A 115343-nucleotide genomic window follows, 5' to 3' on the forward strand; every position below is an offset into this window, starting at 1 on the left:
TCACCCTCTCAGGCATGGCCTCGGACGCGTCCCGTTCGAGGCCGTGCCAACGCTGGCATCGCGCCGCGAGTGCTGGCAGAATCCCGCTCCAACAGTCCGGGCAAGGTCCGGGCCTTCGTCGTCGTTTTCTATTCCTCAGCCACACGCACAGGAAGCAATCATGACTCAGTCCAATTCGGCTTCGGGCAATGGCGCAGCGGCTTCTCGCGGTCTCTGGTCATCCCGGTTGGCCTTCATCCTGGCCGCGACCGGTTCTGCCGTCGGTCTCGGTAATATCTGGAAGTTCCCCTATGTAACCGGCGAGAACGGTGGTGGTGCGTTCGTGCTGGTGTACCTGCTGTGCATTGCCGTGATCGGTATCCCGATCATGATGGCGGAAGTCTTCATCGGCCGGAACGGTCGACATAACCCCATCACCAGTATGCGGCTGGTGGCAGAGCGCAACCTGAAGTCGCCAATGTGGCGGGCATCGGCCATTGTCGGGATGATCGCCGCCTTCGTCATTCTGTCGTTCTACTCGGTCATCGGCGGCTGGTCGGCGTCCTACATCGAACATGCGGCGATGGGCGACTTCACCGGCGGTACCGCGGAGTCCATCGGCGACCTGTTCGGCGGTTTGCTGGCGAGTCCCGGACAGCTGCTGATCTGGCACACCATCTTCATGACACTGGTGGTTCTGGTGGTCTCCCGGGGCCTCAAGGGTGGCCTGGAGCGGGCCGCCACCATCCTGATGCCGGCGCTGTTCATTCTGTTGCTGGTCGCGGTTGGCTATGCCACCACCACCGGCCATTTCGGCGAAGCGGTGAGCTTCCTGTTCACCCCGGATTTCGGCGCCCTGTCGATCAGTGGCGTGTTGATCGCCCTGGGCCATGCCTTCTTCACCTTGAGTCTGGGTATGGCGATCATGATGGCCTACGGCTCTTACCTTGGCCGGGATGTTTCCATTGCCCGCACGGCGATCAGTGTTGCCCTCATGGACACGATGGTTGCATTGCTGGCGGGTCTGGCCATTTTCCCCGTGGTGTTTGCCAACGGTCTTGAGGCCGGGGCCGGTCCGGGCCTGATTTTCCAGACCCTGCCGCTGGCCTTCGGCAACATGCCCATGGGCGGACTGTTCGGCACGCTGTTCTTCGTTCTGCTGCTGTTTGCGGCCTGGACGTCCGGCATCTCCCTGCTGGAGCCCGTGGTTGAGTGGGTTGAAGAAAGAACCACGCTGGGCCGTTCCGGCAGCGCCATTCTGGTAGGCGTTCTGTGCTGGTCGCTCGGCATTGCCTCGATTCTGTCGCTCAACATCTGGTCGGATTTTGCGCCGTTGGGAATGTTCGAGCGTTTTGAAGGCAAGACCATTTTCGATCTGCTCGACTATGTCACCGCCAACATCATGCTGCCCCTGTCGGGTCTGCTGACTGCGGTCTTTGTCGGCTGGTTCGTGGCGAAGGAATCCCTGAAACTGGATCTGGCCCTGGACGGAGGGGCGTTCAGCCTCTGGTATAACCTGATCCGCTTCGTCACGCCGGTTGCGGTCGTCATCGTGTTTGCCTACAACCTGATGTCCTGACCCGGCGGCGACTCCCGTCAGACCGAAAACCCGGCTCCTGCTGAGCCGGGTTTTTTATGCCAGTCGATTACTGGGACTGAGAGAAGAATCTCAGGATGTCGAGATGGGGCCGGACCGCTTCAATGTCCTCTCGGGGCGCATCCTTGGCGCTCTCCATGGCGTTCATGGCGTTCTCCATCATGGCACGCATCTGGGCTTTCTGGGCTTCGGTCAGATGGGGGCTGTTCTCGATTTCCACCAGGGCCGAGGTGATCTCCTGCTGGGCGTCCGGGTTTTGCTGCTCCAGCTCAATCGCCATCCATGCGTTGTAGATCCGATCCCCGGTGTTGCTCCAGTCCTCGAGGTCGCTGAAACCATGTTCCCGGGCGATGTCCTCCAGGCGTAGGTAAGCAGGCTGGCCTTCCATCCTGGCCAGGGTGTCGGAAAAGATGTGGGCAAAATCCGGCATCCCGGATTCCCCGTCGGCCGCCAGCTCGTCACCAAGGGCTTCGAAATCCGGTTCCAGATCCTCGGCGGCTTTCATGGTGTCAACAAACGCGCGGATGGTCTGTTCCGACAGGTCTCGGGCCTGCGCGGGCAGCGACGCAAGCGTCAGGAAGGCAACCAGGAAAGGGAAGAGCAGTGTCGCCAGCGGGAAACGGGGGGCACGGTAAGCGTGGGTCATGGGGGAACTCTCCTTGTTGGTCGACCCCGGTTCCTTGAGTCCGGGGCCGTGTCCTGAGAGTAATCCCTACATGGGCAATCTGCCACCCGCAGGTATCCGGGGTGGCAGAATCCAGCGATCAGAAGAACAGATCTGGTAACCAGGTGGCGATTTCCGGGAACACCATGATCAGTCCAAGCCCGACGATCTCGACAATGACGAACGGAATGATCGACTTGTAGATGTCGGTCATGGTGATGCCCGGCGGGACGATGCCCTTCAGGTAAAACAGGTTGAATCCGAAGGGCGGGGTCATGTAGCCGATTTCCATGTTGATCACGAACAGGATGCCGAACCAGATCGGATCAAAGCCCAGGCTTTCCACGATGGGCATGAACACCGGCAGGGTGATCAGCATGATGCCGACCGGGTCCAGGACCATGGCCAGCAGGAACACGATCACCATCATCGCGATAATGATGCCCCAGGGTCCACCCGGGATCATGTTCATCATGCTTTCAATCAGTTCCTGCGCGCCCATGCTTTGATACGCGGCGCTGAAGGCGTGCGCGGCGAACAGAATCCACATGATCATGCCCGTGAGCTTGAAGGTGCGGATGGCCGCCTCCTGCAATACGCTCCACTTGAACTGGCGATAGACCGCGGCTGAGATCAGCGCCCCGAGTACGCCCATGGCGGCCGCTTCGGTCGGTGTGGTGATGCCCCCGATGATGGAGCCAAGGACCATGACCACCACGCCAATGGGCAACAGCACCGCCCGCAAGGCGCGCAACTTCTCCGGCCAGCTGGCGCGCTCCTCTTCCGGCAGTGCGGGAGCCAGCTCCGGCTGCAGGTGGCTGCGCACCAGGATGTAGATGGCGGTGAGTACCATCAGCAATATGCCGGGCATGATGCCGGCGGCGAACATCTGGCCGACCGATACGCCGGTGATCAGGGCGTACAGGATCATCAGGATGCTGGGCGGGATCAGGATGCCCCAGCCACCGCCCGTGTTGATCACGCCCAGGGCCATGCTCTTGTCATAACCCCGCTCCAGCATGGACGGCAGGGCGATGGTCCCCATGGCCACGACGGCGGCGCCACTGATCCCCACCATGGCGGCAAAAACCGCGCAGATGATCAGGGTGCCCAGGGCAAGGCCGCCCCGGAGGCCGCCGCACCAGAGGTGCATCATACGATACAGGTCCCGGGCGACCCCCGTGCGTTCCAGCACCATGGCCATGAACACGAACAGCGGGATTGCCACCAGGGTAAAGCTGCCCATGGTGCCCCAGATCTGGGAGGCAACCATGTAGAAGGAGTCGAAGCCCCAGGTGAAATACAGGAACACCACGGAGACGCCGCCGAGTACGAACGCCAGCGGCAGGCCCAGCAGCAGGAAAAACAGCAGGGCGCCGAAGAACAGCAGGGTCAGGACTTCAATACTCACAGCTGTTCTCCTTCGGACTCGCCCTCTTCCGGCGTGTAGTAATCCAGGTTAAAGGCCACGGCAATATCTTCCAGCAGCTTGACCAGACCCTGCAGGACCAGCAGACCGGTGCCCAGGGGAATGGCAAGCTTCACCGGCCAGATCGGCGGGTTCCAGGCCGAGTAGCTGCTTTCCCAACTGGACATGGATTCCTGGGCCATATCGATCCCGAACCACAGCAGGGCCAGGGTGAAGATGAAGAACACCAGCGAGGTGAAAATATCCAGAACCGCCCGCTTGCGCGGCGCCAGATGGGAATGCAGCAGGTCGACATTCACGTGCCCGCGATGGGCCATGATGTAGCCGCCGGACATGACGGCGTAAATTCCGAACAGCATCTGGGTCAGCTCGTTGGTCCAGACCGTGGGTGAGTTGAGCAGGTAGCGGAAGCCGACCTCCAGCAACAGAAACACGAACATGGCGAAAATAAGGAGGGCTATCCATCGCCCGACGAAATCATTGAGACGGGTGACCCCTCTCATGAATGCGCTCAACACACCCATGGCTTTCTCCAGAAGAACGGTGATTGTATTCGGGGGGCAAAAGGCCGGAGACGCGAGGCTCCGGCCCTGATTGTGCCTGGTTCGCGGGGCTTAGAGGTAGCCCAGCTCAGCCAGGTACTCTTTCAGCATCGCCAGCGCCTTTTTGGCGTTGTCGCTGCGCTTGGCTTCCTCGTCCCACATTGTCTGGGCGGTCTGAACCAGTTTGTCCTGGACTTCGTCCGGCAGTACGTTGACCTCGACACCCTGCTCGGCGATCGCCTTGGCCAGAGTGATGCGTTCCTTGTACTGGTACTCGTTGGTGCGGATCCAGAACTGCTCCTGCAGTGTGTCCTTGACGATCTTCTGCATGTCCTCCGGCAGCTTGTCGAGCGCCTTCTGGCTGACAATGATGGCGTCAGTGCCGGCGATGTTCAGGGCGGGTTGCACATGGTACTTGGCCACTTCGTACAGGCCCATGCTGAAGGCGCCCTGGGATGCGCCCCAGTGAGCGCCATCGACAATGCCGGAATCCAGCGCAGAGTAGAGTTCACCGCCGGGGATGTAGGAGGCGGCGGCACCCGCTTCGGTCAGGAAGGTCTGCAGGGCACCGGAGGAGCGGATCTTCAGGCTGGTGAAGTCGTCCCAGCTGGTGATCGGCTTCTTCACGACCATCTCGGTCGGGTAGACCTTGTCGGTAGCCCAGTAGACGCCATGCTCGGCGGCTTCGTCGCGCAGCATCTGTTCGAAGCCCAGGTTCTGGTGGAAGTACGCGGCTTCCCATACGTTGCGGAACGCGAACGGCAGGCCGGAGGCGATGCCGGCGAGGGACACCTTGTCCTGGGCGTAGGCCGGAGAGATGGTGCCCATCTCGAGAATGCCACGGCTGACGGCGTTGAAGGTTTCCTTGGCCTTGAACAGGGCACCGGCTTCGTACAGTTTCAGCTGCAGGCGTCCATCGGTACGCTCATCCAGAACCCGCTGCAGTCGTTCCAGACTGTCGGTGTAGGAGCTGCTGGAGCCGGGCCAGTGTGACTGAACCTTCCAGGTGTAGGTGTCCTGGGCAGCGGCCGGGCCGGCGCTCAGGGCCGCGGAAATCCCCAGGGTCAGGGCTGACGCGTAAACGGTCAGGGTTTTGCGGGCATGTGCAAAAAGAGTCATGACGGGCCTCATTCGTTATTGTAGTGGTGTCTCTTTGTGTTTCACTGTGCAGAACTGTTAACTGCATGGTGAATTTATGTTCTCTGAATCTATCACAAGATTGGTTGTTTGCAATAGGATGTTTGGAGGCGACAACCGAAAACTGTGTCAGAAGGATAGCCCAATGATCGATGTACAGCAGGCCGACGGCGTTCTCCACCTCGTGATCAACCGTCCGGACAAGAAGAACGCGCTGACCCGGACCATGTACGAGGCCCTGGCTCGCGCTGTGAGCGCTGCCAACGAGGATGAACGGGTCAGTGCCATTGTTATTTCCGGGGCCGGGGCGGTGTTCACCGCCGGTAACGATCTGGATGATTTTCGCGCCCGCGCCACGGATGACAACCCCAGGCCGTCGGCGGGACTGGCCTTCATCGAAACCCTGATGAACTGCGATATCCCGGTAATTGCCGCCGTTGAAGGGCTGGCCATCGGTATCGGCACCACCATGCTGCTGCATTGCGATACCGTAATCTCGGCCCGCAGCGCCACCTACAAGACCGCGTTCGTTGATCTGGGACTGGTGCCCGAAGCGGCTTCGACGGTGACCATGACGCTGCATCTGGGGGCTCGTCGGGCGGCGGACCTGTTGCTGTTGGGTGAGGTCCTCAAGGGGGACGAGGCGCGGGAGTGCGGGCTGGCCAGCCGGGTGGTGGAGGATGGCGCCGCCGTAGCTGAAGCGCTGGCGCTGGCCCGACGACTCGCCGGCAAGCCGCGGGAGGCGCTGCGCGCCAGCAAACGCCTGATGCGAGCGCCCTGGCGTGACCAGATCAAGGCGGCGCTGGAACGGGAGCGGGCAGTATTCTCCGAGCGGCTCCGGTCGGAAGACTGCCGGGCAGCACTGGATCGACTGGCCCGCCGGTGAACGTCAGTGCGTGTTCCTGTCCCAGTAAGGGGCGCGCAGCTCCCGTTTGAGCACCTTGCCGATGGTTGATCGTGGCAGATCGTCCCGGAACTCGATGCGGGCCAAGCGCTGGGACTTGCCCAGCCGCTCATTGGCCCAGTCGAGGATCGCGGTCTCGCTGTCGGTATACCAGGGGTGTCGAACCACCAGCCCCAGCGGGGTCTCGCCCCAGTGTTCGCTGGGTATCCCGATCACCGCGACATCGGCCACCGCCGGGTGGGCCAGCAGAGTCTTCTCCAGGTCCACCGCGTAGATATTAAAACCGCCGGAAATGATCATGTCCTTGCGGCGATCGAGAATGTAGACGAAGCCATCCTCGTCAATGCGCCCCATATCGCCGCTCCGGTAGAAAACCTCACCTTCCGGGCTGGTCCACAGCATCTCTTGCGTCTGTTCCGGCCGGTTGACGTAACCGCGCATCATGGAAATGGCACGCCCGACGATTTCACCAACCTCGCCTTGCCCCAGCTCCCGGCCGCTGTCGTCAATCACCCGCACCTCGGCACCCTCGGTAGGTGTGCCGACCGATTCCCACTTGTCCGGGTGGGCGGCGCAGTCCAGGCAGGTTGAAATACCGCCTTCGGTCAGGCCGTAGACCTCCCGGATGTTGCCGGGCCAGCGGGCCATGGCGTCGGCGATGACGTCGGCCCGCAAGGGCGCACTGGTGCAGAGCTTGAGCTTGTAGCTGGACAGGTCGAAGCGGTCGAACTCCGGCTCGGCCAGGATGCGCTGGTACTGGACCGGGACCAGCATGGCGTGGGTGACCCGGTGCTGCTCCGACAGTTCAAGGAACCGATGCGCGTTGAATTTCGCCATCAGGATCAGAGTGCCGCCGAAGAACAGGGTGGGTAGCACCGACACCAGCGTGGTATTGGAATACAGCGGGGTGGAAACCAGGTTGATGGCGTCGCCGTCCAGCCCGAACCGGCTCATGCGCAGGATCTGGCGCTGGCGAAAGCGGTAGTCGTGCAGGATGCCCTTGGGCGTGCCGGTGGTCCCGGAGCTGTAGATGATATTGAAGGGATCGTCTAGCGTGACTGGCGCGGGTACAGGGGTTGCAGAGGCGCCGTCCAGCCAGTCGTTGAGGCCGGGGCCGATGCCCTCACCGTTGCCGTAGAGGGCCAGAATGCGACTGTCGTCCAGGCTCGTCAGCCGGGACCGAAAGGCCGATAACAGCTCGGCATTTGTGGGGGAGACGAACAGGAATCGGGCCCCGCAGTCCTCCAGCATCAGGGTCAGCGAGTCCGCACTGGCCATGCCGGACAGCGGCACCATACAACCGCCCGCCACCAACGTACCCAGGTACACAGCGACATAGTCCGCGCTGTTCTCGGACAGGGCTGCGACCGACTCGCCCGATTCGAGCCCGGCGTCCCTGAGGCGGTTGGCAATCCGGTTTACCCGGTCCATCAGGGCGCGCCAGCTGACGGTCTCCCGCTCGTCAATGAGCGCGGGTTGGTCGCCCCGGTGCAGGGCGTGCGTCTGAATCTGGTGTCCGATGGGGTTCAGGGCTTCCCCGTTTTCCGCAGGTGCATAGACGGGCATCGATTGCATGTTGTTTTTCATTTTCTGCCGCTCCGGTGCTACTGTGTTTTATCTAGTGAAATTACCTTTCGAATATATTGACTCAAAACCGGAAGGCGTGACAAATTAATGAGCAAGCTAAAACCGCCAAGACAAAAACAATGCAGACACATGAGGGGTAAGTGGCATGGCGCGTTTTGATAACCGGACGGCCATCGTGACCGGTGCCGGCAGCGGAATTGGTCGGGCAACCGCCCTGCGTCTGGCCCGGGAAGGGGCCCGCGTGGTGATGGCAGATACCTCCGAATCGGGATTGGTGGAAACCGAAAACAGCCTGCCCGAGGGCTCGGAATGCCTGCGCCGTGTGGTGGATGTCGCCGACGAAGCCCAGGTGGCGGCTCTTGTGGACGAGACCCTGGCCAGCTTCGGCAAGATCGATGTCCTGTGTAACATCGCCGGCATCGCCAGCACCACGGGCGGCCATCCGTCGGTGACCGGCAATACGCGCGAGGAGTGGGACAAGGTCCTGTCGGTGAACCTGGTGGGCACCATGCTGCTGATCAAGCACGTGGCGCCCCACATGCAGACTCGTAAGATCGGTTCGATCGTCAACACCGCGTCGGTGGCAGGCATCCGTTCCGGCGCCGGCGGTAATGCCTACAGCGCCTCCAAGGCTGGCGTGATCAATCTCACCATGACTTCGGCCTGCGATCTGGGCGGCGACAACGTGCGGGTGAACGCGGTGTGCCCCGGCCTGGTCGAGAGTGGCATGACCCGGGCCGTGTTTGACTACGCCCGCGCCAACGAGAAAGCCCACAAATTGGGCGCCCGCTGCGAACTTCGTCGCTACGGCGATCCCGAGGAAATAGCCGCCGCCATCCTGTTCCTTGCCAGTGATGATGCCAGTTACATCACCGGTCAGGCACTGCCGGTGGACGGTGGCAACACGGCATCACTTAATCTACCGGGGATGAAAGTCTGATGAGCGATCACAATTCCGAGTTCATCCATGGTTCCGAGCTGGCGGGCTTCCACAGTCTGCTGGGTTATCACCAGGCGGAATGGGTGGATGGCGAAGCGGTCATTGCGCTGGAACTCCAGCCCCGACACCTCAACCTGGGCGGCGTGATCCATGGCGGCGTCCTGACCTCGCTGCTGGATATTGCCATGGCCCAGGCCGGTACCTATTGCCCCTATCCCGGTCGAATGCGCAAGGCCATCACCCTGTCGCTGACCACCACGTTCACCGGCCAGTGTTCGAGCGGAACCATCCGCGTCACCGGACGCAAGCGCGCCGGGGGTACCCGGATATTCAACAGCACCGGTGAAGTCCACGATGAGCAGGGCAACCTGCTGGCCATCGCCGAAGGCACCTTCCGGATTCGCTCCGGCAGCGACAAGCCGGAAGGCGTCCCGATCTGATTTTCTGACAAGACCAACAAGAGGAAGCGGACATGTTTGAACTGTCTGACAAGGCGAAAGAACTGCAGGCGCAGTTGAACGAGTTCATGGATGCGTACATCTATCCGAACGAGCACAAGCACCATGAGCAGGTCGAACAGGCAGAGAACCGCTGGGCGCCGGTGCCGATCATTGAGGAACTCAAGGGCAAGGCGAAGGCCGCGGGCCTTTGGAACCTTTTCCTGCCGGAGAGTGAGTACGGCGCCGGGCTGACGAACTTCGAGTACGCCCACCTGTGCGAAATCATGGGGCGTTCGGAAATGGCGCCGGAAGTGTTCAACTGCTCCGCGCCGGACACCGGGAACATGGAAACCATCGCCCGCTACGGCAACGCCGAGCAGCAGGAGCAGTGGCTGAAGCCCCTGCTGGCCGGCGAGATCCGCTCCTGCTTCTCCATGACCGAGCCGGATGTCGCGTCGTCCGACGCCACCAATATTGCCTGCGAGATTCGTCGCGAAGGCGATGAGTACGTTATCAACGGTAAGAAATGGTGGTCGTCGGGCGCCATGACCACCACCAGCAAGATCGCCATTGTCATGGGCAAGACCGACCCGACTGCGGAAAAGCACAAGCAGCAGTCGATGATCCTGGTGCCGCTGGATACCCCGGGCGTGAAGATGATCCGCCCGTTGACGGTGTTTGGCTATGACCACGCGCCCCACGGCCACGCCGAGATCCATTACGACAACGTTCGGGTGCCGGCCAGCAACATGTTGCTGGGCGAAGGCCGCGGATTCGAGATTGCCCAGGGCCGACTTGGGCCGGGCCGCATCCACCATTGCATGCGCACCATCGGGGTGGCCGAGCGGGCCCTGGAGTTGATGTGCAAGCGCGCCAATGAGCGCGAGGCTTTCGGCAAGCCGTTGTCGAGCTTCGATTCCATTCGCAAGGATATCGCCCGCAGCCGCATTGAGATCGAGCAGGCCCGGCTGATGACCCTGAAGGCGGCGCACATGATGGACACCGTGGGTAACAAGGTGGCTCGTCAGGAAATTGCCATGATCAAGGTGATTGCGCCCAGCATGGCGCTGAAGGTGATCGACCGGGCCATTCAGGTGCACGGCGGCGCCGGTGTGAGTCAGGACACCTTCCTGGCGTCGGCCTGGGCCAAGGTGCGGACCCTGCGTCTGGCGGACGGGCCGGATGAGGTGCATCTGGATTCCGTGGCCAAGCTTGAGCTTCGCCAGTACCGCTAGTTTTGAGCAAGAGGATCGAATGATGAACAACCCGCTGTTTGATATGACCGGCAAGGTGGCCCTGATTACCGGCTCCACCAAGGGTATTGGCCGTTCCATCGCGGAAGAAATGGCCCGTCTGGGCGCGAAGGTCGTGATTTCCAGCCGCAAGGCCGAGGCCTGCGAGCAGGTGGCGAATGAGTTAAAAGAGCAGGGCTACGAGGCCCTCGCCATTCCCTGCCATGTCGGTAAGAAAGACGACCTGCAGAATCTCGTGGCAAAAACCAACGAAGCCTGGGGCGCCATCGACGTGCTCGTGTGCAACGCCGCCACCAACCCGGTTTACGGCCCAACGTCGGAAATGACCGACGAGGCCTGGGACAAGATCATGGACACCAACGTCAAGGGCACCTTCTGGCTCACCAACATGGTGCTGCCGCAGATGGCCGAGAAAGGTGAAGGTGCGGTGGTTCTGCTATCCAGTATCGCCGGCATCCGGGGTAACACCACTATTGGCACCTACGGCGTGTCCAAGGCGGCGGAAGCGGCCTTGGCCCGGAATCTGGCGGTGGAGTGGGGCCCGAAGGGCATCCGCATCAACAGCATTGCCCCCGGTCTGATCAAGACTGACTTTGCCAAGGCCTTGTGGGAAGACCCGGTGCGGGTCAAGCGGGCGGAAGACAAGACGCCGCTGCGCCGAATCGGCGACCCGGTCGACATTGCCGGGCTGGCGGTTTTTCTGTCCACCAGGGCCAGTGCCTATATCACTGGGCAGGTGATCGTCGCGGACGGTGGGGAAACCATTTGCTGAGGCAGATTCTCGTGCGTGGCGGTGGGCCGGTGGGAGGGGTGCCTTTCTTCCGGGAAAAAGAACTCGCTGCGCTCAGACACCTTTGTTCCCTGCACAAAGGCACCCTACCCGCCGTCCGCGGAACTCGGTGCGGGCTGCGGTACACAAAGATTGAAAAAGGCTGAGACGATGAGTATGGAGCCGGAGTTGGTGGACGTTCTGCCAGCGCACAAATTCGACGAAGCCGGGCTTTTGGTTTGGCTGCAAAAGGAGTTACCGGAGATTGGTAATCGGCTGGCGGTGAAACAGTTTCAGGGCGGCCAATCCAACCCCACGTTTCTGCTGGACACCGACAATGGCCGTTATGTCCTGCGCAAGAAACCACCCGGAAAGACGCTGCCCTCTGCCCACATGGTGGAGCGTGAGTACAAGGTGATGCGTGCATTGTCCGAGCACACCGACGTGCCGGTTCCGAAGGTTCGGGTGTTGTGTGAGGACAGCGACATCATTGGCACGCCGTTCTACGTCATGGACTTCATGGAAGGCCGGATTGTCAGCCATTCGGCCCTGCGGGCGCTGGACCGTCAGGAGCGAATGCCGGCCCATCTCTCTGCCATCGATACCCTGGCGAAACTGCATTCGGTGGATGTGAACGCGGTTGGTCTTGGTGATTTTGGTCGGCCCGAGGGTTACGTGGCCCGGCAGGTGTCGCGCTGGACCAAGCAATATCTGGCATCGAAGACTGACGATATGCCGGCCATGGACAAGCTGATGGCGTGGCTGTCGGAGAACCTCCCTGCCAACGATGAGTGCGCCATCGCCCATGGCGATTACCGGTTCGGCAACCTGATGTTGGCCCCGGATAAGCCCGAGGTGATTGCGATCCTGGACTGGGAACTGTCCACCCTCGGGCACCCGCTGGCGGATCTGGCCTATTACTGTCTTCCTTATTACCTGCCCTCGGACATGGAGGGTATGCGCGGCCTGCAAGGGGAAGACCTTGAGGCGCTGGGTATTCCCAGCGAGCAGGAAACCATCGCCCGCTACTGCGACCAGTCCGGACGCGACGGCATCGATGACTGGCATGTGTACCTGGCGTTCTCTCTGTTCCGTCTGGCCGCCATCCTGCAGGGTGTCTACAAGCGCGCCCTGGATGGCAACGCCGCGAACGCCAACGCGCTGGATGTGGGCAAACGTGCCAGCCTGCTCGCCCAGGTGGGCTGGAAAATTGCCAGCGAAGGAGCACAGCCATGACGGGTCCCATCGTTCAACGCATCCTGATCACCAACGACGACGGCATCAATGCCCCCGGGCTGGCGGTGCTGGAGGCGATTGCCGGCAACCTGGCCGAAGAGGTCTGGGTCGTGGCGCCGGAACACGATCGCAGCGGCGCCGGCCAGAGCATTTCCATTCACGATCCGCTGCGGGTCTATGAAACCGGCCCGAGGCGCTACGCGGTGTCCGGTACGCCGGCAGACTGCGTGCTTTATTCCCTGGCCAAGTGGTTTGAGGAGACGCCGCCGGACCTGGTGCTCTCCGGCGTCAACTGCGGAGCCAACATCAGTGATTCGGTGCAGTACTCCGGCACCGTGGGTGCGGTGCTCAGTGCCGTGCACATGAACATTCCCGCCATTGCCCTCAGCCAGGCGTTCCTGTCCCGGGAGGGTATCCAGTGGGCACCGGTGCAACAGTTCGGCGAGGCGGTTATCCGCAAGCTCTGGCAGCCGGACAGGGTGCGGGCCTGGAACGTCAACTTCCCGGCCTGCGACGCCAGTGACATTAGCCGGGCGACCTGGTGTCGGCAGTCCACCGGCTCGATTCAACGCGCCCGTCTGATGGCGGGGCGGGACGCCCGGAGCCTGCCTTATTGGTGGCTCGGTTTTGAACGCGACTCCCGCCACATCGTGGCGCCGGATGCCGACGTGACCGTGCTGCGGGACCGGGCCATTGCCATTACACCACTACGACACGAAGACCCCCTGCCAGGGGGCGCCAACGAATTCGATCTGTCCGCATTGGCGGCTGACTGATTAACCCTGGGGAGAACAACAACCATGTTCACACGCCATTACAAGGTCTGGCCGCACGAGCTGCCCAAGACCATGACCCTGCCGCAGACCAGCGTGTTCACCAATCTGGACATAACGGCCCGCCGGTACCCGGACCACACCGCGATCATTTTCTACGACGCACCGATCACCTATCGCCGGCTGCTGGATGAAGTCGAGGCCATGGCCGGCTACCTGCAGGCCCAGGGCGTGAAGAAAGGCGACCGGGTGCTGCTGTACATGCAGAACTCGCCGCAGTACGTGATTTCCTACTACGCCATCCTGCGTGCCGACGCAGTGGTGATTCCGGTCAACCCGATGAACCGCGCCGCGGAGCTTGAGCACTACATTGCCGACACCGGGGCCGCGGTGTGCCTTGCCGGCCAGGAACTGGCGGGATTCATTGCACCACTGCTCGAGGAAACCGATCTGGAGCAGGTGGTGGTGGCGTCCTACAGCACCTACATCAAACCCGACACCGATCTGGATCTGCCGGCGGAAGTAGCCGCTCTGCCCTGGTCTAAAGAACTCCCCGGTGTGGTGAGCTGGGAGTCGGCCATGGCGGCCGGGCATGTCCCGGGCGCCCATACGGCTACCCCGGACGACCTGGCGGTGATTCCCTACAGTTCTGGCACCACCGGCGCACCCAAGGGTTGCATGCATACGCACCGCTCGGTGATGGCCACGGCGGTCCACCGGGTGTTCTGGAACCTGAGCACCCCGGACAGTGTGCAGTTGGCCACCCTGCCGTTTTTCCACGTGACCGGGATGACCGGCTCCATGAACGGCCCCATTTTCAGTGGCTCGACCTCGGTGATCATGACCCGATGGGAGCGCACCACGGCAGCGAAACTCATTGAGCGGTACAGCGTCACCGGCTGGACCAACATCGTGACCATGGCGGTGGATTTCCTGTCCAATCCGGACATCGGCCAGTACGACCTCTCCAGCCTCAACATGATCGGGGGTGGTGGCGCCGCCATGCCGGTCGCGGTGGCCGAAAAACTGAAAGCGATGACCGGACTGGACTACATCGAAGGCTATGGCCTGTCCGAGACCATGGCGGCGACCCACATCAATCCGAATGCCCACCCCAAACCCCAGTGCCTGGGTATTCCGGTGTTCGACGTGGACAGCCGCATCATTGATGTGGACACCCTGGAAGAAAAGGCCCCGGGGGAGACTGGCGAGATTGTCTCCTGTGGCCCGCAGGTCACGATCGGGTACTGGAACCGCCCGGCGGAAACCGAGGCGGCCTTTGTCGAGATCGACGGCAAGCGTTTCTTCCGTACCGGAGACCTCGGTTACTACGACGAGAACGGCTATTTCTTCATGGTCGATCGGGTCAAGCGGATGATCAACGCCTCGGGCTTCAAGGTCTGGCCGTCCGAGGTGGAAGGACTGATGTACCGGCACCCGGCCATCCACGAGGTGTGCATCATTTCCTCGCCCGATCCCAAGCGGGGCGAGACCGTGAAGGCCTGCATCGTGCTGACCCCGGAGGCGGACGGCAAGACCTCTGTCGAGGACATCACCGGGTGGTGCAAGGATCAGATGGCGGCCTACAAGGTACCCACGCTCGTGGAGTTTGTGGAGGCGCTGCCGAAGTCGCCCACCGGCAAGCTGATGTGGCGGGCCCTTCAGGAGCAGGAGTGGAATGAAAGCGCCTGAAGATGGCTAAAACAGAGTTAAATAAATCGCAGAGCGAAACTAGATTTTAAATAATTGACAACTGAGACGATCGGTGTAATTGTTTCATTCAAGCCGCAGGGCAGTCATGCCCTGCAGAACTGAGCCCAACGATTTCCGATAAAAACAAACAACGGAGGGGCAGAATTGAACCTTTTCCTGCAGCAAGTCATCAACGGGTTAACCCTGGGGAGTATCTACGGTCTCGTAGCCCTGGGCCTGACCCTGGTCTACGGAATACTCCACATTCCGAACTTTGCACACGGCGCGCTCTACATGGTCGGTGCCTTCATGTCCTACTTCTTCATGGTCGATCTGGGGGTCCATTACTGGCTGGCCATGGCCGGGTCTGCGGCCGTCATCGCGATCCTGGGGATTCTCTGTGAGCGGCTGGTGTTTCACCCCCTGAGGCACTCGCCCCCGATCCACGACAAGATCGCCGCGATTGGCATCCTGCTGTTCCTGGAAGCGCTGGTTCAGATGTTCTGGGGCTCGGATTTCCGGCGCATGAGCTCGCCGTTCACCGGCATCATGAATTTTGACGGACTGATCATTCCGGAGCAGCGCCTGCTCATCATCGTCGGCGCCTTTGTGCTGGTGTTTGCCCTGCAGATGTTCCTGCGCAAGACCATGACCGGCGCCACCATCATTGCCATGGCCCAGAGCCGGGAAGGCGCGTTCCTGGTCGGTATCGACGCCAATCGGGTGGCGATGATGACCTTCGCAATATCCGGTGCCCTCGCCGCGGTGGCCGCCACCCTGTACGCGCCCATCAACCTGGTTTACCCGGCCATGGGGCACCTGGTCATCATGAAGGCCTTCGTGATCATCATCCTTGGCGGCATGGGCAGCATTCCCGGTGCCATTGCCGGCGGCATGATCATCGGGTTTGCCGAAGCCTTTGGCGGCTTCTACATCTCCACCGCCTACAAGGACATCATTGCCTTCGGCCTGCTGGTACTGATTCTCTCCATCCGCCCACAGGGCCTGTTCGCAAAGGGGGCGCACTGATCATGTTGTTCAAGCTTGGATCCCTGTTAATGACACCGGGCGCGAAACTGGCATTGCTGGTCTTTGCGATCGTGTTTCCCTTCCTCGCCAGTAATGAGTACCAGGTCTATGTGATGGCATCGGCCTTTGTCTGGGCCATCGCGGTATACGGCCTGAACATCATTACCGGGTTTTGCGGTCAGCTGAACCTGGCCCACGGTGGTTTCTTTGCCATTGGTGCCTACACCCTGGGCCTGCTCACGGCCGATGCCGGCTGGAGTTTCTGGCCCGCGTTTGTGGCCGCACTGCTGGTAACCGCCGTGCTGGGATTCTTCGTGGGCATCGTATCCCTGCGCCTGAAAGAGCACTACTTCGCTATTTTCACCCTGTGTGTGGGGTTCATCATTTACCTGCTGATCGACAAGTGGGAAGAGCTCACCCACGGGCCCATCGGGGTGCGTGACATTGCCGAACCCTATGGCTTTGGCCTGGTCGACTTCACCGAAACGACGCCTTTCTATTACCTGGTGCTGGCGTTCCTGGTGTTTGCCATCTGGTTCATGGGGCGGCTTTCCCGCTCCCTGCTGGGCCGGACCTTCATTGCCATCCGTAATGGTGACGAGCTGGCCCAGTCCCTGGGCATCAATCTGATGCGCAACAAGGTCCTGGCGTTCGTGCTGTCCACCACCTACGCCGGTCTGGCCGGTGCACTCTACGCGGGGATGGTGCGGTTTATCGGGCCGGAAGAGGCCAACATCGTGCACACCTTCGACATGATCACCTACCTGCTGGTGGGCGGCATCGGCACCATCACCGGGCCGCTGCTGGGGACCGTGGGTATCGTCTGGATCACCCAGTCGCTGCAGTTCCTGGAAGAGTACCGGATGATTATCTTTGGTCCGCTGCTGGTGCTGCTGGTGATCTTCTTCCCGCGCGGCATCACCGGATCCTTCCTGACCTGGATGCACCGGAAAGCGCAGGCCTTTGTACCGGAGAAGAAGCGCAGCGAGAGCAAAGTGACCACGACCCAGACCCGGGAGGCCGAGAACAATGCTTAAGGTAGAGCACCTGACGAAAATGTTTGGCGGCCTGGCCGCGGTAAACGATGTGTCCGTGGAGTTCGAGGCGGGCAAGATCAACGCGATCATCGGCCCTAACGGCGCCGGCAAGAGCACGTTTTTCAACCTGATTTCCGGCCTGCATCAACCTACCTCCGGCCGGATCCTTCTGGATGGCGAAGACGTGACCCGCATGCCCTGCGATCAGGTGGCGCGGCTCGGCGTCGGCCGGACCTTTCAGACCACCAACCTGTTCGAGCAGGCGACCGTTCTCGACAACCTGATTGTCGGTCATCGCCTGCGCACGAAATCCGGACTCTGGGACGTATTGATCAACAGCCGGCGTCTGCAACGCGAGGAGAAGGCGGCGCGGGACAAGGCCATGGAGGCCCTGGATTTTGTCGGACTGACCCGGGTGGCTGGCCAGTTCATCGCGGACATTACCCAGGAAGAGCGCAAGCGGGTGGCGTTCGCCCTGGCGCTGGCGACCGATCCCAAGATCGTGCTGCTGGACGAACCGGCTGCCGGGGTGAACCCCGAGGAAACCGAAGGCTTTGCCGCGCTCATGCGCAAGATGGTGAATAACGGCCTGACCGTGTGCCTGATCGAACACAAGATGGACATGATTATGAGCCTGGCGGACAAGATCATGGTGCTGGACCACGGCGAGAAGATTGCCGAGGGCACACCGGAGCAGGTTCGTAACAATCCGGTGGTGATCGAGGCCTACCTGGGAGGAGATGAAGATGCTGCAGCTTGAGAACGTTGATGTCTGCTACGGCAGCTTCAAGGCCCTGACCGACATCTCCATGACCGTGGACACCGGCGAGTTGGTGGTGCTGCTTGGCGCCAACGGGGCCGGCAAGACCAGCCTGTTCAACGGCATCAGCGGACTGGTTAAGCCCGCCGCCGGCGACATCCGCTTCGAGGACAAGAAACTCAACGGCATGAAGGCCAGCGCTATCGTCTCCAGCGGTGTCGTGCAGTGTGCCGAGGGCCGCAAGCTGTTTCCCCAGATGACGGTCCAGCAGAATCTGATGATGGGCGCCTATGTCCATCGGGGCGACCGGCACGGCAACCGGAAACGGCTGAACGAAGTGCTCGAACTGTTTCCGATCCTCGAGGACAAGGCCCAACAGCCGGCCGGTTCCCTGTCCGGGGGACAGCAGCAGATGGTCGCCATTGGCCGGGCCATGATGAGTCGTCCGCGCCTGCTGATGCTGGACGAACCGTCGCTTGGCCTGGCGCCACTGGTGGTCAAGCAGATGTTCGAGACCATCCGGCAGATCAACAGCCTGGGCACCACGGTGTTGCTGGCTGAGCAGAACGCCTTTGCGGCCCTCAAAATCGCCCACCGGGCTTATGTCATGGAAAACGGTCACCTCGTCATGGAGGGCGACCGGGAGGCCATGCTCGGCAATGAGCAGGTCCGCAAGGCCTATATCGGGGCCTGACGGCCCCGGCGAATGATTGACGAAGAGCGCAACCAACCAGGAGAAAACAATGAAAACAGTAAAAACACTGGGTAAAACTGTCGCAGCGGCAACCCTTGGCATGAGTCTCACCGCCGGTGCAGTAGCGGGTGAGGTCAATATCGGGTTTACCGGCCCACTCAGCGGCGGTGCCGCCCTGTATGGCGAAAACACCCTGTCCGGCCTGCGGATGGCGGCGGATGAAATCAACGCCGCCGGCGGGTTCGACCTGAAGGGCGAGAAAACCACCATCAATCTGGTCTCCCTGGACGACCGTTATTCTCCGGCCCAGGCTGCCACCAACGCCAAGCGCCTGAAGCAGGAGTCGAACGTACCGGCGATCTTTATTCCGCACTCCGGCGGTGTCTTTGCGTTGCAGGATTTCAATGAGAAGGACGATTTTCTGGTCATGGCCTACACCAGCGTGCCAACCGTGACGGAGAAGGGGAATTCCCTGACGGTGCGGATTCCGCCGACCTTCGACGGTTACGTCCGGGCGTTTACGGACTACGGGCTGGAAAATCTCGGCACCACTCTGGGCATGGCCGGTGCCACCCACGAGTACGCCAAGATCTGGGCGTCCATGATTGAAAAGGAGTGGACGGCCAAGGGCGGCAAGGTGGTCGCCAACAACCCGATGGACTACAACAAGTCCGCCGACTTCTTCACCGGTGTGAGCCGCATCATTGCCGAGGACCCGGACGTCATGTTCGTGGGTGGCGCCTCCGAGCCGACCGGCCTGGTGGTTCAGCAGGCCCGTCAGATGGGCTTCCAGGGCGGGTTCATCGTGATGGATCAGGCCAAGATTGACGAAGTGGCCGCTGTGGCCGGTGGGCTGGAGATGGTTGAAGGCGCGGTCGGAGTCGTGCCACTGAGCGTCTATGAGACCGAGGCGGCGCAGGACTTCATCAAACGCTACAAGGCCGAATACGGCAAGACCCCGGGTTCCGAAGCAGCCTACAACTACCTGGCCCTGCATGGCCTGGTGGAGGCGATGGATGCCACTGAGTCAACCGATCCCAAAGTGATCCGCGCGGCCCTTGGCGACGCCATGAAGAACATGGAGACCCGCAAGAACCCGTACGAGGTGACCAACGTCACCGACAAGGGCGGCTTTGTCACGGAAACCACCCTGGCGGTGGTGAAAGATGGCAAAATCGTTCAGGAAGAGATTGAGTAAGGCTTAAGGCCTTCTTCAGGGGCAGGTCATTGTCGATGGCCTGCCCCTTTTTCGTTGGTTTTCGACTCCAGAGGAATCGTTAGCATCATGAACAACCCTCCCAGCATTCTGATCGTTGGCGCCGGTGCCATTGGCAGTTTTTACGGCGCCATTCTCAAGCGCGCCGGCTGTCCGGTCAGCACAGTCCTGCGTTCCGAGTACGACCTAGTGAAAGCCCGGGGCATTCGCATCTCCAGCCCGCTCGGGGATTTGTCGTATCAGCCGGATCACGTTTACCGCGACGGCGATACGCCGGAGACGCCGCCGGATTACCTGATCCTGTGCGTCAAGGTGCTGCCAGGTCTCGATCGGGCGGAGCTGGTCCGGCCCTGGATGGGTCCGAACACCCGTCTGGTGCTGATCGAGAATGGCCTGGACATCGAGCGGGAGCTGGCCGAGGCCTTTCCGGACAACCCCATCATCAGTTGCCTGGCCTTCATCGCGGCCAGTCGCACCGAACCGGGCGTGGTGGAGCACAAGGCCTACGGCAAGCTGGTCATGGGGCGTTATCCCGAGGGTGTTGATGAGCACTGCCAGAACCTGGCCGAGCGTTTCATTGAGGGCGGGATCAAGGTGGACCTGACCGAAGCCGTGGTGGGGGAGCGCTGGCGCAAGTGCCTGTGGAATACACCGTTCAATCCGCTGTCGGTGATTGCCAATGGCGCTGACACCCGAACCATTCTGGACACCGAGGGGGGTGAGGCATTGATCCGGGCCATGATCGCCGAGGTCATGGCTGTGGCGGCGGCCGAAGGCTACCCCATGGACGAGTCGCTGATTGACCAGAACATCGAGGGTACCCGCAAGATGCCGCCCTACAAGAACAGCATGGCACTGGATTACCTCAACGATCGCCCCATCGAGCGGGATGCCGTGCTGGGCAATGTGGTGGCTATTGCCGAGCGTCACGGCATTGCCGTTCCACACCTGAATACCGTGTTGGTCACGCTGAAGATGCGGGCGGCACTGGAAGGCCGGGCCTGACGGCCCGGTCAACCGGTCAGACCACGTACATTACCAGGTTTTCCGCGACGCACGCGGGCTTGTCCTCGCCCTTGATCTCTACCGTGGTGAGGTAGCTGGCCATATAACGGTGCTCATCCACCTGGTTCACGTCGAGCAGCTGGACCTTGGTGCGGATATCCGATCCGGACTTGACCGCAGATGGAAAGCGCAACTTGTTCAGGCCATAGTTGATGGTTGCCGTGGGCCCGATCACCTTGAGGGCCTGGGGGTTCAGCCGTGATATCAGTGACACGGTCAGATAGCCATGGGCAATCGGACTTTTCCAGGGTGATTCCCTTTTTGCCCGTTCGACATCGAGGTGAATCCATTGGTGGTCGCCCGTGGCGTCAGCGAACGCTTTAATCATGTCCTGAGTAACGGTCAACCAGGGGCTGTGACTGACAAGCGTGCCTTTTTGATCAGCCAGTTCTTCCAGTTTGACTTCAATCATCTTTTTTCCCCTTAAACCGCGTAGCCCGGGTTTTTGCTGTCGAGCAGGCGCAACAGTGCGGGCCAGGTGAGTTTGGCGGCGGCGCCCAGATTCTGCGATTGCTCGGCGGTGGTCTGCACCGCCTGTTCCGACGGCATCCAGGTGGGGCCGCAGCTTTGCGCCTTGACCTGGATTTCGCAGGCCTTCATCAGGAAGTACAGGTAGGTGAAGGTTTCCGGTACGGTCTCGCCGGCGGTCAGAACCCCATGGTTGCGCAACAGCATCATCGACTTGTCCCCCAGATCCCGGATCAGCCGTTCGCGCTCGTCCAGATTCAGGGCGACCCCCTCGTAATCATGGTAGCTGAGGTGGTCCAGGCACAGCATGGCGGTCTGGCTCAGGGGCAGCAGGCCGTCCCGGTGCGCTGATACCGCCACGCCATCGGCCGCGTGCAGATGCATGACCGCGCCGGCGTCCTCGCGCCCCATGTGGACGGCGCTGTGAATGGTAAACCCGGCCGGATTGACCCGGCCCAGTCCACCCGCTGCCACCACCTGGCCTTCGCGATCCACCTTCACCAGCGATGACGCGGTGATTTCGTGGAACAGCAGGCCGTAGGGGTTGATCAGGAAATGATGGTCAGGACCGGGCACCCGGGCCGACAGGTGGGTGAAGACCAGGTCGTCCCAGCCGAACAGCGCAACCAGCCGGTAAGCGGCCGCCAGTTCGGTGCGCACCTGCCATTCGGCTTTGTTCAGCGACTCGGTGCTGGTGTGTTGGGTGTCTGTTGTCATTGTGATCACCTCGATTGGTGCAGAACCAAAAAAAGGGGGTGGCCTGAAGGGCACCCCCGAACGGGACCTCTGACTGGAAGGAGAGAGGTCCCAGGCTCACTATCGAACGGGGTTAGCTGGCCTGCAACAGGCTAGCGTACCGTTCCAGGTGGAAATCATCGTCGCCCAACTGATGGTTGATCATGATCAGCCGCTTGGCGTAATGGGCGAAGTTGTATTCCCAGGTCATGCCGATGCCGCCGTGGGACTGGATGCCGTTCTCGGAGATGAACTGGCCGCTGCGGCCAATCACATTTTTCGCCGCGGCCAGAACCCGGCGACGCTCATCGCTTTGCTCCGCGTCGGCCACACTGGCGGCCAGAATGGCCATGGAGCGCGCCTGTTCCAGTTCGGACATCATGTCCACCATGCGGTGCTGCAGAACCTGGAACTTGCCGATGGGCACGCCGAACTGCTTGCGCTGCTTCAGGTAATCGAGGGTCAGTTCGTTGGCCATCTCCATCACGCCCACGGCCTCGGCACACAGGGCCGCAATGGCGCGTCCGCTCTGGTACTCGATGACTTCGCCGGCCTCACCTTCGCCGCCCAGCAGGGCATCGGCACCGATCTCAACGTTGTTCAGGGTGATGTCGCAGCCCCTGGAGCCATCGACCGTCGGGTAGGTCCGGCGCTCGACACCGGCGGTCTCCGGGCTCAGCGCGAACAGGCTGATGCCGCTGGTCTCCCGGCTGTCACCGGCGGTGCGCGCGGACACCAGGATCAGGTCGGCACAGTGCCCGCCGATCACCACGGCCTTGCGACCGTTGAGCAGGTAGCCGTCGCCGGATTTCTCCGCACGGGTTTCCACATCGTTCAGGTTGTAGAAGCTCTGTGGCTCCTGCAGGGCCACCGCGGCCTTCAGTTCACCGCTGGCGATACCGGCCAGCCACTGCTCTTTCTGGCTGTCGTTGCCGGTGTGGGCAATCAGCCCGCCGCCCAGGATCACGGATTGCAGGTACGGCTCGAGGCAAAGGCCACGGCCCAGTTCGGTCATCACCGACTGGATCTCGACACCGCCGCCGCCAAAGCCACCGAGTTCCTCGGAGAAGGGCACGGCGGTCAGGCCCAGCTCGCTCAGCTGGTTCCAGAAATCCTCGCTGAACCCGGCTTCGGTTTCGCTGAATTCCAGGCGCTTCTCAAAACTGTATTCACCGCGCACCAGGCGCGCCACGGTGTCCTGCAGCATCTGCTGCTCTTCATTCAGTCGGAAATCCATGGTCGCCTCCTTAAAGCCCGAGAATCATTTTCGACACGATGTTCTTCTGGATCTCGTTGGACCCGCCGAAAATCGAGAGCTTGCGGTTGTTGAAGTACTGGGCCGAGAGCGGTGCGGCGTTCTCGTCCGACAGGAAGTCGCCGTCGTAATCCAGATCCAGCTCCTCCTCCACGAACGGAATGGCGTAGGGGCCAATGGCCCGGCGCGCCAGGTCATTGATGGACTGGCGGATTTCGGTGCCCTTGACCTTCAGCATGGAGCTTTCGGCGCCGGGAACGCCACCGCCCTCCACCGAGGCAATGATGCGCAGGTTGCTGATGGCGGCGGCGGTGAGATCGATCTCGACCTTGGCGATGCGCTGGCTGAAGGCGGGATCCTCGATCAGCGGGCGGCCATTCTTGATCCGACGGGACGCCAGCTGCTTCAGGTGCGACAGGGCGGCCTTGGACATGCCGATGCCGGCCAGGCCGGTCCGCTCGTAGGTGAGCAGGTATTTGGCGTAGGTCCAGCCCTTGTCTTCCTCGCCCACCAGGTTCTCCACCGGAACCTTCACGTCTTCGAAGAAAACCTCGTTCACTTCGTGCTCACCGTCCAGGGTGATGATCGGGCGCACCGTGATGCCCGGGGTGTTCATATCAATCAGCAGGAAGGAAATGCCTTCCTGGGCCTTGACCTCGGTGTTGGTGCGAACCAGGCAGAAAATCATGTTGGCGTGCTGGCCCAGAGTGGTCCAGGTCTTCTGGCCATTCACGACGTAGTGGTCACCGTCGCGCACGGCCCGGGTTTTCAACGAGGCGAGGTCAGAACCGGCGCCCGGCTCCGAATAGCCCTGGCACCACCAGTGTTCGCCGCTGAGGATGCGGGGCAGGTAGTGCTGCTTCTGTTCTTCGTTGCCGAATTTGATGATGACCGGCGCCACCATGTTGACCCCGAAGGGAATCGAACGGGGCACGCCGTAACGGCAGGACTCTTCATCCCAGATGTGTTTCTGTACCGGGGTCCATTTGACGCCGCCGTACTCCTCCGGCCAGTGGGTGGCATACCAGCCCTGGGCTACGAGAATCTTCTGCCACCGCTGATGGTCCTCTTTGGACAAGCGACGGAAGCCTTTCACTTTGGCGGCAATGTCCGCCGGCAGCTTCTCATCCAGGAACGCGCGCACTTCATTTCGGAAGGCAAGTTCCTCGGCCGTGTAGTTCATGTTCATGAGATAACCTCGTTTTGCATTACAGCGAAAATATATACCGCATAGCAGAATTACTCAATGATCCTTCACTCATCCATTGCCTGTCAACGACATTGAAACCATAAAACGCTAGGTAACCAATAATTCCATAAAAAAATGTTTACTACGGGTTGTCGATATAAAAACGTTTGTCTATAGTCGCTAACACGGAAGCTGGTACCGCTATGCGGAAATAAAAACAGACAAGATACCGCACTGCGAAACCTCATGGTTTAAAGAGCATCCCGCTGTACCGGCGCCGGAGAGTTCAATAACAAAGACACAATCAACTCCGTCAGAGGTTAGTTATGACAACAAGAACACCCTTCAAACCCCGTCCGCTTGTCCGGGCCGTAGCCCTTGCCGGTCTTCCCCTGATCACTCTTGCGTCTTCAGGTGCCTTCGCCCAAAGCGATGCCGAGCTGGATCAGCTTCGTGAGCGTGTGCAGATGCTCGAAAGCAAGCTGGAAGGCGCGGTCTCCACCGCCCCGGAACTGAGTGAGGACAACCCCTACATTCTGCGCGAAGGCGACGGCCTGAAAATCGGGGGCACCACCATCTCCTTCGGCGGCTTTATCAAGGCCGACATGATTTACGGCTCCAACGGAAATGGTCAGCTCAACACCTACTCCATCGGTCTGCCCCGCACCTTTGCGTCCGCTGCGGCGACCGAAAATGACTGGAAGGTCGGGTTCAGTGCCCGGGAGTCACGGTTCAGCTTCGGCACCTCCACCGAAGATGTGGCCGGGCACACCCTGCGTACCTATCTGGAAATGGATTTTCAGCAGGGCATTGGCGCACCGGGCAACGAAGTGGTTTCCAACAGCTACTCACCGCGTCTGCGCCAGGCCTACGGTAACTGGAATGGCTGGGAGTTTGGCCAGACCTACACCACCTTCAGTGATCTGGCCGCCATGCCGGAAATCCTGAATCAGGGCAAGCAGGCCGCCTTCATCTATACGGTTCAGCCGATGATTCGTTACAACATGGCCGTTCCCGGGGGCAAGCTGATGGTAGCGCTTGAGAACCCCGAAGATGGATTTGGTACCAACTCCTATGACGACCAGTCCTACCCCGATCTGACCGCCCGTTACCAGGTTCGAGGCAAGTACGGCTTCTACTCGGTAGCCGGCCTGCTGCGCAACCTTGAAGATGATGCCTCTGGTGAAACCGACGTGGCCGGCGCAGTGTCCTTAAGCGCTCGAATTCCAACCGTCGGCAAGGACGATATCCGTCTTCAATATAATTACGGCGCTCTCGGCCGCTACATGGGGCTGTTTACCTATCCGGACGTGGACCTGGCGGCCCAGGCCGGTGGTGAGGTGAAGGCACTGGATACCTACGGCGCGACCGCGGCCTACCGCCATTTCTGGTCGTCCGCATGGCGTTCCACGGTGTCCGTGTCGCACACCGAGATCGTGGATGATCTGACCGCGCCGCCGGCGGGTACCCTGAGTTACTTTGATTCCGCCACCTCGGCCCACGCGAACCTGCTCTGGTCCGCCCATCCCAACCTGACCCTGGGCCTGGAATACGCCTACTGGGACTTTGGCGAAATCGCGGGCAGTGGCAGCAATCAGTACGAGCAGGTGATGGCGTCTGCGAAGTTGAGCTTTTAATTGCTGCAAGAACACCTGAATTGAGTTAACCGCACTCTCGCTTTGCATTTTCAGCCCCGGCCACGTCCCCCGTGCCGGGGCTTTTTTGTGTCTGAACGGGCATCCCTGGGTGGGCGTTTGGAACAGCCCCTTCCGTGATCAGAAATTGGTCTATAGTGATGAATACCTTTGATATCAGGAAATGACCAAGGATGGCTGTCTGGTCGAGGTGTACACCAGACATCAGGATCAGGAGGTCCCGAATGAACCGCAGATCCCTTTTTCGTTATCTGGGGCCCCTGGCCCTGGGCGTGATGGCTCCGGCATTACAGGCTCAGGATCTTAAGGTCGGCGAAGACGAATACATAGCGCCGGCAACGCCCTACTCCCCCTACGTCGATGACCACTTTCCCCAGAATGCCTACTTTGGTGACACCCATCTGCACACCGCCTGGTCGGCAGACGCCGGCATGGGGGGCGCGACGACGGGCCCGGATGTGGCCTATCGGGCCGCCCGCGGCGAGGTGGTAGACAGTCAGACGGCAGGGCCCTTCAAGCTGCTGCGGCCACTGGATTTTATTGTGGTTGCCGATCACGCCGAGAATATGGGGTTATCGGATTACCTGGAGCGTGGTGATCCGCTTGTGCGCCGCACGGACGGTGGCGAGCGCTGGTACCAGATGTTCAAGGCGGGTGATGGCTACGATGCGTTTATCGAATGGATCGCATCGAACGGGCGTGGTGAGGACATGATCAAGAGTCCGGAAATGGTGGCTGCGGTCTGGCAAAAGGTGATCGACAACGCGGAGCATTATTATGAACCGGGCGTGTTCACCACCTTTATCGGCTACGAATGGACCTCCGGCCCGGCCGGCAACAACCTGCACCGGAATGTGATCTTCCGGGACGGCGCGGACCGGACGCGCCAGATCGTGCCTTTTTCCGCGCTCGACAGCGACGACCCTGAAGATCTCTGGGATTATCTCGAGGCCTATGAAAAAGAAACGGGTGGTCAGGTACTGGCCATTCCCCACAATGGCAATCTGTCCAACGGCATGATGTTCATGCTCGAAACCTTCGACGGCGAGGCGTTTGACGAAGCCTACGCCCGTCGACGAGCCGAGTATGAGCCCGTGGTGGAGGTGACCCAGCCCAAGGGAACCGGGGAAACCCACCCGTTCCTGTCCCCGGACGATGCCTTTGCCGACCATGAGATTATCGACACATCCAACCTCGCGGGGTCCGCGCCCAAGGAAGAGGACATGCTTCGCACCGAGTATGCCCGGTCAGCACTGAAGCTGGGGCTTGCCGAGGCGGAGCGGCTGGGCGTGAATCCCTACAAATTCGGCATGATCGGTTCAACCGATGCCCACAATGCGCTGCCATCTACCCGCGAAGAGAACTGGTTCGGTAAGGCCTACATCGTCGAGCCTTCGCCCCACCGCAAGGACGGCGTGCTGATCGAGAGTACCGTCGACCCGAAACTGTCCATTTACGACATTGATCTGGGTGCCTCCGGTCTGGCCGGGGTCTGGGCCACCGAGAATACCCGGGAAGCCATCTGGGACGCCTTCGCCCGGCGCGAGGTATTCGCCACCTCCGGCAGCCGACTGCGCGTGCGGGTGTTCGGAGGCTGGGATTTCCAGCCGGACGAGGTGCTGCGTCCGGACTTTGCCGATGCCGGTTATTCACGGGGCGTGCCCATGGGGGGCGATCTGCGGCCGGCACCGGAAGGCCAGGAGGCGCCAACCTTTATGGTTCGGGCCCTGAGGGATCCGGACGGTGCAAACCTGGACCGGATCCAGATAGTGAAAGGCTGGGTTGATGGCAATGGGGAAACCCGGGAGAAAATCTGGGATGTCGTCTGTGCCGGTCGTGAAATCATGGAAGGCGCCTGCGACGGCGATGTCGGCAACACGGTGAACGTGGCCAACGCCAGCTACACCAACGAGATCGGCAGAGCCTTGTTGGCCGGACACTGGACCGATCCCGAGTTCGATCCGGACCAGCGAGCCTTCTATTATGTGCGGGTGCTGGAGATTCCGACGCCAAGATGGACGGCTTACGACGCAAAATATTTCCAGATCAAGATGCCGGAAGGTACGCCGATGGAGGTGATCGACCGGGCTTACACCTCACCGATCTGGTACACCCCGGAGGGCTGATGCGGTGTCTGATCTATCGATAAAGCAACTGTTACGTGAACCCTTCTTTCACTTCCTGCTGATCGGGGTGGCGCTGTTCGGACTCTATGGCTGGCTGAACGACGCGCCTGAAGATCCGTTGACCCAGAGTCTGGTGGTCACCGAGCGGGACGTCGCCCAACTCGCCAGCAACTTTCGCCGGGTCTGGCAGCGATCGCCGACGCACCAGGAACTGCAGCATCTGGTGGATAAGCACGTGCAGGAAGAGATTCTGGTACGGGAAGCCCTCGCCATGGGGCTTGACTCCGGCGATGCGGTCATTCGCCAGCGCCTGAGGCAGAAGATGGAGTTCATTCTCGATGGTGCCGTGGCCTCCCTGGTGCCGTCTGAGCAGACCCTGAGGGACTTTTACCGGGCCAATCCGGAGCGGTTTGCGACCCGGCCCAGGGTCGGGTTTCAGCAGGTTTTCCTGGGCCCGGCGGTGGAGAAGGCCGCCGTGGCGGCCGCACTCAAGGAACTGGAGGGCGGCAGGCCGCCGAGCGAGGTTGGCCAGGCCACCCTGCTGGCCCCGGAAATACGTGCCAGTGCGGCGACGACGGTGGATTCGAACTTCGGTGCCGGATTCTTTGGCCAGCTCGTCACCCTGCCACCGGATACCTGGGCTGGACCGGTTGAGTCGGCTTATGGCCAGCATCTGGTGAAAGTGACCGAGACGATCACGGGCACACTCCCCGAGTTCGAGGCCATCCGGGAGCAGGTGGAGGAGGCCTGGCGGCGTGATGCCTCCGAACGGCTTAGCAAAGAACAGTTGCTGGCCATGAAATCGGACTATGACATCTCACTGCCGGAAGTAGATGGGGTTTCACGATGACCAGAGCGGTACCGGTGATCTTTCTGGCGATCTTGATGGCCATGCCTTCATTGCTTCAGGCCCACGCACTTGAGCCCGGCTTCCTGAGCCTGACACCGGCGGGTAAGGACAGCTGGCAGGTGGTCTGGCGGGTGCCCCAGGTGCGCGGGCAACCGATGCAGATTTCCGCAGTTCTGCCCGAAACCTGCGCCCCCCGTGCGGCGCCTGGCCCGGTGCAGTTCGATGGTCGCGCCTTTGTCAGTCGTTGGGTGGCCACCTGCACCGGTGGACTGGAGGGGGGCACGATAGTCGTCCGCGGGCTGGAAACCACACGAACGGACGTGCTGGTGCGTTACAGCGCGGAGATCGGTGCGCCACCGGTGGTAACTCGGCTGACGCCGGATGTCGTTTCTTTCGACATTGCCCTGAAAGGCTCCTTTGATTCGGTGTTGTCCAGCTACTTCGTGCTGGGGGTCGAACACATCCTCGAAGGCTTTGATCACCTGCTGTTCGTCTTCGCCCTGCTGCTCCTGATTCCGAGCTTCAAGATGCTGATTGCCGCCCTGACTTCGTTCACCCTCGCCCACAGTCTGACCATGGCCGGGGTAACCCTCGGCATGTTCACGCTTCCGGCCCCGCCGGTGGAAGCGGTGATCGCGCTGTCGATTGTGTTCCTGGCCACGGAACTGGCCCGGCCGGCGGATGACCAGCGACTGACCGCCCGTTATCCCTGGCTGGTGTCGTTTTCCTTCGGGCTCCTGCACGGCTTCGGCTTTGCCGGGGCACTGCGGGAAATCGGTCTGCCCGAGGGCGATGTCCCCCTGGCGCTGCTGAGCTTCAATCTCGGTGTGGAAGCCGGGCAGATTGGCTTTGTCTGTGCGGTGCTGCTGTCCGGGTACCTTGCCAGGCTTGCGATCCGGCATCGGGACGGAGTCATGCAATGGTTTGAATACACCGGAAAGCGCCTGGCCAGTTATGGCATTGGCGGCATTGCGTCTTTCTGGCTGGTGGAGCGGGTAGCCGGATTCTGGGTGTAAAGCATCGAAAAAAACGGATTATTACGCTCAAAAAAACGATCATACCTGTGAATTCACGTGTGGTAGAACTGTGCGACCTTGGGAGCTAGCGCCCGCCAAAAGGATGTTCATGGCTCAACTGCGAGTGTCGCAAAACCGGAATCGTCTCTGCCTGATACTGTTGATGGCGCTGATGGTGGTCTATGGAGCCACGGGCTCAGGCCTGCCTGCGGCAGACCATCCATTTGATGAACCGGGATCGTTTCAACCGGCACTCCTGGATGCCTCCGGGGATTCCCCGTTCGGTGAACCCGGTCCAACCGATTCAGCGGCCTCGGGCCGTTTTCTGCTTCCGGGATACTCGGGACACTCGCCGAATCTGTTTTTCATTGAGCCGCCGGCTCGCCTCGTGAGTTTTCCCACCCTGCCGCAAGGTCCTCCCTTTTTCGTCTGAGTCTCAGCTGAAACCCGTTGGTTCTCAGCCCTGTTTCGATCAATCCGCTTCATCACAACCAACCAAACCTAAGTCTGGAGGTATCATCCATGGCTATTAGGAAGCTTCTGATTGCCAATCGCGGTGAGATTGCAGTCAGAATAGCCCGGGCCTGTAGCGAGCTGGGCATACGTTCGGTCGCCATTTATTCCAAGGCGGACGAGTATTCCCTGCATGTTAAAAAGGCCGACGAGTCCTATCAGATCAGCCAGGACCCGCTGTCCGGGTATCTGAACCCCCACCACATCGTCAACCTGGCGGTGGAAACCGGCTGCGATGCCCTGCATCCCGGCTACGGCTTTCTCTCGGAAAATGCCGAGCTGCCGGCGATCTGCAAGCAGCGGGGGATCACGTTTGTCGGACCATCCTCGGACGCCATTGCCTCCATGGGTGACAAGACCCAGGCCCGGCAGACCGCCGAGGCCGCGGGTGTGCCGGTAACGCCCGGGTCCAAGGGGAATCTGGAGGATGTGGCAGACGCGGTCCGGCAGGCCTCCGAGATTGGCTACCCGGTCATGCTCAAGGCCACCTCCGGTGGCGGCGGGCGCGGCATCCGCCGGTGCGACAACGAGAAAGAGCTGCGCCAGAACTACGAGCGGGTGATTTCCGAGGCCACCAAGGCGTTCGGCAGCGCCGAGGTGTTTCTGGAGAAATGCATCATCGACCCCCGCCATATCGAGGTTCAGATCCTGGCGGACAGCCATGGCAACGTGGTGCACCTGTACGAGCGTGACTGTTCGATCCAGCGCCGCAACCAGAAGCTGATTGAGCTGGCGCCATCGCCGCAGCTGAAGGAGAGCCAGCGTGAATACATCGGCGACCTGGCGCGGCGGGTGGCCAGACAATGCGGCTATGAGAATGCCGGCACCGTGGAATTCCTGCTCGACCATGACGGCAGTTTCTATTTCATGGAGATGAACACCCGGGTTCAGGTGGAGCACACCATCACCGAGGAAATCACCGGGGTGGACATCATCAAGGCCCAGATCCGGATCGCCGCCGGCGAGACGCTGTGGCTCAAACAGGAGGACATCAGCTATCGGGGCTTTGCCGCCCAGTTCCGGATCAACGCCGAAGATCCCAAGAACGGCTTCTTGCCGAGCTTTGGCCGGATCAGCCGCTACTATTCGGCCGGTGGCCCGGGTGTGCGTACCGACGCCAACATGTACACCGGTTACGAGATACCGCCTTATTACGATTCCATGTGCGCCAAGCTGATTGTCTGGGCCATGGACTGGCCGGAGCTGATTGCCCGCTCCCGCCGGGCGCTGAACGACATGGGCATTTACGGGGTCAAAACCACCATTCCCTACTACCAGCAGATCCTGAGCCACGACGAGTTCCAGGCCGCCGACTTCAACACCGGCTTTGTAGAAGCTAATCCACAGCTGCTGGAGTACAGCTCAAAGACCCGCCCTGAAGCCATCGCCACTGCCATCGCGGCGGCTATCGCCGCCCAGGCGGGCCTGTAAACCGAACATCGGAGAGATCCAGAATGACCAAGCGCAAGATTCATATTACCGACGTTATCCTGCGGGACGCCCACCAGTCCCTGATCGCCACCCGAATGCGGACCGAAGACATGCTGCCGGCCTGTGAATGGCTGGATCAGGCCGGTTACTGGTCCCTGGAGTGCTGGGGCGGCGCCACCTTCGACGCCTGTGTCCGGTTCCTGAAGGAAGACCCCTGGGAACGCCTGCGCACGCTGCGTAAAGCTTTGCCCAACACCCGCCTGCAGATGCTCCTGCGCGGGCAGAACCTGCTGGGCTATCGCCACTACGGCGATGACGTGGTGGAAGCCTTCGTCGCCAAGGCCGCGGAAAACGGCATCGACGTGTTCCGGGTGTTCGACGCCCTGAACGACGTGCGCAACCTGGAAACCAGCATCAAGGCCGTCAAGAAAGCCGGCAAGCACGCTCAGGGCACCCTGTGCTATACGGTCAGCCCGGTGCACGACACCGATGCCTACCTGGGGCAGGCCAAAGCCATGGCCGAGATGGGCGCGGACAGCATCGCCATCAAGGACATGGCCGGTTTGCTGACCCCGGCGGTCACCGCCGAGCTGGTGGGCAAGCTCAAGAGCACCCTGGATCTGCCGGTGTTCCTGCACTCCCACGCCACCTCGGGGATGGCGCCCATGTGCCAGTGGGCGGCCATGGAAGCCGGTGTCGATCACATCGATACCGCGTTGTCGGCCTTTGCCGGCGGCACCAGCCACCCGCCCACGGAATCGCTGGTGGCGGCGTTGCACGACGCCGGCTTCGACACCGGCCTGAATCTGGAGCTGCTGGACAAAGCGACCCGGCATTTCCGGGAAGTGCGGAAGAAGTACCATCAGTTCGAGAGCGCCTACAACGGTGTCGATACCTCGGTGCTGCTGTCGCAGGTACCGGGCGGGATGATGTCCAACCTGGCCAACCAGCTCAAGGAACAGGGGGCGCTGGACCGGATTCAGGAAGTGTTCGAGGAAATTCCCCGCGTTCGCAAGGATCTGGGCTTCCCGCCGCTGGTGACGCCCACGTCCCAGATTGTCGGCACTCAGGCGGTTATCAACGTGCTGGGCGGAAAGCGTTACGACAGCATCACCAACGAGGTGAAAAAGTACCTTCAGGGCTGGTATGGCCAGGCACCTGCCGCCGTGGACGCCGAGTTGCAGCGGCGCGCCGTTGGCAACGAGGACCTGGTCGAGGAGCGGCCGGCAAACCTGATTCCGCGCGAACTTGAGGAACTGCGCAAGCAGGTGGGCGAGCTGGCCGAGAGCGATGAGGATGTGCTGACCTACGCCATGTTCCCGGATCAGGCCAAGGCCTACCTCGAGCAGCGCCGGGAGGGCACGCTCCAGCCGGAACCCTTAGAACCCATTCCGAGTGGCTCCGGCGGCAGTGTCTCGTCCAAGTTCAAGATCACCGTGCATGGGGAGAGCTACGACATCGACGTGACCGGAGCCAACCCGACCGGTGAAAACGAGCGCCGCTTCTACATGACCGTGGACGGAGTGCCGGAGGAAATTCACCTGGAGTCCCAGGGCGACGCCGGTGAGGGCGGCCGCAAGAGCGGCGGCCGGGCCAGCGCCACCAAGGAAGGCCACGTGACCACGAGCATGCCCGGTAACATCGTCGACGTGCTGGTCAAGGAAGGCGATCAGGTGTCGGCCGGTGACCCGGTGTTGATCATCGAAGCCATGAAAATGGAAACCGAGGTCAAGGCCACCATTGGCGGTACCGTCAAGAGTGTGGCGATCGCCAAGGGCGACCGTGTCGTTCCGGGCGAAGTGCTGGTGGATATCGAATAGGTCGTCGGTAACCGTTAGCGCATAAAAAAGCCCCTCGTCCTGAGGGGCTTTTTTGGTCAGGGGTCAGCCAATACGGGGTGGTGTCAGCTGAACGCGGCGATACCGGTCTGGCCACGGCCCAGAATCAGGGCGTGGACGTCATGGGTACCTTCGTAGGTGTTGACCGCTTCGAGGTTCATGACGTGGCGGATCACATGGTATTCGTCGGCAATGCCGTTGCCGCCGTGCATGTCGCGGGCAACCCGGGCGATGTCCAGTGACTTGCCGCAGTTGTTCCGCTTCATCAGGGAAATGGCGTCGGTCGAATAGTCGCCGGCGTCGATCATGCGGCCCAGCTGCAGGGCACCCTGAAGGCCCAGGGTGATTTCGGTCTGCATGTCCACCAGCTTCTTCTGGATCAGCTGGTTGGCGGCCAGCGGCTTGCCGAACTGTTTGCGTTCGAGGGTGTAATTACGCGCTGCGTGCCAACAGAATTCGGCGGCCCCCAACGAGCCCCAGCTGATGCCGAAGCGGGCCTTGTTCAGGCAGCTGAACGGGCCTTTCAGGCCTTCCACGTCCAGCTTGTTCTCCTCCGGAACAAAGACCTCGTCCATAAAGATGGAGCCGGTCTCGGACGCCCGCAGGGAGAACTTGCCTTCAATCTTCGGTGTTTCCAGGCCCGTCGCGCCTTCGCGCTCGATCACAAAGCCGGTGATCTTGCCGTCCAGCTTGGCCCAGACCACGCACACATCGGCAATCGGCGAGTTGGTGATCCAGGTCTTGGAGCCGCTGACCAGATAGCCGCCGTCGACTCTCTTGGCGCGGGTTTCCATGCTGCCCGGGTCCGACCCGTGGTTGGGTTCGGTCAGGCCGAAGCAGCCCACCTTTTCGCCGGACGCCAGTTGCGGCAGGATGCGCTTTTTCAGGGCTTCCTGGCCAAAGGCGTGAATCGGGTGAATAACCAGTGAGGACTGGACACTCAGGGCCGAGCGGTAGGCCGAATCAACCCGTTCCACTTCCCGGGCAATCAGGCCGTAGCAGACGTGGTTCAGGCCCGGGCCGCCGTACTCTTCCGGCAGCGTGGCACCGAGCATGCCCAGTTCGCCCATCTCGTTGAAGATGTTGCGATCGAATTTTTCGTGCCGGTTGGCTTCAATAATGCCCGGCATCAGGCGCTGGTCGCAGAAACTGCGGATACTGTCCCGGACCTGACGCTCGGTCTCGTCCAGTTGCTTGTCAAGTTGCAGCAGGTCATCCCAGGGTGTGGAAGCCATGTTGTTTCTCCTCAGTAAAAATCAGTGATTAACCCGTTCAATGACAGCGGCAATGCCCTGGCCGACGCCAATGCACATGCTGATCAGGGCGTAGCGGCCGCCGCTGCGTTCCAGCTGACGAGTCGCAGTGAGTGCAATCCGGGCCCCGGATGCGCCGAGCGGGTGGCCGACAGCAATCGCGCCCCCGTTCGGATTCAGTCGGGAATCGGTCGGGTCGATACCCAACCGGGTGGTGCAACCGAGAACCTGGGCGGCAAAGGCCTCGTTGATCTCGATCACGTCCATATCCTTGAGGGTCAGGCCGGCCCGGGCCAGGGCTTTCTCGCTGGCGGGAACCGGGCCATAACCCATAACGTGGGGCGCCACGCCCGCGATGGCGGACGCCACAATCCGGGCCCGGGGCTGCATGCCGGCCTTTTCGCCGGCCACCCGGGAGCCGATAATCAGGGCCGCGGCGCCGTCATTGATGCCGGACGCGTTGCCCGCGGTGACGACCCCGCCCTCGAACAGGGGGCGCAGACCGGCCAAGGCATCCAGCGTCGACTGCGGACGAGGATGCTGGTCCTCGCTCACCGTAAGCGGTGGCTTCTTGCGGCCTTGTGGCACCTCGATGGGTAAAATCTCGTCGGTGTAGAAGCCGGCGCGGCGGGCTTCGTCGTAGCGGGCCTGGCTCTGGGCGGCAAACCGGTCGACCAGGTTCCGGTCCAGATTCAGTTCCCGCGCAATGTTGTCGGCGGTTTCGGGCATGGTGTCCGCCCCAAACTCCCGCTCGATGCGGGGATTGGGAAAGCGGGCACCAATGGTGCTGTCGAAAGCGCGGAGGTCCCGGCTGAAGGGCGACTCGCTCTTGGCCATCACGAACGGGGCACGGCTCATGCTCTCGGCGCCGCCGGCGACAAACAGCTCGCCCTCGTCACAGCGAATGGCGCGGGCGGCATCAATAATCGCGGCCAGGCCAGAACCGCAGAGGCGATTAACGGTCAGGCCGCCGGTCTCCACCGGCAGTCCCGCCAACAGGCCGGCATGGCGGGCCAGATTGCGCGCATCTTCGCCGGCCTGGTTGGTGTTGCCGGCAATCACGTCTTCATAGGCTTCCGGGGCGAAGGTATTGCGCGCCACCAGGGCCTTGATCACGCTGGCCAGCAGGTCATCGGGTCGGACCGGGGCGAGGGCGCCGGCGTGACGGCCGAAGGCAGTTCTTAACCCGTCGTAGATGTAGGCGCTCATGGCGGCTTCCTCTATGAAAAGGGACCAGGTGTCATTGTGAGCCGATGGATCTGGTGAAGAAAGCTATCGGGTCCGCCTGGGCATTTATGCTAGTATAGTTTCGTTAAGCGAAACACAGTTTTGTAATCAGTTGCCAAAAGACTAATCCGGGTGTGTGTGAAATGCAAGCAGAGACCATCGTTGATAACGCGGCGTGCGTATGACGGCTGCTGAGCGCTGGCTGTTGCCGATCGCCGTTACGCTGGAGCTGGTGGCCATGTGCATCGCCAGCCCACCGCTGGGCGCACTGGCGGGTGTGCTGTTTCTGGTGAGTTTCCTGTTGGCTGGCGGGCGACTGCAGGGCTACTCCCGAGTCCTCTTGCTGGTTGCGCTGGCTGTTACTGCGTGGCTGTACGCAGGCGGGCATCTGACGGTATCTCAGTTGCTCAAGGCGTCGTCGGATGCGGCGTTCTATGCCGCGTTTCTAGGCAGTCTCGGCATGATGCAGTGCCTGGTGCGGCGCTTTGAGGTGTTGCGGCGGATTCACGATGTCCTGCTGGGCGGGCGCCCGGTCTGGCTGTATCCCAAGTACGCTCTGGTGAGCTGTGGCATTGCCTCGGTCCTGAGCTTCGGGATGATGAATCTGCTGTGTGGCACCTTGTCAGAAACCCTGCGGGAACGTGGCATCACCGGCGCGTCACGACTTCGCTGGTTGCGCAGTGTGCTAATCAGTGCGTTGCGGGGGTTTGCCCTGGTGCCGCTGGTTGCTCCCACCAGCGTGGCGGTGGCGATCCTGACTCGGGAGGTGCCGGTGCTGAGCTGGTCCATGCTGCTGCCCTTTGGTGCGGCGGCAGCGGTGGCCCTGATTCTGCTGGGGTGGTTGCTTGAACAGCGCCGGTTCCGGCAGGTCAGCACCGAGCGTGTGGCGCTGGAGCAGTGGCCGGTAGGCACACTCAGGCTGGTGGTGCTGGTGTTGGTGGTCTTTTCCGTCATGGCGGCACTGGTGGCCGTCACCGAACTGAAGGTGTCGGCGGCGGCCATGCTGGCGGTGCCCGCCGTCACCCTGCTTTACATGCTGTGGCAGGATAGGTCTCCGGTGGCCATTGCCCGGGAGGCCTCGGCCCAGATATCGGCGTTGAGCAACGAGATGACTATCTTTGCCGCCTCGGCGGTTCTCGGTGTGGCCCTGTCCGCCGTGATACCGGCGGACGCCTTGAGTGGTCTGGTCGCCTCAGGTGGCGGGGTGTTCCTGCTTGCGGCCGCCGGGTTGCTCATGCTGCCGCTGCTGTCGGCCATCGGCATCATTCCGATCACTGTGCTCAGTATCCAGGCAGGCCTGTTGCCACAACTGGTTGCCGAGGGCATGGACCCGTTGCCGATCTCGGTTGCGCTGGTCATCGGGTTTTCGCTGGCCATGATGCTGTCCCCGTTTGGCCCTTCGGTGATGCTGTTGTCGCGCTTCGGGCAGATATCCCGCTGGAAAGTGGCGTTCCGCTGGAATGGCGTGTTCGTACTGATTGCGGTGCCCCTGTTGCTGGCATTTCTGGCGCTCATCCTGGCGTTAATAACCCCGTGATCGGTCGACCACGCCACTGATCGGACGGCCGCCGGCGTGGTCCCGGATTTTGCCTGCGATCTGTTCGACGGTGGCTTCTCGCAGGGTGCGTGCAGAGATGTGGGGCGTGACGGCGATGTCCGGGTGTTGCCAGAAGGGATGATCGGCGGGCAAAGGTTCCTTGCGGAACACGTCCAGCACCGCCCGGCTGACCAGCCCTTCGTCCAGAGCCTGCAGCAGGTCTTCCTCGACCAGCGATTCGCCCCGGCCCACATTGATCACCAACGCGCCCGGCCGCAGCTGGCGGAGCAGCTGGTAGTCAATCAGGTCGCGGGTGGTATCGGTCAGGGGCAGGGTGTTGACCAGCACCCGGGTGTTGCTCAGGAATGGCCCCAATTCACCGGGGCCCGCGTAGCTGGTTACACCGTCCAGGCTGTGTTCGCTTCGGGCCCAGCCGTAGACCGGGTAATCCAGGTCCGCCAGGGTGCGGGCGACCCGCTGGCCAATCTGGCCGAGGCCCAGGATGCCCACCGGCCATTCGTCGCGTCGGATGGGGCGATGGATTTTCCAGGTACCCTGTCGTTGCTGATCCCGGTAGGTTTCCATGCCCCGGCTGGCTTCGACCAGCTGGTGCAGGATGTACTCCGCCATCTGGACCGACATGCCCGCATCCTCGAGGCGCACCACGGTGAGCGCCGGCGGCAGGGCCGGAAGCGCCATCAGGCTGTCGACGCCGGCGCCCAGGTTGAAGATCGCTTTCAGGGTCTTCTCCCGTTCGAACAGCGCCGCGGAGGGCTGCCAGACGATGGCGTAGTCCGCGTTAACGGGTGGGCCGTCCGCATCCCAGACAAAGATTTCCGCGTCGGGTAACAGCGTTTTGAGGGGTGTGGTCCAGCGCTCCGGTTTCGGATCACCTGAAACAAAAAGTACCTTCATAGGGGCTCCATGTTCGAAAAGTCAGGGTTATCTGGTTATGCTATTTTGCTGAGTAAAACAAAATGCCGAAAAAAACCGCAGATTCCCGGTGCGAGTCGCCGATTTGCATTAATTTTATGAAACATTAAGGAAGAGTGTTTCACATTCGGCACGGATTTTGAAAAGACCTTGTGGTACTTGATTTCATCAACGATTAAAATACCTCATCTTTTGTATGCATGGGATTTATATCCCGGGCACCGGATCAGGCGAAGCTGTCGGAGGACGCCGCAATTATGTCGAAAGCACAAACCACGTCACCGGAGCTGATGGTTGCTTCAGGTGATGGCGAACCGGTGAAGCCGGAGAAAGACCGCAAGTTCGTCGAGGCGCTCTCCCGCGGGCTTGATGTCCTGCGCGCCTTCAGCCAGGGCTCGGTGATTCTGGGCAACCAGGACATCGCCCGGATTACCGGCCTGCCCAAGCCCACGGTGTCGCGGATGACCTACACCCTCACCAAGCTGGGTTACCTGAGCTACAACGTGCAGCTGGAAAAATACCAGCTCAGTTCCGGTGTTCTGGCGCTGGGTTATGCCTACGTCTCCAACCTCAAGGTACGCCAGCTCGCCAAGCCCTACATGGACGAGTTCGCCCGCCAGACCAACATGTCAGTGGGCCTGACCTGTCGCGACCGTCTGCACATGATTTACGTGGAGAACCGGCTGCCGCCAGAGGCCTCCCTGCTGCGCATGGATATCGGTCTGAAGCTGCCGATGGCGACCACCTCTGCCGGCCGTGCCTACTACTGTTCCATCAGTGACAAGGCGCGGAAAATGATCGATGACGCCATGGAGGCCAAGTATGGTCCGGAAGGCTGGCCTGAAAAGAAAGAGGGCCTCGAACGCGCCAAGGAAGACTACGAAAAGTTCGGGTTCTGCCTGTCTCTGGGTGAATGGGACCGGAACATCAACTCGGCGGGCGTGCCGATCCAGCTGCAGGATGGCACCACTATGGCGCTGACCTGTGCCGCTCCCTCCTATCTGGTGTCGGGTGAAAAACTGCGCGAATCCATTGCCCACCAGTTGGCGATGCTGGCCAGCGATATCGAATCCCTGGGCGTCTGAGCGCCGGTCGGCACCGCCATGGTGCCTTGATTACCAGGTATTATCGAAAAAACCGCAGAGGAAACTCTGCGGTTTTTTTTGTGCCTGGTCTTTAATTGATGGTTGAAACGTCGGAAAAACTCCTATTAAATCGTACCCATGTTTCGCTTGTTAAAACTACATTCCATATTAGGCGAGGAGAGTTTATGTCTGAGGTCGTAACTTACAGCCGCGAAGGCACAATTGGCGTCATTACCGTGAATTACCCGCCGGTGAATGCCCTCAGTCATGCGGTTCGTTCCGGCCTTGTGGCCGCACTGGAACAGGGGCAAAAGGACGCCGGCGCCAAGGTGTTGTTGCTGGTGTGTGACGGCCGCACCTTTATTGCCGGCGCGGATATCCGCGAATTTGGTAAGCCCATGCAGTCACCGGGGTTGCCGGAGGTCATGGACCACTATGAGAACAGTGACAAACCGATGGTGGCGGCTATCCACGGCACGGCTCTGGGTGGCGGTCTTGAGACGGCCATCGCGTGTCATTACCGGATTGCCCTGAGCAGCGCCCGGGTCGGGCTGCCTGAGGTGAAGCTGGGGCTGTTGCCCGGTGCCGGTGGCACCCAGCGCCTGCCGCGCCTGACCGGTGCCAAAAAAGCCCTCGAAATGATCACCACCGGTCAGTTCGTCGATGCCAGCGAAGCCCTGGAATTGGGCATTGTCGATGCGGTGGATGAGGGCAACGACATCAAGGCCGCCGGCCTGGCGTTCGCGAAGAAAATCGCCGATGAAGGCAAGCCGGTCCGTCGGGTGCGTGACCTGACCGAAAAACTGGAGGCAGACAAGGGCAGCGAGGTGTTCGACCAGTTTCGCGCCAGCCTGGAGAAGAAGGCCCGGGGTCTGTTTTCGCCGTTCAAGTGTGTCGATGCGGTGCAGGCGGCGTTTGAGCTGCCCTTTGACGAGGGCATGAAGCGTGAGCGTGAATTGTTCACCGAGTGCATGGAGTCGCCCCAGCGCGCGGGCCTGATCCACGCCTTTTTTGCCGAACGGGAAGTGTCCAAGGTCAAGGGGCTGGCCAAGGATACGCCGGTACGTGACATCAACAGCGTGGGCATTATCGGGGCCGGCACCATGGGCGGCGGCATTGCCATGAATTTCGCCAACGTCGGTATCCCGGTCACCATTGTTGAGGTCAAGCAGGAGGCGCTGGACAAGGGCCTCGGCATTATCCGCAAGAATTACGAGAACTCCGCCAAAAAGGGCCGCATCAGTCAGCAGCAGGTGGAAGAGCGGATGGCGCTGATCTCCGGGAGTCTGACCTATGACGACTTCAAAGAGGTGGATCTGGTCATCGAAGCGGTGTTCGAAAACATGGCGATCAAGAAGGACATCTTTGCCAAGTTGGACGCCGTGTGTAAGCCCGGTGCCATTCTCGCATCCAACACCTCGACGCTGGATATCGACGAAATTGCCTCGGCCACCCGGCGTCCGGAAGACGTGGTCGGCATGCACTTCTTCAGCCCGGCCAACGTCATGAAGCTGCTGGAAAATGTTCGCGGCAGCAAGACCTCCGACGAGGTCAAGGCCACGGTGATGGCGATGGCGAAGAAGATCAAGAAGGTGGGTGTGCTGGTCGGCAACTGCTACGGCTTTGTTGGTAACCGCATGCTGCACAAGCGCGGCGCCGAGGCCATGTCGCTGGTTAACGAGGGCGCCACGCCCCAGCAGGTGGATAAGGTCCTGACCGATCTGGGCTACCCGATGGGCCAGTTTGCCATGTCGGACCTGGCCGGTATCGATGTCGGTTACCGCATTCGCGAGGAACGCCGCAACGCCGGTGAGAATGTGCCCGCGAGCTGGATGGACAAGCTGGTGGAGCAGGATCGCCTGGGTCAGAAGACCATGGCCGGTGTGTACCGGTATGAAGAGGGCAGCCGCAAGCCAATTCCCGATCCGCAGGTGGACGAGCTCATCGCCGACTTCCGCAAGGAGCAGGGCATTACGCCCCGCGACATCAGCGATCAGGAAATCCTGGAACGCTGCATGTATGTGATGATCAACGAAGGCGCCAAGATCCTCGAAGAGGGCATTGCTGACCGGGCCCTGGATATCGATGTGGTGTGGATCTACGGCTACGGTTTCCCGGCCTATCGGGGTGGCCCCATGTTCTGGGCCGACCAGCTTGGCCTCGACACCATTCTCGGGGCGGTGGAAAAGTATTACGACGACCTTGGTGGCGATCAGTGGCAGCCCTCGGAGTTGCTGAAAAAACTGGTTGCCGAGGGCAAGTCCTTCGCGGATCTCTAAATCGATTGGGGTAAGTAGTTATGTCTGATGCAGTGATTGTTTCCACCGCCCGTACCGGTCTGGGTAAGTCCTACCGTGGCGCCCTCAACAACACCCACAGTGTTGACCTGGCCGGGCATGTGATCCGGCACGCCGTCGAGCGCGCCGGGATCGACCCGCATGTGGTGGAGGACGTGATCCTCGGGGCCACGTTCCACGAGGGGGCCCAGGGTAAGAATATGGCTCGGCTGGCCGCGATCCGCGCCGGCCTGCCGGCCACCACGGCGGGTCTGTCGATCAACCGGTTCTGCAGTTCCGGGCTCCAGTCCATTGCCATCGCCGCCCAGCGGGTGGTGTCGGAGAGGGTGCCGGCGATGGTGGCCGGCGGGGTCGAATCCATTTCCCTGGTCCAGAACGACAAGCTCAACAGCTTCCACGCGACCAATGACTGGCTGATGAAGCACAAGCCGGAGCTGTACCTGTCGATGATTGAGACTGCGGACATTGTGGCCCGGCGCTACAAGGTCAGCCGCGAGTCCCAGGATGAGTACGCCCTGTTGTCCCAGCAGCGAACGGCGGCGGCGCAGGAAGCGGGCAAGTTCAATGACGAGATCGTGCCGTTCGATGCCACCATGCTGGTGAAGGACAAGGAAACCGGCGAAGTCAGCCAGAAAGACGTGACCCTGAACCGGGACGAGTGCAATCGCCCCAACACCACGCTTGAGGGGCTTCAGGGTCTGAACCCGGTGCGCGGTGACGATCAGTTTGTCACCGCCGGCAATGCCAGCCAGCTGTCCGACGGTGCCTCGGTGTGCACGGTGATGAACAGCACCTACGCCGAGAAGAACAACATCGAACCCATGGGCATCTTCCGGGGCTTTGCCGTCGCCGGCTGCGAGCCGGATGAAATGGGCATTGGCCCGGTCTTTGCGATTCCGCGCTTGCTGGAGCGCAATGGCCTGACCATGGACGACATCGATCTGTGGGAGCTGAACGAGGCCTTCGCCTCCCAGGTGGTCTATTGCCGGGACCGGCTCGGCATCCCGATGGAGAAACTCAACGTCAACGGCGGCTCCATTGCTGTCGGTCACCCGTACGGCGTAACCGGCTCGCGCCTGACCGGCCATGCCCTGATCGAAGGCAAGCGTCGTGGCGCCAAGTACGTTGTGGTCACCATGTGCATTGGCGGTGGCCAGGGCGCTGCCGGCCTGTTCGAGGTGGTGTAAGGGGGCTCCATGCCGCAGAAGATCATCAACCCCGAGGATCTGGCGTTCCAACTGTTTGAACTGCACGATGTCGAACGGGTCCTGGGGTTTGATCGTTATGCCGATCACAGCCGGGAGACCCTGCAGGCGGCTCTCGACCTGGCGTTGAAAGTGGCGGCGGAGGAATTTGCGCCCCACGCCCGACTGGTGGACGAGGAAGAACCCCGGTTCGAACAGGGTCGGGTGGTGATGCGACCGGAAGTCAAACGGGCACTGGATGTGCTGCGGGAGACCGGCCTGATGGCGGCCAGTCAGGATTACGAGCGTGGGGGCATGCAGTTGCCCGCGGCGGTCGCCCAGATGTGTGTCGGCCTGCTCAAGGGCGCGAATGTCGGCACCCAGGGCTACGCCGGACTGACCATTGCCGCCGCCAATCTGATCATGGTACAGGGCTCGGAGGCGCAGCAGAAGCGCTACGCCGAACCGATGATGGCCGGGCGCTTTTTCGGCACCATGTGCCTGACCGAACCCCAGGCCGGCTCCTCCCTCGGCGATCTGCGCACCCGTGCCGAACCGCAGTCCGATGGCAGTTATCGATTGTTCGGCAGCAAGATCTACATCTCCGGCGGCGATCACGAACTCAGTGAAAACATCATTCACATGGTACTGGCGCGCCTGCCGGATGCGCCGCCCGGGGTGAAGGGTATCTCCCTGTTTCTGGTTCCCAAGTTCCTGGTCAACGATGACGATAGTCTGGGTGACCGTAACGACGTCGCCCTGGCCGGCCTGATCCACAAGATGGGCTATCGGGGCACCACCTCGACCATGCTCAATTTCGGTGAGCGGGCCGGGGCTGTGGGCTATCTGGTGGGCGAGCCCCATCAAGGCCTCGCCGCCATGTTCCACATGATGAACGAGGCCCGCATTGGGGTCGGGCTTGGCTCGGTCATGCTCGGTTACACCGGTTACCTCCATGCCCTGGAGTACGCCCGGGAGCGCCGTCAGGGGCGGCCGGTCGGCGAAAAGGATCCGGCCACACCCCAGGTTCCGTTGATCCGGCACGCCGATATCCGGCGCATGCTGCTGGCCCAGAAGGCCTACGTTGAGGGCGGCCTCGCCCTGTGCCTGGAGGGCGCCATGCTGGTGGACGAGAAAAAGCATGCGGCCACCGATGCCCAACGCCGGCAGGCCGCGGGTCTGCTGGACCTGCTGACGCCGGTCATCAAATCCTGGCCGTCCCGGTACTGCCTTGAGGCCAACAGCCTCGCCATCCAGGTTCACGGCGGCTACGGTTACACGCGGGAATACCCGGTGGAGCAGTTCTACCGGGATAACCGGCTGAATCCGATTCACGAGGGCACCCATGGTATCCAGGGCATCGATCTGCTCGGGCGCAAGGTCACTATGGCCGGTGGTGAGCACTATCGGGCGCTGATGCGCCGGATACAAGCAACCCTGGCGGAGGCCCGCGAAAACGTCCGGCTGGCAGAGTCGGCGGATCGGCTCGACGCCGCGGTGCGCGCGGTGGCAGCGGCGACCGATGCCATCAATGTCGAAAAACAGCGTGGCAACACCGAGAAGGCCCTGGCCAACGCCACCCTGTATCTCGACACCTTCGGTCACCTGGTCGTTGGCTGGCTCTGGCTGCGCCAGGCCCTGCGCGCGCTGTCCGGCCTGGCCGATAATGGTGTGCAGACGCAGGAATTCTATGAGGGTAAAGTGAAAGCCTGCGACTATTTCGCCCGGTACGAACTGCCCAGCGTGATCCATACCGCCGAGTTGCTGCAGGCCGTGGATACCACCGCGCTGGACATGGTGGACGAACACTTCTAACAAGAACTGGCACGGGAGTTTGAAGCGAATGGATAGACAAGCCAAGGCTGTGGTCTGCCGGGAATGGGGCCAGCCCGTTCAGGTTGAAACCATCACCGTAGAAGGCCCCAAGCGGGATGAAATCACCATCAAGATCGCCGCCTGTGGGGTCTGTCACAGCGATCTGTCGGCGACGACGGGCAAGATTCCCTACCCGCCACCCCTGGTGCTCGGTCACGAAGCCGCCGGCGTGGTTATTGAAGTGGGCGAGGGCGTAACCGATTTCCAGGAAGGCGACCATGTGGTCAGCACCTTCATCTCCATGTGCGGCAAGTGTCGCCAGTGTGTCCGGGGTCGTCCGGTTCTCTGCGAAAATGCCCGCAAGGCGATGTTCACGCTGCCCGACGGCAGCGTCCGCACCAAGGGCGCCAGCGGCGAGTCGCTCAATGTCTTCGGTGCCTGTGGCGTGATGGCCGAGTACGCCACCATGCACGTTGATAACTGCGTCAAGGTGGACGACAAGGTGCCCATGCAGAACGCTGCCCTGGTGGGCTGCGCGGTCATGACCGGCGTGGGGGCTGTGTTCAACACCGCCCGGCTGGAACCCGGTTCCCGCGCTGCCGTGTTCGGAATCGGCGGCGTGGGCCTGAATGCTATCCAGGGCTGCGCCACGGCGGGCGCGGAAATGATCGTTGCCGTGGACAGCAACGACCGGAAGCTGGACATGGCCCGGGAGTTCGGTGCCACGCACACGGTGAACATTAACGAGGTGGACGACCCCGCCCGGACGGTCAAGAAACTGACGGGTGGCGTCGATTACGCCTTCGAGTGCGTCGGTGCCGGCCCGGTGGTGGAACAGGCCTACAAGAGCCTGGGCCGCGGTGGCACTGCAGTGGTGGTGGGCGTGGCCGATCCCAAGGATAAGACCTCGGTGACCACCCTGACCCTGCCCGCCGACGAGCGAACGTTGAAGGGCAGCTGGCTGGGTTCGGCCCGTCCGCAGCACGATTTTCCGCGTATTCTCGGCCTCTACCAGGCCGGCAAACTGAAATTGGACGAACTCGTCACCCGCACCTATCCGATTGAGGATGCCGTCCAGGCTTTCGATGATATGGTGGCAGGCAAGAACGCCCGAGGCGTGATTGTCTTTGACTGAATCAGGAGAAACCCTATGAACGATCTAAGCAGGAATTACATCAACGGGCAGTGGGTGGACTGGAATGGTGACACCCTGGATGTGCACGAAGCCGGAACCGGTGAGGTGATTGCCCGGGTTCCGTCGTCGGGCCGGGAAGAAATGGAGCAGGCCATCGCGGCCGCGGACCGCGCCTTTGAAAACTGGTCGGAAAGCACCCTGGAGCAGCGCATCAAGGTCCTCGAGCAACTCCATGCCGGGCTGAAGGAGCGCAGTGGTGAAATCGCTGAAACCATCTGCCGCGAAGTGGGGATGCCGATCAAACTGGCCACCGCGATCCAGGCCGGTATGCCGGCGACCATGACAAAATCCTACCTGAAACTGTTGCAGGATTTCCCCTTCACCGAGCAATACGGCAACTCTGAAGTTCAGTATGCGCCGGTGGGTGTGGTCGGCTGTATTACGCCATGGAACTACCCGCTGCACCAGGTCATCCTGAAAATTGTGCCGGCAATCGCCGCCGGTTGTACCATCGTGCTCAAACCGTCCGAGATCGCGCCGCAGAGCGCCTATATCCTGGCCGAAATACTGGACGGCACGGATCTTCCGAAAGGCGTGTTCAACCTGGTCTCCGGCCTCGGCCAGACCGTGGGTGACACCCTGATCAAGCATCCGGACGTCCGCATGGTGTCCTTTACCGGCTCCACCCGGACCGGCAACCTCATTGCCCATGCCGCCGCGGATGACTTCAAGCGCATCGCCCTGGAAATGGGTGGTAAATCAGCGTCGGTGGTGTTGCCGGATGCCGACCTGGGGGCTGCGGTGAAAGGCACCGTGAACAACTGCCTGCTGAACTCCGGGCAGACCTGCACCGCGCTCACCCGACTGCTGGTGCCGGCCGACCAACACGACGAAGCCTGTGAGCTGGCGGCTGCCGCCGTGGCGAAAATGACCCCGGGTAACCCGCTCGAGGAAACGACCCGTCTCGGGCCATTGGCGTCCGCACAACAGCGCGACCGGGTCTTCGACTACATCCGTCTTGGCATTGAGGAAGGCGCGACCCTGGTTGCCGGCGGCCCGGAAGCCCCGGACGGCTGTGACCAGGGCTACTTTGTGAAGGCCACGGTGTTCGGCAACGTCAAACCGGACAGCCGCATCGCCCAGGAAGAGATCTTCGGCCCGGTACTGAGCATCATTCCCTACAGCGATGAAGCCGAAGCCATTCGCATCGCCAACGGTACCGAATACGGGCTGTCGGGTGCGGTCTGGTCGGCGGATCAGGACAAGGCGAAAAAGGTGGCGAGCAAGCTGCGCACCGGGCAGGTGACCGTCAACGGCGGTGCTTTCAATCCCCAGGCGCCGTTCGGCGGCTTTGGCCACTCCGGCATTGGCCGTGAATTCGGCAAGTGGGGTCTGGAGGAATTCCTGGAAGTGCGCTCACTCCAGCTCTAACCCCCGAAGTCGGCTCGGCCCCTGGGGTGGAGTGCCTTTTCTGTCGGGAAAAAATGTCTGAGCGCAGCGAGTTGTTTTTCCCAGAAGAAAAGGTACCGCGCCCCAGGGGCCAGACTCCGGACCTAAGCCTTGCCGCCAAGCAGAATCCGAACAGCCGTGCAGGCATCTTCCAGCTCTTCGTCCCGAGGCTCGCGCCCGCCGATGATGTCGCTGTAGAGGCAGGATTCGGCCAGGCGCACCATGAAGTAGGACAGGCTCTCAATGTTCATGGGCGGGCTGATGTAACCGGAGGCCACCTGATCCTTCAGGGTTCGGGTATTGGCCTCCACAGTCCGGCTGTGCAGGGTGGATTGTGAGGATGTCAGGATCTTGAGAGCGTACTCCGGATCCTGGTTGATAAACCGGCGCAGGGGCTCGAAATGCAGGATGGTGGAATTGATGCGTCGGTACACGCCAACAACAAAATCCACGCCCTGCCCGGGCGTTGTCGACAGCGCCTCCAGCCGCAATGGCTCGTACAGCGACCAGAGCACCTCCCCGATCAGGAGATCCTTGTTACCGACCCAGCGAAACAGCGTGGCACGACCGATGTTGAGCTCGTCAGACAACGATGCCAGGTGAATGCGTTCACCCTTGAGCCACATGCGCCGGGCCCGCTTGAAGGCATCGGCGGGTGTCGCTCTGGTTGTTGTTTTCTCTGTCACTGAAACCTCGTGCCGGAGTTTCGAATCATTCTAACGACAAAACAGGAAACCCGCTATGAACACCCGAATCACTGAATTGTTCGGCATCCGCTACCCGATTATTCAGGGCGGCATGCACCACGTCGGCTACGCGGAACTGGCCGCGGCCGTGTCGAATGCCGGCGGTCTCGGTATGATCACCGGACTCACCCAGCCGACGCCGGAGGACCTGGCCCGGGAAATCGCCCGCTGTCACGAAATGACCGATCGGCCGTTCGGAGTGAACCTGACGTTTCTGCCCTCTTTCAAGGCACCGCCCTATCCCGAGTATATCGACGCCATTGTTGCCGGGGGCGTCAAGGCGGTGGAAACCGCCGGTCGCAGTCCTGAAAAATACATGCCCCAGCTCAAGGCGGCGGGTATCAAGGTGATCCACAAGTGCACCTCCGTGCGGCACGCCCTGAAAGCCGAGTCGATCGGGTGCGATGCCGCCAGTGTCGACGGTTTTGAGTGCGGTGGCCATCCGGGTGAGGACGATATCCCCAATTTCATTCTGTTGCCCCGAGCTGCCGAAGAGCTGAGCATTCCGTTTGTTGCCTCCGGTGGCATGGCGGATGGCCGTAGCCTGGTGGCGGCCATGGCGCTGGGCGCCGAGGGCATGAACATGGGCACGCGCTTTCTGGCAACCAAGGATGCCCCGATTCACGACAACGTCAAACAGGCCATTCTGGAGGCCGATGAACTCCAGACCCGGCTGATCATGCGTAACCTGCGCAACACCGAACGGGTCATGAACAATGCCGCGGTGGAGGAGATTGTCCGGATCGAACGAGAGAAGGGTGAGGCCGAAACCATTGACGACATCCGGCACCTGGTTACCGGTGCCAAAGGACGGCTGGTCCTGCAGGAAGGCAAGATGGACGAAGCGGCCTGGAGTTGTGGCATGGTGGCCGGCCTGATTCACGACATCCCCACCTGCGAGGAACTGGTCAGCCGGATCATGGCCGATGCCGAGGCTATCGTCCGGAAACGGCTCACCGGCTTTCTGGCCCGGTAACGGCTGAGCGCCAGTCCGGTCGCGCCCGCTGCTCCCCCGCGCGGGCGTGATGGTTTTGTGATATTTCCGCTATAGACTCTTTACCAGGGTGTGATCCGGTCGTGAGCCCTTGCTGCCACGCTGTCCGTGTTGTCGGTGCGAAGCGCCGGCGCAATTCTTACGAACAACACGGAGAGATCACAATGAGAAAACTGACCCGAATGCTTGCGATCGCCAGTCTGAGTCTGGCGCCGATGTTTGCCGCCGCCGACGACATGAAGGACGAGGGTGGCATGATGGAAGACGACACCATGGAACAGGGCATGTCCGACCATGGCATGGAAAAGGATGACATGGCTGATGACATGGGGCACGGTATGAACGATGACTCCATGGAGTCCGGGGGCATGGACGATATGAAGAAGGACACCATGGACGAAGACGACATGTCCATGGACGACGACACCATGGACGACAAGGACGGCATGCAGTAGACGCGACCGAGTCGCGTTGTTGCCAGAGCAAGGAATCAGAGCCAGGAGACCATGACAAGAACCGTACTGATCATTGAGGACAACCCGGGCATCGGTGAGCTTGTGCGTATGCAGGTGACGGACCTGGGGATGGAGGCGATTCTCGTCGATCGCGGGGACGACGGCCTTGAGCGTTTTCGCCAGGGTGACGTGGATCTTGTGATTCTGGACCTGATGCTGCCGGGTCTGGACGGGCTCTCGGTTTGCCGTGAGATCCGTTCCAGCCCTGGCTATGTCCCGGTGCTGATGCTGACCGCCAAAAGCACCGAGCTGGACCGGGTGCTGGGGCTGGAAATGGGCGCCGACGATTACCTTACCAAGCCCTTCAGCGTGGCTGAGCTGGCCGCCCGCATCAAGGCCCTGTTCCGTCGGGTGGATGCCCTGTCTGCGCGCGAGCAAACCCAGGCCGAGGCGGGACTGTTGGAAGTGGACGGATTGCGCATAGACCCGGTACGTCGTCGGGTGTTTGTCGATGACCGGGAAGTGGAACTGACCGCACGGGAATTCGACCTGCTCTGGCACTTCGCCAGCCACCGCGGCCGGGTCTTCAGCCGGGCCCAGCTGCTGGATTCGGTCTGGGGCTACAACCACGAGGGTTACGAACACACCGTGAACACCCACATCAACCGGCTTCGCAACAAGATTGAGGCCGATCCGGCCGAACCCCGTTACGTCCAGACCGTCTGGGGCGTCGGTTACCGGTTTATGGACTGATCCATGGCGCTGTCGGTGTTCAGAACCCTCTATGCCCGACTGGCTCTGGGCCTGTTCCTGTTGCTGGTAATCGTGGGCGGACTGTTTACCGCGCTGAGCCTTTACTCCGTGCGGGAATACACCGCCGCGGTCAACCAGGAACTCAACCGGGACCTGGCCCGCAATCTGGTCTCTGACCGCAACCTGGTGACCGATGGCCGTCTCAATCGCGCCGCACTCAAGGAACTGTTCGAGCTCTACATGACCATCAACCCCAGCATCGAGATTTACCTGCTCGATCGCGAGGGGCGGATCCTGTCCTACTCGGCCGATCCCGACAAGATCAAACGCAATCGGGTGTCCCTGGCACCGATCCAGACCCTGCTATCCAACCCGGAGGTCTACCCGCTGCCCGGGGACGATCCGCGCAGCCACGATCGGCGCAAGGTATTTTCGGTGACGCCGGTTCCGTCGGAAGCGAATCCCTCCGGCTACCTTTACGTCGTGTTGCGGGGCGAGGAATACGACACCGCCGAGAGCATGGTGCACAGCGACCGGCTGCTGCAGATGGGCGCCGGTGCGTTGGCAGTGAGTCTGTTTGTGGGGCTGCTGGCGGGGCTGGTGTTTTTCCGGCTACTGACCCGCCGGCTGTCGCGCCTGACCGAGCGGGTCGAGTGCTTTGAGGCCGGTGAGACGGGCGTGGTCATGGCCGAACCTCCCGATAGGCTTCCGGCCCGGGGCGATGACATCGATTACCTGACCGCGCGCTTTGACCAGATGGCCCGCCGCATTGCCGCCCAGCTCGACCTGCTCAAGGACAAGGACCATCAGCGGCGTCAGCTGGTCGCCCAGGTGTCCCACGATCTGCGCACGCCGCTCGCCTCGATTCAGGGCTACCTGGAGGCCCTGCAGATCAAACAGGCGGACCTGAGCCCGACGGAGCGAAGCCGCTTTCTGAAGGTGGCACTGGCGGAATCCCATCGTCTGGGCCGGCTGGTGGATGAGCTGTTCGAATTGGCGGCGCTGGAAGCCCGGGAAAAACAGCCGGCGCCGGAACCCTGCATGATTGCCGAACTGGTTCACGATGTCGTCCAGAAGCACCAGCCCGAGGCCCAACGCGCGGCGGTGACTCTGGACATCGTCGGTGCGGACGCGGTGATGGTGACCGCAGACATTGCCATGACCGAACGCATTCTCGATAACCTGATCAGCAACGCCATTGGCCACGCCCCGGCCAACAGCCGTATCACCCTCGCCGTGGAGCGTAGCGACGGAGGTGCCAGCATCACCGTGGCCGATGTCGGCCCCGGTATTGACACGGACGACCTTGAGCATCTGTTTGAACCCTTCTACCAGGCCTCGGGTGCTGCCCGGACAGGCCATGCCGGACTGGGACTGGCTATTGCGCAGCGCATGGCGGAACTCCAGAAAGGCCGCATCTCGGTAACGAACGGTGCCTTGGCCGGTGCCGAGTTCCGGGTCTGGCTGCCCGGGCAATAAATCCGCGCCGTTATAGATTCGTAATAGTCTCTGAACGTTTTCGTGAAGCCGCGGCGATACGCTGGCAGCATGGAATCATTCACAGGAGAAGTCTCATGAAACGCAAGATGATTGGAATTGCCACCGCTTTGGTACTGGGCTCCGCAGGCGCCCTGTTTGCGGCCTACGCCACGGCGGACAAACACGCTGCGCCGAGCAGCGAATTCGCTCCGAATAATCCCGATCTGGCTGTGGCGACCTTCGCCGGCGGCTGTTTCTGGTGTGTGGAGGCCGGTTATGAAAAGATTCCGGGCGTGGTCGAGGCGGTGTCCGGCTATGCCGGGGGTGATGAACCCAATCCGAGCTACAAGCAGGTGTCGTCCGGGTCCACCGGCCACACCGAGGCTGTGCAGGTGTATTACGACCCGGACCAGATGACCTATGAAGGGCTGCTGCAAGGCCTGTGGCGCATCATGGATCCGACCGACGCCAACGGCCAGTTCGTGGACCGGGGCCAGCAGTATCGCCCGGCCATTTTCTACCACGATGCCGAGCAGAAGCGCCTTGCCGAAGCTGCCAAGGCTGAATTGCAGGCGTCTGGTGTGTACGAGAAGCCTGTCGTGATTGAAATCGTGCCGCTGGACACCTTCTACCCGGCGGAGAAGTACCATCAGGATTACTACAAGAAGAATCCGCTGCGCTACAACTTCTACACCTTCAACTCCGGTCGCTACCAGTTCATCGAGAAAGTGTATGGTGAGGATTATGAGCTGGACTTCTCCCGGTTTCAGCCGGGGGCGATGAAGACCGGCACGGCGGGTGATGGCTTCGACCCGGAGAGCTTCGTGAAGCCTGACCAGGCAGCGCTCAAGCAGCGACTCACGGACATCCAGTACGAGGTCACCCAGGAAGACGGCACCGAACGCGCGTTCAATAACCGCTACTGGGACAACAAGAAACCGGGGCTGTACGTGGACATTGTGTCCGGCGAACCGCTGTTTTCCTCACGGGACAAGTACAAGTCCGGCACCGGCTGGCCCAGCTTTACCCGACCCATTGCAGACGATGTGGTGGTGGAGCGGGAGGACAAATCCTTCTTTACTACCCGCACCGAGATCCGCAGCCGCTACGCGGATTCACACCTCGGGCACGTCTTTAATGATGGTCCTGCGCCCACCGGCCTGCGGTACTGCATGAACTCGGCGGCGCTGGAGTTTATCCCGCTGGAAGAGATGGAAGCCCGTGGCTACGGCGATTACATCGACGAGGTGACTGGCGGCCAGAACATTTAAGGCCAGGGCTGCTAAAGCCAGAGTTCCCTGATCGGCGTTTGCGGACTGAAATGGTGGTAGATTTGTGCCTGCAGCAGTTCCGCCGTCGCGATGGCGTCGATCAGGGCATTGTGGGCCGCATAATGCGGCAACCCATACCGGGAGCGGCTGTCACTGAGCCGGATCGAGACAGGACGCTTGCCCAGCCACCGTTGCCACCGGGATGGGTGCCGGTCCGGATAGAGATGCGCCTCGATGGCCATGGTGTCCAGAACCGGGAACCGGATGCCCTCGCCCAATCGCCACTTCAAGGCAACGTCCATAAACTCCCGCTCAATGTTGCGATAGTGCACCACCGGAACCCGGCCGTTAAGCAGGCCAAAGATCTGATCCAGTATTTCTTCAAGGTCCGGTGCTTCGGCAATGTCGGTGTGGGTAATGCCGTGGATCTCGATCGAGGTCTGGTGCAAAGGCAGCTTCGGGCGAACCACCCAGTGCCGCGCGGCACCCAGCCGAATCCCGTTCAGGGAGAAGGGAATCATACCCACACTGACGATGGAGTGCTGATTGGCATCCAGCCCCGTGGTTTCGAAATCCAGGGCCACCATCGGCACGTCGGACATCGGCGTGTCCGGTGCAACGCAGCCGGCCTGGTAAAACGCTTTGAGCAGAGGACTGCGCGCTTCCCGCGCCAGGGTCTGGTAGCGTTCCGGCCAGCTCGGGTTGCCTGTGGTGTCGCTCGCGGACTCACTGGACATTGCGGCCTACCCCTGCGTTGTAACGGAATCTCAGGAACTTCTGGGCGTTGCTGACCACCTGGAAGGCGTCTTTCAGATGACTGCGCTCGAACGGCGACAGGTCCTCCGGTCGCACGTTGTTGTCCGGCTCGCGACCGTCTTCGATGGCCAGGGCCTGATGGCGGATCCGCACAATAGCAATGAATTCGAGGGCATCGCGCAGGTTGCCCAGATCGTCGTCCAGAATGAGTTTGGTCTTGCCAATGGCCTTCAGGCGTTCGAACGAGTTCTGGGCCCGGGAACCGCAAGCCAGGGCGTGCACGCGAATGAGGTCGGACAGCGGCGCCGTGCCCCGGCGTTTCAGGTTAAAGGTCTTGCGCTGCTGACCATCTTCCTCCAGAACGAAGCTCCGGAAGAAGCCGATCGGTGGCGTTCGGTTCAGCGCATTGCGGGCCAGCAGGGTCAGGAAGCGCTGACTGTTGCTGGCCCTCTCGGCCACCAGCGTTTTCAGCTCTTCGGCAAATTCGGTCTTGCCATGGATGCCGTCCAGGTCGAAGAAGATGTTGCTGTTCAGCAGGGCCTCGGCCTTGGGGTTTTCGATCCAGTCGATGAAATAGGTTTTCCAGACACTCAGTGGCTGCCGCCACTTCTGGTTGGTGGCCATGATGTCGCCGGTGCAGTAGGTGTAGCCACACTCGGCCAGGCCATCGCTGACGAACTTGGCGAGGGCGAGAAAATAGGCATCGTGCTCTTGCGGCACGAAGCTGTCGTCCAGGATCATGGCGTTATCCTGGTCGGTCACCACCAGTTGCTCATCCCGGGCCATGGAGCCGAGGGCCATGAAACAATAGGGCACCGGCGGTGGTCCGAGCTTTTCTTCTCCGAGCTCCAGCAGACGCTGGGTGAAACTGCGCCCGATTCCTGCCATGGCACTGCCGATCATGTGTGAGTTGGCGTCCTCGTTGACCATACGAACGAAGCTGTCGCGAACATCCCGGCTGATTTTCTTCAGGCCGGCCACGTCCTGCTGGTGGTAGATGTTGCTCACCAGATACAGGCTGCTCTGGCTCTCGTACTTGACGATGTCCGCCAGGGCAATCACCCCGCGGACTTCTTTTCGCTCCATCACCGGCAGATGGTGCACGTTGTTGTGCAGCATGGTGAGCATGGCTTCAAAGATGAAGGCACTGGCGCGGATGGTGATCAGGTCTTCGGACATGATGTCGCAGACGGGCGTTTCCGAAGGCAGGGCTTCAGTGACGGCACGGGTGCGCAGATCGCGGTCGGTGATGATGCCCTTGAGCCCGGGGTGGTCGCCGTGGTCATCCATCAGCAGCAGCGCCGACACGCCGTGATCGGTCATGATCCGCGCTGCTTCCTGCAGGCGCACGGTGCAGGGCGCCGATACCGGCTCCCGCGAGATTAGCCGGGTGACCCGGGAGGTCATCAGTTCGTTGGATTTTTCCCGCCGGGACAGGGCCGAGCGAAGGCGCGATTTGTCTTCGACTTCCACGAAATCGGCGAAGTTGTCATCAGTTTCGAACAGATACTGGAAGGTTTCTTCCGGAATACGATAGACCAAGGTGTCTTCGAGGGCCTTGGCGGGAAAGCGGACTTTCTGGTTCATCAACAAACCAAACTGGCCGAAGATGTCGCCCTCGCTGATGCGATTGTAGAGTTCGCCGGAACGCCGGAAAATCTCCACCGCGCCACTGCGAATGTAGTACAGCCAGTGGTTGGATTTACCGAACTCGAGAATGGTGCTGCCGGCGCGGAAGTACTCGACTTCAATGTTGGCCACCACCCGGTCCAGAAGTTCCTCGGGTATCTCGTCAAACGGCGGGTAGTTGGCGAGGTGGTTGCGGATGTCGATGAGCTCGGCCTGCATAACGCTCCCTGATAATTGGCTAAGGCAATGGTTTGATTATCGAATATAACAGGGGGCGCAAACAGTAACCATCCGGCAAAACGTCTGGTTTTGAAACCGCGCTCCGTGACATGATTTCGCGAACCACCACGGACGCTTTGAAGGAACCCGCAGTATGAATACAGGAACGCAGGCGAGGGCTCACACTCTGGTGTTGGGCGGAATCCGGTCCGGCAAGACCGCCTTGGCGGAGTCCGTGGCAGTGGCCTGGGACAGGGTCACCTACGTTGCGACAGCGACTGCCGGCGACGACGAGATGGCCGCCCGGATTGCCCACCACCGAGACTGCCGTCCCGACCATTGGGGGCTGGTGGAGGAACCCCTGCACCTGGCCTGGGTGCTGGAAACCCAGGCGCGATCAGACCATCCACCCGGGCTCCTGATTGATTGTATGAGCCTGTGGGTCAGCAACCTGCTGTTTGCCCGTGATGGGGTGTTCGAGTCCGAACGCAACCGGTTTCTCGAGAGTCTGCCCGGCTACCCCGGCCCGGTGGCGATCGTCAGCAACGAAGTGGGGTTGGGTACGATTGGCATGGACCCGTTGACCCGCCGCTTTGCCGACGAGCTGGGTTGGCTGAACCAGGCGTTGGCCGCCCGCTGTCACCGTGTGGTGCTGTCGGTGGCCGGTTTGCCCCAGATCCTGAAAGGGTCCGGATTCTAGCCGCCGTGGCGAAGCAGGCTCCGCAACAGTCCGTGCTCGCTCCGGTCGAACCGGATCAGGCTTCGGCAGGCGTAGGGGACGGCAAAACCCGCAAATGAGCGCGACAGCGGAATGTGCAGGACATCTGCGAGCAGCATCCGGATCACGCCCCCGTGGCACACCACGAGAACCCGCTGGCCGGCCAGCCGGCGCTGCCAGAGCTCCCCGGCGCGGGTTACCCGGTGATAAAACGCCTCGATGGGCTCGCCCTCGGGCGGAGTGGTGGAGGTGGGATCGTTCCAGAACGCGTTCAGCTGATCACCGAAGTCGGTCAGGATCTGCTGAGACGTCCGGCCTTCCCAGGCGCCAAAGCTCACTTCCCGCAGATCCGGCTCCACGAAGAGTGGCAGGTTTCGGGTATCGGCAACTTCCTCGGCGAACTGGCGGCAGCGTTGCAGGGGGGAGGTCAGTACCGCGTCCCAGCAGTCGCTGTCGGAGATGGCAGCGCGCATCTGTTTCCAGCCGGTCTCACTCAGGGGGTCGTCCTGGCTGCCACGAAACATGGGGCCGCCCTCGGGTTCCCCGTGGCGGATCAGGTCGAGGAACGAGGTGTCGGCGGTTGGCTGCTGACTGTCCCGGGTCATGATCTAGCTCCTGTCACTGACGCCGGCATCGGCAAAGCTGGCCATGCCGTTGTGGAGGGTGCAGGCGGAACGCAGCAGGGGGACTGCCACCGCCGCGCCACTGCCTTCCCCCAGGCGCATCCCGAGCGATAGCAGGGGCGAGGCCGCCAGGGCATCGAGGACCCGACGATGGCCGGGCTCGGCGGACTGGTGTCCGAAATACAGCCACTGGCCGAGTTCCGGTTGCTGGCGGACCGCCACCAACGCCGCGACAGAGACAATGTAGCCGTCAATCAACACCGGAATCCGGCGGCCCGCGGCCCCCAGGATCGCGCCGACGATGGCCGCAATTTCCAATCCCCCCAGCGACGTGAGAGCGCCCATGGGCGACTGGTCCTCGCCGTGCCGACCCAGCGCCCGTTTGATGACCTCCGCCTTGTGACAGACGCCCCGGGCATCGAGGCCGGTACCGGGCCCGGATAGCGCATCCGGATTCTGACCCAACAGGCAGCAGGCCAGCGCCGTGGCTGCGGTGGTGTTGCCAATGCCCATATCCCCGGCGATGAACAGTTGGGCTCCGGCCTCGGCCGCCCGTTGGGCGGCGTGGTCCCCTGCCGTCAGGGCCGCGCCGACCTCGCTTTCGGTCATGGCCGGTTCCAGGGCCAGGTTCCCTGTTTGCGGCCTGATGGTCGCGTCCATCACACCGTTGAGTCCGCCTGGCACCTCACCCACGGTTCCCAGGTTGACCACCTCCAGTGACGCGCCAAGGTGCCGTGCCATAACGCTGATCGCGGCGCCGCCATGGGCAAAGTTGGCAATCATCTGGGCCGTCACCGCTTGCGGGAAGGCAGAAATGCCCTCCGCACAGACACCGTGGTCACCGGCAAAGACGGCGATGTGAACCCGGTCGACGGCCGGCGTTGCGGTTGCCTGCTGGCCGCTCAAGGTAATTGCGATCTGCTCCAGCGTGCCGAGGGAACCGGGCGGCTTGGTCAGCACAGACTGTCTCTGGCGGGCCTGTTCGCGGCAATGTTCGTCGGTTCGGGGCAGGGGCCGGGTCCAGCAGTCGGGCAGGGTCATGGCATGATTCCAGTCGGGTGAGACAGGCGCCCGATACTCCACCGAGTCTGAAACGGTGTCAAGGTTGGCTTTGGGTCGAGTAGACTGTCGTTCCTGACGGAACCTGATAGCTATGGAGCCCTATCTTTGGACGGTTTTTTGGAATCGGTGGCGGTGTGTGCTGCAGCGCTGGTGCTGGATCGGTGGCTGGGTGAGCCCCGGCGCTGGCACCCGGTGGTCGGCTTTGGGCAGCTCGCTGGATGGGTTGAGCATCAGGTCAACCGCTCCCGGCCGGCGGGCATTGGCCGGGGTGTCCTGGCGGTGCTGGCTCTCGTGGTTCCCGTTACCCTGGCGCTCTGGTTGCTGGTCGGGATGCTGTCGCCAGCGCTGTTGCTGGTCCTGGAAGTTCTCACGCTCTGGTTGGCGTTGTCGTTGCGCGGTCTCGCCGAGCACGGTCTGGCCGTCGCCCGCCCGCTGGCCGGACACCGGCTGGACGAGGCTCGCACACAGGTGGCCCGGATTGTCAGCCGGGATGCGGCCGCGCTGGATGAGCGCGGGGTGGCGGCTGCCGCCACCGAATCGATGCTCGAGAATGGGGCGGATGCGGTGTTTGCCAGTCTGTTCTGGTTTCTCCTGGCCGGGGTACCCGGGGTTGTGCTGCACCGGATGATCAATACCCTTGACGCCATGTGGGGCTATCGGACCCCCCGATTTTACCGGTTCGGCCGCTGCGCCGCCCGACTGGACGATGCCATGAACTGGGTGCCCGCCCGGTTGACGGCACTGACCTACGCCTGCCTTGGCAACACCCGCCGCGCCTGGCGCTGCTGGCGTACCCAGGCGCCGCTCTGGGACAGCCCGAACGCCGGACCGGTCATGGCTGCCGGTGCGGGTGCTCTGGGTGTCCGGCTGGGTGGCCCCGCGCCCTATGCCACCGGAATCAAGGATCGCCCCTGGCTGGGCAGCGGCGCCGAGCCAGAGGCCGGATCCATTCGTGATGCCATCCGATTGGTTCATCTTGGTGTCGGGCTCTGGCTTGCTGCCCTGGTCGTGCTGGTTGGCGCCCGGGAGGTGCTGTGGTGACCGGCCCGTCTCGATTAGCCCATGGCGGCCGGCTCACCGAGGCTGCCCGGCGCTGGAACCGACCGGTCGATCAGTGGCTGGACCTGTCCACCGGCATCAATCCGCTGGGCTGGCCGGTGCCGGACATTCCCCCGTCGGTCTGGCAGCGTCTGCCGGAGGAGCACGACGCTCTGGAGGCTGTGGTTCGGGACTGGTGCGGCGCGCCCGCAACATCGGTCTGTGTCCCGGTACCCGGCAGTCAGGCCGCGATACAGACCTTACCCCGCCTGCGTCGCGGCTGCCGGGTCGGTGTGCCTGAGCCCGGTTACGCTGAACACGCCCACTGCTGGGCCTCTGTGGGCCACGAGGTGGTGCCGGTAACCGATGCCGATCTGGCGGCCGGTGATGACTGGCTTGATGCGCTCGATGTAGTGGTCTGGATCAACCCCAATAATCCGACCGGACGACGCCTTGAACGCGCCCGGCTCCTGGGCTGGATGGCGCGTCTGCAGGCGCGGGGGGGCTGGCTGGTTGTCGACGAGGCGTTCCTGACCGCGGGGGACAGTGCCAGTCTTGCCGCCGTGTCAGGCCAGCCCGGGCTGGTGGTGCTCAAGTCCCTTGGCAAGTTTTTCGGCCTGGCGGGGGTGCGTGCCGGTGCAGTCCTGACCGACGCCGCCATTGGCGAGGGGCTCAGGGCTGCGACTGGCCCATGGGCGCTCAGCGGGCCGGCCCGCTTCCTGATGGCACGGGCGCTGCAGGACACCCGTTGGCAAGACAGCGCCGAAAGCTACCTTCGTGGGGCATCGCAGCGCCTGGGCGAACTTCTGGCTGATCGGGGCCTGCCCGGCACCCAGGGTACGCTCCTGTTCCGATACCTCCCGCATCCCGGAGCCGGCTACCTGCACGCGGCGCTGGCCCGGCAAGGCATCCTGGTGCGGCATTTCAACCGACCGGCGGCGCTTCGGCTTGGTCTCCCGGGGCCCGAATCGGACTGGCAAAGACTTGCCCGGGGTCTGGAGAGCATGTCATTTGTCATTGACCAGTGAGTGACCGATTGCTAGCCTTGCCGCTCGTTTTCAGGTGCCCCGATGCGATGTTTTGCCGACACCGCAGGGGTGAAACGGGAAGCCGGTGAGAGTCCGGCGCTGCCCCCGCAACGGTATGTGAGTTAACGGTGATCGAGTGCGCCACTGTGCCCAGGCATGGGAAGGCGATCACCGCAGTGCGCTTGGCCGCACCGCTCATAAGTCCGGAGACCGGCCTGTTTACACACCAGACGTTGCGGAGGGCGACGGCGGTGGGTGACTGCCTCCCGGGCCCGCGACAACCCTTACCCACCCGCCAGACCTGCCCCGCGCAACACGACAAGAATCCCCCGCACGGGTGCGTGCGGCGTGTGAGTGAGTATGGTTATGATGTTCCTGAAAGACAGTCTGCCCAATGTCGGGGCTGGCGTTATCCTGAGTTCCCTGCCCCTGGTTTCCGGTCTTGCAATGGCCGAACAGTCCTCCGTTTCCGGCGATGCCACCGAGCTTGATCCGATTGTTGTTACCGCCACCCTCGGCCCGCGAACCGTGGGTGAAAGCCTGTCATCAGTGACCGTGCTGGATGAAGACACCGTCGAAAGCCAGGCTCCGAATGAGTTTGCGGACCTGCTCCGGGGCCAGCCGGGTGTGACGGTGGTCTCCAACGGGGCGTTCGGCAAGAACACCAGTGTGTATACCCGCGGTACCTCCAATGATTCCACGGTGCTGCTGCTCGATGGCATCCGGATCCGGTCGGCAACCAGTGGCGGTGCGCCCTGGCAGTTCGTGCCCAAGGAGCTGATTGAGCGGGTCGAAATTGTGCGGGGCCCCCGCAGCAGTCTTTACGGTGCGGATGCGGTTGGCGGTGTGATCCAGGCCTTTACCCTGAGGCCGGAAGCGGGCCCGCGCGGCTGGATTGAAGCCGGTGGTGGCAGTTTTGATACCCGCAAAGGGGCGGCGGGCGTAAGTCTGGGCGATGGTGTCACCAGTTTCAGTGTGAGCGGCGTGCACAAGAACACCGACGGTACCGAACTGATCGAAGGTGGCGAGGATCGCGGTTTCCGCAACAGTGCGGGTGTCGCCCGCCTGAGCCATACGCTGCCCAATGGCGGCGAAGCCGGAGTGTCGGTGTTCGAATCCCGGGGCAACACCGAGTTTGAGGGCGGAAACACCGATTTCACGCTCCGGGCGGTTGGTTTTTCCCTGAACACGCCGCTGAGCGACTACTGGCGCACCCGCATTGACCTGAACGAGGCACGGGACGAGCAGGAAACCGCGAACGATGCCTTCGCCGATTCGGTATTCAACACCCGCACCCGCACCGCGCGCTGGGAAAATACCTTCACCCGCGACGTGCATGAGCTGGTCCTCGGAAGCGAGCTCTCCTCGGATGAGGTCAAATCGAGCACCGGCTTCGACGAAACCAGCCGGAACAACGCCGCGCTCTTCGGTCAGCTGCGCCTGAATTTCGGGCCGACCGACGTCCAGGTCAGTTTGCGGGGCGACGACAACGAAGCCTATGGGCGGGAGGAAACCGGCGGGGTCGCCCTCGGGCATGCGTTCGACCGTTCGCACCGGATTCGGGTCAGTTACGGCACCTCGTTCCGTGCGCCCACGTTCAATGATCTCTATTACCCCCTGGAAACCTACTCCTTCGGCGGCTCCTACGCCGGTAATCCCGACCTGAAACCCGAGGAAAGCAGCGCCGTAGAGTTGGGCTTCAGCGGGCGCTATCCGGACTGGTTCTGGGACGTGGCGGCGTATCAACTGGACATTGATAACCTGATTGCTCTCTCCGGTGATGGCGCGGGCAATCTACGCCCGGAAAACGTGAACGAGGCGGAGATCCGCGGCCTGGAGCTGGGGGCCGGTTTCGAACGGGGCGGCTGGCGAACTCATCTGGCGCTGACACTGACCGATGCCCGCGATGCCGGCACCGACAATCGGCTGCGCCGTCGCAGTGGGCAGGGCGCACGACTGGACATCGATCGTGATATCAACACCTGGACCCTCGGCGGCACCCTGGTGGCCGAGGGCTACCGTTACGACGATGCGGCCAACACAAAGCGGCTGCCGGGCTATGGCACACTGGACCTGCGCGCGATCTGGCGCTTCGCCCCGGACTGGACCGGTAAGCTGAGTGTTACCGACGTGTTCGACCGGACCTACGCGACCGCCGAGCGTTTCGATGGCCGCCAGTACCTGTCGGCTGGCCGAACCGCGATGGCGTCGATAAGGTATGAGCTTTGATCCGGACCGGATGACAACATGGCCGCTGGCCAGACTCGATAGGTGAAACCATACATGCTGACCATCAGGTGGTTCAGGGTAACGACACTGGCGCTGCTGGCGTGGCTAATGCCCGCGCATACCAGCGCCGAGGTCTGCGCCGTGGACGACACCGGTCGCCGGATCTGTCTGCACCAGCCGGCCCAGCGCATTGCCGCCCTGTCTCCGGGGGCGACGGAACTGGTGTGGGCGGCAGGCGCCGGTGACCAGGTGGTGGCTGTGGTGGCCTACAGCGATTACCCGGAAATGGCGAAAACGGTGCCGTCCGTGGGCAGTCATACCCGGCTCGACCTTGAGGCCCTGATCAGCCTGCGGCCGGACCTGGTGATTGGCTGGGTGACGGGCAATCCGGGCGAACAGCTGGATGCACTGGACGACCTCGGCCTGCCGGTCTTCGCCATCGAGCCTCGAACGTTCGAAGGCGTCTCGTCGGCCATCGAGCGACTGGCGGTGCTGGCCGGCACCGAGTCCACGGGGTTTGCCGAAGCAGACGCCTTCCGGAAGGGCATGGCCAACCTGCGCACCCGCTATCAACAGGCATCGCCGGTTCCGGTGTTTTATCAGGTCTGGGATGAGCCACTGATGTCGGTCAATGACCAGCACCTGATCGGCAAGGTGATCACCCTGTGCGGCGGTCGCAATGTTTTTGGCGACCTCGACCGGCTGGTGCCCCGGATCAGCACCGAAGCGGTGCTGGCGGCCAACCCGGAAGCCATACTGGCCGGTGGAATGGGGGAGGAGAACCGCCACTGGCTGACGCGCTGGGCCGGTTTTCCCGAGTTACGCGCCACCGCACAGGGCAACCTGTTCTTCGTGCCGCCCTCCCTGATTCAGCGGCCAACACCGCGTATGCTGGAGGGCAGCCGTCTGTTCTGTGAGAAACTGGAGACTGCCCGTGCCCGTCGGTAGCCTTCGGGAGCCCCGGCCATGACCCGCTCGGTCTCGCGTCCGCTGTGGTTGCTGGCCCTGGCCGGGCTGGCAGCCATCGGTCTGTCGGTCAGCGTCGGCAGTGTCGGCGTCAGGCTGTCAGACCTTCTGGCCGTGCTTGCCGGCCAGGGCACCGACCTGCAGCAAACGCTGATTCTTGATCTTCGCCTGCCGCGGACCCTGGCGGCCTTCGCCACCGGCGGGCTGCTGGCCGTGGCCGGTGCCCTGATGCAGGTGCTCCTGCGCAATCCGCTGGCGGACCCCTATGTGCTGGGATTGTCCGGGGGGGCTGCCGTCGGCGCCTTGCTGGCCATGCTGGCCGGAGTGGGCGGCATGCTGGTGTCCGGTTCCGCCTTTGCCGGCGCCCTGTTCGCGACCTTCCTGGTCTTCGGCCTCGCCCACGGCACCGGAAGCTGGACACCGTCCCGGTTGTTGCTGACCGGGGTGGTGGTAGCGGCCGGCTGGGGTGCGATCATTACGCTGATTCTCGCCGTCAGTCCGGCCCAGCGACTGCCGGGCATGCTGTACTGGCTGATGGGGGATGTGTCTTACGCGCGCTCTCCCGCCCCGGCATTGCTGCTGTTGCTGGGCGCCTGCTTCCTGGTGGTGCCGCTGGGGCGGAGTCTGAATGTGCTGGCGCGTGGCCCCCTTCAGGCGGCCGTGCTTGGCGTGTCGGTGCGTCCGCTGGAGTGGTTGGTATACATAGTCGCGAGCCTGTTGACGGCGACGGCAGTGACCACCGCCGGCAGTATCGGCTTCGTGGGTCTCGTGGTGCCGCACATGCTTCGCCTCGTGTTCGGTAATGACCAGCGCCTGATCCTGCCAGCCTGTGCCCTGGCCGGCGGCACGCTGCTGGTGCTGGCGGATACCCTGGCCCGGGTGGTGATTGCCCCCGAGCAGCTGCCGGTGGGGGTAATCACCGCGCTGCTTGGGGTGCCCACTTTCCTGTATCTGCTTTACCGGAGCCGCTGATGAAAGCCCTGCACACCCGCGAGCTGGTGATCGATATTCCGGACCGGGCCGATGGCAGCCCGCTCGGGTTGACCGTCGCTCCCGGGCAGATGTGGGGCGTGCTGGGGCCGAACGGCGCCGGCAAGACCACCTTGCTCCACACCCTTGCTGGCCTGCGTCCCCCACGCCATGGCCAGGTGTACCTGGGGGATCAGCCGCTGGCGGATCTGAGGCGCAGGCTGGTGTCGCAACAGCTGGGGCTGGTTTTCCAGGAGCGTCAGGACGGCTTTCCGGCCACCGTGCTGGAGACGGCGCTGATCGGTCGGCATCCCTGGCTGTCGCCCTGGCAGATGGAGAGCGGTGAGGACCTGGCCAGCGCCCGGGCTGCCCTCGAGCAACTGGATGTCGGGCATCTCGCCGACCGGCTGGTCAATACCCTGTCCGGCGGTGAGCGCCAGCGCGTGGCCATTGCCACAGTGCTGACCCAGAATCCGTCCCTGTGGCTGCTGGACGAGCCCACCAACCATCTTGACCTGCACCACCAGGTGGCGGTGATGCAGTTGCTGAAATCGCTCGCCAGCGCCGGCCGCGCGGTGTTCATGTGTTTGCACGACCTGAACCTGGCGGCCCGCTGGTGTGACCATATCCTGTTGTTGTACCCCAGTGGCGACGCCTGCTGGGGCCCGGCCGACCGCATGCTGGTGCCCGAGGCCCTGGAGAGCCTCTACGGCCAGAAACTGATTACCGTGGAGGCCGATGGTGCCCCGGTATTTGTGCCCGCCCGGTCCGGTATGGACTAGGAAACCCGTTGCATCCAACCCGTCTGGAGGACTCGATCATGCGTGAACGCGCCAAAGACCCGGAACGTCATGCCCGCCGCATGGCGGCGAAACAGAAAATCATGCAGGAACGCATCGCCCGGGCCCAGAAGGAGCAGGGGGTGTTGCTGGTCCTGACCGGCCCTGGCAAGGGCAAGAGCAGTTCCGGTTTCGGTATGGTGGCGCGGGCGCTGGGCCATGGCATGAAGGTAGGCATCGTCCAGTTCATCAAGGGCGCGTTCAGCACCGGCGAGGAAGCCTTCTTCCGGGATTTGCCGAACGTGGACTACCACGTCATGGGGCAGGGCTACACCTGGGACACCCAGAACCGTGACCAGGATGTGGCTGCCGCGGCCAGTGCCTGGAACGTCGCCGCCCGGATGCTCGGTGATGACAGCTATGACCTGGTGCTGCTGGACGAGCTGAACATCGCGCTCAAATACGACTACCTGGACCTCGACCGGGTGCTGGATGACCTGCAGGCCCGCCCGGAAATGCAGCATGTGGTGGTGACCGGCCGGTCTGCCCCGCAGGAACTGGTGGATCTCGCCGACACCGTCACCGAAATGGGTGTGGTCAAGCATGCGTTCAAGGACCAGGGCGTCAAAGCCCAGAAAGGGGTCGAGCTCTAAACCATGGCGACGCTGATGGTTCAGGGAACCACCTCGGACGCCGGAAAGACCACCGTGGTGGCGGCCCTGTGTCGCTGGCTGGCCCGGCAGGGTGTGTCCGTGGCCCCCTTCAAACCCCAGAACATGGCGCTGAACAGCGCAGTGACCGTGGATGGCGGCGAAATCGGGCGGTCCACGGCGCTGCAGGCACTGGCTTGCGGTCTGGCCCCGCACAGCGACATGAATCCGGTCCTGCTGAAGCCGCAGACCGATTGTGGCGCCCAGGTCATCCTTCGGGGCCAGGTGCACGGCAACATGAATGCCCTCGACTACCACGCCTACAAGGCCGAGGCAAAAGCCGCAGTGATGGATGCCTGGCGCAACCTCAGTACCCGGTACGACGTGATCATTGCCGAGGGCGCCGGCAGTCCCGCCGAAATCAACCTGCGGGCCAACGACATTGCCAACATGGGCTTTGCCGAAGCGGCGGACTGCCCAGTGTTGCTGGTCGGCGACATCGATCGTGGCGGCGTGTTCGCCCAGCTGGTCGGCACGCTCGAGCTGATCTCCGGTACCGAGCGTGCCCGCACGGCGGGGTTTGTCATCAACCGGTTTCGGGGCGACATCAGTCTGCTGGAGCCGGGGCTGGACTGGCTGACCGAACGCACCGGCAAGCCGGTCGTCGGCGTGTTGCCCTATCTGCATGGACTGATCGTGGACGCGGAGGACAGCGTCGGGACCAGTGGCACCAGCGAGGCCGACGCCCTGAAGGTGGTGGTGCCGGTACTGCCGAGAATCAGTAACCACAACGATTTCGATCCCCTGCGGTTGCACCCCGGGGTGGACCTGAGGTTCATCGGTCCGGACGAAGCCATTCCCCCGGCGGACCTCATCGTGTTGCCGGGCAGCAAGAACACCCGTCACGACGTGGACTGGCTGACCGCCCAGGGTTGGGCCACCGAGATCCGGCGTCACCTGCGCTATGGCGGCCGGGTGTTCGGCATTTGCGGTGGTTTTCAGATGCTCGGGGAACGGGTGGACGACCCCGACGGTCTCGAGAGCGATCCGGGGCACACCCCGGGGCTGGGGCTGTTGGCGATGCGCACCCGAATGGTTGCGGGCAAGCAGTTACGCAATGTCCGAGGCAGGATGCGGGTGCCGGGGGGCAAGGACGCCGGTATCAGCGGCTACGAAATGCACAATGGCGTGACCGAGGGGCCGGCCCTGGACCGACCGTTCGCGGACCTTGGCGGAACTGCCGACGGCGCCGTCAGTGCCGACGGCCAGATCATGGGCACCTATGTCCATGGTGTCTTTGACGAACCGGAAGCCTGCCACGCAATACTCGCCTGGGCGGGGCTGCGCGGCAACCAGGCTGCCGTGGACTATCAGCAGCATCGCCTGGCGCAGCTGGACCGTCTGGCGGATCAGGTCGAACTCTGCCTGGATACCGACTGGCTGCTCCAGCTTCTGGGACTGACCAACGGGAATCCCCTATGACCGATCCGAATCGCCCCTTCAGCGACGATGAGCGTCGCGGCCTGTACCGCGCCATTCATGAACGCCGGGATGTTCGCTCCCAGTTCCTGCCGGACCCCGTTCCAGCGGACGTCCTGGCCCGTCTTCTCAGGGCCGCGCACCATGCCCCTTCCGTGGGTTTCATGCAGCCCTGGGACTTTCTGGTCATCGATAGCGTCGAGGTCCGGGCCCGGGTGCTGGCGATCTTTGACGCGGAAAATGACAAGGCGGCGCACAACTATCAGGGCGATCGCCAGCAGACCTATCGCAGCCTGAAACTGCAGGGCATTCTGGAGAGTCCGCTGAACCTCTGTATTACCTGCGACCGTAGTCGTGGTGGTGCCCATGTGCTGGGGCGGAACTCGATTGTCGAAACCGACCTGTTCAGCACCTGCCTGGCGGTGCAGAATCTGTGGCTGGCGGCAAGGGCCGAGGGCATTGGGGTTGGCTGGGTGAGTATCCTGGACCAGCACCAGTTGGCAAAAACCCTGGGTCTGCCGGAGAATGTCTATCCGCTCGCCTACCTCTGCCTCGGTTACGTGAGTGAGTTTCTGGACCAGCCGGAGCTCCAGGCCAAAGGCTGGCGGTCCCGGTTACCCTTGAACGGCCTGGTGCATGGCAATCTTTGGGGGCAGGTATTGGAGGACGAGTCACTCCTGGCAGAACTGAAACAGTAATCCGTGAGGCCTTATGCGTTTTTCCGAAATCTATGAGCGGGCCCTGAACCTGAAGGGTGGTGAGCCGGCCATGCGGGCGCTGCTGCCGCGTGTTCCGGAGGCTGGTGAATTGGCGGCCAGACCCGACGACCGATACCTGTCCGAACTCACACGGTGTGTGTTCAAGGCCGGCTTTGTCTGGCGCGTTATCGAGAACAAGTGGCCGGATTTCGAGGCCGCGTTCGACGGTTTTGTGCCTCTGTACTGGCAACAGGTGTCGCCCGATGTGCTGGAGGATCTGGCCCGGGACGAGCGCATTGTTCGGAACATGCAGAAGATCCGGACGGTACCGGAGAACGCCCGGATGATTGTCGATGCGGCGCGCGAATACGGCAGTTTCGGGCAGTTTCTCGAGCAGTGGCCGAGAGACGATCAGGCCGGTTTGCTGCTCTGGCTCAAGCGCAATGGTGCCCGGCTGGGGGGCAACAGCGCTCAGTATTTCCTGCGCCGGGTAGGATGGGACGGCTTCATCCTGTCATCGGACGTGGTGACCGCCCTGCGCCGGGCCGACCTGCTGGACGCCTCGCCGGGCAGCAAGAAAGCGCTGATGCAGGCTCAGGCCGCCTTTAACGACTGGCACGAGGAAACCGGACTGCCCTACTGTCATCTGTCCCGGGTACTCTCCTTTACCGTCGACAGCTGAGCACCGGTAGCATCTACAGGAACATCAGCAGCACCAGTTCGCACAGCACGACGCTGGCGCCGAGGGTGTCGCCGGTGTAGCCGCCCAGTTGATTGCGGATGTAGTTCCCCCAGCACAGCGCCACGAGAATAACCGCGGCAAGGGCGCCGGTGATGGCTGCCGGAACCCAGGTCGCGGCGATCAGGGCAATGCCCAGTGTAAACGCGGCGGCAAGTCCCAGGCGTCGGGGGGAAAAACCGTCGGCCACCGGTTTGCTCCGGCTTTTGTCCGGATCGGTCACGTAGGGCAACTGCCACATGATCAGCAGCGGCGCCAGCCGCGCTATCGCCGGCGCCACCAGAATGGCCAGCCAGATCTCGGACGCGTCCAGCAGCAGCGCCACTTTCAGTCCCAGGGACATGACCAGCGCCACCGTGCCGTAGGTGCCGATACGGCTGTCCTTCATGATGGCGAGGCGCCGCTCCACGCTATACCCGCCCCCCAGGGCATCAACACTGTCGGCCAGACCGTCCTCGTGGAAGGCACCGGTGACGAACAGATGCAGACTGACCACCAGAATGACCGACACGGTAGGGCTGAATGCCAGCGTGAGGGCACCGTAGGTGGCGGCATAAAGGCAACCCAGCACCAGACCGACCAGGGGGAAATACAGGCTGCTCTGGTTCATCAGCCGCTGGGAATAATCAATGTGGATCATCATGGGAATTCGGGTAAGGAACCCGACGGCAAGCCAGAACGCTTGCCACTCCCGCTGCAAATGCTGTGTCGAAACGGTCACCTGGCACCTCCTGAAATGAGGAGCCATTGTAGTCGGATTGCATGGTTCTTTCCGAGCTGGTCTATAATTTCACCAACAGGCGTATGGTAAAGATGCTCCGGTTGTTGGCAGTCCCATCTGAACAGCAGTCACCATTCGATCCGCAGTCAGTCTTGTAAGGGGCCAGGCAGTGACGCCTGTCTCGACCCCGAAACACCATTCCATGCCGCGGTTCTGGCTCCAGGAACCGGGAAGGGGGCATCATGAACAGTAAACCAAGTTCGTTAAAGGGAACCATAATGGCGCTGGCCACCATGGTTCTGATGGTCGTCGGGCATCAGGCCCTGGCAGCAACCGCCGAGGATCTGCACCGGGATGCGCAGCAGGCACTGGACAAGCTTTATGATTCCAACGCCGTCGCCGAATCGCTGGGCGAGGATGCCAAGGCCATTCTGGTGTTTCCGAACATTGTCAAAGCCGGTCTGGTCTTTGGTGGCAGTTACGGGGAGGGCGTCCTGATGAAGGATTCGGAGGTCGTGGATTACTACAACTCGGTGGCCGGAACCTTCGGATTTCAGGCGGGCGCACAGTCCTATGCCTACGCGATGTTTCTGATGACCGACGAGGCCGTCAGCTACCTGGAAACGTCGGACGGCTGGGAAGTGGGTGTCGGGCCCACGGTGGTGATGGTGGACGAAGGCGTGGCCAAAAACCTGTCAACCTCGTCGTTGAAGGACGACGCCTACGCCTTTATTTTCAGCCAGCAGGGCCTGATGGCGGGCGTCAGCATCGAGGGCACGAAGATTTCCCGCATCCAGCGGTAAACCGTCGTCCCCCGCTGACATGGCGTCAGTCGAGCCAGGCGCCCGGGCTGGGGGTTGTGAACTGGCGTACCTTCGAGGGCGGATCGCAGTCCGGGAGTCGTTGATCCGGGCTCAGCAGCAACCAGTGTTCCCGATGGGCGACGCCCAGATCGCGGGCGCCGTCCAGGGAGAAACAATCCAGCTTGAGCTTGTCTTCCACCAGCACGTAGCGATGTTCCCCGTCGCCCATCCAGCGCCAGGCGTTGCGCTCGTCGTCTTTCAGGTTGGTGAAGAAGCTGAAGTGGACGAAATCCCGTTTCGAAAACAGTAGAAACTGCTCGCGAAAGTCGATCATGCCGAGCTGGGCGTCTGCCGGAATCTTCTGTTCGGCCGCCGCAAGGATGTTGCGCGGGGTACGCAGGGGTTCGAGAATGCGGTAGCCCCAGGTGGACAGCAGCAGCCAGCTCACCATCATGGCCAGGAGAAGACGGCCCAGGGGGCGGGAGCGCCAGAAACCGATCAGGCTGGCCAGCCACACCAGCCCCATTGTGAACACCAGGCTGCCGGCCTCATGCAATCGGGCCGGATCCCGGCTGTAGTCGCTGACCTTCTCAACCAGTGTCGGGTGGTCGTTCCAGGCCAGCACACCCAGAGTGACCAGCGCCACCGCAATCAGGGCATGCAAGCTGGTCAGTATCGGCGGAAACCACCGGGCCGGGCGGTGCGTGCTGAGTACCGGCGCCAGGGCGAGGGCAAACATAGGCAGTGCCGGCAGCAGATAGACCCCTCGCTTGCCCGGACTGATGCTGAAGAACAGGATGACCAGGGCGACCCAGACCAGCTGCACCAGAACCACCGGACGGTGCCGGAGGGCATCGCTCAGCGGCCGGAACAGCGCCAGAAACAGCAAGGGCAGTGGGAACCAGAGGGCGGGAATGACACTGGTCAGGTAGTAGTACCACGGCTGAAGGTGGCCCCAGGAATCGGCGTAGCGTTCGCCGGTCTGCTTGAACAGAATGTTGTTTCGATAGGCCAGGGCCTCTTCCGTACCCACGCTGTTCACATACAGCACCATGGGCAAGAGCCACGCCGCGACGACGGCAAGCAGGGCCAGGGGCCCCAGGGCGCAGCGCCAGGTCATGGTGCTCTGAAAGCGGGTCCGATCCCGGCTATGGAGTATCAGCAGCGGCACCAGCATGAGTGCCGGCAGGAACCCCACGCCCTTGGTAATGATACCCAGCCCCATGAACGCCCAGGCGGTAAAATACCAGCCCCAGGCCGGGCCGGTGAAAAAGTGGCGGATCAGGCCGTAGCAGCCGACGGTGATCCAGGCGGCCACCATCGCGTCGATCTGGGCCTTCTGGGCCTGGGCCAGGAATTGCGGGGCCAGCATCAGCAGCAGGGCGGCGACGGCACCGGTGCGCGCATTCCAGAGGCGGGCGCCCAGATCGAAGACGAGGCCAACGGTCAGCAGGCTACACAGGGCGTTGGGTAACAGGAAGGCAATCTTCAGGTTGCCGGTCAGCCAGTAGAAAAAGGCGATGCTCCACATGAAAACGGGGGGCTTGTCCGGATAGAACTCGCCACCGCGCATGGGGATCAGCCATTGGCCGGACGCCACCATTTCCCTTGCCACCTCGGCAAAGCGCGGCTCGTCGGCGGGCCAGGGCGAACGGAGGCCGATACCCGTAGCAATAATGACCGCGGCAAAGGTCAGCAGTAGAAACAATAACCGGTTGCGGGGCAGATGGAACAGGTAATCCGGCAGTTCTCGAAAATAGGGTGATGCGGTCATGTGTGGCCCTCAGGACTGGCTGGACACTGGGTCGGTAAGGGCTCTGGTCTTGCGGCTGTGATAGAGGAATGCGCCGATCAGCGACGCCACAACAAACAGGATCACGCTCAGCAGGAACTCGTACTGGTTGGCGTGACCAATCCCGGCGCCCGCCAGTGCGAACACCAGCATTTGTGGAAGGTACCCGAGGATGCTGCCCACCACGAACGGAGCAAACCGGATGTCCGAACAACCGGCGACCAGGTTGGTCGCCAGATTGCTGCCTACGGGCAGCAGACGAATCATCAGGACCTTCAACAGGGTTTGCTGGCGGAACAGGTTATCGAACTGGCGCATGCGCTGACCGAAGCGCCGGGCCAGTGACGACCGCAGCAGCCACCGTGCGATCAGGAAACAGCCGCCGGCGCCCAGCGCTGTCGCAAGGGTTGAGAGCAGGGTGCCATTGATCCCGTCCAGGGCATACCCCAGCACAAACGCCAGTATCTGCCGGGGAGCGCCGACTCCGGTAAACACGGCACCGGCAAGAGTCACAACCGCAAGGCCCGGCACGCCATGACTGTGGATATAGCTGGCGACCAGGCTCTTGTCTGTCAGCAAACCCAGCCAGCCCTGCTGGATGCAGACAAAGCCGACGACCGCCAACATCCCCAAACACAGCCAGCGCACCCCGTTCTGCATGTCAGGATGCCTCCGCAATCGGCGCCCGGCTTTCGGACTCAATGATGTCGGCAATCACTGGGGTGCGGGTCCGGTGCAGCAGCCACATCACACCAAACAGATCGAGGATGCCGGCCCAGGCCCGGTTCCAGGCGGTATATTTGGAAGTGCCGCCGCCGCGCGGACGGTGGTTCACTTCCACCACCGCTACTTCGCCGCCCAGGCCCTTGACCAGCGCCGGAATAAACCGGTGACCGTGGTTGAACCAGGGCATTTTCAGGAAGGTCGCCCGGGGAAACAGTTTGAGCCCGCAGCCGGTATCGGGCACCCCGTCGTGCAGAAAGGCGTCCCGGACCCGGTTGGCCAGGCGTGACTGGAATCGCTTCCAGGCCGTGTCCTTGCGGTTCTTCCGGTAGCCGGCAACGCAGAAGTCGGGATTCTTGATTGCGGTGGTCCGCTGCAAGAGCGCGGGGATATCCGACGGATCGTTCTGCCCGTCTCCATCCATGGTGGCGATTAGCTTGCCCTGGGCTTGCCGGATTCCCGTGGCTAGCGCCATACTCTGGCCGACGCTGTGCTGGTGGCGAACGGCTACCAGCCGTCCATTCATCAGCCGGGCGGCCCGAATGGCGGTCGCCAGAGTCTGATCCTTACTGCCATCATCCACCAGCACCACTTCAAAATTCGGGTAGTCCCGCATCACCGCGAAGATCTCGGTGAGCAGGCTGGCAATGTTCTCCTGTTCATCCCTGGCTGGAATCACCAGTGACAATGATTTTTCCGGGCCCATGGTTTCCCCTCCCCCAATTGTGGCCGAATCGACTGTTGCGGGCTGGAGTTACCCGTAACCTGATCGGGATTATCGGGAAGGAACCTTAAACCAAGCTTAAACGGCCCGGCTGCGTGTGGCTGGCCGGGCCGGCAACCAAATGTGCACGCACAGACCGGTCTGGCCGTCGGGACGGTCATCAAGGGTAAGCTGGCCGCCATGAAGCTCGGCAATACGCCGGGCAATGGCCAGACCGAGACCGGCGCCGCCGCCCAGGCGCTGGTCGAGCCGGACAAAACGGCTCAGTGCGCGCTCCCGTTCGTCCGGTGCAATGCCCGGGCCCTGATCGCAGACGGCAACGTGGTAGCCGTCCCCGGACGACACCAGGCGAGTCAACACGGTTGTGTGTTCGGGGCTGTACTGAATGGCATTGGCCAGCAGTGACCGCATCAGGGTGTTGATCAGGGCAGTGTTGCAATACACCATGGCCTGGCCATCCTCGTCTTCAAGCACCGGTTCGATGCCTTTTTTCAGCGCCAGGGGCGCAACATCGGCAATGCTCTGTTCCACGATGGCAGACAGGTTGTGGTATTGCGGGGCAAAATCGGTTCCCGCATCCACCCGGTTCAGCAGTAGCATCTGTTCGACCAGGTACACCATCCGATCGACCGACTGGGTCAGGCCCTCGAACCGGCCGGGGTCAGTCTCGCAGGCTTTTTCCAGGTTCAGCCGCAGGGCGGTCAGCGGCGTGCGCAGCTCGTGGGCGGCATCGGCGGAGAACCGGCGCTCCCGCTCCAGGGCCTGGTTCAACCGTCGGAGCAGACCGTTGACCGCATTGACCAACCCCGCCACCTCTTTCGGGGCCTGCTGTTCATCCAACGGATGAATGCGTTCGGGCGCCATGTAACGCACCGGTTTTTCCAGGCGCCGAAGGGGGCGGAAGCCGACCTGAACGGCAACAATCACTGCGACCACCAGCAGCGGCAACGCCAGCAACAGGGGCAGAACGTTGCCCAGCGCCAGTTCTCCGCTCAGTTCCTCGCGCACGTCCTCGCGCTGGGCGGTGCGAATCCAGAACCCGGTGGCGGGATCCCGAAGCGTGAACGTGCGCCAGAGAAAGCCGCTGACCTCAGTCCAGGCAAAGCCGGGCTGAAGTCCCAGCTTATCGTCGGCCTTCAGGGTATCGAGCAGGGGATCCCGCTCCGGCGACCAGACCTCAAAGGCGATTTTCTTCTCATACTTGTGGCCGGAACCGTCCGGCAGGATCTCGTCTTCCTCGGACTCCGACAGCGCGCTCTCCGGTAACTTGAGGGTCTTGGACAGGATGGTGGCCAGCTGTTCCTGCGACTGGGTGTCGGACAGATGCTGGACCAGCCCTTGAACGATGCGTGTGCTCTGGGCGAGTTCGGCATCAAACAGTTCTTCCAGCTGGTGATTACTGACATAGAAGCCCCAGCTTGCCGTAATCAGGGTGATCAGGAGGACTGTGGTGGCAACCATGACGGTCAGCGTGCGGGTCAGGCTCATTCGCTGTCTCCGTGGGCGGCGGCCTGGCTGTCCAGCAGATATCCGACACCCCTGACCGTTCGGATGGTGGCCTTGCCGACCCGGCGCCGGAGGTGGTGCATGTGAACTTCCAGAGCGTTGCTCTCAACGCCCTGCTCCCACCCGTAGAGCTGGTCCTCAAGTCGCCGGCGGGTCGCGACCTGGTCCGGGTGGCGCATCAGGTAATGCAGAATCTGGAACTCACTGCGGGGCAGGCTGAAGCTCTCCCCGTCGACCGTTAGCTGGGCGGAGTCCGGGTTCAGCATCAGCCGCCCGATCACCAGACCGTTGTGGGCGGTCGCCGCGCCACGTCGGCTCACCGCCCGGATTCGGGCCTTGAGTTCGGCCATGGCAAAAGGCTTGGTGAGGTAGTCGTCGGCACCCGAGTCGAGGCCCTGGAGCTTTTCCCCGAGTTCGGCGCGGGCGGTCAGTATGATCACAGGGGTCTGCACGCCCTGCTGGCGCACACGCTTGACGATGTCGAGGCCATCCACCCGGGGCAGGGTCAGGTCCAGAATCACCAGGTCGAAATGCTCATCGGAAAGGGCGTTCAGCGCCTGCTGGCCGTCGTCGAGCCAGTCCACCGTGTTCTGATCGTCTCTGAGCATGTCGAGCATGGTGTTGGCGAGCAGGTGATCGTCTTCTACAAGCAGTATTCGCATGGTTGGTCCTGACCTGGAAAACGACACAAGTTTGGCACAAAAACCTTAAGGCCGGCTTAAGAAAACTCGTTATGGCAGTTAAGCCTGGATTAAGGCTCCCGCCCTAACCTGATAGCCAGTTTGAGACGCCTTTCCCTGGGCCCAGTCAGTCGTTTTCTGGAGACCGCTTATGTCAGACCCACTCATGATGTCCGCCTGTTGCCCCCCGGATTCCGAAGAAGTGGAACCCGTCATCCGGTGTGCCGGTCGCTGGCTGTGCCGGGTTGATGCCGATACCCGTATGGCTGCCAGTGTCGGCGAGTTTATCCGTCGCCGGTTCCAGCTCGCCTACGGGGCCCAGCCAGCGTTGCGAATTCCCGACCTGCTGGTGCTGACCTCGGCCCATGGCTCGCTACTGGCCGCGGTAGGCGTGCGCAATGCCGACAGGGAATCCCTGTTCCTGGAGGATTACCTCGGGGAGTCGGTGCAGAACCGGATGCCTGAGCCCGGCGTTGATCGCGAGGCGATTGCCGAGATCGCTCATCTTGCCGGTGTAGAAGCCGGTGTCAGCCGTTACCTGTTTGCCAGTCTGGCGGTCTGGCTGGATAACACGGGTTACCAGTGGGTGGTGTGCACCGGCACCGATCAGCTGCGTAACAGCTTTCGCCGGCTTGGTATCGAGACCCACGTTCTGGCCGATGCGGATCCCGTCCGTCTTGCCGACGGGGGCGCGGGTTGGGGGCGTTACTACGACCATCACCCGGTGGTGATGGCGGTCAGCGTCGCCGAGAGCCTGGCGGCGCTCAAGGCCGTCGGTCTGCTCAAGGTCACGTTTCCGGTGAACGGCGCCGACGCCGAGATGGGAGGCCGTTATGGCCACACTGCCTGACATGCTGGCGGCGCAAGTGCGTCGCACACCGGAACGGACCGCCCTGAAATCGTCAGATGATGAGATCTCCTTTCGCGCGCTGTACGACGCTGCCACCGGGCTCGCTGGTGAGCTTGAGCGCCGAGGCGTGAGCTGTCTCGGTCTGGCCGGAGACAACACCCCGGCCTGGGTGATCGCGGATCTTGCCTGCCTGATGGCCGGTGTCGTTTGCGTTCCGGTGCCCGTGTTTTTCTCCCCAAGCCAGACTGACCACCTGATCGGCCGGGCCGGCCTTGACGGTTTGTTATGGCCGGAACCGGCGGAGGGCCGCGAGGATCTGGGCGACGGGGTCTGGCTGGAGTTCCTGCCGGTGATCGGCGCCGCAGCCCGGATGCCCCGGGGGACAGCCAAGATTACCTTCACCTCGGGCAGCACCGGCACGCCCAAGGGCGTGTGTCTTTCGGCTGATCAGATGGCTGCAACCACCGAGGCCCTTCGCCAGCGCCTTGATGGCATCGAGCTGCGCCACCATCTGTGCATCCTGCCCCTGGCCACGCTGCTGGAAAACATAGCGGGCGTGTACCTGCCCCTGCTGATGGGCGCGAAGGTCGAGGTGGCAACGCTGGCCAGTCTCGGCATGACCGGAAGCAGCGGCCTCGATGCGGCCAGTCTGATCGCGGGCCTGAACCGGACCCGGCCGGATTCGGTCATCCTCGTACCCGAGCTGGCGGCCCTGCTCGTCGACGCTGCGGAGCAGGGTAACCTTGAGCCCGGCCAGTTTCGTTTTCTCGCCGTGGGCGGTGGCAGGGTATCACCGGAGCTGCTGGCCCGTGGCCGCAGCGCCGGCCTGCCGCTGTACGAAGGCTATGGCCTGTCCGAATGCAGCTCGGTGGTCGCCCTGAACGTTCCGGGGCAGGACCGGCCGGGCACCGTGGGCCGGCCCCTGAGCCATGTCCGGATCGAGCTGGATGGCGACCGGCAGATCCGCGTCCGGGGAAACACGCACCTGGGTTATCTCGGCGATTGGCCACTGTCCGATGAGCCCCTGAATACAGGCGATCTGGGCAGTCTGGATGACGACGGCTTTCTCCGGGTCAATGGCCGTTCCAAGAATCTGCTGATCACCAGTTTCGGGCGCAACGTCAGTCCGGAATGGCTGGAGAGCGAGCTGGTTCAGGCGATCGGTGCCCGCCAGGCCGTGGTATTCGGGGATGGTGAGCCGAATTTGCGCGCGCTGATCACCCTCGGCCAGGGCCAGTCGCAGGAACGAATTGCTGAGGCCCTGAGCAGACTGAATGACCGCCTGCCCGATTACGCGCGGCTTGCGGTGGTGTACCTCCGCGAGCAATTGCTCAACCAGGCCGAGGGTCACATCACCGCCAACGGACGCCCGGTCCGGGCCCGGATTCAAACCGATCTGCCGGCATTGCTGGCAGCAGCCACCCCCATCGATATGACGACTTCACTGATGAACCCGCCAGGAGGATCCCACATGGCATTTTTTGAAAAATTACAGCAGGACACCGCAGAAGCACGCGCCCACGTAACCGGGGCGCCGGTCATCCGGGCCATTCAGGAGGGGCGCTTTGAGCTGAAAAGCTACATCTGGTTTCTGACCCAGGCCTATCACCACGTCAAACACACAGTGCCACTGATGATGGCATGCGGTGGGCGGCTGCCGGAACGGCTCGAATTCGTGCGCAAGGCCCTGGTGGAATACATCGACGAGGAATATGGCCATCACGAATGGATCCTGAACGATCTAGAGGCCTGTGGCGCCGACAAGGAGGCCATCCGACAGGGCAAGCCGGACACCTCGATCGAACTGATGGTTGCCTACCTGTACGACCAGATCAACCGCGGCAATCCGGCGGCTTTCTTCGGCATGGTGCAGGTGCTCGAGGGAACCTCCGTTGAGCTGGCAACACCGCTGGGTGAGCAGATCCAGAAGCAGCTGGGCCTGCCGGATCAGGCGTTCAGCTATCTCTACTCCCACGGTGCCCTGGATCAGGAGCATTTCGAGTTTTTCCGGGATCTGATGGACGCTATCACTGACGCGGATGACCAGCGGGCCATTATCGAATCGGCCCGGATGGTCTACCGGCTATACGGCGACATGCTGCATAGCATTCCGGTTCGGACCGGTCAGAAGGAGTCACAACATGAGGCTGCATGATCGGGTGTTTCTGTTGCTTGGCGGCACGGGCGGTATTGGCAAGGCCCTGGTCGAGCCCCTGATCCGGGCGGGAGCCAGGGTAATCGTGGCCTCCCGTCAACCGGAGGAGCTGGCTCGGCTGAGTGGCGTGTCTGCCGTGCATCTGGATCTGGCGGCTCCGGATCTGGAGCAACAGTTGGAGCGACTGAGCAAAGCCTATCCGGACATCGATGGGGTTATTCACTGCGCGGGCCAGAACTATTTCGCGAGTCTGGGCGATCTGCCGGTAACGGCCATTGATGATCAGCTCACGGTCAACCTTCGCAGCGCCATGCTGGTAGCCCGGCATTTTGCGCCACGCTTTCAGACCGCCGGCTATGGCGCGCTGGTGTTTGTGGGTTCCACCTTCGGCAGCATTGGATTCCCCGGCTACACCGCGTACTGCGCCAGCAAGTTTGGCCTCCGGGGTTTTTCCGAGGCGCTCAGGCGGGAATTGGCGGATACCCCGGTGCAGGTGATCTATGTGGCGCCGAGGGCCACCGCGACTGCCATGAATCCCGAGGCGGTGAACGAGCTCAATCGCGCCCTCGGCAACACGATGGACAAGCCGGAGGTGGTAGCCGGGCAGATCCTCAAAGCCATGGAGCGGGATGACCGTCGCCGTTTCCTGGGCTGGCCGGAGAGGCTGTTTGTGGTGATCAATGGAATCCTGCCACGCATTGTGGACAAGGCCATGCTGAAACAGTTGCCGGTTATCCGGCGTTATCTCAATTCGGAGGTGCTGTCATGAAAGTGATCATTTTCCTGCTGACCGGGCTGCTGGCCCTGCCGGCCCTGGCTGCCGATCTGGATACGGAGCTGGCCGGCATCCAGCATCGCTGGGCCGAGATTCAGTACCAGATGCCTGAGGACGAACAAGAGAAAGCGTTTGAAGCCCTGGCCGAGACCACGGGGGAGTTTGTCAGCCGGTATCCCGATCGCGCCGAGCCGTTGATCTGGCAGGGCATTGTCCTGAGCACCTACGCCGGGGCCAAAGGTGGGCTGGGCGCGCTGGGGCTCGTCAAGGACGCCCGGAAATCCCTGGAAGCGGCCCTGGCCATTGATCCCCGGTCGCTGGAGGGCTCGGCCTATACGTCCCTTGGCAGCCTGTACTATCAGGTGCCCGGCTGGCCCCTTGGATTTGGTGATGATGACAAGGCCCGGGAGTATCTGCAGAAAGCCCTGGCGGTCAATCCGGACGGCATCGATCCCAACTACTTCTTTGGCGATTTTCTGCGGGATCAGGACCAGCCGGAACAGGCCCGTCGCTATCTGGAGAAGGTCCTGGAAGCGCCGTCCCGCCCCGGTCGGGAGCTGGCGGATACCGGTCGCCGGGATCAGGCCAGACGACTTCTGGAACAGCTCTGAGGCCCGGGGCCTGCTCGCCGCCATAGACACCGTGAACTACACTTGCAGCGAAGAGGGCGGGAGGCCCTCGATCACGAAAAGTGCGTTTCATGGCGACCAACAAGGCTTCTCCGACGACAACGGGCCCGTCAGCCGATTTCTTTTACAAGCTGACGTCGGCGGCCCCGAGCATCCTCTTTGCCTACTGGCTCAGCGCGGATGGAGTGTCCCATTGCTACCCCTTTATCAGTGACCAGATTCGCGAGCGCTTTGGCATTGATCCCGAGGCGCTCGGGCAGGATGCGGATGCCGTGTTCGCGATCGTCCACCCGGACGACGCCGACGGTCTGAAGGCGAGTATCTTTGAATCGGCACGTACCCTGGAGCCCTGGCAATTCCGGGCGCGCCTTCGTCTTCTGGATGGCAGTTACCAGTGGTTTGAAGCCCACTCAAGGCCGGAGCGTCAGAGCGACGGCAGCACTGTCTGGTACGGCCAGTTCCACAATATCCAGCACTACAAGGAACTGGAACAGGAGCTTCGTGAAAGCGAAGCCGAGTATTCGTTTCAGGCCGGATTCCAGAAACTGGTCGCCCGCCTGTCTACCCGGTTCATCCATGTCGGCTTTGGCACCATTGATGACTGCATCGACGAATTACTGGAAAGTGTCGGCCAGTTCTTTGCCGCCGACCGGGCCTATCTCTACGCCTTCAACGATGACTACACCGCCATCACGAAGACCCATCAGTGGTGCCGGCCGGGGGTGCCTTCCCTGGTCGATGAAGATCAGACAGTGCCCATGGATGCGTGCGAATCGTGGCGCCAGAAATTGCTGGATATGGTGGATGAGAACGAGGTGGTGTTCATTGAAACCCTGCGGGAGGTCGCGTCGATATATTGCGTGCCCGTTCGCGTTCAAGGTCAGGTGGTCGGTTTTCTGGGGCTGGATTCGGTGTCGTCACGGGATTGGCGTAAGGATCAGGCCGATCTGCTGATCATCATTTCCGGTCTTCTTTCCGGCGCCCTGGAACGCCATCTCCTGGAAGAGCAACTGTTAAACCAGTCTATCCGGGACCCCATGACCGGCCTGCACAATCGTCGCTATTTGATGCCGCGGCTGAATGAACTGGTTGAGCGGGCCGAGCGCTATGATGAAAACTTTACCATCGCCATGCTTGATATTGACCACTTCAAGCAGATTAACGATTCCATTGGCCATCTCGGCGGAGATTATGCCCTGCGCCGGTTTGCCGACATCCTGTCGGACCTGGTGCGGTCGACGGATGTGGTTGCCCGCTTTGGCGGTGAGGAATTCATGGTGGTGTTCCCCGATACCGAGCAGGCCGACGTGCACCAGATGATCAGTCGTATTCTTGATGCCGTGCGTCACGGTCGCTTCATGTTCGAGGGCCGCGAAATTCCGGTGACGGTCAGCGCCGGGGTGGCCTCGGTCCGGGAAAGGGATGACAGCATGATCTCTGTGGATACCGTAATTGGCCGGGCGGACCATCGGTTGTACCTGGCCAAGCAGGCGGGTCGTGATTGCGCGGTAGATGTATCAGGAGTCCTGCGTATATAAGAAATCAGCATTTCACCCCATATTACCTAATGGTATATCCTTAGAATCAAAATGTGATTCGCTCCGGAGGTGAAACCCATGAGCAACCCCATCGTCCAACCCTTTTTTGACGAACCCACCAATACCTTCAGTTACGTGGTTCGGGATCCTGACAGCCGGTCCTGTGCCATTCTGGACTCGGTGCTGGATTTCGATTATGCCTCGGGTCGAACCGCGTTCGACTCCGCAGACAACATCATCGCCCACATTCGCGATCAGGACCTGATGGTCGAGTGGATTCTGGAGACCCATGTCCATGCCGATCACCTGTCAGCGGCGCCCTATCTGCATGACCAGCTGGGGGGCAAGACCGGCATCGGCGAGCACATCCGCGATGTCCAGGAGATCTTCGGCAAGGCTTTTAACGCCGGCAGCGAGTTTGCCCGGGACGGCAGCCAGTTTGACCGGCTGTTCCGGGAGGGCGATACCTTCAGCATCGGCGGCCTGGAGGGTCGGGTGTTGCACACGCCCGGGCATACGCCGGCGTGTCTGACCTACGTCATCGGCGATGCGGCTTTTGTCGGCGATACCCTGTTCATGCCGGATTACGGTACCGCCCGCTGCGATTTTCCTGGCGGTGACGCCCGTACGCTCTATCGCTCGATCCAGAAGGTGTTGGCCCTGCCGCCGGAAACCCGAATTTTCCTGTGCCACGATTACAAAGCGCCCGGTCGCGACCGGTTTGAGCCGATGACCACGGTGGCGGAACAGCGCCGCGCCAACGTGCATGTGCACGATGGCGTTTCCGAGGACGAGTTCGTGAAGATGCGCACCGAGCGTGACGAGACGCTCGACATGCCGCGGCTGATCCTGCCCTCGGTCCAGGTCAACATGCGGGCGGGCCAGATGCCACCGGAAGAGGACAACGGGCAGGTGTACCTGAAAGTGCCAATCAACCGGTTCTGAGGCGGCCATGGACATCAAACGCTACCTGCCGGTGATGAACTGGCTGCCCTCGTACGGTCGGAGTCAGGCCACCAGTGACTTGGTGGCTGCCGTGATTGTCACAGTGATGCTGATTCCCCAATCACTGGCGTATGCCTTGCTGGCGGGGCTGCCTGCTCAGGTCGGTCTGTACGCCAGCATCCTGCCCCTGGTTGTGTACGCGGTGTTCGGAACCAGTCGCACGCTCTCCGTCGGGCCGGTGGCGGTCGCCTCTCTGATGACGGCGGCGGCGTTGGCGCCGCTGGCCGATGCAGGTACGCCGGAATACATCGCCGGGGCTGTTTTGCTGGCGGTGATGTCGGGGCTGATGCTCATGGCCATGGGGCTGATGCGACTGGGTTTCCTGGCCAATTTCCTGAGTCATCCGGTGATCTCGGGGTTTATTACCGCCTCGGGCATCGTGATCGCGGCCAGCCAGCTCAAGCATCTGTTTGGCATTCAGGCGTCTGGTCATAACCTGCTGGAAATAGTCCACTCCCTCGCGTTGTCCATGGATCAGACCAATGTGGCGACCCTCGCCATCGGTGTCGGTGCCCTGCTGTTTCTGCTGCTGGCCCGCCGTTACCTGAAGCCGGCTTTGACAGCCGCCGGATTGCCGTTGCGAATGGCCGACATTCTGACTAAGACGGCACCGATTCTGGCGGTGCTGGTGACCACGCTGGTGGCGTGGCAACTGGACCTTGGCCAGGTCGGCGTCCGGCTGGTGGGTGAGGTGCCTGCGGGGCTGCCGGAACTGACCATGCCGAGTCTGGACTGGGGGCTCTGGCAGCAGCTGGCGGTCAGTGCCCTGCTGATCAGCGTGGTCGGTTTTGTCGAGTCGGTATCGGTGGGCCAGACCCTCGCGGCCAAGCGGCGCCAGCGTATCGATCCGGATCAGGAACTGGTGGGTCTTGGCGCCGCCAACCTGAGTGCCGGACTGTCCGGTGGCATGCCGGTCACAGGCGGTTTTTCACGTTCGGTGGTCAACTACGACGCCGGTGCGGAGACCCCGGCGGCGGGCGCGTACACGGCGGTGGGCATCGCCCTGGCGACGCTGTTCCTGACCCCGGCCATTGCCTACCTGCCCCAGGCCACCCTGGCGGCGACCATCATCGTGGCGGTGTCCACCCTGATCGACCTGCCAGCGCTGGGCCGGACCTGGCGCTATTCCCGCCCGGATTTCGGGGCCATGCTGGCGACCATTCTCCTGACCCTGGTGCACAGCGTGGAGGCGGGCATTATCTCGGGTGTGGCTCTGTCCATCGGGCTGTTCCTGTTCCGCACGAGTCGCCCCCACAGTGCCGTGGTTGGCCGGGTTCCGGGCACCGAGCACTTTCGCAACGTGCTCCGCCATGAGGTGGAGCTGTGCCCGAAGGTAACGTTTCTGCGGGTGGATGAAAGCCTGTATTTTGCCAATGCCCGGTTTCTGGAAGAACGGGTCATGGACCTGGTGGCCGATGAACCTGAGCTCAAACATCTGGTTCTGGTTTGTCCGGCGGTCAACCTGGTGGACGCCTCGGCGCTGGAAAGCCTGGAAGCGATCAATGAGCGCCTCGTGGATGCCGGTGTCACCCTGCACCTGTCGGAGGTGAAGGGGCCGGTGATGGACCGGCTCAAGCGAACCGAGCTGCTGGCCAAGCTCAGTGGCGAGGTGTTCCTCAGTACCTTTGAGGCCTGGCAGCAACTGATCGGTAACAAGGTGTCCCAGCGTATTCCTGTCTGACCCTTGCCGGGCTTGCCCATGGGATGGGTAGGCCCGGTATCATGGGATATTCCTGAGCTTCAGGCGGCGGTGCGTTACCTATGGGCATGACTGAAAACCTGTTATCGACCGGTCAGTGGATTGTGACCCTGGTACTTTTTCTGCTGATCCTGGTGCGGGCGGTCCGGACCATTGACTGGCAGGCCTTTCGACGCGACAACGCGTTGCAGCATTCGTTTTTCGGAGCCGCGGTGGCGCTGGGCTTTCTCTGGCAGTTGCGGGCCGGGATTTCGCCCGGGCTGGCCATCCACGTGTTCGGGATAACCGTCATTACCCTGATGCTGGGCTGGGCCCTGGCGGTACTGGCCGGGTTGCTGGCGCTGCTGATCACGGTCATTACCGGCCGCGAACCCCTGCTGATGTTTGCGGCCAATGGCCTGGTCACTGTGATGGTGCCGGCGCTGGTCAGCCACGGCATCATGCTCTGGGAGCGCCGGCGCAACTTCCGGAACTTCTTTGCCTATATCTTCTTCTGCGGTTTCTTCGGTGCGGGCATATCGGTAGCCGCTGCCGGCACGGTGATGTGCCTGATGCTCTGGAGCAGCGGCGTGTACGAGTTCGGTGAGCTGGTTCACGAGTACATCCGCTATCTGCCCCTGTTCATGATTCCCGAGGGCTTTGTGAACGGCACTTTCGTCACCGGGTTGATGGTGTTCCACCCCGACCGACTGACCACCCTGGATCAGCGGCGCTACCGCTGATCGGAATCCGCCAGGGTCTTTTCGTGCCAGTGGCGGGCCCATGCCGGCACGTCGCTGGCTGGCATCGGGCGCGCAATACCGTAGCCCTGAATGAAATGACAGCCCAAGTTCCTGAGGGCTCGGGCCTGGGCCAGGGTTTCAACGCCTTCCGCCAGTGCCGGTCGCTCGAAGCGCTGGGCAAGAAAAATAACGCTCTCGACGATGGCGCGGTCGTCGGCATTGGTCAGCATGTTCCGGACAAAACTCTGGTCGATCTTGATGATGTCCACTGGCAAGGTGCGCAGGTAGGTGAGCGATGAGAAACCGGTACCAAAGTCGTCCAGTGCGACTTTCAGCCCCAGTGCCCGGCAGTTGGCCAGTACGTTGCTGGCCCGCTTGGTGTCTTCCAGCGCCGTAGTCTCGAGGACTTCCAGGGTAAGCCGGCCGGGATCCAGTTCCGGATGACTGCGAAGGTAACTTTCCAGGTAGGCGGAAAAGCTGCGGTCCATCAGGTGTTGGGCGCTGATGTTGATGCTGATCGAGAAGCATTCGCCGGCCGCCTGCCAGGCATTCAGCTGCTGAATGGCTTCCTTGACCACCCACTGGCCCAGCGGGACCTCCAGGTGGCTGTTCTCCAGCATCGGCAGAAACGCGCCCGGTGCCAGTCGCCCCCTCGCGGGATGGTTCCAGCGGATCAGTGCCTCAAAGCCCAGGAGGGATGAGTCCGACACTCGAACCTGGGGCTGGAAATGGAGTTCAAACTCCTCGTTTTCCAGGGCCCGGGCAATCTCGGTGAGCTGGTCCCGGCGTTTTCGGCGATATTCGTCCAGCCCCGGATCAAAGAAATGGCACTGGTTACGGCCCTTCTCCTTTGCCGAGTACATGGCCTGGTCCGCGTGGCGGATCAGGCCCTCTGCATCGGTGTCGTCGTCCGGATAGCGGGTGACTCCCATGCTGCCGGTGATCTGTACCGTGTCGCCGGGAACCTGAAGCGGGACTCCGACACAATCCAGGATGCGCTGATAGACCCCGTCGTGATTATCGCTCTGGATCAGCAGGATGAACTCGTCGCCCCCGATTCGGGCCACGGTATCGCCGCTTCGCAGAGCGTGAGTCAGCCGCTCAGCCAGGCTTTTCAGAGCCTGGTCTCCCGCGGCCTGCCCCAGTCGCTGATTGAGCGATTTGAAACCATCAAGATCCAGGCAGCAGACAGAGAGCCCCCCCTGGTGGCGGTCGGCGTGCAGGCAGGCGGAGCGAAGGCGCTCGATCAGCAACTGCCGGTTGGGGAGTCCGGTCAGGTCGTCGTAGTTGGCCGCCCGGTCCAGTTCTCGGGCGTGGTTTTTCAGCGCGGTAATGTCCGAGAACGCCGCCACATGGTAGAACCGGCCCGGTTCGTCCAGGTGAACCCGGCTGATGGACAGCAGCTCGATATACTCCTCGCCGTTTCTACGGCGGTTCCAGACTTCCCCGCGCCAGTGGTCGGTTTTCTCAAGGGTGTGCCACATGGACCGGTAGTACTCCGGGGAATGACGTCCGGAACTGAGAATGGATGGGGTCAGGCCCAGGACCTCATGGCGTGCGTACCCGGTAATCCGGGAGAACGCCGGGTTGACGTCAAGGATCCGATTGTTGTGGTCGCTGATCAGGATCGCTTCGTGGCTGCGATCAAACACACTGGCGGCGATGCGCAGGTTGCGTTCGCTGTGTTTGCGGTCGGAAATGTTGCTCTGAATGACAATAAAGCCCTGACTGCTACTCCAGTCGCCCTCGACGGGCGCGCAGTAGACCTGCACCCAGAACGGCTTGCCGGAACGGGTGTAGTTGAGGATATCCTCTTCCACCGTGTCGCCCTGGAATAGCTTGCGCCTGATCCGCCGGATGGTCTCGGGGTCGGTGTCCGGGCCAAAAAGCAGGTCACCCGGTGACTGTCCGATGGCTTCGCCCAGTGGATAACCGGTGCATTCCTCGAAACTCGGATTGACCCAGTCGATGATGCCGGCACCATCAAGCAGCATCACCATGTTTTTGGTGACGGATGCGACGCTCGCGAGCCTGTCGGTCAGTGGGTCGGATGCGGTGAAACGTGGAACAGGGTTTGCTGGCATGATGCGGTAACGATTGTCTCCGGGAAAATGGCGCCGATCAGTGGTGAGTGATGCTACTGCAGCCACGGATGAAAGAAATGCCCATTTCGTCGGCCGGGATTGATCGACGTCATTTTCTTTTGAATCTATGGTCGTCGTGGCGTCAGTTGCGCCAGAGGGAGTGCTTCTGGAGTTTGCGTTGCAGGGTACGGCGATGCATGTTCAGGGCTCGTGCCGTCGCAGAAACATTGCCATCGTGTTCACTCAGGACGCGCTGGATGTGTTCCCATTCCATTTCCTCGACGGAAGGTGGCTCCGCGCGCAGCTCAGGGGACGCGGCGAGCGAATCAAATCCGGCGATCAGCTGGTTCACAGTGACCGGTTTGCACAGGTAGTTGACCGCGCCGCGTCGCATCGCCTCGACGGCCGTGGCGATGCTGCCGTATCCGGTCAGTACCAGGATTTCCAGATCGGGTTGTCGGGCCAGCAGGTCCGGCAGCAGCTGCAGGCCACTCTCCCCGGCGAGGTTCAGGTCCAGCACGCAGTGGTCGAACCGCTGCCCTGCCAGCGACTGTCGTGCCTGATCGCTGGTTCTGGCAATGGCTGCCCGGATGCCCTGTCGGCCAAGGGCGCGTTGCAGGACTTGCAGGAACGCCTCGTCATCGTCGACCAGAAGCCATGTTGCTGCCTCAGTCATGGTGATCTTCCCCCGTGCTCCGCGGCAGTTCGATAATCATGGTGGTTCCGGCCCTGTTGCTGCGGGCTTTCAGCGTCCCGCCGAAGTGCTGAATCGTGGCGTTGGACAGGAACAGGCCCACGCCAAGACCGGTGTCGGAGTCCACCACATCCTCGCCCAGTGTGCCCTGGTGGTCGGTGTCCAGGCCGTCGCCCCGATCCTCCACGACGATCTCCACGGATTGGCCGTCGGTGTCGCGTGCGCTGATGCCCACCCAGGTCGGACTGGCACTCAGGGCATTGGCCAGCAGATTGAGCATGGCCTGGTCGAGCGTGGTGTCCACCGCAATGGCGGTGTCCGGGACCGGGCCTCGCCAGTCGAGCGCGCCTTCCGGCCATAGCAGGGTGGCGGATTCCCGGAGGCGCATCAGCCAGTCCCGCACGCTGACCGTTTCCAGTTGTGCCGTCTTCGCCCGCACTGCGGCGCTGGTCAGTTGCTGAAGATGGTTTTGGCAGAGTTGCAGTTGCTGCGCCATCAGGTCCAGGTCTCCGTCCAGATCCTGTTTTTCCGCTCCCGAGCGCATTTCGTCCATCAACAGGGTCATGGTGTTCAGTGGCGTGCCCACGCGATGGGCAATCCCCGCAGCGGACAGGCCCAGGGCGATGACCTGTTCGTCCCGCAGGCGGGATTCGCGGATGTGGGCCAGTTGCGTCTGTTGGCTCTGGACGCGACGGGCCAGGGTGCCGACCACCAGCAGCAGGATGGCCGCGGTAAGCCCGAAGGTGGCCCACATGCCAAACAGGTGCAGCTGAGCCAGATTAACCCCGTGATCGCCGCTGGTGACCGGCATGTGCCAGACCACCAGCACGGTATAGATAACGATTCCCAGGCCGGTGAGCGCGATGCTCTGGCTGAGCGGCACGAGAATAATGGCAACGGCAATGGGCAATAGAAGCAGTGACGTGAAGGGACTGGTGAAGCCGCCGGTTAACAGCAGCCAGGCCCCGATCATCGCCAGATCGAGGGCAAACCCGGCACTGACCGTCAGCGCTGCTTTCGGTGGCCGGCGGGTGAACCAGAGCCAGCCCAGTACCGCAAAGAGGGCATAGAACAGGCAGGTCAGGATCGCCTCGGCCCGAAAGGTGAGTGTGATCATGGTCTCGGCGACAGCGAGCGCGACCAGCTGAATGGCTGCAATGGACAGGCGCATGCCAAGAAGGTAGCGCGCCGCCTGCTGAAACCCGGTTTGTGAGTGAGTGAGCCATTCCATGCAGCGCATTCTAGCGGGTTTTTCAGGTCGCTACCCGCCGTTATGTCGACTTCGGTGTGCGGCATTGTGTCTCAGGCGCTAGCCCGGCCGGGACATTATGATTGGCCAAAAATGTTGGTTGTTCAGGATGTTGTCCCATGACTGTAACGCAAGTAAACCGGTTTGCCCTGGCTCTTATCGCAGTAAGTGCGGCTTGGCCGATGGCCCTCCAGGCAGAAGAAATGTCCGATTCAGCGACGCTGATTCGAGTCACCGAAGGCCATCGCCAACAGGGCTCCACGGAGGTGCTGGCCTCCGAGCCGGTGGCAAGACTGGAGAGTGATCCTTCGGTGTCCTTGTCCCGGATGGGCGGTCGTGGCCTGGAGCCTGTGGTTCGGGGCCAGAGTCAGGAACGGGTCGATGTGCTGCTGGACGGTATCCGGGTCGAAGGGGCCTGCCCCAATCGAATGGACCCGCCCACGAGTCGGCTCAGTGCTGCGCTCGTTCCGGTCCTGGAGGTTCGTACCAGCAACCGGACCCTGCGCTGGGGCGCTATTGCCGGCGGGCAGGTGGTCGCCACCACGGCGGATCCTGATTTTGGCGAGGATTTGACGACCGGGCAGGTTACAGCCGGGGGCGCGGATAACGGGGACGGGCGCTTGGTCAATGGCAGTGCTGCGGTTGGCAGTGATCGTGGCTGGCTCCGGCTGGCTGGTGGCCACGATGAAGCCGACGATTACGAGGATGGCGACGGCAACCAGGTGCGCAGCGCTTACAAGAATACCGAGGGGCGGGTGGATGCCGCCTGGCGGTCGGAAAACGGCCTCTACCTCAAGGGGCTGGTGAGCCGGCAGCAGGAACGCGACGTGAAATACGCCGGCTCAGGCATGGACGCCCCGAAAACCGATACCGATATCGCTCGGCTGGAGCTGGGGGCACCGGTTGCTGGCGGTGACTGGAATCTTCTGGCGTGGCAGGTGGATGTGGACCATGTCATGGACAACTTCAGCCTGCGCCCGACGACCATGAAAATGCTGACGGCGTCCGAAACCCGAACCCGGGGTCTCCGGCTGGCCCTGGACCAGAACCCGGACGCCAGAACCAACTGGGCTGTTGGAACCGACGTTGAGACCAACAACTGGGACGCCGAGCGCTTTGGCGGCCCCACGTTGGACACACTGACGTCGGTTCTGTGGCCGGATGTGGACCGGGACCGCTTCGGAGTGTTCGCCGAAGGTTTCTATCGGGTGGCCCCGACACTGCAGGTGGGCGCCGGTGTCCGCTACGACCGAGTGGAAATGGATGCAAACTCCGCGGACAAGACCTTCGGTAGCGGAATGATGGCAATGGCTGCAGCGGACAATTATCAGGCGCTGTATGGCACCACCAATACCAAAGCAGTTGATGACAATGTCAGCGGATTTATTACCGGCGACTGGCGCTTCTCGTCGCGCCAGTCCCTGGAAGTGAATGCCAGCCGCAGTGTTCGCAGCCCAGGCGTAACTGAACGGTACATTGCCAGCTGGAGCATGATGCCGGGGATGCGCTGGGTCGGTAATCCGGCCCTGGATACCGAAAAGCACCACAAGCTGGACATCGCCCTGCCGGGTCAGAGTAACGGCTGGCGCTGGCGCCCGGCAGTGTGGATGGCTCAGGTGGACGATTACGTGTTGCGCACCCGCAATGCCGAGCTGGTCAGTGTCTACCGCAACATCGATGCCCGTCTGCTCGGTGTCGAAGCAGAGCTGGGCTGGAGCAACGGCACCTGGCGTTCGAGCAGCGCGCTGGCCGCCGTCCGAGGAGAAAACCGGGATGACGACAAGGCGCTGCCGCAGATTCCTCCGCTTCAGTTCGTTCAGACACTGGGTTGGCAACACCTGGGGCATCAGCTGGAGCTGGAGTGGCTGGTTGCCCGCCGACAGGACCGGGTCGACCTGGCTTCCGGACTGGATGCCGGCACCTCACCGGGCTACGGCGTACTCAACCTGTCGGGCAGTCACCCACTGACCGGTTATCTGACGCTCTCCTGGGCCATCGATAACCTGTTCGACAACACCTGGGCCCGGCACGTCAGTCGCGCCAACACGGATCCGTTCAGTCCCGAGGCGGTTCGGGTCAACGAGCCCGGGCGCACGCTCCGGGCGGCACTGACGGCCCGGTGGTGAGTCGGCCTGGATATCATCGGTATGCTTTTTGTCCCTGGTCAACGTGGTTTCCGGTTTCAGGATCTATGCTTGGATAGAGGGTCACAGAACCTGCCGGCAACGGAGTGAATGGATTTTCCGGGCTGATACGCGCTGGCCAGCCGGGTGCGAGGATCGGCCTCAGGAGGCAAAAGGATGCCGCGAGACAATCATACTCAACCCCTCCGTGGCGATGGCACCGTCATCGCCATTCGTGGTGGTGTGGTGGATGTCCGGTTCAGCGATCCGGTACCCCGGATTCGTGAACTCCTGTACGTCGACACCATTGCCCTGGAAGTGTCGTCACTGAGGAATGAGGGTGTGGTCCGCTGCATGGCGCTGGCACCGGTAAAAGGCCTAGGGCTCGGCATGGCGGTGCGGGCAACCGGTGCTCCGATCCGGGTACCGGTCGGTGATGCCGTGCTGGGGCGCATGCTGAATGTCTTCGGGGCGCCGATCGACCGGAAGCCCGCGCCGGTCAGTGAGGACCTGCGCTCCATTCACCATGCGCCGCCGTTGCTGGAAGAGCGCGTGGTCCGAACCAGCGTACTGGAAACGGGTATCAAGGCCATTGACCTGTTGTCGCCGCTGGAGCGGGGTGGCAAGACCGGTCTGTTTGGCGGTGCCGGCGTCGGTAAAACCGTGCTGATTACCGAACTGATCAACAACACCGTGCAACACCACCAGGGCGTCAGCCTGTTCTGTGGCATCGGCGAGCGCTCCAGGGAGGCCGAGGAACTCTACCGGGAAATGGGGGAGGCCGGCGTGCGCGACAAGACCGTGATGCTGTTCGGCCAGATGAACGAGGCGCCCGGCGTGCGCTTCCTGATTGGCAAGACTGCGCTGACCATGGCCGAGTTTTTCCGGGACGACCGGCACCAGGATGTGCTGTTGTTGATCGACAACATTTTCCGTTTCGTGCAGGCGGGCTCGGAAGTCTCCGGGCTCATGGGGCGCATGCCCTCTCGGGTGGGCTATCAGCCGACCCTGGCCACCGAGCTGGCGGAACTGGAAGAACGCATTGCCTCCACCCGTAATGCGGCCATTACCTCGGTCCAGGCGGTTTATGTACCGGCTGACGATTTTACCGATCCGGCTGCCGCGCACATTTTCTCCCACCTTTCCGGGGCCGTGGTGCTGTCTCGCAAACGCGCCAGCGAGGGCCTTTACCCGGCGATTGATCCGCTGGCGTCGTCCTCGGTCATGCTGACCCCGTCGGTGGTCGGCCAACGGCATTACGACATCGCCCGGGCGGTTCGCCGGACGCTGGCAGAATACGAGGAACTGAGGGATATCATCGCCATGCTCGGCATCGAGGAGCTCTCAGCCGCCGATCGCCTGACCGTTGCCCGTGCCCGACGGCTGGAACGGTTTCTGACCCAGCCGTTCTTTACCACCGGCTCGTTTACCGGCACCACCGGCAAGCGGGTGGCGATTGCCGACACCCTCGATGGCTGCGACGCCATCCTGAACCAGACCCATTTTGAGCGGGACGAAGGCGATTACTACATGATCGGCGGTCTGGCGGATCTGGAGGTGGTGACATGACCCTGGCGACGGAAATGGTCGTGTCTTTGCGCTTGCCGACCGAAACTCTCTATCAGGGCACAGCGATCCGGCTCTATGGCGTGGCGGAAAACGGGGCCTTCGGGATGTTGCCGAACCATATCGATTTCGTCACGGCGCTGGTGCCCTCGGTGTTCCTTGTTACCACCGTTGAGGGCGAGGAGCTGATCTTCGGTATCGATGAGGGCATCCTGATCAAGAAGGGCCATCAGGTCGATGTCGCCGTTCGTCGGGGTGTCCGGGGCGAGGATCTTGCGTCGATCAAAGATACGGTCTACAGAAACTTTATTGCCGTGGACGAAGATGAACGGGTGGCCCGGTCGGCTCTGTCCCGCCTGGAGGCGGGGATCGTCCGGCGGTTTGCCGAGTTGCAGAAGCCTCAGCCATGACCGGCCGGCGGGATACCCCCGAAGAGGATATTGGCCGGCAGGCCCGGCGCCTCAAGCGCGCCCGGGATAACCCTGGCATGAGCCCGCTTCGGGGGCTGGGTGCCTTTGGCATGATCGGCTGGTCGGTGGCAGTGCCCACGGTGGGCGGCGCCTTTCTGGGGATGTGGCTGGACCGTAACCTGCCTCAGGCTTTTCCATGGACCATCGCCCTGATTCTGGGCGGCGTGGTGCTGGGCGGTTTCATTGCCTGGGCGTGGGTCAGCAGGGAAGGCCAGGACGACAGCGACGACGGGGGTAGCAACGATGATCACAGCTGACTGGACAGCGGTGTACACCGGGTTCTGGATCGGTGCGGTGGCCAGCACCCTGTTCTTTGCCGGTCTTGCCGTGAGTGTGCGCTGGGCGCTTCGCGCCGGCCGGCCCGGCATGATTCTGCTGCCCAGTGCCGCCGTCAGGATTGCCCTGTTGCTCGGTGTGGGCTGGTGGGTTACCGGGGCCGGCAGCGACAGCTGGGCGTTCGTCGGCTATGTCGCGGCCTTTTTTCTGGTTCGGCTCATCGCCACGGTGATTGCCCGGCTGCCCAGAGCCAGGGAGGACGGATGCAACTGACACCGGACGAAGTAACTGTCTTTACCATTGGTGGCGTCGGTTTCAGCGAAACCATCGTCTACACCTGGGTGGTCATGGCAATCCTGACCGGGGCTTCGGTCCTGATCACCCGCAACCTGCGACCCGATGTGCCGCCCAGCCGCTGGCGAACCGCGCTGGAGGTGATCGTAACGGGCATCCAGCACCAGATTGAGGATATCTCCCGGCAGGCCTCCCGGCACGTTCTGTATTTTTCCGGCACGCTGTTCCTGTTTATTGCCACCTCGAATCTGCTGCTGGTGGTTCCGGGTTTCTCGCCACCGACCGCTTCGCTATCGACCACCGCCGCCCTGGCTCTGTCCGTGTTGATTGCCGTGCCTCTGTTTGGCATCTCCCGGCAAGGGTTGGGCGGTTACCTGAAGACCTACATCCGGCCTTCGCCAATTATGTTGCCGTTCAACCTGATCAGTGAGTTCTCAAGGGGGGTTTCACTGTCCATACGACTCTATGGAAACGTCATGAGCGGTGCGGTTATCGCGGGGATTCTTCTGGGTCTGGCCCCGTTCTTCTTTCCCGTGGTCATGGATGTGCTGGGGCTGCTGACGGGGCTGATCCAGGCCTACATTTTTGCGGTCCTGGCGACCGTGTATATCTCACTGGCGACGACCCGACCGGGGGACCCGGTGAAAAAGGAGCGCGACTGATGACAGATCTTGTTTGGATTGCCGTTGTTTCCATTTTTACGGCGGGATTAACCGTGTCTTTCGGTGCCCTGGGGCCCGCACTCGGGGAAGGCAGGGCCGCCGCGGCTGCCCTGAATGCGATTGCCCAGCAGCCGGATTCGGCCTCGGCTCTGTCCCGGACCCTCTTTGTGTCTCTAGCGATGATTGAATCCACTGCTATCTATTGCTTCGTTGTCGCCATGATCGTGCTGTTCGCCAACCCTTTTTGGGACACGGTCTTGCAGGCGACCACGGCGGCGGGATAAACCATGTCGATAGACTGGATTACGGTCATTGCCCAGATCGCCAATTTCCTGGTTCTGGTCTGGTTGCTTAAACGCTTTCTGTATCAGCCGATTCTGAATGGCATCGACGCCCGGGAGGCCGAGATTGCCGAACGGATGGGCGAGGCTGAGAAAGCCAGAAGGAAGGCGGTGGCCGCCGAGGCGGACTTTGTTGCCCGCAAGAACAAATTGCTGGTGGAAGACGCGGCTATCGTTGACGCCGCTATCAAGGAAGCTGAGCGCCAACGCGACGCCCTGCTGGCAGAAACCCATCAGAAGTTGGAGCAGGAGCACAAGGATTGGCAGCGGCATCTGCAACGGGAGCAGCAGAAGTTCACGGCGGAGTTGTATCGGGCCGGGGCCGACACGCTCTATCAGCTGGTCCGCAAGGCCCTGCGCGATCTGGCGGACGATCAGCTCGAAGAGCGCATTGCCCTGCATGTCACTGCCAAACTCGAACCCATGGCGCCAGACTTGCTTGCCGCCGCTGGCCGCGCCGAGGAGGCTATTGCCAGCACGCACGTTTCGCTGTCGGAGGGCGCCCAGGCCACCCTGGTTCGGGCATTGGCGGATCTGATGCCCGGCATTCCGATCCGTTTTCAGGTGGACGATGACCAGGCTCCCGGTCTGGTATTGCGCATCGGCAGTACCCAGGTGGCCTGGACCGTCGACAGCTACACCGAGGAACTGGTCGTGCTGTTAACCGACCGGCTGGCAACAGGCGCGCTGGGGCGGGGGGCGAGTGATGACGGATGAACCGCTCCAGCCGGGCGTAAAATCACTGATAGATTCGTTGCTGGACAGTCCGGTGCCGTCTCCGGTCCTGGCGGAGGTTGGCAAGGTGACTGAAGTGGGCGACGGCATTGCCCTGGTGTCAGGGCTCGACCGGGCCCTTGCCGATGAGTTGCTGGTGTTTGCCTCAGGCGTCCGGGGTATGGTCCTGGATCTGGAGCCCCATCGGCTGGGGGTCGTGTTGCTGGGACCCGCAGACCGGATCACCGCCGGTGAAGATGTCTGGCGCACCCACAAGGTGATCAGTGTGCCAGTGGGACCGGGGCTGATTGGTCGGGTGGTGGACGCTACCGGACAGCCCAGAGATGGCCGCGACCGGATTGATGCGGTCGCTGAGCGGCCGATCGAAGTCGCGGCGCCAGGGATTCTCAGCCGCTCGGCCATCACCCGGCCCCTGGCGACCGGCGTCAAGGCCGTGGATGCCGCCGTTCCGGTCGGGCTGGGACAGCGTGAGCTGATCATTGGCGACCGGCAGACCGGCAAGACGTCGATGGCGCTGGATGCCATCCTCAACCAGGCCAGTTCCGAGGTGATCAGCATCTATTGCGCTGTTGGCCAACGGGGTGATTCCGTGGCCCGCGTGGTCGAGACACTCCGACGCAGCGGACAGCAGTCCCGGACCATCGTGGTCGCCGCGGGGGATGAAGACACGCCGGGGCTGTCCTACATTGCGCCTTATTCCGCCATGACCATGGCCGAATATTTCGCCGACCAGGGTCGTGACGTGCTCGTGGTGTTTGATGATCTGACGCACCATGCCCAATCCTACCGGGAACTGTCGCTGCTGTTACGCCGACCTCCCGGTCGGGAGGCCTTTCCCGGTGATATTTTCTACGTCCATGCCCGGTTGCTGGAGCGTGCCGGGCAGTTCGCCCCGGAGGCTGGGGGCGGCTCGATCACGGCGCTGCCGATCGTGGAAACCCAGGCCGAGAACCTGTCGGCGTACATTCCCACCAACCTGATCTCCATCACCGACGGCCAGATTTACCTGTCGCCCAGGCTGGTCCGGAAGAACCAGTTTCCAGCCGTGGATCTGGGCGTGTCGGTCTCCAGGGTTGGCAGCAAGGCGCAGTACCGGGCGTTCCGGGATGTGGCCGGCAATCTGCGGGTGACCCTGTCCCAGTTCGAGGAGTTGGAGGATTTTGCCCGATTCGGCACCCGGCTGGATGACACCACCCGGGCGCGACTGGTGCGCGGGGCTGCTGTCCGGGCGGCGCTTCGTCAGCCCGAGCACGCCCCGGTGCCGGCCGTGGTGCAGTTGGTGATCCTGTTGGCGGCCATGGAGGGGATGTTCGACGGCCTACCGGAAGCCCGGGTAATGGCCGTCATGGATCGGCTCCGGGCAGCGGCGATGGACGAACTCCCGGAGCTGGCCAGGCAAATAGGCCGGAATCAGCCACTGAGGGACTCCGACCTCAACGCTATTCTGGCACTCGCGGGAAAGGTCGTGGGCCAAGAGGGAGGAGGCGATGGCTCAGACGTTTGAAGCCCTGTCGCACCACGACGACACCCTGACCGGTATCCGGGGCATTGTTCACACCATGAAAACCCTCTCGGCTATCAACGCGGTGCCTTATGAGCGTGCGGCAACCTCCATCGAGGCCTACCACAACACGATATTGAACGGTTTTCAGGCACTGTTCGCGGGTGCAGGACCGATTGCGCTACCCCAGGTGGAGCCGGTGGAAAAGGTGCTGGTGGTGTTCGGGTCTGACCATGGTTTGTGTGGAAACTACAACGAAACTGTGGCCCGGGCGGTGGTAGCGGCGCCAGAGTTCCTGGCGTCGGAGAAGCGCGGTTTGCGCGTCCTGTGTGTGGGCGCGCAAATGAACGATGCCCTGACGGGGCTGGGGATCACTCCGGAGGCGGTCCTCCTGCCGCCAGCCTCGGCGGCCGGCATCGGTCGTCTGGCCAGCGATATCGTCACCCGACTGGAAACCATTAGCCGCGGTGGTCCCCAAAACCGGCTGACGGCGACTCTGGTCTACATGCAGCGTTCCGATCATGGTCAGCAGCGGCCAGTGGTGAGTCGTTTGCTGCCGCTGCCCCGGTCTCTGGTCTCGGAGCTTTCTGCAGGACCGTGGGTATCCCGGTCGCTACCCATTCACACTCTGCCATCGGATCGGGTGTTTGCCGCCCTGTTACGCAGCCATATTTTTGCCAGTGTCTTCCGGGCCTCGGCGGAGGCCATTGTGACTGAAAACGCGGCCCGCTTGGCGCGTATGCAGCAGGCAGAACGGTCCGTGGATGACCAGCTGGAGCAGGTGAAAGGGCAGATGCGATCCGTCCGCCAGGAAGAAATTACCACCGAGCTGCTGGATGTCATCATTGGTTTTGAAGCCCTGAAGGGCAAGGAGCGGCGGTCATGAACCATGAGGTGTTGGACTCATTGGCGCCATGGGCATTGATGTCCGGTGCAGTGAGGTTTTAAATATACCCTAAAGATATTTGTATATATCAAATGGAAATTAAGGTGGGCATTCACAATGGCTAGGATTTTCCTGATCACCGCAATCGGCTGGCTGCTGATGTCGACGGCCCTGGCCCAGGATTCGGCGGAGGACCGGGTGGTATCGACCCCGGTGCTGACACAGACGCTGGAGGAGAGAATCCAGCTTGATGGGGTGATCGAAGCGGTGCAGCAAAGCACCGTATCCGCTCAGACCAGTGGAACCGTTGAGGCGCTGCCGTTCGATGTTGACGATTCGGTGGCGGCCGGTGACCTGATCGTCCAGCTGGAGGATAGCGAACAGCAGGCGCGCCTTCGTCAGGCCCGGGCGGTGCTGAATGAGGCCCGGGCCGGGGCAGACGATGCACAGCAGACTTTCGAACGCATCTCTGCCATCCGGGAACGGGGGCTGGTATCGCGACAGGAATTTGATCGGGCCCGGAATAACCTGGCGGGCGCCCGGGCGCGGGTTGAGCGGGCCCAGGCGGGTGTTGCCGAGGCGGAAGAACAACTGGGTTACACCCGCATCGTGGCACCCTATGGCGGTATTCTGACCGAGCGCCACGTGGAAATCGGTGAATCGGTGAATCCCGGTCAGCCGTTGCTGAGTGGGCTTTCCCTGGAGCAGCTGCGGGTGGTGGTGGACCTGCCCCAGAAATACGCCGACCTGGCCCGTTCCCGGCGTCAGGCCACCGTGACCCTGGCGGATGGCCGGGTGCTGGCAACCCGCGAAATGACCTTCTACCCCTACGCCGATCCGGCCACTCACACCTTCCGGTTGCGGATGCGGCTGAATGAGCCCGATGGCTTACTGTTTCCGGGCATGCTGGTCAAGGTGGGTGTCCCGGTCGGCGCCCGTGAGTCGCTGTGGGTGCCGGCCAGCAGCCTGATCCAGCGCAGCGAACTGAGGGCTGTGTTCATTCTTGATGACCAGGATCGCCCCCGTCTGCGTCAGGTACGGACCGGTGTCCGTGACGGCGATCGTCTGGAAATCCTTGCCGGTGTGGATGAGGGCGAACGCGTGGTGGTGAACCCAGCGGCACTGGTAGGCAGTGATCGCCTGAATCAACCTGAGTCAGCGCAAACCGGCGGGGAGGAGAGCCGGTGAGCGAGGAACTGCCGAAGGTCGGGCCTTCCGGAGCCATTGCCCGGGTTTTTCAGGATAACAAGCTGACACCTCTGCTGGCCGTGCTGGCCATCGTGCTCGGTGTGCTGGCGGTGATCGTGACACCGAAGGAAGAGGAGCCCCAGATTGACGTCACCATGGCCGATATCATGGTGGGCTTTCCCGGCGCCAGTGCCCGGGAGGTGGAAAGCGCCATTGCCACGCCCGCCGAACAGGTGATGAGCGAGATCCAGGGCGTTGAGCATGTTTACTCCGTCGCTCGCCAGGGGCAGGCGGTGATCACCGTTGAGTTTGACGTGGGCGTGGTCCGGCAGGAGGCCCTGGTGCGCCTGTACAACCAGGTATATTCCAACCAGGACTGGTTGCCGGCGAATCTGGGGGCGACACAGCCGGTGGTCAAGCCCAAGGGCATCGACGATGTGCCGGTGATGACCCTGACCCTGTACGACCCGGTCAACGGCCACACGGGCGAGGAGCTTACCCGGCTGGCCCACATGCTGGAAGTGGCCCTGAAGCGGGTGCCGGGCACCCGCGATATCTACACCGTGGGCGGTGTTCCCGACCGGGTCGATGTCCGGTTTGACCCGGCCCTGCTTGCCGGTTTCGGGCTCACCATTGGCGATATCCGGAACGCCCTGCAAGCGGCCAATGCCAGCAGCCAGGAGTCCCGTGTCACCCGCAACAACCTGTCGATACCGGTGCAGGTGGGCACCCTGCTCGAGTCGGTGGAGGACGTCCGCCGATTGGTGGTCGGCATGCACAATGGCGCGGCCGTGCATCTGGAGGATGTGGCCGAGGTTCGCCGGGGCGGCACCGTGGTGGATCAGAGCGTGATGACCGGCTTTGGCCCCGGAACCCGGTCCGGTACCGCCGGGAAACCCGGTGAGGTCTTCCCGGCGGTGACCCTCGCGGTGGCCAAGAAGCCCGGCGAAAACGCCATCGACATCACCACGGCGATCCAGGAACGGCTGGACATGCTTCGGAACCAGACCCTGCCGGCGGAGGTGGAAGTCCTGGTCACCCGGGATTATGGTGAGACCGCGTCCCAGAAAGCCCGCAAGCTGATTTCGGACCTGATTTCAGCCACCCTGGCCGTGATGGTTCTGGTGCTGGCGGCCATGGGCTGGCGCCAGGCGTTGATCGTGGGTATTGCGGTTCTGATTACCCTGCTGCTGACGCTGGTGTTTTCCTGGGCCTGGGGCTTCACCCTCAACCGGGTCTCGCTGTTTGCGCTGATCTTCTCCATCGGCATCCTGGTCGATGATGGCATCGTCATCACCGAGAACATCAACCGGCGCATCCAGAACTCGCGCCGGGCGGTGAAGGATATTATTCCGGTGGCGGTGGATGAAGTGGGTACCCCCACCATCATGGCCAGCCTCACTATCATGGCGGCGCTGCTCCCGATGGCCTTTGTCAGTGGCCTGATGGGGCCCTATATGAGCCCGATTCCGATCAACGCCTCGGCCGGCATGGTGATTTCCCAGGTCGTGGCCTTCGTAGTGGCGCCCTGGCTGGCCTTCCGGCTGCTGCGGCACAAGCAGGGGCAGGCCGCGCGCGAGGCGGCTGAAGCTTCCAGTTCCGCCGATGGCGTGAGCCCCGTGTCCCTGAAAATTTTCCGGACCCTGCTGTCGCCATTCCTCGGCGATCATCACTGGCGGCGCCGGTTGCTGGCATTGGGGGTGGTGCTGCTGACCGGAGCGGCGGCCTCGCTGCCGGTGTTCCAGATGGTGATCCTGAAGATGCTGCCCTTCGACAACAAATCCGAAGTGCAGGTTGTGGTGGATATGCCCGAGCGCACGCCCATGGAGAAAACCCAGCAGGTTCTGCTGGAAATGGGGCATTACCTGGAGACGGTGGACGAGGTGGCCAACTGGCAGGCCTATGCCGGGACCGCGTCCCCGATCAACTTCAACGGGCTGGTGCGCCAGTACTACCTGCGGGGCGAGCCCTACCATGGGGATCTCCAGGTGAACCTGGTCGCCGAGGAGAGCCGGGAGCGGCAATCCCACGCGATTGCCCAGTCGCTGCGGGGGCCCTTGACGGACATCGGTGACCGTCACGGCGCCGAAGTGAAGATTGTTGAGGTGCCGCCCGGCCCGCCGGTACTGTCGCCGGTGGTGGCGGAAATCTATGCCGTGGATAACGAGCGACGGGCCGAGTTGGCGACCCGGGTGGCCGAAGGCATGACCGGCGTGCAGGGGCTGGTCGATATCGACACCACCCTCGAAGCCCCGACCCGGCAGTGGGAGGTGGTGATTGACCGGCCCCGTGCTGCTCGTCTCGGGGTGTCCCAGGCCCAGGTTGTCGGCGCCCTGCAGACGGTGCTGGGCGGCCGGGGGGTCAGTTTCCTGCACGACGATCACGCCAAGTACCCGGTGCCGATCCGGATCATCCTGGGGGAGGGCGACAAGGCCCAGCCTTCGGCACTGCTGTCGGTGAAAGTCCGCAGTCGCGGTGGCGAGCTGGTGCCCCTGGCCAGTATCGCCGAGGTCCGCGAAGCGGACTGGATGGGGGCAATCTATCACAAGGACCTGCTGCCGGTGACGTATGTGACCGCGGACATGGCGGGTGAAATCGATTCGCCGCTGTATGGCATGTTCGCCATGGTGGACCGGCTGGAGCAGGACCCGACTGCCCCGGAACAGTATTTCATCAACCAGCCCCCCTTGCCGGAGAAGGGCACCCTGAAATGGGACGGTGAATGGCAGATTACTTACGAGACTTTCCGGGATATGGGCGCGGCCTACAGTGTCGGGGTGTTCATGATCTTCGTGCTGCTGGTAGCCCAGTTTCGGTCCTACGTGTTGCCACTGGTGGTCATGGCGCCCATCCCCCTGACCCTGATTGGCATTCTGCCCGGGCACGGACTGCTGGGCCGGGAGTTCACCGCCACCAGTATGATCGGCATGATCGCCCTGGCCGGCATCATCGTGCGCAACTCCATTTTGCTGGTGGTGTTTATCCGGCAGTTGCTGGAGGAGGGGGTCGAGCTGGACGAGGCCGTGGTGCTGGCCGGGGCCGTTCGGATCAAGCCCATCGCCCTGACCGCGATCTCGGCCGTGGTCGGAGCCTACTTCATCCTGAACGACCCGATTTTCAATGGCCTGGCGATTTCGCTGGTCTTCGGTTTGGCGATGTCGACCCTGATGACGGTGGTTGTGGTACCGCTGCTGTACTACACGCTGGCACGCTGTAACTGGCTGTAACTGGCTGTAACTGGCTGTAACCAAGGCGTTATGCTAGCGGTCCGGGCTAGCGGGTGGGCCAGTAGCGCTGCATTTCCACGAACAGGAACGAGGCGCTCCAGGTGATCAGTACCAGACCGGTCAGTGCTTCAATGCCGGTAAGGTGGCGAAGGTGGCCCAAAGCGTCGATGTCGCCGTAACCGAGGGTGGTGAAGGTGGTGAACGAGAAGTACGCACAGTCCAGCAGGCTGCCGCTGAAATTGCCGACCAGTTCGCCCCAGCCCTCACCATGGTGCAGGAAGTAGTAGGCTACGGCGAAGATCCAGACCTGGACGGTGTGCGCCACGAGGATGCCGAAAACGGCGACAATTATCCGGAAGTGATGGCTCTGGCGCATGCTGGAGAGCAGTCCGCTCAGTCGGATCAGCGATTCATGGTGGATAAGTACGACCGCGGCCACAATGAGGGCGTTGAGGATGGTGACATTGATCAGGCCAACATGATCGAAAGCGGTCAACTGTGGTTTACTCCGGTTGTGTAGTAGATTTACGCCCTAGACAGGACGGGTTCCATTTACCTTAGCTGGCCATGAAGCAATGTCCAAACGACTCTTTCCACTGATTATTCTTGCCATTGGCATCCTCGGTTTCCTGGTTCTCAAGATGACTCGTCCGGAGCCGGCGGAAGTGAGTGCCACCGAACGCAGCTGGCGGGTAACTGTGCAGACCATTGAGCCTGGCACCCACACGCCCCTGCTACCACTCTATGGCCAGGTGGTGGCGCCGGAGCAGCTGACGGTCACGGCGACGTTGGCGGGTCGCATCGAGGCGCGACCGGTGTCGGAAGGGGAACGGGTCCTGGCGGGGGCGTTGCTGGTCGCCCTGGACGATGCCGACATCGGGCCGGTGGTGGACCAGGCTGAAGCCCAGGTGGCGGATCTTCAGGCGCAGCTGCGAGCCGAGGACGTGCGCTACCGTAACGACCAGTCCGCCATCCGCAGTGAACGGGCCATCCGGGACAATGCCGGCCGCCAGCTGGAGCGCACCGAATCGCTGCTGACCCGTAACCTGGCCTCGCGGGAAGATCTTGAAGCAGCCTCCGATGCCCTGGCCCGGGCCGAGCTGACGGTCAGCGTGCGCCAGCGCGCCATTGAGGAACACCCGGCTCGCCTGCAGAGCCTGGAAGCGAAACTGGCCCAGGCCGAAGCCAATCTGGAAACCACACGGCGCGATGCCCGGCGGGCGCGCCTGGAGGCGCCCTTTGACGGTGTGGTGACCGACGTGCAGGTGGCCCCCGGGGATCAGGTGGCCCGTAATGAGCCATTATTGTCGCTGTATCCCGAGCGCGGGCTGGAATTGAGAGCACGGGTACCGGCTCTGTTCCGGGCAGAATTGCTGGCGGCCCTGGACCGGGGCGAGAACCTGATCGCCCGCAGTGAAAACGATGGCCATCGATTCGAGCTGTCCCGGTTTGCCGGTACCGCCGATCCAGCAGGCACCGAAGCCATCCTCACTCTGTCGGGCGCCGCTGAGGGCCTTCGCCCGGGCGAATTGCTGCCGGTCCTCCTGGAGCGGCCGGAGCGCGACCAGACCGTCGCCATTCCCTTCAGCGCCCTGTACGGCGCCAACGCCGTCTACCTGATGAACCGCGATAACCGTATGGAACGGGTGACGGTCCGGCGTATCGGTGAAGCCCGGGCCGACAACGGCGAGCGCTGGCTGGTGGTTGCCGGGGATGCCCTGGAACCCGGCGCACGCCTGATCACCACCCACCTCCCCAACGCGGTGACCGGCCTGAAAGTGGAGCTGGCGGAGAGTCCCGGGGAACCCTCGTCATGAGACGCCGGAAGGGCATAATCGGATTCTTCGTCCATCACCGGGTTGCGGCCAACCTGGTGATGCTGATGATGCTGCTCGGTGGCGCACTGGCCCTGACCCGGATGAACATCCAGTTTTTTCCCACCTTTGCCCTCGACGTGGTCAGTGTCCAGGTGGTCTGGAGCGGGGCTTCGGCCGAGGACGTCGAGCAGGGCATCACCAATCCGCTGGAGCAGCGGCTGCGCAGCATCGATGGTCTGAAAAAGATGACGTCGACCTCGGCCCAGGGCGTGTCCTCCATCACCCTGGAGTTTCATGAAGGCACCAATCCGATCCAGGCGCTCGACGATGTCGGCCAACAGGTGGACGAATTCACCAACCTGCCGGCCGACGCCGAGGAGCCCCAGGTCACCCGCGTCGAACGCTACGAGCCGGTGGCTCGGTTGCTGGTATACGGGGATGTGGCCCGGAGTGAACTTCGGGCCTTGAGTTACCGGTACGAAGACGAGCTGTTGGAGCGGGGCATCGACCGGGTGGCGATTACCGGTCTGCCGGAGCAGCAGATCAGTATCGACGTGCCCGTGGAACGCCTGGAAACCCTGGGCCTGTCCCTGGAACAGATTGCCGACCGCGTGGCCTCCATCTCCCGGGATCTGCCGGCGGGCATGATGGCCCAGCAGGACGCGACGCGGGAGTTGCGGGCGGTGGAGCAACGCCGTTCGCCTCAGGCGTTCGAGAGCGTTCCGGTACTCAGTGGTGACCGGATCCAGTTGCGGCTGGGGGATATTGCCATCATCCGTCAGGAGGCCCGGGACAACCAGGTCACCCTGACTCGGGATGGTCATCCGGCCGTGGAACTGCAGCTGCAGCGGGCCGAGAACGGAAACTCTCTGGCCGCCGCCGAGGTGCTGGACCAGTGGCTCAAAGAGACCCGGCCCACCCTGCCGCCGTCGCTGAAACTGGAGGTGTACGACCAGACCTGGCAGCTGCTGAACGATCGCATCTCGTTGCTGGTGACCAACGGTCTCGGTGGCCTGGTCCTGGTGGTGTGCCTGCTGTACCTGTTTCTGCCCGGGCGGGTGGCGCTCTGGGTGGCGATTGGCATTCCGACGGCGTTTCTGGCCTCCATGGCGGTGCTCTGGGGCATTGGCGGTTCCATCAACATGATCTCCCTGTTTGCGCTGATCATGGCGCTGGGGGTGATCGTCGACGACGCCATCGTGGTGGGCGAGGATGCCGATGCCCATGCCCGGATGGGGGAGGAATCCATCTACGCCTCCGAGGGGGCGGCCAAGCGTATGGTGTGGCCGGTGCTGGCGTCGTCGTTGACCACGGTGGCGGCGTTCATGCCACTGCTGGTGGTGGGCGGCGTGATCGGCAATATCCTGGGGGACATCCCCACGGTGATGATCTGCGTCCTGGTGGCTTCACTGCTGGAGTGCTTTATTGTCCTGCCCGCGCACCTGCGTCATGCCTTCGTCGAGCGCCCCGGCAAGTCCCGGGCGCCCGAGGCGCGGGTGAATCCGGTCGGGCGTTTACGGGCGGGGTTTGAACGGCGCTTCGATCACTTCCGCCAGGGCACCTTCCGCCGGTTTTCCCTGCTCAGCCTGAAACACCGGGGCATGACTCTGGCCGGGGCATTGGCGTTGTCATTACTGACGGTCGGGCTGCTGGTTGGCGGCCGTCTCGGCTTCAACTTCTTCCCGACGCCGGAACCCTCGATCTTCTACGCCAACGCCAGCTTCGTTGCCGGTACCGATCAGGGCACGGTGGACCGGTTCCTGGCGCAGATGCGCCAGACCCTGAACGACACCGAGGAGGCCCTCGGCGGCGACCTGATCCTGCACGCTGTGACGACCCGGGGCGCCACCCTGGGTGCCGAGGGCCGATCCCGGAATGGCGACGAACTCGGGGCCATGATGATCGAACTGGTGCCGTCGGACCAGCGTTCGGTCCGCAACCCGGATTTCATCAACGAGTGGCGCAGTCGCCTGCGTCTGCCCGCCGGCCTCGATAACCTGAGTATTTCCGAGCGACAAGCGGGGCCGCCCGGACGGGACGTCAACGTACGGCTGACCGGTAACGACGCCGAGAGCCTGAAGGCGGCGGCCGATGAGTTGTCCCAGTCGCTGGCAACCCTGCCCGGGGTGCTTGACGTGGAAGACGATATGCCCTGGGGCCGGGAACAGCTGATCTATCAGGTCAGTGCCTACGGTGAGGCCCTCGGGCTGACCACCGCGGAACTGGGCCGGCAGTTGCGGGCCGCGTTTGATGGCCGGATCGCCCAGATCTACCAGGACGGCCGGGATGAGGTCGAGGTTCGGGTGCAGTTGCCCCGCTACCAGCGGGAACGGCTCTCCACCCTGTCGCAGATGACGGTCCGGGTATCCGATGGCCGCTTTGTACCACTGTCGCAGGTCATGAACCTGGATCACCGCCAGGGCTTCCAGGCGCTGCGGCATGCTGATGGCAAGCTGTCAGTCGAGGTTACATCCGGGCTCAATACCCGGGTCAGTACCACCGACCAGATTCTGGACAGCCTGCAGGCCGAGGCACTGCCCGACATCGCCAGCCGGTTCAATGTCCGGTACAGCTTTGAGGGCCGGGCCGCCGACCAGCGGGAGACCCTGGCCGATATGCGGACTGGGCTGATGATTGGTCTTGGCCTGATGTACGTGGTACTGGCCTGGGTGTTTGCGTCCTGGAGCCTGCCGCTGATCGTGATGGCCATCATTCCGTTTGCCCTGGTGGGTGCCCTGCTGGGGCATTGGCTGATGGGGCTTCAGCTCACCATTTTGTCCCTGTTCGGGTTGTTTGGCCTGTCGGGGATTGTGGTCAATAACGCGATTATTCTCGTAGCCTTCTATAACCAGCAACGGCAGAAAGGCCTGGGGATTACCGAGGCACTGAACGAGGCCGCCGTGCAGCGGGTCCGGGCGGTGTTGCTGACCTCCCTGACCACCATCGGAGGCCTGCTGCCACTGCTGTTCGAAACCTCGTTGCAGGCTCAGTTCCTGATCCCCATGGCGACGTCGATCGCCTTCGGTCTGGGTCTGTCGACGCTGCTGGTCCTGCTGGTTATTCCGGTGCTGTTGTCATGGATGGAGCAGTTCCGGGAATGGCAGGCGCATCGTCATGGCGAAACGGCAACGCCGCTCGGGGCGGAAGAATGAGGTCGGAATAACGCATGCACAATGAGTTGCTGAGGGTTCGCGGACTGGCCAAGAGCTTTGACAGCGGCACCGAACAGGTGCCCGTGCTGTCGGGCATTGCCCTGACTCTGGGTCGCGGCGAGTCCCTGGCCCTGATGGGGCGCTCGGGATCCGGCAAGAGCACCTTGCTGAACCTGCTGTGCGGACTGGAGCAACCGGATGCCGGGGTAATTTCGGTGTGCGGCGACACCTTTGATGACCGGCAGCCCGGGGCCCCGGATGCGCACGCGCGAAGTTGGGCGGACCTGCGACGCCGGCGTATTGGTGTGGTCTTCCAGGACGCCAACCTGATGCCGGCGTTGTCACTGCTCGACAATGTGCGCCTGAGGGCCAGCCTGGCCGGGCAGAGTCAGGCAGACTGCCCGGCCTGGCTTGACCGTCTCGGTATTGGCGAACTTGCCGATCGCTATCCGGACCAGGTATCCGGTGGTCAACGGCAACGGGCCGCCCTGGCCATGGTGTTTGCCATCAAGCCGGTTCTGATCCTGGCGGATGAACCGACCGGCAGTCTCGACCGTCACACCGCGGACGAGGTCGCCGATGAACTGTTCCGGCTCCGGTCCGACAGCGGCTGCGCCCTCGTTCTGGCTACCCACGATACCGAACTGGCCGCCCGTTGCGACCAGCGACTGGACCTGGCGCACACGGCCCCAGCCTAGCCCCATGACCCTGTTCACGGCCCTGTTCAGTCATTATCGGCGACATCCGCTCCAGCTACTGGCCCTGGCGGCCATGATGATCGTAGCCACCACCCTGTGGACCGGCGTCAGCCACCTGACCAGCCAGGCCCGGGCCAGTCTTGGCCAGAGCGAACGGGCGGTGGTGGAGCGCCTCCAGGTCGAACGCTCGGACGGCCGGGCGGTGACAGTAGAGGATTTCGTGGCCCTGCGCCGGGCCGGGCACTGTGTTATGCCCTGGCTGGAGGTGGAACGCCAGTCATCGTTCGGTCGGGTGGTGGGTATCGATCCGTTGGCGGCCGGTTGCTTAGCCGGTTCCGGCGAGCAGGCCCGGGCCTGGGACCAGCCGCTGGACGGCCAACCCTTTCTCGATATTGGCGAGGCGGCTGCTCTGGCCGATGAGGCGGAGGGCAGCCGATCAACATTGTCATTGCTGGTGTCGGAATCCCACGCCCCCCTGCCGGCGACCTACCGGGTGACACCGTTTTCCCTGGGGCCCGATACCGGGGAACTGGGCGCCAGTTTTCTGCTCAATCTGGATGCCCTCGGAGTCCTGGTGCTGCTGATCACCGCCCTGTTGCTGCGCAGCGTGTATCAACTGGGTCTGGCCCAGCGTCGGGACAGTTTTGCCCTGCTGCACCGGTTTGGTGTACCGGCGCCGGCCGTCAGGCGCATGCTGTTGCTGGAAACGGTCCTGCTGGCGGCGCTGTGTGTGGTTCCCGGCGTGGCGCTGGGCCGGTTGCTGGCCGATGCCCTTGGGGGTGGTTTCGGCCAGGCCCTGGACAGTCTGTTCGATACTCCGCTTTATGCCGGTCAGGATGCCGGCTGGCTGCAGCCGGCACTGACCATGATGGCCGTGGTCAGTGCCGTGTGTCTGGCCGATCAGTTCAGACCACCATGGCGGAAGGTGTTCGAAATCCTGGGCGGCCGGGTTCGCTGGCTGGCACTGGCGATGCTGCTGACCGGGCTGGTGCTGGCGTTCATTTCGACCTCGCTGGCATTGACCTTCATCGCCATCGCCCTGGTGTTTGCCGGTACCGGCATACTGGCGCCCGGCGTGATTGATGGGGTTGTGCGCCGTTGTGCCCGAGGGACCGAGGATCCACTCAGGCGCTGGCAGTTGTCAGAGCTTGGCGTCCTTGCCCGAAGGCTGGCGTTGCCGTTGGTGGCATTGCAGTTCGCGCTGGCCATGGTGCTGGCGGTGCAGGCCCTGGTGACGGTATTTGAAGCCACCTTTGACGACTGGCTTGGCCAGCGTCTGGCCGCGGAGTATTTCATTGAGGTACCGGCAGAGGCGGAGAGCCGGGCCGCCGCTGACTGGCTGGATGACCAATCGCCTCTGGCCGGGAGCGGGCAGTGGCACCGGGTAGTCCGGGGCCGGGCGAGGCTGCCCGCCGCCGGACCGAACCCGGAGCAGGCCGTCGACCTGTTCGCCCTGGCGCCTGTCAGCACCATGCTGCGCGCCTGGGATCTGCAGGCGGCGACTGACCAACCCTGGCTGGCGTTCGCCCGTGGCCAGGGCGTGATGGTCAATGAACAGCTGGCCCGGCGTCGACAGCTGGCGGTGGGAGACACTCTGACACTGGTGGTGGCGGGTAGGCCTCAGACATCGACGGTGCTGGCCATATATCCGGATTACGGACGTCCGGCCGGGGAGGTGTTGGTCAATGCCGCGCAACTGCCGGCGTCTTTCGAACCGGGTTTCGAGAGCATTTCCGTCAGTCCCGGCCCGATGGGTATCGAAGCGGTGATCGCGGGCCTGAAGCAGGTCTGGCAGACCGAGACGGTGTCCGTCCGTGATAACGGCCGGATCCGGGCCCTGGCGGATGCCGTGTTCGAGCAGACCTTCCTGTTGACCCGGGCAATGACGGTCCTGACCCTGATCCTGGCAGCCATGGCCCTGCTGATCATGGGCTGGGTATTCTTTTCGACCCGGGTCTGGTACTACCGGTTGCTGGCAGTGTGGGGCATGGGGCAGCGTGAGGTGGCCGGACAGCTGCTCCGCCTGTCCGTGGTGCTGACCATGAGCATTGCCGTTCTGGCACTGCCGATGGGCATCTGGCTGACCTGGACACTGGTGCATCGCATCAACCCCCTGGCCTTTGGCTGGTCCCTGCCCATGGCGGTCTACCCGGAGTTCTGGCTGGAACTGGGTGGGCTCAGCCTGGTGATCGGGCTCAGCATTGCTGTGCTCATGCGCCGTCAGCTGCGTCATCCGGCTGTCATGCCAGCGTCGGCCAGCAGTCTGTCCGGAGGTGAGCGATGAGACTTTTCCGGGTCTTTGCGGTCTTGCTGTTGTCGGTTGCGGGTTGTACGCAGGAAACGGACGACGGGGGCTTTGCGGGCCTGGCCGAGACCGGACAAACCGACGCGTCGGTGCCGTTCCTGCAGCCGGGACCGGGCGATCGACTGGAATTCCCGCGAGATCTGGGCCCGCATCCGCAGCACCGAATTGAATGGTGGTACCTGACCGCCAACCTGGAAACCTCAGAGGGGGAGCCATTAGGCGTCCAGTGGACCCAATTCCGCCAGGCGCTGGCGCCGAGATCGTCGACGCAGGCACCTCCGTCCCCGTCGAGTTGGCCGCTCCAGGCGGCGTGGATGGCCCACGGCGCCGTCAGCTGGAACGGGCAGCACCGGTTTGCCGAGAAGCTCGCCCGGGGGGATATGGGTCACGCCGGTGCCCGGGCCCGGCCGTTCGAGGTCTGGCTTGATGACTGGCAGCTGACCAGTGAGGGTGACAATGGTAGATGGCGACTACAGGTCTCGGCGAAGGACTGGTCCTACGATCTCTCGTTGCAGGTGAAGGGCGAGCCAGTCGCCCACGGCGATCATGGATTCAGCGCCAAATCGGCCAGTGGCGAGGGCTCCATGTACTTCAGCCTGGTGGATATCGCGATAGAAGGGACGGTCATTTTTGATGGGCAGAGCCTGTCGGTTAGTGGCCGGGGCTGGTTCGATCGGGAATGGAGCAGCCAGCTGCTGAAAACCGGCCAGCAGGGCTGGGACTGGTTTGCCCTGCACCTGGACTCCGGCGATAAGCTCATGGCCTTCCAGCTGCGGGAGGACGAGGGCGGATTCGTCTCCGGTACCTGGATTCCGGCTGAGGGCGATCCCGTCGCCCTGGGGGGCGACGACCTGATACTGACGCCGGAAAACCGGAGGGGAGATACCCCCACCCGGTGGCGGCTGCAAGTGCCTGACTACCGACTGGATCTGGTGGTGGCGGCCCCGCCCGGAGACTACCGGAACCGCGGTCAGTTCCCCTATTGGGAGAGCCCGGTCGCTGTCACGGGCAGTCACTCGGGCGAAGGCTATCTGGAGCTGACCGGGTACGGCGGGGAATAATCTGGCAGGCTGAGCGTCGGAGGCTCCAGCCCGACAAACAGATCCTGGATGCCCTGGTGCCATTGCTGCCTCAGGGTTTCGAAGTACTCGCAGTGCTCTTCGACCTGCTCGGTCAGGCAGGGTTTCAAGGCGTCCTTGTGGTAAATGGCAATATCCAGCGGCATGCCCACCGACAGGTTGCTTTTCATGGTGGAGTCAAAAGAAATCAGCGCGCACTGATAGGCTCGCTCCAGCGGCGTCTGGTAATTGACCACCCGGTCCAGAATCGGCTTGCCATACTTGGACTCGCCAATCTGGAAGAAGGGGGTCTCTTCGGTCGCCTCAATGAAATTGCCTTCCGGATAGATGTTGAACAGGCGAGGGCCTTCACCCTTGATCTGACCGCCGAGGATCAGCGAACAGCTGAAATCCACATGATTCAGCTTGCCGTCCGGGTTGTCCCGTCGGATAACCTCGCGCATGGTCTGGCCGACGATTTCGGCGGTCTCGAACATGGACGCGGTGGCCAGAACATTGGCCGTATCGGTGCCGGCCCGGCGTTCCAGAAGGCTGATCACACTCTGGCTGGTGGCCAGGTTGCCTGCGGACAACAGGACCAGCTCACGTTCTCCCGGTTGCTCGAAGACGTGCATCTTGCGAAAGGTCGAGATCTGGTCAAAACCGGCATTGGTGCGGGAATCCGATGCGAACACCAGCCCATCGGCCAGGCGCATCGCTACGCAATAAGTCATAAAGCCCTCCTGATCAGGCTCTGTTTCAGGAGGCTAGTCTAATCACAACCCCCGTTCAGGTGTGAGTGCTTTTTTGTCGCAAATCGGTGATTTTTGTCACTGGCTGCCGGTCGCCTTGGTGACCCAGGCTGTTGTCTGCATATGCTCGGTGCCGCCCCCGCTGCGAACACCCCGCACCGGTGCCGCATCGCGATAATCGAGGCCGACAGCGAGCTTGATATGACTTTCGGCCACATTCAGCGTATTGACCACATCAAAGGTATGCCAGTTGCTGCCGATCCAGGCTTCGGCCCAGGCGTGGGTGGCCACGTGATCGTCGTTGGCGGAGTGGATGTAACCACTGACGTAGCGCGCCGGTACGCCGATGTGGCGGCAGCAGGCCAGGAAAATATGGGTATGGTCCTGACACACCCCGGCGCCCAGCTTGAAGGCCTCGCTGGCGGAATGGGTGACAGTGGTGGCACCCGGCATAAAGGTGATGTGATCGCGCAGGTGCTTCATCAGGCGCACCAGGCTGCGCTTGTTCGCCGAGTACTGGTTGGCGAAATCCTTCAGTGCCTCATCGGCCTCGGTCAGCGGGGTATGGCGCAGGAATACCTGGGGCGGAAAAGGCGAGTCGTCCCGGGTCAGTGGTTTGCCGGTAAGATCCACCACGCCTTCGGCCCTCAGGACAATTTCCGGGACCGCGTCGTGCAGCGTCATGATGGTCACCGGGTTGCCAAAGCCGTCCACCATCTGACTGGTCTCGCCGGGGGTGTGCAGGTGCCAGTCGTGAATCCGCTGCTGTGGCGTGTTCCTGGGCGTCAGTCGGATGTACTGGATGCTGTTCTGAACCGGGGTTTCGTAGGTATACCGGGTTTCATGCTGAATCGTGAGTCTCATTGTTTCCACCCCATGAAGTCGTTCCGGATCTGCCCGGCGATGCCCTGAATGCGTTCCAGGAAATCCACGAGATACTCGTGCAGACCGCGCTCGGCGATGTACTCGCGATCACCGTAGCGGATGTTGGCGTACAGGCTGGAGGCCAGCCGGCGGGACCGTCGTGCGGTGTCGCTTTCGATGTCCTCCAGCAGGCATGCAATTTCTTTCAGGCAACCGTGCAGCGAGCGTGGCACGTCCGGCTCGAGGATCAGCAGTTCGGCGACGTTCATCGGATCCAGGTTGTGGCCGTAGGTGTTCTGATACGCCTCGAAGGCTGCCAGTGAATGCAGCACGGCGGTCCACTCGAAGAAAGACTGGGTGGAGTTTTCCTCCATGGCTTTCATGGCCATGACATAGCGGATGTCCAGCACCCTGGCGGTGGTGTCCGCCCGCTCCAGGAAGGTGCCCAGCCGGAGGAAATTGAAGGCATCGTTGCGGAGCAGGGTGCCGTAGGCGGCGCCCCGGAACATGTGGGATCGCTCCCGAACCCAGTCAAAGACCTTGCTTGCGTTCGACTCGGTTACCCCCCGCCGTCGCAGATCCTTCATCTCCAGCCAGGCCTGGTTGATGCTTTCCCAGACATCGGCCGAAAGGTTGCCGCGAACCGACAGGGCATTGTCCCGGGCATTGCCGATCATGGTGTACACACTGGCCGGATGGCGATCGTCCAGGACCAGGAAGTCGATCAGGTTTTGCGGTGTGATCTCGCTGTAGTACTCGAAGAACATTTCCCGGGTCCCGGACAGCAGCAGGGGCACCGAAAGTTGTTCGACCCGGTCTTCCGGTACATCAATCAGGGCCATGGTCAGGCTGACGTCAAGCAGTCGGGCCTGGCTTTCGGCCCGCTCCAGATAGCGGGCCATCCAGAACAGGTTAGAGGCAGCACGGCTCAGCATAAGTCATCCTCCAGAACCCAGGTGTCTTTGGTGCCACCGCCCTGGGACGAGTTCACCACCAGGGAGCCTTTCTTCAGGGCAACCCGGGTGAGGCCCCCGGGCACCATCTGGATTTTCTTTCCGGACAGCACGAAAGGGCGAAGATCCAGGTGCCGGGGTGCGACACCCTCGTCGACAAAGGTCGGGCAGGTGGACAGGCTCAGGGTGGGCTGAGCGATGTAGTCTTGTGGGCGGGTTTTCAGCAGGCTGCGGAACGTGGCGAGCTCCTGTTTGCTGGCCTTCGGACCGATCAGCATGCCATAGCCGCCGGCACCCTGAGCTTCCTTTACGACCAGGTCCGGGAGATTGTCCAGCACGTACTGGAGGTCCTTCTTCTTCCGGCATTGCCAGGTCGGTACGTTCTTCAGGATGGGTTCTTCGTTCAGGTAGAAACGGATCATGTCGGGCACGTAGGGGTAGATGGACTTGTCATCCGCCACGCCGGTGCCCATGGCGTTGGTCAGCACGACATTGCCAGTCCGGTAGGCGGAGTACAGGCCAGGAACGCCGAGCATGGAATCCGGATTGCCGGCCAACGGATCCAGGAAGTCGTCGTCGACGCGGCGATAGATGACATCGACCTGTTGCGGGCCGACGGTGGTTTTCATGTAGACCTTGTTCTGGTGCACGAACAGGTCCGCCCCTTCCACCAGCTCAATGCCCATCTGCCGGGCCAGGAAGGCGTGCTCGAAGTAGGCGCTGTTGAACCGACCCGGAGTGAGTACTACAACGGTGGGATCTGGCTTGAGGGAGGCCGCGCGCAGGGTTTCACCCAGCAGGTTGGGGTAGTGCTCGACCGGCGCAACCGATGAATGCGCGAACAGTTCCGGGAACAATCGCATCATCATTCGGCGATTCTCGAGCATGTAGGACACCCCACTGGGGCATCGCAGGTTGTCCTCCAGCACGTAGAAATCGCCGTCGTTGTTGCGAATCAGGTCGATCCCGGCAATGTGCGAGTACAGGTTGCGCGGCAGCTTCAGGGCCTGCATCCCGGGTTGGTACTGGGGGTTGGCAAACACCTGTTCGGCGCTGATGACGCCTGCCTTGACGATATCGTATTCGTGGTAGATGTCGAACAGGAACCGATT

The 115343-nt window shown here is 62.3% G+C and carries 101 protein-coding genes and 1 riboswitch (1 of these 102 cut by a window edge); of the genes, 70 read left to right on the forward strand and 31 right to left on the reverse strand.

The window, feature by feature from the left end; all coding sequences use genetic code 11:
• Positions 1–160: 160 nt before the first annotated feature.
• Entirely contained in the window at positions 161–1558 is a 1398-nt protein-coding gene (locus KZO34_RS11255) for a sodium-dependent transporter (RefSeq protein WP_219476456.1), read from the forward strand.
• Between the two features lie 67 nt (positions 1559–1625).
• On the opposite strand, the gene KZO34_RS11260 is transcribed toward KZO34_RS11255, so the two are convergent.
• The 4 genes from KZO34_RS11260 to dctP all read right to left on the reverse strand — a co-directional run bounded on the left by KZO34_RS11260 (position 1626) and on the right by dctP (position 5330).
• Positions 1626–2222 (reverse strand): hypothetical protein, encoded by a 597-nt coding sequence (locus KZO34_RS11260; protein ID WP_257900261.1) that lies wholly within the window; start codon positions 2220–2222, stop codon positions 1626–1628.
• Between the two features lie 118 nt (positions 2223–2340).
• Positions 2341–3651 carry a TRAP transporter large permease gene (locus KZO34_RS11265; RefSeq protein WP_219476457.1) on the reverse strand — a complete coding sequence of 437 codons (1311 nt, stop codon included), beginning with the start codon at positions 3649–3651 and terminating at the stop codon, positions 2341–2343.
• Positions 3648–4193, reverse strand: a complete 546-nt coding sequence (locus KZO34_RS11270) for a TRAP transporter small permease subunit (protein ID WP_219476458.1) — start codon at positions 4191–4193, stop codon at positions 3648–3650. The genes KZO34_RS11265 and KZO34_RS11270 overlap by 4 nt, the downstream gene beginning before the upstream one ends.
• A 90-nt stretch (positions 4194–4283) precedes the next feature.
• On the reverse strand, positions 4284–5330 hold the full coding sequence (gene dctP, locus KZO34_RS11275) for a TRAP transporter substrate-binding protein DctP (protein ID WP_219476460.1): 1047 nt from the start codon (positions 5328–5330) through the stop codon (positions 4284–4286).
• Between the two features lie 163 nt (positions 5331–5493).
• Between dctP and KZO34_RS11280 the strand changes: the two genes are divergently transcribed.
• Positions 5494–6234 carry an enoyl-CoA hydratase/isomerase family protein gene (locus KZO34_RS11280; RefSeq protein WP_219476461.1) on the forward strand — a complete coding sequence of 247 codons (741 nt, stop codon included), beginning with the start codon at positions 5494–5496 and terminating at the stop codon, positions 6232–6234.
• Positions 6235–6237: 3 nt separating this feature from the next.
• On the opposite strand, the gene KZO34_RS11285 is transcribed toward KZO34_RS11280, so the two are convergent.
• Positions 6238–7839, reverse strand: coding sequence for a class I adenylate-forming enzyme family protein (locus KZO34_RS11285; RefSeq protein WP_219476463.1), 1602 nt, complete (start codon positions 7837–7839; stop codon positions 6238–6240).
• A 145-nt stretch (positions 7840–7984) separates the two neighbouring features.
• On the opposite strand from KZO34_RS11285, the gene KZO34_RS11290 reads away from it, so the two are divergent.
• From KZO34_RS11290 to KZO34_RS11350, 13 genes are all read left to right on the forward strand, one after another.
• Positions 7985–8779, forward strand: coding sequence for an SDR family NAD(P)-dependent oxidoreductase (locus tag KZO34_RS11290; RefSeq protein ID WP_219476465.1), 795 nt, complete (start codon positions 7985–7987; stop codon positions 8777–8779).
• Positions 8779–9219: a PaaI family thioesterase gene (locus tag KZO34_RS11295; protein ID WP_219476467.1), complete on the forward strand. Its 441-nt coding sequence runs from the start codon at positions 8779–8781 to the stop codon at positions 9217–9219. Before KZO34_RS11290 ends, KZO34_RS11295 begins: the two co-directional genes overlap by 1 nt.
• A gap of 32 nt (positions 9220–9251) precedes the next feature.
• Entirely contained in the window at positions 9252–10454 is a 1203-nt protein-coding gene (locus KZO34_RS11300) for an acyl-CoA dehydrogenase family protein (protein ID WP_219476470.1), read from the forward strand.
• A 22-nt stretch (positions 10455–10476) separates the two neighbouring features.
• The gene (locus tag KZO34_RS11305) at positions 10477–11244 is read left to right on the forward strand and encodes an SDR family NAD(P)-dependent oxidoreductase (RefSeq protein WP_219477292.1); all 768 of its coding nucleotides are present in this window, start codon (positions 10477–10479) and stop codon (positions 11242–11244) included.
• A 168-nt stretch (positions 11245–11412) separates the two neighbouring features.
• Positions 11413–12477 (forward strand): phosphotransferase, encoded by a 1065-nt coding sequence (locus KZO34_RS11310; RefSeq protein WP_219476472.1) that lies wholly within the window; start codon positions 11413–11415, stop codon positions 12475–12477.
• Positions 12474–13253, forward strand: coding sequence for a 5'/3'-nucleotidase SurE (gene surE / locus KZO34_RS11315; RefSeq protein WP_219476473.1), 780 nt, complete (start codon positions 12474–12476; stop codon positions 13251–13253). The genes KZO34_RS11310 and surE overlap by 4 nt, the downstream gene beginning before the upstream one ends.
• 24 nt (positions 13254–13277) lie before the next feature.
• On the forward strand, positions 13278–14942 hold the full coding sequence (locus KZO34_RS11320; RefSeq protein WP_219476475.1) for a long-chain fatty acid--CoA ligase: 1665 nt from the start codon (positions 13278–13280) through the stop codon (positions 14940–14942).
• A gap of 165 nt (positions 14943–15107) precedes the next feature.
• Entirely contained in the window at positions 15108–15971 is an 864-nt protein-coding gene (locus KZO34_RS11325) for a branched-chain amino acid ABC transporter permease (protein WP_219476476.1), read from the forward strand.
• 2 nt (positions 15972–15973) lie between these two features.
• Positions 15974–17008 carry a branched-chain amino acid ABC transporter permease gene (locus KZO34_RS11330; RefSeq protein WP_219476478.1) on the forward strand — a complete coding sequence of 345 codons (1035 nt, stop codon included), beginning with the start codon at positions 15974–15976 and terminating at the stop codon, positions 17006–17008.
• On the forward strand, positions 17001–17768 hold the full coding sequence (locus KZO34_RS11335; protein WP_219476479.1) for an ABC transporter ATP-binding protein: 768 nt from the start codon (positions 17001–17003) through the stop codon (positions 17766–17768). The genes KZO34_RS11330 and KZO34_RS11335 overlap by 8 nt, the downstream gene beginning before the upstream one ends.
• Positions 17755–18462, forward strand: a complete 708-nt coding sequence (locus KZO34_RS11340; protein WP_219476480.1) for an ABC transporter ATP-binding protein — start codon at positions 17755–17757, stop codon at positions 18460–18462. The genes KZO34_RS11335 and KZO34_RS11340 overlap by 14 nt, the downstream gene beginning before the upstream one ends.
• Before the next feature lie 49 nt (positions 18463–18511).
• Positions 18512–19660, forward strand: a complete 1149-nt coding sequence (locus tag KZO34_RS11345) for an ABC transporter substrate-binding protein (RefSeq protein WP_219476481.1) — start codon at positions 18512–18514, stop codon at positions 19658–19660.
• Positions 19661–19747: 87 nt separating this feature from the next.
• Positions 19748–20683, forward strand: a complete 936-nt coding sequence (locus tag KZO34_RS11350) for a ketopantoate reductase family protein (RefSeq protein WP_219476482.1) — start codon at positions 19748–19750, stop codon at positions 20681–20683.
• Between the two features lie 16 nt (positions 20684–20699).
• Here KZO34_RS11350 and KZO34_RS11355 read toward each other — a convergent pair whose 3' ends face one another.
• The 4 genes from KZO34_RS11355 to KZO34_RS11370 all read right to left on the reverse strand — a co-directional run bounded on the left by KZO34_RS11355 (position 20700) and on the right by KZO34_RS11370 (position 24390).
• Positions 20700–21155 carry a MaoC family dehydratase gene (locus tag KZO34_RS11355; RefSeq protein WP_219476483.1) on the reverse strand — a complete coding sequence of 152 codons (456 nt, stop codon included), beginning with the start codon at positions 21153–21155 and terminating at the stop codon, positions 20700–20702.
• 11 nt (positions 21156–21166) lie between these two features.
• Complete coding sequence (locus tag KZO34_RS11360) at positions 21167–21928, reverse strand: class II aldolase/adducin family protein (RefSeq protein ID WP_219476484.1); 762 nt, start codon at positions 21926–21928, stop codon at positions 21167–21169.
• Positions 21929–22040: 112 nt separating this feature from the next.
• Positions 22041–23183 (reverse strand): acyl-CoA dehydrogenase family protein, encoded by a 1143-nt coding sequence (locus KZO34_RS11365; protein WP_219476485.1) that lies wholly within the window; start codon positions 23181–23183, stop codon positions 22041–22043.
• Between the two features lie 10 nt (positions 23184–23193).
• Positions 23194–24390, reverse strand: a complete 1197-nt coding sequence (locus KZO34_RS11370) for an acyl-CoA dehydrogenase family protein (RefSeq protein WP_219476486.1) — start codon at positions 24388–24390, stop codon at positions 23194–23196.
• A gap of 326 nt (positions 24391–24716) precedes the next feature.
• Here KZO34_RS11370 and KZO34_RS11375 point away from each other — a divergent pair, with 326 nt between their 5' ends.
• The 6 genes from KZO34_RS11375 to oadA all read left to right on the forward strand — a co-directional run bounded on the left by KZO34_RS11375 (position 24717) and on the right by oadA (position 33801).
• Complete coding sequence (locus KZO34_RS11375; protein ID WP_219476487.1) at positions 24717–26027, forward strand: DcaP family trimeric outer membrane transporter; 1311 nt, start codon at positions 24717–24719, stop codon at positions 26025–26027.
• 242 nt (positions 26028–26269) lie between these two features.
• A complete protein-coding gene (locus KZO34_RS11380) occupies positions 26270–28171 on the forward strand; it encodes a DUF3604 domain-containing protein (protein WP_219476488.1) in 1902 nt (633 codons plus the stop codon).
• 4 nt (positions 28172–28175) lie between these two features.
• Complete coding sequence (locus KZO34_RS18795; RefSeq protein ID WP_219476489.1) at positions 28176–29021, forward strand: peptidyl-prolyl cis-trans isomerase; 846 nt, start codon at positions 28176–28178, stop codon at positions 29019–29021.
• A complete protein-coding gene (locus KZO34_RS11390) occupies positions 29018–30037 on the forward strand; it encodes a HupE/UreJ family protein (RefSeq protein ID WP_219476490.1) in 1020 nt (339 codons plus the stop codon). The genes KZO34_RS18795 and KZO34_RS11390 overlap by 4 nt, the downstream gene beginning before the upstream one ends.
• 522 nt (positions 30038–30559) lie before the next feature.
• Positions 30560–31981, forward strand: coding sequence for an acetyl-CoA carboxylase biotin carboxylase subunit (locus KZO34_RS11395; protein WP_219476491.1), 1422 nt, complete (start codon positions 30560–30562; stop codon positions 31979–31981).
• A gap of 23 nt (positions 31982–32004) precedes the next feature.
• A complete protein-coding gene (gene oadA / locus KZO34_RS11400) occupies positions 32005–33801 on the forward strand; it encodes a sodium-extruding oxaloacetate decarboxylase subunit alpha (RefSeq protein ID WP_219476492.1) in 1797 nt (598 codons plus the stop codon).
• Between the two features lie 83 nt (positions 33802–33884).
• Here the strand turns inward: oadA and KZO34_RS11405 are convergent, their stop codons facing one another.
• Positions 33885–35054 (reverse strand): acyl-CoA dehydrogenase, encoded by a 1170-nt coding sequence (locus KZO34_RS11405; RefSeq protein ID WP_219476493.1) that lies wholly within the window; start codon positions 35052–35054, stop codon positions 33885–33887.
• A gap of 21 nt (positions 35055–35075) precedes the next feature.
• The gene (locus KZO34_RS11410; RefSeq protein WP_219476494.1) at positions 35076–36281 is read right to left on the reverse strand and encodes a 3-oxoadipyl-CoA thiolase; all 1206 of its coding nucleotides are present in this window, start codon (positions 36279–36281) and stop codon (positions 35076–35078) included.
• A gap of 199 nt (positions 36282–36480) precedes the next feature.
• On the opposite strand from KZO34_RS11410, the gene KZO34_RS11415 reads away from it, so the two are divergent.
• Positions 36481–37836, forward strand: a complete 1356-nt coding sequence (locus KZO34_RS11415; RefSeq protein WP_219476495.1) for a hypothetical protein — start codon at positions 36481–36483, stop codon at positions 37834–37836.
• Here KZO34_RS11415 and KZO34_RS11420 read toward each other — a convergent pair.
• Positions 37822–38751, reverse strand: a complete 930-nt coding sequence (locus KZO34_RS11420) for a 2-hydroxyacid dehydrogenase (protein ID WP_219476496.1) — start codon at positions 38749–38751, stop codon at positions 37822–37824. The two genes, KZO34_RS11415 and KZO34_RS11420, sit on opposite strands and share 15 nt — an antisense overlap.
• A gap of 308 nt (positions 38752–39059) precedes the next feature.
• Between KZO34_RS11420 and KZO34_RS11425 the strand changes: the two genes are divergently transcribed.
• From KZO34_RS11425 to KZO34_RS11450, 6 genes are all read left to right on the forward strand, one after another.
• A complete protein-coding gene (locus tag KZO34_RS11425; protein WP_257900398.1) occupies positions 39060–39854 on the forward strand; it encodes an IclR family transcriptional regulator in 795 nt (264 codons plus the stop codon).
• Between the two features lie 185 nt (positions 39855–40039).
• Positions 40040–42133, forward strand: coding sequence for a 3-hydroxyacyl-CoA dehydrogenase NAD-binding domain-containing protein (locus tag KZO34_RS11430; protein ID WP_219476498.1), 2094 nt, complete (start codon positions 40040–40042; stop codon positions 42131–42133).
• 20 nt (positions 42134–42153) lie between these two features.
• On the forward strand, positions 42154–43338 hold the full coding sequence (locus KZO34_RS11435; RefSeq protein WP_219476499.1) for an acetyl-CoA C-acyltransferase: 1185 nt from the start codon (positions 42154–42156) through the stop codon (positions 43336–43338).
• Between the two features lie 9 nt (positions 43339–43347).
• Entirely contained in the window at positions 43348–45150 is a 1803-nt protein-coding gene (locus KZO34_RS11440) for an acyl-CoA dehydrogenase (protein ID WP_219476501.1), read from the forward strand.
• Positions 45151–45178: 28 nt separating this feature from the next.
• Entirely contained in the window at positions 45179–46285 is a 1107-nt protein-coding gene (locus tag KZO34_RS11445) for a zinc-binding dehydrogenase (RefSeq protein WP_219476502.1), read from the forward strand.
• Positions 46286–46300: 15 nt separating this feature from the next.
• Positions 46301–47716 (forward strand): aldehyde dehydrogenase family protein, encoded by a 1416-nt coding sequence (locus KZO34_RS11450; RefSeq protein ID WP_219476504.1) that lies wholly within the window; start codon positions 46301–46303, stop codon positions 47714–47716.
• A 122-nt stretch (positions 47717–47838) separates the two neighbouring features.
• On the opposite strand, the gene KZO34_RS11455 is transcribed toward KZO34_RS11450, so the two are convergent.
• Positions 47839–48420, reverse strand: a complete 582-nt coding sequence (locus tag KZO34_RS11455) for a QsdR family transcriptional regulator (protein WP_308318807.1) — start codon at positions 48418–48420, stop codon at positions 47839–47841.
• A gap of 55 nt (positions 48421–48475) precedes the next feature.
• On the opposite strand from KZO34_RS11455, the gene KZO34_RS11460 reads away from it, so the two are divergent.
• The 5 genes from KZO34_RS11460 to msrB all read left to right on the forward strand — a co-directional run bounded on the left by KZO34_RS11460 (position 48476) and on the right by msrB (position 53432).
• The gene (locus tag KZO34_RS11460; RefSeq protein WP_219476506.1) at positions 48476–49456 is read left to right on the forward strand and encodes an NAD(P)H-dependent flavin oxidoreductase; all 981 of its coding nucleotides are present in this window, start codon (positions 48476–48478) and stop codon (positions 49454–49456) included.
• Positions 49457–49638: 182 nt separating this feature from the next.
• Positions 49639–49929 carry a hypothetical protein gene (locus KZO34_RS11465; protein ID WP_219476508.1) on the forward strand — a complete coding sequence of 97 codons (291 nt, stop codon included), beginning with the start codon at positions 49639–49641 and terminating at the stop codon, positions 49927–49929.
• 51 nt (positions 49930–49980) lie between these two features.
• A complete protein-coding gene (locus KZO34_RS11470) occupies positions 49981–50682 on the forward strand; it encodes a response regulator transcription factor (RefSeq protein WP_219476510.1) in 702 nt (233 codons plus the stop codon).
• Positions 50683–50685: 3 nt separating this feature from the next.
• Positions 50686–52161 carry a sensor histidine kinase gene (locus KZO34_RS11475; protein WP_219476511.1) on the forward strand — a complete coding sequence of 492 codons (1476 nt, stop codon included), beginning with the start codon at positions 50686–50688 and terminating at the stop codon, positions 52159–52161.
• Between the two features lie 95 nt (positions 52162–52256).
• The gene (msrB, locus tag KZO34_RS18800; protein ID WP_219476513.1) at positions 52257–53432 is read left to right on the forward strand and encodes a peptide-methionine (R)-S-oxide reductase MsrB; all 1176 of its coding nucleotides are present in this window, start codon (positions 52257–52259) and stop codon (positions 53430–53432) included.
• An 11-nt stretch (positions 53433–53443) separates the two neighbouring features.
• On the opposite strand, the gene KZO34_RS11485 is transcribed toward msrB, so the two are convergent.
• Both KZO34_RS11485 and KZO34_RS11490 read right to left on the reverse strand, forming a co-directional pair.
• Positions 53444–54169 (reverse strand): 3'-5' exonuclease, encoded by a 726-nt coding sequence (locus tag KZO34_RS11485; RefSeq protein WP_219476515.1) that lies wholly within the window; start codon positions 54167–54169, stop codon positions 53444–53446.
• Positions 54159–56036: a putative nucleotidyltransferase substrate binding domain-containing protein gene (locus tag KZO34_RS11490; RefSeq protein ID WP_219476517.1), complete on the reverse strand. Its 1878-nt coding sequence runs from the start codon at positions 56034–56036 to the stop codon at positions 54159–54161. Before KZO34_RS11490 ends, KZO34_RS11485 begins: the two co-directional genes overlap by 11 nt.
• 154 nt (positions 56037–56190) lie before the next feature.
• Between KZO34_RS11490 and cobU the strand changes: the two genes are divergently transcribed.
• A complete protein-coding gene (gene cobU / locus KZO34_RS11495) occupies positions 56191–56736 on the forward strand; it encodes a bifunctional adenosylcobinamide kinase/adenosylcobinamide-phosphate guanylyltransferase (protein ID WP_219476519.1) in 546 nt (181 codons plus the stop codon).
• On the opposite strand, the gene KZO34_RS11500 is transcribed toward cobU, so the two are convergent.
• Together KZO34_RS11500 and cobT are read right to left on the reverse strand one after the other, a co-directional pair.
• The gene (locus KZO34_RS11500; RefSeq protein WP_219476521.1) at positions 56733–57359 is read right to left on the reverse strand and encodes a histidine phosphatase family protein; all 627 of its coding nucleotides are present in this window, start codon (positions 57357–57359) and stop codon (positions 56733–56735) included. The genes cobU and KZO34_RS11500 overlap by 4 nt on opposite strands.
• Before the next feature lie 3 nt (positions 57360–57362).
• Entirely contained in the window at positions 57363–58418 is a 1056-nt protein-coding gene (gene cobT, locus KZO34_RS11505) for a nicotinate-nucleotide--dimethylbenzimidazole phosphoribosyltransferase (RefSeq protein WP_219476523.1), read from the reverse strand.
• A 126-nt stretch (positions 58419–58544) separates the two neighbouring features.
• Here cobT and cbiB point away from each other — a divergent pair, with 126 nt between their 5' ends.
• From cbiB to KZO34_RS11555, 10 genes are all read left to right on the forward strand, one after another.
• The gene (gene cbiB, locus KZO34_RS11510; RefSeq protein WP_219476525.1) at positions 58545–59480 is read left to right on the forward strand and encodes an adenosylcobinamide-phosphate synthase CbiB; all 936 of its coding nucleotides are present in this window, start codon (positions 58545–58547) and stop codon (positions 59478–59480) included.
• Entirely contained in the window at positions 59477–60505 is a 1029-nt protein-coding gene (cobD, locus tag KZO34_RS11515) for a threonine-phosphate decarboxylase CobD (protein ID WP_219476526.1), read from the forward strand. The genes cbiB and cobD overlap by 4 nt, the downstream gene beginning before the upstream one ends.
• Before the next feature lie 15 nt (positions 60506–60520).
• Positions 60521–60738, forward strand: a riboswitch (cobalamin riboswitch).
• Positions 60739–60871: 133 nt separating this feature from the next.
• Positions 60872–62734, forward strand: coding sequence for a TonB-dependent receptor domain-containing protein (locus KZO34_RS11520; protein ID WP_308318808.1), 1863 nt, complete (start codon positions 60872–60874; stop codon positions 62732–62734).
• Positions 62735–62842: 108 nt separating this feature from the next.
• Positions 62843–63682, forward strand: a complete 840-nt coding sequence (locus tag KZO34_RS11525; protein WP_374706530.1) for a cobalamin-binding protein — start codon at positions 62843–62845, stop codon at positions 63680–63682.
• 18 nt (positions 63683–63700) lie between these two features.
• Complete coding sequence (locus KZO34_RS11530) at positions 63701–64672, forward strand: FecCD family ABC transporter permease (protein WP_219476530.1); 972 nt, start codon at positions 63701–63703, stop codon at positions 64670–64672.
• Positions 64672–65451, forward strand: a complete 780-nt coding sequence (locus KZO34_RS11535) for an ABC transporter ATP-binding protein (protein ID WP_219476532.1) — start codon at positions 64672–64674, stop codon at positions 65449–65451. Before KZO34_RS11530 ends, KZO34_RS11535 begins: the two co-directional genes overlap by 1 nt.
• 38 nt (positions 65452–65489) lie before the next feature.
• Positions 65490–66101 carry a cob(I)yrinic acid a,c-diamide adenosyltransferase gene (cobO, locus tag KZO34_RS11540; protein WP_219476534.1) on the forward strand — a complete coding sequence of 204 codons (612 nt, stop codon included), beginning with the start codon at positions 65490–65492 and terminating at the stop codon, positions 66099–66101.
• A gap of 3 nt (positions 66102–66104) precedes the next feature.
• Entirely contained in the window at positions 66105–67580 is a 1476-nt protein-coding gene (locus KZO34_RS11545) for a cobyric acid synthase (protein WP_219476536.1), read from the forward strand.
• The gene (gene bluB / locus KZO34_RS11550; protein WP_219476538.1) at positions 67577–68275 is read left to right on the forward strand and encodes a 5,6-dimethylbenzimidazole synthase; all 699 of its coding nucleotides are present in this window, start codon (positions 67577–67579) and stop codon (positions 68273–68275) included. The genes KZO34_RS11545 and bluB overlap by 4 nt, the downstream gene beginning before the upstream one ends.
• 13 nt (positions 68276–68288) lie before the next feature.
• Positions 68289–68957 (forward strand): DNA-3-methyladenine glycosylase I, encoded by a 669-nt coding sequence (locus KZO34_RS11555; protein ID WP_219476539.1) that lies wholly within the window; start codon positions 68289–68291, stop codon positions 68955–68957.
• Positions 68958–68970: 13 nt separating this feature from the next.
• On the opposite strand, the gene cobS is transcribed toward KZO34_RS11555, so the two are convergent.
• Positions 68971–69735 (reverse strand): adenosylcobinamide-GDP ribazoletransferase, encoded by a 765-nt coding sequence (gene cobS / locus KZO34_RS11560; RefSeq protein ID WP_308318809.1) that lies wholly within the window; start codon positions 69733–69735, stop codon positions 68971–68973.
• 278 nt (positions 69736–70013) lie between these two features.
• Here cobS and KZO34_RS11565 point away from each other — a divergent pair, with 278 nt between their 5' ends.
• Positions 70014–70538, forward strand: coding sequence for a lipid-binding SYLF domain-containing protein (locus tag KZO34_RS11565; protein WP_257900401.1), 525 nt, complete (start codon positions 70014–70016; stop codon positions 70536–70538).
• A 25-nt stretch (positions 70539–70563) separates the two neighbouring features.
• Here the strand turns inward: KZO34_RS11565 and KZO34_RS11570 are convergent, their stop codons facing one another.
• The 5 genes from KZO34_RS11570 to KZO34_RS11590 form a co-directional block, all read right to left on the reverse strand.
• Entirely contained in the window at positions 70564–72312 is a 1749-nt protein-coding gene (locus KZO34_RS11570) for an ArnT family glycosyltransferase (RefSeq protein WP_219476544.1), read from the reverse strand.
• Positions 72313–72321: 9 nt separating this feature from the next.
• Complete coding sequence (locus tag KZO34_RS11575) at positions 72322–72990, reverse strand: TVP38/TMEM64 family protein (protein ID WP_219476546.1); 669 nt, start codon at positions 72988–72990, stop codon at positions 72322–72324.
• A 1-nt stretch (position 72991) separates the two neighbouring features.
• Positions 72992–73759 (reverse strand): glycosyltransferase family 2 protein, encoded by a 768-nt coding sequence (locus tag KZO34_RS11580; protein ID WP_219476548.1) that lies wholly within the window; start codon positions 73757–73759, stop codon positions 72992–72994.
• Positions 73760–73855: 96 nt separating this feature from the next.
• Positions 73856–75265 carry an ATP-binding protein gene (locus KZO34_RS11585; protein ID WP_219476550.1) on the reverse strand — a complete coding sequence of 470 codons (1410 nt, stop codon included), beginning with the start codon at positions 75263–75265 and terminating at the stop codon, positions 73856–73858.
• Entirely contained in the window at positions 75262–75945 is a 684-nt protein-coding gene (locus KZO34_RS11590) for a response regulator transcription factor (protein ID WP_219476552.1), read from the reverse strand. Before KZO34_RS11590 ends, KZO34_RS11585 begins: the two co-directional genes overlap by 4 nt.
• Before the next feature lie 169 nt (positions 75946–76114).
• On the opposite strand from KZO34_RS11590, the gene KZO34_RS11595 reads away from it, so the two are divergent.
• The 8 genes from KZO34_RS11595 to KZO34_RS11630 all read left to right on the forward strand — a co-directional run bounded on the left by KZO34_RS11595 (position 76115) and on the right by KZO34_RS11630 (position 85336).
• Positions 76115–76813 (forward strand): thermostable hemolysin, encoded by a 699-nt coding sequence (locus tag KZO34_RS11595; RefSeq protein ID WP_257900264.1) that lies wholly within the window; start codon positions 76115–76117, stop codon positions 76811–76813.
• The gene (locus tag KZO34_RS11600; protein ID WP_219476555.1) at positions 76797–78968 is read left to right on the forward strand and encodes an AMP-binding protein; all 2172 of its coding nucleotides are present in this window, start codon (positions 76797–76799) and stop codon (positions 78966–78968) included. The genes KZO34_RS11595 and KZO34_RS11600 overlap by 17 nt, the downstream gene beginning before the upstream one ends.
• A complete protein-coding gene (locus KZO34_RS11605) occupies positions 78955–79737 on the forward strand; it encodes an SDR family oxidoreductase (RefSeq protein WP_219476557.1) in 783 nt (260 codons plus the stop codon). The genes KZO34_RS11600 and KZO34_RS11605 overlap by 14 nt, the downstream gene beginning before the upstream one ends.
• Entirely contained in the window at positions 79734–80354 is a 621-nt protein-coding gene (locus KZO34_RS11610; protein ID WP_219476558.1) for a tetratricopeptide repeat protein, read from the forward strand. Before KZO34_RS11605 ends, KZO34_RS11610 begins: the two co-directional genes overlap by 4 nt.
• Positions 80355–80443: 89 nt before the next feature.
• Positions 80444–81910, forward strand: coding sequence for a sensor domain-containing diguanylate cyclase (locus KZO34_RS11615; protein ID WP_219476560.1), 1467 nt, complete (start codon positions 80444–80446; stop codon positions 81908–81910).
• A gap of 78 nt (positions 81911–81988) precedes the next feature.
• Positions 81989–82855 carry an MBL fold metallo-hydrolase gene (locus KZO34_RS11620; protein ID WP_219476562.1) on the forward strand — a complete coding sequence of 289 codons (867 nt, stop codon included), beginning with the start codon at positions 81989–81991 and terminating at the stop codon, positions 82853–82855.
• 7 nt (positions 82856–82862) lie between these two features.
• On the forward strand, positions 82863–84596 hold the full coding sequence (locus KZO34_RS11625) for a SulP family inorganic anion transporter (RefSeq protein ID WP_219476564.1): 1734 nt from the start codon (positions 82863–82865) through the stop codon (positions 84594–84596).
• A gap of 80 nt (positions 84597–84676) precedes the next feature.
• Complete coding sequence (locus KZO34_RS11630; RefSeq protein WP_219476566.1) at positions 84677–85336, forward strand: energy-coupling factor ABC transporter permease; 660 nt, start codon at positions 84677–84679, stop codon at positions 85334–85336.
• On the opposite strand, the gene KZO34_RS11635 is transcribed toward KZO34_RS11630, so the two are convergent.
• From KZO34_RS11635 to KZO34_RS11645, 3 genes are all read right to left on the reverse strand, one after another.
• On the reverse strand, positions 85327–87420 hold the full coding sequence (locus KZO34_RS11635; RefSeq protein ID WP_219476568.1) for an EAL domain-containing protein: 2094 nt from the start codon (positions 87418–87420) through the stop codon (positions 85327–85329). The genes KZO34_RS11630 and KZO34_RS11635 overlap by 10 nt on opposite strands.
• A 142-nt stretch (positions 87421–87562) precedes the next feature.
• Positions 87563–88096: a response regulator transcription factor gene (locus KZO34_RS11640; RefSeq protein ID WP_219476570.1), complete on the reverse strand. Its 534-nt coding sequence runs from the start codon at positions 88094–88096 to the stop codon at positions 87563–87565.
• On the reverse strand, positions 88089–89345 hold the full coding sequence (locus KZO34_RS11645; RefSeq protein WP_219476572.1) for an ATP-binding protein: 1257 nt from the start codon (positions 89343–89345) through the stop codon (positions 88089–88091). The genes KZO34_RS11640 and KZO34_RS11645 overlap by 8 nt, the downstream gene beginning before the upstream one ends.
• A 137-nt stretch (positions 89346–89482) precedes the next feature.
• Here KZO34_RS11645 and KZO34_RS11650 point away from each other — a divergent pair, with 137 nt between their 5' ends.
• From KZO34_RS11650 to KZO34_RS11705, 12 genes are all read left to right on the forward strand, one after another.
• A complete protein-coding gene (locus tag KZO34_RS11650; protein ID WP_257900265.1) occupies positions 89483–91489 on the forward strand; it encodes a TonB-dependent receptor domain-containing protein in 2007 nt (668 codons plus the stop codon).
• A gap of 174 nt (positions 91490–91663) precedes the next feature.
• Positions 91664–93055 (forward strand): F0F1 ATP synthase subunit beta, encoded by a 1392-nt coding sequence (gene atpD, locus KZO34_RS11655; RefSeq protein WP_219476574.1) that lies wholly within the window; start codon positions 91664–91666, stop codon positions 93053–93055.
• Positions 93052–93462, forward strand: a complete 411-nt coding sequence (locus tag KZO34_RS11660) for an ATPase (protein ID WP_219476575.1) — start codon at positions 93052–93054, stop codon at positions 93460–93462. Before atpD ends, KZO34_RS11660 begins: the two co-directional genes overlap by 4 nt.
• Positions 93459–93779, forward strand: coding sequence for an AtpZ/AtpI family protein (locus KZO34_RS11665; protein ID WP_219476577.1), 321 nt, complete (start codon positions 93459–93461; stop codon positions 93777–93779). The genes KZO34_RS11660 and KZO34_RS11665 overlap by 4 nt, the downstream gene beginning before the upstream one ends.
• Complete coding sequence (locus KZO34_RS11670; RefSeq protein WP_219476580.1) at positions 93766–94071, forward strand: ATP synthase subunit I; 306 nt, start codon at positions 93766–93768, stop codon at positions 94069–94071. Before KZO34_RS11665 ends, KZO34_RS11670 begins: the two co-directional genes overlap by 14 nt.
• Entirely contained in the window at positions 94062–94754 is a 693-nt protein-coding gene (locus tag KZO34_RS11675; RefSeq protein WP_219476582.1) for a F0F1 ATP synthase subunit A, read from the forward strand. The genes KZO34_RS11670 and KZO34_RS11675 overlap by 10 nt, the downstream gene beginning before the upstream one ends.
• The gene (locus tag KZO34_RS11680) at positions 94754–95038 is read left to right on the forward strand and encodes a F0F1 ATP synthase subunit C (RefSeq protein WP_219476584.1); all 285 of its coding nucleotides are present in this window, start codon (positions 94754–94756) and stop codon (positions 95036–95038) included. The genes KZO34_RS11675 and KZO34_RS11680 overlap by 1 nt, the downstream gene beginning before the upstream one ends.
• A 3-nt stretch (positions 95039–95041) precedes the next feature.
• Entirely contained in the window at positions 95042–95812 is a 771-nt protein-coding gene (locus tag KZO34_RS11685) for a F0F1 ATP synthase subunit B family protein (RefSeq protein ID WP_219476586.1), read from the forward strand.
• Complete coding sequence (locus tag KZO34_RS11690; protein WP_219476588.1) at positions 95802–97334, forward strand: F0F1 ATP synthase subunit alpha; 1533 nt, start codon at positions 95802–95804, stop codon at positions 97332–97334. Before KZO34_RS11685 ends, KZO34_RS11690 begins: the two co-directional genes overlap by 11 nt.
• The gene (locus KZO34_RS11695) at positions 97318–98217 is read left to right on the forward strand and encodes a F0F1 ATP synthase subunit gamma (RefSeq protein ID WP_219476590.1); all 900 of its coding nucleotides are present in this window, start codon (positions 97318–97320) and stop codon (positions 98215–98217) included. Before KZO34_RS11690 ends, KZO34_RS11695 begins: the two co-directional genes overlap by 17 nt.
• Positions 98218–98334: 117 nt before the next feature.
• The gene (locus KZO34_RS11700) at positions 98335–99405 is read left to right on the forward strand and encodes an efflux RND transporter periplasmic adaptor subunit (protein ID WP_219476592.1); all 1071 of its coding nucleotides are present in this window, start codon (positions 98335–98337) and stop codon (positions 99403–99405) included.
• On the forward strand, positions 99402–102632 hold the full coding sequence (locus tag KZO34_RS11705; RefSeq protein ID WP_219476594.1) for an efflux RND transporter permease subunit: 3231 nt from the start codon (positions 99402–99404) through the stop codon (positions 102630–102632). The genes KZO34_RS11700 and KZO34_RS11705 overlap by 4 nt, the downstream gene beginning before the upstream one ends.
• 46 nt (positions 102633–102678) lie before the next feature.
• Here KZO34_RS11705 and KZO34_RS11710 read toward each other — a convergent pair whose 3' ends face one another.
• Entirely contained in the window at positions 102679–103104 is a 426-nt protein-coding gene (locus KZO34_RS11710; RefSeq protein WP_257900403.1) for a potassium channel family protein, read from the reverse strand.
• A 103-nt stretch (positions 103105–103207) separates the two neighbouring features.
• Between KZO34_RS11710 and KZO34_RS11715 the strand changes: the two genes are divergently transcribed.
• Genes KZO34_RS11715 through KZO34_RS11735 form a run of 5 tightly spaced genes read left to right on the forward strand, consistent with a single transcriptional unit; the run spans position 103208 to position 111665 of the window.
• Positions 103208–104449, forward strand: a complete 1242-nt coding sequence (locus KZO34_RS11715; protein ID WP_219476598.1) for an efflux RND transporter periplasmic adaptor subunit — start codon at positions 103208–103210, stop codon at positions 104447–104449.
• Positions 104446–107601 (forward strand): efflux RND transporter permease subunit, encoded by a 3156-nt coding sequence (locus tag KZO34_RS11720; protein WP_219476599.1) that lies wholly within the window; start codon positions 104446–104448, stop codon positions 107599–107601. The genes KZO34_RS11715 and KZO34_RS11720 overlap by 4 nt, the downstream gene beginning before the upstream one ends.
• A gap of 14 nt (positions 107602–107615) precedes the next feature.
• Complete coding sequence (locus KZO34_RS11725) at positions 107616–108299, forward strand: ABC transporter ATP-binding protein (RefSeq protein WP_219476601.1); 684 nt, start codon at positions 107616–107618, stop codon at positions 108297–108299.
• A gap of 4 nt (positions 108300–108303) precedes the next feature.
• Entirely contained in the window at positions 108304–110583 is a 2280-nt protein-coding gene (locus tag KZO34_RS11730; RefSeq protein WP_219476602.1) for an FtsX-like permease family protein, read from the forward strand.
• Positions 110580–111665, forward strand: coding sequence for a lipocalin-like domain-containing protein (locus KZO34_RS11735; protein WP_219476604.1), 1086 nt, complete (start codon positions 110580–110582; stop codon positions 111663–111665). Before KZO34_RS11730 ends, KZO34_RS11735 begins: the two co-directional genes overlap by 4 nt.
• Here KZO34_RS11735 and KZO34_RS11740 read toward each other — a convergent pair.
• The 4 genes from KZO34_RS11740 to KZO34_RS11755 form a co-directional block, all read right to left on the reverse strand.
• A complete protein-coding gene (locus tag KZO34_RS11740; protein ID WP_219476606.1) occupies positions 111632–112396 on the reverse strand; it encodes a proteasome-type protease in 765 nt (254 codons plus the stop codon). The two genes, KZO34_RS11735 and KZO34_RS11740, sit on opposite strands and share 34 nt — an antisense overlap.
• Positions 112397–112492: 96 nt before the next feature.
• Entirely contained in the window at positions 112493–113278 is a 786-nt protein-coding gene (locus KZO34_RS11745) for a transglutaminase family protein (RefSeq protein WP_219476608.1), read from the reverse strand.
• On the reverse strand, positions 113275–114213 hold the full coding sequence (locus tag KZO34_RS11750) for an alpha-E domain-containing protein (RefSeq protein ID WP_219476610.1): 939 nt from the start codon (positions 114211–114213) through the stop codon (positions 113275–113277). The genes KZO34_RS11745 and KZO34_RS11750 overlap by 4 nt, the downstream gene beginning before the upstream one ends.
• Positions 114207–115343, reverse strand: partial view of a circularly permuted type 2 ATP-grasp protein gene (locus KZO34_RS11755; protein ID WP_219476613.1) — the 3' portion only. It continues 297 nt past the right edge of the window; 1137 of the gene's 1434 nt are visible here — the last part of the coding sequence; its start codon lies beyond the right edge, outside the window; its stop codon occupies positions 114207–114209. The genes KZO34_RS11750 and KZO34_RS11755 overlap by 7 nt, the downstream gene beginning before the upstream one ends.

Origin of the sequence: Marinobacter sp. F4206 (assembly GCF_019392195.1) — a bacterium.
In the GTDB taxonomy this organism is placed as follows: Bacteria; Pseudomonadota; Gammaproteobacteria; order Pseudomonadales; family Oleiphilaceae; genus Marinobacter.

What these genes read in the sequence shown, in the direction of transcription:
- KZO34_RS11685 (WP_219476586.1), top strand. Translation starts at nt 95,042, where the DNA reads ATGTCGATAGACTGGATTACGGTCATTGCCCAGATCGCCAATTTCCTG.
- cobU (WP_219476519.1), top strand. Translation starts at nt 56,191, where the DNA reads ATGAATACAGGAACGCAGGCGAGGGCTCACACTCTGGTGTTGGGCGGA.
- KZO34_RS11260 (WP_257900261.1), bottom strand. Translation starts at nt 2,222, where the DNA reads ATGACCCACGCTTACCGTGCCCCCCGTTTCCCGCTGGCGACACTGCTC.
- KZO34_RS11415 (WP_219476495.1), top strand. Translation starts at nt 36,481, where the DNA reads ATGACGGCTGCTGAGCGCTGGCTGTTGCCGATCGCCGTTACGCTGGAG.
- KZO34_RS11380 (WP_219476488.1), top strand. Translation starts at nt 26,270, where the DNA reads ATGAACCGCAGATCCCTTTTTCGTTATCTGGGGCCCCTGGCCCTGGGC.
- atpD (WP_219476574.1), top strand. Translation starts at nt 91,664, where the DNA reads ATGCCGCGAGACAATCATACTCAACCCCTCCGTGGCGATGGCACCGTC.
- KZO34_RS11355 (WP_219476483.1), bottom strand. Translation starts at nt 21,155, where the DNA reads ATGATTGAAGTCAAACTGGAAGAACTGGCTGATCAAAAAGGCACGCTT.
- KZO34_RS11295 (WP_219476467.1), top strand. Translation starts at nt 8,779, where the DNA reads ATGAGCGATCACAATTCCGAGTTCATCCATGGTTCCGAGCTGGCGGGC.
- KZO34_RS11720 (WP_219476599.1), top strand. Translation starts at nt 104,446, where the DNA reads ATGAGACGCCGGAAGGGCATAATCGGATTCTTCGTCCATCACCGGGTT.
- KZO34_RS11305 (WP_219477292.1), top strand. Translation starts at nt 10,477, where the DNA reads ATGAACAACCCGCTGTTTGATATGACCGGCAAGGTGGCCCTGATTACC.
- KZO34_RS11335 (WP_219476479.1), top strand. Translation starts at nt 17,001, where the DNA reads ATGCTTAAGGTAGAGCACCTGACGAAAATGTTTGGCGGCCTGGCCGCG.
- KZO34_RS11570 (WP_219476544.1), bottom strand. Translation starts at nt 72,312, where the DNA reads ATGACCGCATCACCCTATTTTCGAGAACTGCCGGATTACCTGTTCCAT.
- KZO34_RS11460 (WP_219476506.1), top strand. Translation starts at nt 48,476, where the DNA reads ATGAACACCCGAATCACTGAATTGTTCGGCATCCGCTACCCGATTATT.
- KZO34_RS11435 (WP_219476499.1), top strand. Translation starts at nt 42,154, where the DNA reads ATGTCTGATGCAGTGATTGTTTCCACCGCCCGTACCGGTCTGGGTAAG.
- KZO34_RS11425 (WP_257900398.1), top strand. Translation starts at nt 39,060, where the DNA reads ATGGTTGCTTCAGGTGATGGCGAACCGGTGAAGCCGGAGAAAGACCGC.
- KZO34_RS11740 (WP_219476606.1), bottom strand. Translation starts at nt 112,396, where the DNA reads ATGACTTATTGCGTAGCGATGCGCCTGGCCGATGGGCTGGTGTTCGCA.
- surE (WP_219476473.1), top strand. Translation starts at nt 12,474, where the DNA reads ATGACGGGTCCCATCGTTCAACGCATCCTGATCACCAACGACGACGGC.
- KZO34_RS11390 (WP_219476490.1), top strand. Translation starts at nt 29,018, where the DNA reads ATGACCAGAGCGGTACCGGTGATCTTTCTGGCGATCTTGATGGCCATG.
- KZO34_RS11680 (WP_219476584.1), top strand. Translation starts at nt 94,754, where the DNA reads ATGACAGATCTTGTTTGGATTGCCGTTGTTTCCATTTTTACGGCGGGA.
- KZO34_RS11345 (WP_219476481.1), top strand. Translation starts at nt 18,512, where the DNA reads ATGAAAACAGTAAAAACACTGGGTAAAACTGTCGCAGCGGCAACCCTT.
- KZO34_RS11340 (WP_219476480.1), top strand. Translation starts at nt 17,755, where the DNA reads ATGCTGCAGCTTGAGAACGTTGATGTCTGCTACGGCAGCTTCAAGGCC.
- KZO34_RS11320 (WP_219476475.1), top strand. Translation starts at nt 13,278, where the DNA reads ATGTTCACACGCCATTACAAGGTCTGGCCGCACGAGCTGCCCAAGACC.
- KZO34_RS11375 (WP_219476487.1), top strand. Translation starts at nt 24,717, where the DNA reads ATGACAACAAGAACACCCTTCAAACCCCGTCCGCTTGTCCGGGCCGTA.
- KZO34_RS11535 (WP_219476532.1), top strand. Translation starts at nt 64,672, where the DNA reads ATGAAAGCCCTGCACACCCGCGAGCTGGTGATCGATATTCCGGACCGG.
- KZO34_RS11485 (WP_219476515.1), bottom strand. Translation starts at nt 54,169, where the DNA reads ATGTCCAGTGAGTCCGCGAGCGACACCACAGGCAACCCGAGCTGGCCG.
- KZO34_RS11690 (WP_219476588.1), top strand. Translation starts at nt 95,802, where the DNA reads ATGACGGATGAACCGCTCCAGCCGGGCGTAAAATCACTGATAGATTCG.
- KZO34_RS11620 (WP_219476562.1), top strand. Translation starts at nt 81,989, where the DNA reads ATGAGCAACCCCATCGTCCAACCCTTTTTTGACGAACCCACCAATACC.
- KZO34_RS11270 (WP_219476458.1), bottom strand. Translation starts at nt 4,193, where the DNA reads ATGGGTGTGTTGAGCGCATTCATGAGAGGGGTCACCCGTCTCAATGAT.
- KZO34_RS11285 (WP_219476463.1), bottom strand. Translation starts at nt 7,839, where the DNA reads ATGAAAAACAACATGCAATCGATGCCCGTCTATGCACCTGCGGAAAAC.
- KZO34_RS11280 (WP_219476461.1), top strand. Translation starts at nt 5,494, where the DNA reads ATGATCGATGTACAGCAGGCCGACGGCGTTCTCCACCTCGTGATCAAC.
- KZO34_RS11700 (WP_219476592.1), top strand. Translation starts at nt 98,335, where the DNA reads ATGGCTAGGATTTTCCTGATCACCGCAATCGGCTGGCTGCTGATGTCG.
- KZO34_RS11605 (WP_219476557.1), top strand. Translation starts at nt 78,955, where the DNA reads ATGAGGCTGCATGATCGGGTGTTTCTGTTGCTTGGCGGCACGGGCGGT.
- oadA (WP_219476492.1), top strand. Translation starts at nt 32,005, where the DNA reads ATGACCAAGCGCAAGATTCATATTACCGACGTTATCCTGCGGGACGCC.
- cobO (WP_219476534.1), top strand. Translation starts at nt 65,490, where the DNA reads ATGCGTGAACGCGCCAAAGACCCGGAACGTCATGCCCGCCGCATGGCG.
- KZO34_RS11365 (WP_219476485.1), bottom strand. Translation starts at nt 23,183, where the DNA reads ATGGATTTCCGACTGAATGAAGAGCAGCAGATGCTGCAGGACACCGTG.
- KZO34_RS11715 (WP_219476598.1), top strand. Translation starts at nt 103,208, where the DNA reads ATGTCCAAACGACTCTTTCCACTGATTATTCTTGCCATTGGCATCCTC.
- KZO34_RS11600 (WP_219476555.1), top strand. Translation starts at nt 76,797, where the DNA reads ATGGCCACACTGCCTGACATGCTGGCGGCGCAAGTGCGTCGCACACCG.
- KZO34_RS11565 (WP_257900401.1), top strand. Translation starts at nt 70,014, where the DNA reads ATGGCGCTGGCCACCATGGTTCTGATGGTCGTCGGGCATCAGGCCCTG.
- KZO34_RS11590 (WP_219476552.1), bottom strand. Translation starts at nt 75,945, where the DNA reads ATGCGAATACTGCTTGTAGAAGACGATCACCTGCTCGCCAACACCATG.
- KZO34_RS11410 (WP_219476494.1), bottom strand. Translation starts at nt 36,281, where the DNA reads ATGAGCGCCTACATCTACGACGGGTTAAGAACTGCCTTCGGCCGTCAC.
- bluB (WP_219476538.1), top strand. Translation starts at nt 67,577, where the DNA reads ATGACCGATCCGAATCGCCCCTTCAGCGACGATGAGCGTCGCGGCCTG.
- KZO34_RS11745 (WP_219476608.1), bottom strand. Translation starts at nt 113,278, where the DNA reads ATGAGACTCACGATTCAGCATGAAACCCGGTATACCTACGAAACCCCG.
- KZO34_RS11255 (WP_219476456.1), top strand. Translation starts at nt 161, where the DNA reads ATGACTCAGTCCAATTCGGCTTCGGGCAATGGCGCAGCGGCTTCTCGC.
- KZO34_RS11475 (WP_219476511.1), top strand. Translation starts at nt 50,686, where the DNA reads ATGGCGCTGTCGGTGTTCAGAACCCTCTATGCCCGACTGGCTCTGGGC.
- KZO34_RS11330 (WP_219476478.1), top strand. Translation starts at nt 15,974, where the DNA reads ATGTTGTTCAAGCTTGGATCCCTGTTAATGACACCGGGCGCGAAACTG.
- KZO34_RS11675 (WP_219476582.1), top strand. Translation starts at nt 94,062, where the DNA reads ATGCAACTGACACCGGACGAAGTAACTGTCTTTACCATTGGTGGCGTC.
- KZO34_RS11525 (WP_374706530.1), top strand. Translation starts at nt 62,843, where the DNA reads ATGCCCGCGCATACCAGCGCCGAGGTCTGCGCCGTGGACGACACCGGT.
- KZO34_RS11615 (WP_219476560.1), top strand. Translation starts at nt 80,444, where the DNA reads ATGGCGACCAACAAGGCTTCTCCGACGACAACGGGCCCGTCAGCCGAT.
- KZO34_RS11490 (WP_219476517.1), bottom strand. Translation starts at nt 56,036, where the DNA reads ATGCAGGCCGAGCTCATCGACATCCGCAACCACCTCGCCAACTACCCG.
- KZO34_RS11665 (WP_219476577.1), top strand. Translation starts at nt 93,459, where the DNA reads ATGACCGGCCGGCGGGATACCCCCGAAGAGGATATTGGCCGGCAGGCC.
- KZO34_RS11735 (WP_219476604.1), top strand. Translation starts at nt 110,580, where the DNA reads ATGAGACTTTTCCGGGTCTTTGCGGTCTTGCTGTTGTCGGTTGCGGGT.
- KZO34_RS11430 (WP_219476498.1), top strand. Translation starts at nt 40,040, where the DNA reads ATGTCTGAGGTCGTAACTTACAGCCGCGAAGGCACAATTGGCGTCATT.
- KZO34_RS11575 (WP_219476546.1), bottom strand. Translation starts at nt 72,990, where the DNA reads ATGCAGAACGGGGTGCGCTGGCTGTGTTTGGGGATGTTGGCGGTCGTC.
- KZO34_RS11360 (WP_219476484.1), bottom strand. Translation starts at nt 21,928, where the DNA reads ATGACAACAGACACCCAACACACCAGCACCGAGTCGCTGAACAAAGCC.
- KZO34_RS11440 (WP_219476501.1), top strand. Translation starts at nt 43,348, where the DNA reads ATGCCGCAGAAGATCATCAACCCCGAGGATCTGGCGTTCCAACTGTTT.
- KZO34_RS11660 (WP_219476575.1), top strand. Translation starts at nt 93,052, where the DNA reads ATGACCCTGGCGACGGAAATGGTCGTGTCTTTGCGCTTGCCGACCGAA.
- KZO34_RS11310 (WP_219476472.1), top strand. Translation starts at nt 11,413, where the DNA reads ATGAGTATGGAGCCGGAGTTGGTGGACGTTCTGCCAGCGCACAAATTC.
- KZO34_RS11420 (WP_219476496.1), bottom strand. Translation starts at nt 38,751, where the DNA reads ATGAAGGTACTTTTTGTTTCAGGTGATCCGAAACCGGAGCGCTGGACC.
- KZO34_RS11595 (WP_257900264.1), top strand. Translation starts at nt 76,115, where the DNA reads ATGTCAGACCCACTCATGATGTCCGCCTGTTGCCCCCCGGATTCCGAA.
- KZO34_RS11350 (WP_219476482.1), top strand. Translation starts at nt 19,748, where the DNA reads ATGAACAACCCTCCCAGCATTCTGATCGTTGGCGCCGGTGCCATTGGC.
- dctP (WP_219476460.1), bottom strand. Translation starts at nt 5,330, where the DNA reads ATGACTCTTTTTGCACATGCCCGCAAAACCCTGACCGTTTACGCGTCA.
- KZO34_RS11470 (WP_219476510.1), top strand. Translation starts at nt 49,981, where the DNA reads ATGACAAGAACCGTACTGATCATTGAGGACAACCCGGGCATCGGTGAG.
- KZO34_RS11545 (WP_219476536.1), top strand. Translation starts at nt 66,105, where the DNA reads ATGGCGACGCTGATGGTTCAGGGAACCACCTCGGACGCCGGAAAGACC.
- KZO34_RS11750 (WP_219476610.1), bottom strand. Translation starts at nt 114,213, where the DNA reads ATGCTGAGCCGTGCTGCCTCTAACCTGTTCTGGATGGCCCGCTATCTG.
- KZO34_RS11530 (WP_219476530.1), top strand. Translation starts at nt 63,701, where the DNA reads ATGACCCGCTCGGTCTCGCGTCCGCTGTGGTTGCTGGCCCTGGCCGGG.
- KZO34_RS11520 (WP_308318808.1), top strand. Translation starts at nt 60,872, where the DNA reads ATGATGTTCCTGAAAGACAGTCTGCCCAATGTCGGGGCTGGCGTTATC.
- KZO34_RS11695 (WP_219476590.1), top strand. Translation starts at nt 97,318, where the DNA reads ATGGCTCAGACGTTTGAAGCCCTGTCGCACCACGACGACACCCTGACC.
- KZO34_RS11585 (WP_219476550.1), bottom strand. Translation starts at nt 75,265, where the DNA reads ATGAGCCTGACCCGCACGCTGACCGTCATGGTTGCCACCACAGTCCTC.
- KZO34_RS11670 (WP_219476580.1), top strand. Translation starts at nt 93,766, where the DNA reads ATGATCACAGCTGACTGGACAGCGGTGTACACCGGGTTCTGGATCGGT.
- cobT (WP_219476523.1), bottom strand. Translation starts at nt 58,418, where the DNA reads ATGACCCTGCCCGACTGCTGGACCCGGCCCCTGCCCCGAACCGACGAA.
- KZO34_RS11635 (WP_219476568.1), bottom strand. Translation starts at nt 87,420, where the DNA reads ATGCCAGCAAACCCTGTTCCACGTTTCACCGCATCCGACCCACTGACC.
- KZO34_RS11300 (WP_219476470.1), top strand. Translation starts at nt 9,252, where the DNA reads ATGTTTGAACTGTCTGACAAGGCGAAAGAACTGCAGGCGCAGTTGAAC.
- KZO34_RS11445 (WP_219476502.1), top strand. Translation starts at nt 45,179, where the DNA reads ATGGATAGACAAGCCAAGGCTGTGGTCTGCCGGGAATGGGGCCAGCCC.
- KZO34_RS11500 (WP_219476521.1), bottom strand. Translation starts at nt 57,359, where the DNA reads ATGACCCGGGACAGTCAGCAGCCAACCGCCGACACCTCGTTCCTCGAC.
- KZO34_RS11650 (WP_257900265.1), top strand. Translation starts at nt 89,483, where the DNA reads ATGACTGTAACGCAAGTAAACCGGTTTGCCCTGGCTCTTATCGCAGTA.
- KZO34_RS11450 (WP_219476504.1), top strand. Translation starts at nt 46,301, where the DNA reads ATGAACGATCTAAGCAGGAATTACATCAACGGGCAGTGGGTGGACTGG.
- KZO34_RS11290 (WP_219476465.1), top strand. Translation starts at nt 7,985, where the DNA reads ATGGCGCGTTTTGATAACCGGACGGCCATCGTGACCGGTGCCGGCAGC.
- KZO34_RS11405 (WP_219476493.1), bottom strand. Translation starts at nt 35,054, where the DNA reads ATGGCTTCCACACCCTGGGATGACCTGCTGCAACTTGACAAGCAACTG.
- KZO34_RS11555 (WP_219476539.1), top strand. Translation starts at nt 68,289, where the DNA reads ATGCGTTTTTCCGAAATCTATGAGCGGGCCCTGAACCTGAAGGGTGGT.
- KZO34_RS11645 (WP_219476572.1), bottom strand. Translation starts at nt 89,345, where the DNA reads ATGGAATGGCTCACTCACTCACAAACCGGGTTTCAGCAGGCGGCGCGC.
- KZO34_RS11625 (WP_219476564.1), top strand. Translation starts at nt 82,863, where the DNA reads ATGGACATCAAACGCTACCTGCCGGTGATGAACTGGCTGCCCTCGTAC.
- KZO34_RS11730 (WP_219476602.1), top strand. Translation starts at nt 108,304, where the DNA reads ATGACCCTGTTCACGGCCCTGTTCAGTCATTATCGGCGACATCCGCTC.
- KZO34_RS11630 (WP_219476566.1), top strand. Translation starts at nt 84,677, where the DNA reads ATGGGCATGACTGAAAACCTGTTATCGACCGGTCAGTGGATTGTGACC.
- KZO34_RS11395 (WP_219476491.1), top strand. Translation starts at nt 30,560, where the DNA reads ATGGCTATTAGGAAGCTTCTGATTGCCAATCGCGGTGAGATTGCAGTC.
- KZO34_RS11640 (WP_219476570.1), bottom strand. Translation starts at nt 88,096, where the DNA reads ATGACTGAGGCAGCAACATGGCTTCTGGTCGACGATGACGAGGCGTTC.
- msrB (WP_219476513.1), top strand. Translation starts at nt 52,257, where the DNA reads ATGAAACGCAAGATGATTGGAATTGCCACCGCTTTGGTACTGGGCTCC.
- KZO34_RS11610 (WP_219476558.1), top strand. Translation starts at nt 79,734, where the DNA reads ATGAAAGTGATCATTTTCCTGCTGACCGGGCTGCTGGCCCTGCCGGCC.
- KZO34_RS11580 (WP_219476548.1), bottom strand. Translation starts at nt 73,759, where the DNA reads ATGGGCCCGGAAAAATCATTGTCACTGGTGATTCCAGCCAGGGATGAA.
- KZO34_RS11725 (WP_219476601.1), top strand. Translation starts at nt 107,616, where the DNA reads ATGCACAATGAGTTGCTGAGGGTTCGCGGACTGGCCAAGAGCTTTGAC.
- KZO34_RS11465 (WP_219476508.1), top strand. Translation starts at nt 49,639, where the DNA reads ATGAGAAAACTGACCCGAATGCTTGCGATCGCCAGTCTGAGTCTGGCG.
- KZO34_RS11370 (WP_219476486.1), bottom strand. Translation starts at nt 24,390, where the DNA reads ATGAACATGAACTACACGGCCGAGGAACTTGCCTTCCGAAATGAAGTG.